General features: G+C 76.8%; 93 protein-coding genes, 1 tRNA gene and 1 pseudogene (1 of these 95 running past the window's edge). 31 read left to right on the forward strand and 64 right to left on the reverse strand.

Annotated elements, in window-relative coordinates; translation table 11 throughout:
- Positions 1–71 precede the first annotated feature (71 nt).
- Positions 72–920, reverse strand: coding sequence for a sulfite exporter TauE/SafE family protein (locus Q0789_RS05085; RefSeq protein WP_298802781.1), 849 nt, complete (start codon positions 918–920; stop codon positions 72–74).
- 67 nt (positions 921–987) lie between these two features.
- On the reverse strand, positions 988–1,884 hold the full coding sequence (locus Q0789_RS05090; RefSeq protein ID WP_298802783.1) for an ABC transporter ATP-binding protein: 897 nt from the start codon (positions 1,882–1,884) through the stop codon (positions 988–990).
- Positions 1,885–2,048: 164 nt separating this feature from the next.
- Between Q0789_RS05090 and Q0789_RS05095 the strand changes: the two genes are divergently transcribed.
- On the forward strand, positions 2,049–2,831 hold the full coding sequence (locus Q0789_RS05095) for a hypothetical protein (protein ID WP_298802785.1): 783 nt from the start codon (positions 2,049–2,051) through the stop codon (positions 2,829–2,831).
- A 39-nt stretch (positions 2,832–2,870) separates the two neighbouring features.
- Here Q0789_RS05095 and glgA read toward each other — a convergent pair whose 3' ends face one another.
- Positions 2,871–4,163 carry a glycogen synthase gene (gene glgA / locus Q0789_RS05100; RefSeq protein ID WP_298802786.1) on the reverse strand — a complete coding sequence of 431 codons (1,293 nt, stop codon included), beginning with the start codon at positions 4,161–4,163 and terminating at the stop codon, positions 2,871–2,873.
- Positions 4,164–4,243: 80 nt separating this feature from the next.
- Between glgA and glgC the strand changes: the two genes are divergently transcribed.
- Together glgC and serB are read left to right on the forward strand one after the other, a co-directional pair.
- A complete protein-coding gene (gene glgC, locus Q0789_RS05105; RefSeq protein WP_298802787.1) occupies positions 4,244–5,497 on the forward strand; it encodes a glucose-1-phosphate adenylyltransferase in 1,254 nt (417 codons plus the stop codon).
- 200 nt (positions 5,498–5,697) lie between these two features.
- Positions 5,698–6,468, forward strand: a complete 771-nt coding sequence (serB, locus tag Q0789_RS05110; RefSeq protein WP_298802788.1) for a phosphoserine phosphatase SerB — start codon at positions 5,698–5,700, stop codon at positions 6,466–6,468.
- Between the two features lie 99 nt (positions 6,469–6,567).
- Here the strand turns inward: serB and Q0789_RS05115 are convergent, their stop codons facing one another.
- The 5 genes from Q0789_RS05115 to fabG all read right to left on the reverse strand — a co-directional run bounded on the left by Q0789_RS05115 (position 6,568) and on the right by fabG (position 10,570).
- The gene (locus tag Q0789_RS05115; protein ID WP_298803304.1) at positions 6,568–7,269 is read right to left on the reverse strand and encodes a PKD domain-containing protein; all 702 of its coding nucleotides are present in this window, start codon (positions 7,267–7,269) and stop codon (positions 6,568–6,570) included.
- A 209-nt stretch (positions 7,270–7,478) separates the two neighbouring features.
- The gene (locus Q0789_RS05120; RefSeq protein ID WP_298802790.1) at positions 7,479–8,078 is read right to left on the reverse strand and encodes a DUF6318 family protein; all 600 of its coding nucleotides are present in this window, start codon (positions 8,076–8,078) and stop codon (positions 7,479–7,481) included.
- A 422-nt stretch (positions 8,079–8,500) separates the two neighbouring features.
- Complete coding sequence (locus Q0789_RS05125; protein ID WP_298803307.1) at positions 8,501–9,004, reverse strand: histidine phosphatase family protein; 504 nt, start codon at positions 9,002–9,004, stop codon at positions 8,501–8,503.
- A 1-nt stretch (position 9,005) separates the two neighbouring features.
- A complete protein-coding gene (gene fabI / locus Q0789_RS05130) occupies positions 9,006–9,767 on the reverse strand; it encodes an enoyl-ACP reductase FabI (protein ID WP_363326073.1) in 762 nt (253 codons plus the stop codon).
- Positions 9,768–9,859: 92 nt separating this feature from the next.
- Positions 9,860–10,570, reverse strand: coding sequence for a 3-oxoacyl-ACP reductase FabG (gene fabG, locus Q0789_RS05135; protein WP_298802796.1), 711 nt, complete (start codon positions 10,568–10,570; stop codon positions 9,860–9,862).
- Between the two features lie 203 nt (positions 10,571–10,773).
- Between fabG and Q0789_RS05140 the strand changes: the two genes are divergently transcribed.
- From Q0789_RS05140 to Q0789_RS05150, 3 genes are all read left to right on the forward strand, one after another.
- Positions 10,774–11,379, forward strand: coding sequence for a DUF3099 domain-containing protein (locus Q0789_RS05140; protein WP_298802798.1), 606 nt, complete (start codon positions 10,774–10,776; stop codon positions 11,377–11,379).
- Positions 11,380–11,789: 410 nt separating this feature from the next.
- Positions 11,790–12,059 (forward strand): hypothetical protein, encoded by a 270-nt coding sequence (locus tag Q0789_RS05145; RefSeq protein ID WP_298802800.1) that lies wholly within the window; start codon positions 11,790–11,792, stop codon positions 12,057–12,059.
- Positions 12,060–12,062: 3 nt separating this feature from the next.
- Entirely contained in the window at positions 12,063–13,070 is a 1,008-nt protein-coding gene (locus Q0789_RS05150) for an SURF1 family protein (RefSeq protein ID WP_298802802.1), read from the forward strand.
- On the opposite strand, the gene Q0789_RS05155 is transcribed toward Q0789_RS05150, so the two are convergent.
- From Q0789_RS05155 to Q0789_RS05200, 10 genes are all read right to left on the reverse strand, one after another.
- Positions 13,067–15,109, reverse strand: a complete 2,043-nt coding sequence (locus Q0789_RS05155; protein WP_298802804.1) for an ABC transporter ATP-binding protein — start codon at positions 15,107–15,109, stop codon at positions 13,067–13,069. The genes Q0789_RS05150 and Q0789_RS05155 overlap by 4 nt on opposite strands.
- A gap of 67 nt (positions 15,110–15,176) precedes the next feature.
- Positions 15,177–15,362, reverse strand: coding sequence for a helix-turn-helix domain-containing protein (locus Q0789_RS05160; protein WP_366917647.1), 186 nt, complete (start codon positions 15,360–15,362; stop codon positions 15,177–15,179).
- Between the two features lie 231 nt (positions 15,363–15,593).
- Positions 15,594–17,195 (reverse strand): ABC-F family ATP-binding cassette domain-containing protein, encoded by a 1,602-nt coding sequence (locus Q0789_RS05165; RefSeq protein WP_298802808.1) that lies wholly within the window; start codon positions 17,193–17,195, stop codon positions 15,594–15,596.
- Positions 17,196–17,276: 81 nt separating this feature from the next.
- Entirely contained in the window at positions 17,277–17,954 is a 678-nt protein-coding gene (locus Q0789_RS05170) for an acVLRF1 family peptidyl-tRNA hydrolase (RefSeq protein WP_298802810.1), read from the reverse strand.
- A gap of 92 nt (positions 17,955–18,046) precedes the next feature.
- Positions 18,047–18,421 (reverse strand): metal-sulfur cluster assembly factor, encoded by a 375-nt coding sequence (locus tag Q0789_RS05175; RefSeq protein WP_298802811.1) that lies wholly within the window; start codon positions 18,419–18,421, stop codon positions 18,047–18,049.
- A 50-nt stretch (positions 18,422–18,471) separates the two neighbouring features.
- The gene (gene sufC / locus Q0789_RS05180; protein WP_298802814.1) at positions 18,472–19,236 is read right to left on the reverse strand and encodes a Fe-S cluster assembly ATPase SufC; all 765 of its coding nucleotides are present in this window, start codon (positions 19,234–19,236) and stop codon (positions 18,472–18,474) included.
- Position 19,237: 1 nt separating this feature from the next.
- Entirely contained in the window at positions 19,238–19,663 is a 426-nt protein-coding gene (locus tag Q0789_RS05185) for a non-heme iron oxygenase ferredoxin subunit (RefSeq protein ID WP_298802816.1), read from the reverse strand.
- Complete coding sequence (gene sufD, locus Q0789_RS05190; RefSeq protein WP_298802818.1) at positions 19,660–21,093, reverse strand: Fe-S cluster assembly protein SufD; 1,434 nt, start codon at positions 21,091–21,093, stop codon at positions 19,660–19,662. Before sufD ends, Q0789_RS05185 begins: the two co-directional genes overlap by 4 nt.
- A gap of 132 nt (positions 21,094–21,225) precedes the next feature.
- Positions 21,226–22,647, reverse strand: a complete 1,422-nt coding sequence (gene sufB, locus Q0789_RS05195) for a Fe-S cluster assembly protein SufB (protein ID WP_298802820.1) — start codon at positions 22,645–22,647, stop codon at positions 21,226–21,228.
- Positions 22,644–23,486 (reverse strand): MarR family transcriptional regulator, encoded by an 843-nt coding sequence (locus tag Q0789_RS05200; RefSeq protein WP_298802822.1) that lies wholly within the window; start codon positions 23,484–23,486, stop codon positions 22,644–22,646. Before Q0789_RS05200 ends, sufB begins: the two co-directional genes overlap by 4 nt.
- Before the next feature lie 157 nt (positions 23,487–23,643).
- Between Q0789_RS05200 and Q0789_RS05205 the strand changes: the two genes are divergently transcribed.
- From Q0789_RS05205 to Q0789_RS05220, 4 genes are all read left to right on the forward strand, one after another.
- The gene (locus Q0789_RS05205) at positions 23,644–24,591 is read left to right on the forward strand and encodes an ABC transporter ATP-binding protein (protein ID WP_298802824.1); all 948 of its coding nucleotides are present in this window, start codon (positions 23,644–23,646) and stop codon (positions 24,589–24,591) included.
- A complete protein-coding gene (locus Q0789_RS05210) occupies positions 24,588–25,376 on the forward strand; it encodes an ABC transporter permease (protein ID WP_298802826.1) in 789 nt (262 codons plus the stop codon). The genes Q0789_RS05205 and Q0789_RS05210 overlap by 4 nt, the downstream gene beginning before the upstream one ends.
- A gap of 72 nt (positions 25,377–25,448) precedes the next feature.
- Entirely contained in the window at positions 25,449–26,411 is a 963-nt protein-coding gene (locus Q0789_RS05215) for a COX15/CtaA family protein (protein WP_298802828.1), read from the forward strand.
- A 94-nt stretch (positions 26,412–26,505) separates the two neighbouring features.
- On the forward strand, positions 26,506–27,300 hold the full coding sequence (locus Q0789_RS05220; protein WP_298802830.1) for a hypothetical protein: 795 nt from the start codon (positions 26,506–26,508) through the stop codon (positions 27,298–27,300).
- A gap of 69 nt (positions 27,301–27,369) precedes the next feature.
- Here the strand turns inward: Q0789_RS05220 and Q0789_RS05225 are convergent, their stop codons facing one another.
- Positions 27,370–28,290 (reverse strand): heme o synthase, encoded by a 921-nt coding sequence (locus tag Q0789_RS05225; RefSeq protein WP_366917648.1) that lies wholly within the window; start codon positions 28,288–28,290, stop codon positions 27,370–27,372.
- Between the two features lie 721 nt (positions 28,291–29,011).
- On the opposite strand from Q0789_RS05225, the gene tkt reads away from it, so the two are divergent.
- From tkt to pgl, 6 genes are all read left to right on the forward strand, one after another.
- A complete protein-coding gene (tkt, locus tag Q0789_RS05230; protein WP_298802834.1) occupies positions 29,012–31,189 on the forward strand; it encodes a transketolase in 2,178 nt (725 codons plus the stop codon).
- A gap of 129 nt (positions 31,190–31,318) precedes the next feature.
- A complete protein-coding gene (gene tal, locus Q0789_RS05235) occupies positions 31,319–32,491 on the forward strand; it encodes a transaldolase (RefSeq protein ID WP_298802836.1) in 1,173 nt (390 codons plus the stop codon).
- Positions 32,488–34,128 carry a glucose-6-phosphate isomerase gene (locus Q0789_RS05240; RefSeq protein ID WP_298802838.1) on the forward strand — a complete coding sequence of 547 codons (1,641 nt, stop codon included), beginning with the start codon at positions 32,488–32,490 and terminating at the stop codon, positions 34,126–34,128. Before tal ends, Q0789_RS05240 begins: the two co-directional genes overlap by 4 nt.
- The gene (gene zwf / locus Q0789_RS05245; RefSeq protein ID WP_298802840.1) at positions 34,125–35,693 is read left to right on the forward strand and encodes a glucose-6-phosphate dehydrogenase; all 1,569 of its coding nucleotides are present in this window, start codon (positions 34,125–34,127) and stop codon (positions 35,691–35,693) included. The genes Q0789_RS05240 and zwf overlap by 4 nt, the downstream gene beginning before the upstream one ends.
- Positions 35,690–36,934 carry a glucose-6-phosphate dehydrogenase assembly protein OpcA gene (gene opcA / locus Q0789_RS05250; RefSeq protein WP_298802842.1) on the forward strand — a complete coding sequence of 415 codons (1,245 nt, stop codon included), beginning with the start codon at positions 35,690–35,692 and terminating at the stop codon, positions 36,932–36,934. Before zwf ends, opcA begins: the two co-directional genes overlap by 4 nt.
- Positions 36,931–37,791, forward strand: coding sequence for a 6-phosphogluconolactonase (gene pgl, locus Q0789_RS05255; protein WP_298802844.1), 861 nt, complete (start codon positions 36,931–36,933; stop codon positions 37,789–37,791). Before opcA ends, pgl begins: the two co-directional genes overlap by 4 nt.
- A gap of 109 nt (positions 37,792–37,900) precedes the next feature.
- Here the strand turns inward: pgl and Q0789_RS05260 are convergent, their stop codons facing one another.
- From Q0789_RS05260 to Q0789_RS05315, 12 genes and pseudogenes are all read right to left on the reverse strand, one after another.
- Positions 37,901–38,251, reverse strand: a complete 351-nt coding sequence (locus tag Q0789_RS05260; RefSeq protein WP_171202892.1) for an RNA polymerase-binding protein RbpA — start codon at positions 38,249–38,251, stop codon at positions 37,901–37,903.
- Between the two features lie 97 nt (positions 38,252–38,348).
- Positions 38,349–38,600 (reverse strand): preprotein translocase subunit SecG, encoded by a 252-nt coding sequence (secG, locus tag Q0789_RS05265; RefSeq protein ID WP_363326077.1) that lies wholly within the window; start codon positions 38,598–38,600, stop codon positions 38,349–38,351.
- 165 nt (positions 38,601–38,765) lie between these two features.
- A complete protein-coding gene (gene tpiA, locus Q0789_RS05270; RefSeq protein ID WP_366917649.1) occupies positions 38,766–39,539 on the reverse strand; it encodes a triose-phosphate isomerase in 774 nt (257 codons plus the stop codon).
- Positions 39,540–39,572: 33 nt separating this feature from the next.
- A complete protein-coding gene (locus tag Q0789_RS05275; RefSeq protein ID WP_298802853.1) occupies positions 39,573–40,790 on the reverse strand; it encodes a phosphoglycerate kinase in 1,218 nt (405 codons plus the stop codon).
- Positions 40,787–41,791, reverse strand: coding sequence for a type I glyceraldehyde-3-phosphate dehydrogenase (gene gap / locus Q0789_RS05280; RefSeq protein ID WP_171202890.1), 1,005 nt, complete (start codon positions 41,789–41,791; stop codon positions 40,787–40,789). Before gap ends, Q0789_RS05275 begins: the two co-directional genes overlap by 4 nt.
- A 314-nt stretch (positions 41,792–42,105) precedes the next feature.
- Positions 42,106–43,086 (reverse strand): DNA-binding protein WhiA, encoded by a 981-nt coding sequence (gene whiA, locus Q0789_RS05285; protein WP_171202889.1) that lies wholly within the window; start codon positions 43,084–43,086, stop codon positions 42,106–42,108.
- 222 nt (positions 43,087–43,308) lie between these two features.
- Entirely contained in the window at positions 43,309–44,352 is a 1,044-nt protein-coding gene (gene yvcK / locus Q0789_RS05290) for a uridine diphosphate-N-acetylglucosamine-binding protein YvcK (RefSeq protein WP_298802859.1), read from the reverse strand.
- Positions 44,345–45,259, reverse strand: coding sequence for an RNase adapter RapZ (gene rapZ, locus Q0789_RS05295; RefSeq protein WP_366917650.1), 915 nt, complete (start codon positions 45,257–45,259; stop codon positions 44,345–44,347). Before rapZ ends, yvcK begins: the two co-directional genes overlap by 8 nt.
- A 409-nt stretch (positions 45,260–45,668) precedes the next feature.
- Positions 45,669–47,849, reverse strand: a complete 2,181-nt coding sequence (uvrC, locus tag Q0789_RS05300; RefSeq protein WP_298802863.1) for an excinuclease ABC subunit UvrC — start codon at positions 47,847–47,849, stop codon at positions 45,669–45,671.
- A gap of 45 nt (positions 47,850–47,894) precedes the next feature.
- Positions 47,895–50,324: a bifunctional diguanylate cyclase/phosphodiesterase gene (locus Q0789_RS05305; protein ID WP_298802865.1), complete on the reverse strand. Its 2,430-nt coding sequence runs from the start codon at positions 50,322–50,324 to the stop codon at positions 47,895–47,897.
- 89 nt (positions 50,325–50,413) lie between these two features.
- A complete protein-coding gene (gene uvrA, locus Q0789_RS05310; protein ID WP_298802867.1) occupies positions 50,414–53,320 on the reverse strand; it encodes an excinuclease ABC subunit UvrA in 2,907 nt (968 codons plus the stop codon).
- Between the two features lie 92 nt (positions 53,321–53,412).
- A pseudogene (locus Q0789_RS05315) lies at positions 53,413–54,927 on the reverse strand (glucose-6-phosphate dehydrogenase); the annotation flags it as partial.
- Positions 54,928–55,120: 193 nt separating this feature from the next.
- Here Q0789_RS05315 and Q0789_RS05320 point away from each other — a divergent pair.
- Both Q0789_RS05320 and Q0789_RS05325 read left to right on the forward strand, forming a co-directional pair.
- Positions 55,121–56,917: a glycoside hydrolase family 15 protein gene (locus Q0789_RS05320; protein WP_298802871.1), complete on the forward strand. Its 1,797-nt coding sequence runs from the start codon at positions 55,121–55,123 to the stop codon at positions 56,915–56,917.
- 77 nt (positions 56,918–56,994) lie between these two features.
- The gene (locus Q0789_RS05325) at positions 56,995–57,558 is read left to right on the forward strand and encodes an MBL fold metallo-hydrolase (RefSeq protein ID WP_366917651.1); all 564 of its coding nucleotides are present in this window, start codon (positions 56,995–56,997) and stop codon (positions 57,556–57,558) included.
- Between the two features lie 302 nt (positions 57,559–57,860).
- Here the strand turns inward: Q0789_RS05325 and Q0789_RS05330 are convergent, their stop codons facing one another.
- From Q0789_RS05330 to rpsA, 5 genes are all read right to left on the reverse strand, one after another.
- Positions 57,861–58,850, reverse strand: a complete 990-nt coding sequence (locus tag Q0789_RS05330) for a TerC/Alx family metal homeostasis membrane protein (RefSeq protein WP_298802875.1) — start codon at positions 58,848–58,850, stop codon at positions 57,861–57,863.
- On the reverse strand, positions 58,847–59,992 hold the full coding sequence (locus tag Q0789_RS05335) for a TerC family protein (RefSeq protein WP_298802877.1): 1,146 nt from the start codon (positions 59,990–59,992) through the stop codon (positions 58,847–58,849). Before Q0789_RS05335 ends, Q0789_RS05330 begins: the two co-directional genes overlap by 4 nt.
- A gap of 260 nt (positions 59,993–60,252) precedes the next feature.
- Positions 60,253–62,361: an excinuclease ABC subunit UvrB gene (uvrB, locus tag Q0789_RS05340; RefSeq protein WP_298802879.1), complete on the reverse strand. Its 2,109-nt coding sequence runs from the start codon at positions 62,359–62,361 to the stop codon at positions 60,253–60,255.
- A 111-nt stretch (positions 62,362–62,472) separates the two neighbouring features.
- A complete protein-coding gene (coaE, locus tag Q0789_RS05345; RefSeq protein ID WP_298802881.1) occupies positions 62,473–63,627 on the reverse strand; it encodes a dephospho-CoA kinase in 1,155 nt (384 codons plus the stop codon).
- Positions 63,628–63,770: 143 nt separating this feature from the next.
- Entirely contained in the window at positions 63,771–65,309 is a 1,539-nt protein-coding gene (gene rpsA / locus Q0789_RS05350) for a 30S ribosomal protein S1 (protein ID WP_298802883.1), read from the reverse strand.
- Between the two features lie 292 nt (positions 65,310–65,601).
- Between rpsA and Q0789_RS05355 the strand changes: the two genes are divergently transcribed.
- Complete coding sequence (locus Q0789_RS05355; RefSeq protein WP_298802885.1) at positions 65,602–66,441, forward strand: class I SAM-dependent methyltransferase; 840 nt, start codon at positions 65,602–65,604, stop codon at positions 66,439–66,441.
- Between the two features lie 84 nt (positions 66,442–66,525).
- On the opposite strand, the gene polA is transcribed toward Q0789_RS05355, so the two are convergent.
- Entirely contained in the window at positions 66,526–69,201 is a 2,676-nt protein-coding gene (gene polA / locus Q0789_RS05360; protein ID WP_366917652.1) for a DNA polymerase I, read from the reverse strand.
- 175 nt (positions 69,202–69,376) lie between these two features.
- Between polA and Q0789_RS05365 the strand changes: the two genes are divergently transcribed.
- Positions 69,377–69,922 carry a PaaI family thioesterase gene (locus Q0789_RS05365; protein ID WP_298802887.1) on the forward strand — a complete coding sequence of 182 codons (546 nt, stop codon included), beginning with the start codon at positions 69,377–69,379 and terminating at the stop codon, positions 69,920–69,922.
- A gap of 59 nt (positions 69,923–69,981) precedes the next feature.
- Here Q0789_RS05365 and Q0789_RS05370 read toward each other — a convergent pair whose 3' ends face one another.
- Positions 69,982–70,698 (reverse strand): GNAT family N-acetyltransferase, encoded by a 717-nt coding sequence (locus tag Q0789_RS05370; RefSeq protein WP_298802889.1) that lies wholly within the window; start codon positions 70,696–70,698, stop codon positions 69,982–69,984.
- A 323-nt stretch (positions 70,699–71,021) separates the two neighbouring features.
- Between Q0789_RS05370 and Q0789_RS05375 the strand changes: the two genes are divergently transcribed.
- Genes Q0789_RS05375 through Q0789_RS05390 form a run of 4 tightly spaced genes read left to right on the forward strand, consistent with a single transcriptional unit; the run spans position 71,022 to position 75,156 of the window.
- On the forward strand, positions 71,022–72,368 hold the full coding sequence (locus Q0789_RS05375) for a branched-chain amino acid ABC transporter permease (protein WP_298802891.1): 1,347 nt from the start codon (positions 71,022–71,024) through the stop codon (positions 72,366–72,368).
- A 13-nt stretch (positions 72,369–72,381) separates the two neighbouring features.
- Positions 72,382–73,377: a branched-chain amino acid ABC transporter permease gene (locus Q0789_RS05380; protein WP_298802893.1), complete on the forward strand. Its 996-nt coding sequence runs from the start codon at positions 72,382–72,384 to the stop codon at positions 73,375–73,377.
- Positions 73,367–74,383, forward strand: coding sequence for an ABC transporter ATP-binding protein (locus Q0789_RS05385; protein WP_298802895.1), 1,017 nt, complete (start codon positions 73,367–73,369; stop codon positions 74,381–74,383). Before Q0789_RS05380 ends, Q0789_RS05385 begins: the two co-directional genes overlap by 11 nt.
- Positions 74,380–75,156 carry an ABC transporter ATP-binding protein gene (locus tag Q0789_RS05390; RefSeq protein WP_298802898.1) on the forward strand — a complete coding sequence of 259 codons (777 nt, stop codon included), beginning with the start codon at positions 74,380–74,382 and terminating at the stop codon, positions 75,154–75,156. Before Q0789_RS05385 ends, Q0789_RS05390 begins: the two co-directional genes overlap by 4 nt.
- A gap of 194 nt (positions 75,157–75,350) precedes the next feature.
- Here the strand turns inward: Q0789_RS05390 and Q0789_RS05395 are convergent, their stop codons facing one another.
- Both Q0789_RS05395 and Q0789_RS05400 read right to left on the reverse strand, forming a co-directional pair.
- Entirely contained in the window at positions 75,351–76,700 is a 1,350-nt protein-coding gene (locus Q0789_RS05395; RefSeq protein ID WP_298802900.1) for an ABC transporter substrate-binding protein, read from the reverse strand.
- Positions 76,701–76,913: 213 nt separating this feature from the next.
- Positions 76,914–77,573, reverse strand: a complete 660-nt coding sequence (locus Q0789_RS05400; RefSeq protein WP_171202049.1) for a response regulator — start codon at positions 77,571–77,573, stop codon at positions 76,914–76,916.
- Between the two features lie 89 nt (positions 77,574–77,662).
- Here Q0789_RS05400 and Q0789_RS05405 point away from each other — a divergent pair.
- A tRNA-Leu gene (locus Q0789_RS05405) sits at positions 77,663–77,736 on the forward strand.
- A 279-nt stretch (positions 77,737–78,015) separates the two neighbouring features.
- On the opposite strand, the gene pyk is transcribed toward Q0789_RS05405, so the two are convergent.
- The 3 genes from pyk to gltB all read right to left on the reverse strand — a co-directional run bounded on the left by pyk (position 78,016) and on the right by gltB (position 85,762).
- Entirely contained in the window at positions 78,016–79,506 is a 1,491-nt protein-coding gene (gene pyk / locus Q0789_RS05410) for a pyruvate kinase (RefSeq protein WP_298802905.1), read from the reverse strand.
- A gap of 147 nt (positions 79,507–79,653) precedes the next feature.
- The gene (locus Q0789_RS05415; RefSeq protein WP_298802907.1) at positions 79,654–81,147 is read right to left on the reverse strand and encodes a glutamate synthase subunit beta; all 1,494 of its coding nucleotides are present in this window, start codon (positions 81,145–81,147) and stop codon (positions 79,654–79,656) included.
- Positions 81,140–85,762 (reverse strand): glutamate synthase large subunit, encoded by a 4,623-nt coding sequence (gltB, locus tag Q0789_RS05420; protein ID WP_298802909.1) that lies wholly within the window; start codon positions 85,760–85,762, stop codon positions 81,140–81,142. The genes Q0789_RS05415 and gltB overlap by 8 nt, the downstream gene beginning before the upstream one ends.
- Before the next feature lie 434 nt (positions 85,763–86,196).
- On the opposite strand from gltB, the gene Q0789_RS05425 reads away from it, so the two are divergent.
- Positions 86,197–88,521, forward strand: a complete 2,325-nt coding sequence (locus Q0789_RS05425) for an HNH endonuclease signature motif containing protein (RefSeq protein WP_298803309.1) — start codon at positions 86,197–86,199, stop codon at positions 88,519–88,521.
- Between the two features lie 223 nt (positions 88,522–88,744).
- Here the strand turns inward: Q0789_RS05425 and lgt are convergent, their stop codons facing one another.
- From lgt to trpC, 4 genes are read right to left on the reverse strand one after another with little or no spacing between them, the layout of a single operon-like run.
- A complete protein-coding gene (gene lgt / locus Q0789_RS05430; protein WP_298802911.1) occupies positions 88,745–89,791 on the reverse strand; it encodes a prolipoprotein diacylglyceryl transferase in 1,047 nt (348 codons plus the stop codon).
- Positions 89,788–90,546 carry a tryptophan synthase subunit alpha gene (gene trpA, locus Q0789_RS05435; protein WP_366917653.1) on the reverse strand — a complete coding sequence of 253 codons (759 nt, stop codon included), beginning with the start codon at positions 90,544–90,546 and terminating at the stop codon, positions 89,788–89,790. The genes lgt and trpA overlap by 4 nt, the downstream gene beginning before the upstream one ends.
- A gap of 59 nt (positions 90,547–90,605) precedes the next feature.
- Positions 90,606–92,075, reverse strand: a complete 1,470-nt coding sequence (gene trpB / locus Q0789_RS05440; RefSeq protein WP_298802914.1) for a tryptophan synthase subunit beta — start codon at positions 92,073–92,075, stop codon at positions 90,606–90,608.
- Positions 92,072–92,902: an indole-3-glycerol phosphate synthase TrpC gene (trpC, locus tag Q0789_RS05445; RefSeq protein WP_171203804.1), complete on the reverse strand. Its 831-nt coding sequence runs from the start codon at positions 92,900–92,902 to the stop codon at positions 92,072–92,074. The genes trpB and trpC overlap by 4 nt, the downstream gene beginning before the upstream one ends.
- Before the next feature lie 453 nt (positions 92,903–93,355).
- Here trpC and Q0789_RS05450 point away from each other — a divergent pair, with 453 nt between their 5' ends.
- Positions 93,356–93,928 (forward strand): DUF4190 domain-containing protein, encoded by a 573-nt coding sequence (locus tag Q0789_RS05450; protein ID WP_298802919.1) that lies wholly within the window; start codon positions 93,356–93,358, stop codon positions 93,926–93,928.
- Positions 93,929–94,097: 169 nt separating this feature from the next.
- On the opposite strand, the gene Q0789_RS05455 is transcribed toward Q0789_RS05450, so the two are convergent.
- The 7 genes from Q0789_RS05455 to Q0789_RS05485 all read right to left on the reverse strand — a co-directional run bounded on the left by Q0789_RS05455 (position 94,098) and on the right by Q0789_RS05485 (position 101,707).
- Positions 94,098–94,460: a DUF2752 domain-containing protein gene (locus tag Q0789_RS05455; protein ID WP_298802921.1), complete on the reverse strand. Its 363-nt coding sequence runs from the start codon at positions 94,458–94,460 to the stop codon at positions 94,098–94,100.
- An 86-nt stretch (positions 94,461–94,546) separates the two neighbouring features.
- Positions 94,547–94,912, reverse strand: coding sequence for an HGxxPAAW family protein (locus tag Q0789_RS05460; RefSeq protein ID WP_298802923.1), 366 nt, complete (start codon positions 94,910–94,912; stop codon positions 94,547–94,549).
- 271 nt (positions 94,913–95,183) lie between these two features.
- The gene (locus Q0789_RS05465) at positions 95,184–95,951 is read right to left on the reverse strand and encodes a Trp biosynthesis-associated membrane protein (protein WP_298802925.1); all 768 of its coding nucleotides are present in this window, start codon (positions 95,949–95,951) and stop codon (positions 95,184–95,186) included.
- Positions 95,948–97,507 (reverse strand): anthranilate synthase component I, encoded by a 1,560-nt coding sequence (locus Q0789_RS05470; RefSeq protein WP_298802927.1) that lies wholly within the window; start codon positions 97,505–97,507, stop codon positions 95,948–95,950. The genes Q0789_RS05465 and Q0789_RS05470 overlap by 4 nt, the downstream gene beginning before the upstream one ends.
- Positions 97,504–97,944 carry a phosphoribosyl-AMP cyclohydrolase gene (gene hisI / locus Q0789_RS05475; protein ID WP_298802929.1) on the reverse strand — a complete coding sequence of 147 codons (441 nt, stop codon included), beginning with the start codon at positions 97,942–97,944 and terminating at the stop codon, positions 97,504–97,506. The genes Q0789_RS05470 and hisI overlap by 4 nt, the downstream gene beginning before the upstream one ends.
- Before the next feature lie 56 nt (positions 97,945–98,000).
- Positions 98,001–99,815: an ABC transporter ATP-binding protein gene (locus tag Q0789_RS05480; protein WP_298802931.1), complete on the reverse strand. Its 1,815-nt coding sequence runs from the start codon at positions 99,813–99,815 to the stop codon at positions 98,001–98,003.
- Positions 99,812–101,707 carry an ABC transporter ATP-binding protein gene (locus Q0789_RS05485; RefSeq protein WP_298802933.1) on the reverse strand — a complete coding sequence of 632 codons (1,896 nt, stop codon included), beginning with the start codon at positions 101,705–101,707 and terminating at the stop codon, positions 99,812–99,814. Before Q0789_RS05485 ends, Q0789_RS05480 begins: the two co-directional genes overlap by 4 nt.
- A 449-nt stretch (positions 101,708–102,156) precedes the next feature.
- Between Q0789_RS05485 and Q0789_RS05490 the strand changes: the two genes are divergently transcribed.
- Positions 102,157–102,795: a TIGR03085 family metal-binding protein gene (locus tag Q0789_RS05490; protein WP_298802935.1), complete on the forward strand. Its 639-nt coding sequence runs from the start codon at positions 102,157–102,159 to the stop codon at positions 102,793–102,795.
- Positions 102,796–102,832: 37 nt separating this feature from the next.
- On the opposite strand, the gene hisF is transcribed toward Q0789_RS05490, so the two are convergent.
- On the reverse strand, positions 102,833–103,696 hold the full coding sequence (gene hisF, locus Q0789_RS05495; protein ID WP_298802937.1) for an imidazole glycerol phosphate synthase subunit HisF: 864 nt from the start codon (positions 103,694–103,696) through the stop codon (positions 102,833–102,835).
- A gap of 129 nt (positions 103,697–103,825) precedes the next feature.
- Here hisF and Q0789_RS05500 point away from each other — a divergent pair, with 129 nt between their 5' ends.
- Both Q0789_RS05500 and Q0789_RS05505 read left to right on the forward strand, forming a co-directional pair.
- The gene (locus tag Q0789_RS05500; RefSeq protein WP_298802939.1) at positions 103,826–104,227 is read left to right on the forward strand and encodes a hypothetical protein; all 402 of its coding nucleotides are present in this window, start codon (positions 103,826–103,828) and stop codon (positions 104,225–104,227) included.
- Positions 104,228–104,306: 79 nt separating this feature from the next.
- Positions 104,307–105,440 carry an FUSC family protein gene (locus tag Q0789_RS05505; protein ID WP_298802940.1) on the forward strand — a complete coding sequence of 378 codons (1,134 nt, stop codon included), beginning with the start codon at positions 104,307–104,309 and terminating at the stop codon, positions 105,438–105,440.
- Between the two features lie 3 nt (positions 105,441–105,443).
- On the opposite strand, the gene Q0789_RS05510 is transcribed toward Q0789_RS05505, so the two are convergent.
- From Q0789_RS05510 to Q0789_RS05550, 9 genes are all read right to left on the reverse strand, one after another.
- On the reverse strand, positions 105,444–105,944 hold the full coding sequence (locus tag Q0789_RS05510) for a PH domain-containing protein (protein ID WP_298802941.1): 501 nt from the start codon (positions 105,942–105,944) through the stop codon (positions 105,444–105,446).
- A gap of 1 nt (position 105,945) precedes the next feature.
- Positions 105,946–106,794 carry an ATP phosphoribosyltransferase gene (gene hisG, locus Q0789_RS05515; RefSeq protein WP_298802942.1) on the reverse strand — a complete coding sequence of 283 codons (849 nt, stop codon included), beginning with the start codon at positions 106,792–106,794 and terminating at the stop codon, positions 105,946–105,948.
- Positions 106,795–106,884: 90 nt separating this feature from the next.
- Positions 106,885–107,148 carry a phosphoribosyl-ATP diphosphatase gene (locus Q0789_RS05520; RefSeq protein WP_298802943.1) on the reverse strand — a complete coding sequence of 88 codons (264 nt, stop codon included), beginning with the start codon at positions 107,146–107,148 and terminating at the stop codon, positions 106,885–106,887.
- Positions 107,149–107,239: 91 nt separating this feature from the next.
- Entirely contained in the window at positions 107,240–107,956 is a 717-nt protein-coding gene (pnuC, locus tag Q0789_RS05525; RefSeq protein ID WP_298802944.1) for a nicotinamide riboside transporter PnuC, read from the reverse strand.
- Positions 107,953–108,672: a ribulose-phosphate 3-epimerase gene (gene rpe, locus Q0789_RS05530; protein WP_366917654.1), complete on the reverse strand. Its 720-nt coding sequence runs from the start codon at positions 108,670–108,672 to the stop codon at positions 107,953–107,955. The genes pnuC and rpe overlap by 4 nt, the downstream gene beginning before the upstream one ends.
- Before the next feature lie 290 nt (positions 108,673–108,962).
- Complete coding sequence (locus Q0789_RS05535) at positions 108,963–110,765, reverse strand: transcription antitermination factor NusB (protein WP_298802946.1); 1,803 nt, start codon at positions 110,763–110,765, stop codon at positions 108,963–108,965.
- Entirely contained in the window at positions 110,762–111,730 is a 969-nt protein-coding gene (gene fmt, locus Q0789_RS05540; RefSeq protein WP_298802947.1) for a methionyl-tRNA formyltransferase, read from the reverse strand. Before fmt ends, Q0789_RS05535 begins: the two co-directional genes overlap by 4 nt.
- A 3-nt stretch (positions 111,731–111,733) precedes the next feature.
- Complete coding sequence (def, locus tag Q0789_RS05545) at positions 111,734–112,282, reverse strand: peptide deformylase (protein ID WP_298802948.1); 549 nt, start codon at positions 112,280–112,282, stop codon at positions 111,734–111,736.
- Between the two features lie 95 nt (positions 112,283–112,377).
- On the reverse strand, positions 112,378–114,597 hold the full coding sequence (locus Q0789_RS05550; RefSeq protein WP_366917655.1) for a primosome assembly protein PriA: 2,220 nt from the start codon (positions 114,595–114,597) through the stop codon (positions 112,378–112,380).
- Positions 114,598–114,996: 399 nt separating this feature from the next.
- On the opposite strand from Q0789_RS05550, the gene Q0789_RS05555 reads away from it, so the two are divergent.
- Positions 114,997–115,343, forward strand: the beginning of a protein-coding gene (locus tag Q0789_RS05555; RefSeq protein WP_298802951.1) for an EAL domain-containing protein. 1,471 nt of this gene lie beyond the right edge of the window; 347 of the gene's 1,818 nt are visible here — the first part of the coding sequence; the start codon lies at positions 114,997–114,999; its stop codon lies off the right edge, out of view.

Below are 115,343 nucleotides of genomic sequence, written 5' to 3' on the forward strand. Positions count from 1 at the left end.
CCCACCCAGCACCGAGCCCTGCAACGCCTCCTCAACCAGCCCCACCACACGGCGGCTTGACACAGGGCAACTCATCGCACGACCAGCGCGACGAGGGCCACGACGCCGAGGACGACGATCGTCGCGCGCAGCACGGCGCTGGGCAGCCGTCGTCCGACGGAGGCGCCGAGCAGGCCGCCGACGAGCGAGCCGACGGCGATGACGAGCACCGCCTCCCAGACGATCCGGTCGAAGCCGACGACGACGTACGCGGCCGCCGCGACGACGTTGACGACGAGCGACAGCAGGTTCTTCATCGCGTTGAGCCGCTGGAGGGGCTCGACGAGCAGCGCGCCGTGCGCGCCGACGAGCAGGATCCCCTGCGCCGCCGTGAAGTAGCCGCCGTAGACCCCGATGAGGAAGGTCACGACGAGGAGCACGACCTGCCCGGTGCGCCCGGGGCCGGGGGACGCGCCGGTGCCCTCGAGGGAGTCCGGCGCCCCGGCGCCGCTGACGGCCAGTCGCCGCTCCAGCCGCCGACGGGTGCGCGCCTGCAGCCGCGGCTGGAGCAGGACGAGCACGATCGCGAGGACGACGAGGACGGGGACCACCGTCTCGAAGGTCGTCGCGGGCAGGTGCAGCAGCAGGAAGGCGCCGACGAGGGCGCCGAGCACCGACATGGGCACCAGCCGCGCCGCGCGGGCGCCCTGGCCGCGCAGCTCGCGCCGGTAGCCCCACGTGCCGGAGACGCCGCCCGTGACGAGCCCCACGGCGTTCGACATCGTCGCCGACACGGGCGGGACGCCGATCGCCACGAGCGTCGGGAAGGTGACGAGGGTGCCCGAGCCGACGACGGCGTTGATGGCGCCCGCCCACACCGCCGCCAGCGACAGGAGGAGGAGCTGCCAGCCGGTGAGGTCGCCGAGGACGGCCTCGCTCACGCCGTCCTCACGCGCCAGCCCGACGGGCCCCTTCCCACCGTGCCCCTGCCCGCCGCGCCGCCGCCTCTCACGCGCGGGCGGCCCGGGCCGACCAGCGGCCGCCGGACCGCTCGACGTGCAGCGGCAGCCCGAAGGTCGCCCCCAGGGCCTCCGCGGTGAGGACCTGCTCGAGCGGGCCCTGCCCGACGACGCGCCCCTCGCGCAGCAGCAGCGCGTGGGTGACTCCGGGCGGGACCTCCTCGACGTGGTGGGTGACGAGCACGAGGGCGGGCGAGAGGGGGTCGGCGGCGAGGGCGCCGAGGCGCTGCACGAGGTCCTCGCGCCCGCCGAGGTCGAGCCCGGCGGCCGGCTCGTCGAGCAGCACGAGCTCGGGGTCCGACATGAGCGCCCGGGCGATCTGGACGCGCTTGCGCTCGCCCTCCGACAGCGTCCCGTAGGTGCGCCGCTCGAGGCCGGCGACGCCGAGCGCGGCGAGCAGCTCGAGCGCGCGGTCGTGGTCGGGCCCCTCGTACTCCTCGCGCCAGCGCCCGACCATCCCGTAGGAGGCGGTGAGGACGACGTCGACGACGCGCTCCCCCGCGGGCACCCGCTCGGCGAGCGCGGCGCTGGCCAGGCCGATGCGGGGGCGCAGCTCGAAGACGTCGACGAGGCCGAGCTCCTCCCCCAGCACCTCCGCCCGCCCGCGCGTGGGGTGCATCCGGCCCGAGGCGACCTGGAGCAGCGTGGTCTTGCCGGCCCCGTTGGGGCCGAGGACGACCCAGCGCTCGTCGGCGCCGACGGCCCAGGAGACGTCGTCGAGCAGCGGGCGGCCGTCGCGGACGACCGTGACGCCGTCGAGGTCGAGCACGGGCTCGTCCGGCGCGCCCTTGGCGGTCGGCGCGACGGCGGCACGACGGGCGGAGGGCCCCGTCGACGGGGAGACCGGTCGCGGTGCGGTGCTCGTGCGGCCGGTGCCCTCGCTCATGGCCGCGACCCTACTGCCGCCCCCCGGCGCGTCCCGGGGCCGGCGGCGGCGCCCGGTGCGGTGCCCCGGGGCGGCCGCGGCGCACCCGCGGGCGGGCCCGCCGACCCGTCCGGTCGACCCGTCCACCAGCGGCTGGCGGCGGCTCGCCTCGTACCCTCGTCGGCGTGATCGACCTCCCCCGCTCCGCACGGCTGGCCGCCTGGGGCACCGCGGTCCTGCGCGGCGAGGCACCGGTGGGGACGGCCGTGCGCGCCGTCCAGCGGGACGACGAGCCGCACACCGCGGCCGGCGACGCCCCCGCCGCCGACCTCGCCGAGCTCCTCGAGGGCTGGCGCGCGGCCGGGCACCGCGGTCTGCGCGTCGTGCTGCCGGTCCCGGGCGACGTCTCGGGCCTGCCCGGGCCGGCGTCCTTCAACGTCGAGGCCCTCGACGTCGGCGAGGCCGTCCTCACCGACGACGAGGACGGGGCGGGGCGCCGCTGGGGGGCGTGGCCCGACGTCACCGAGTTCGGCTCGGCGCTCGAGCCGGGGGCGATGGTGGCCTGGCGCGCGGCGCTCGTGCAGCGGCCGGCCGCGCCGCCGTCGACGACGCTCGCGGACGCCGAGCGCCAGCTCTCGCGGGCCCTCGAGGACGCCCTCGGCGCCCTGCACCGCCTCGACGTGGCGCGCTGGCGCGAGGACGCCGCGACGCGCATCGCGCAGGTGCGCGACGGGGCGCTGCCCCGCGACGCCGTGCCGCCGACGACGCCGCCGCGCGCCCAGCGGGTGCTCGCCACCGCGGCGCGGCTGCGGGGCATCGTCGCCCTCGCCTCCGAGGACGACGGCGCCGCCGTCACGGGCTTCGAGGCGGCCGGTCGCAGCGAAGCGCTGCGCGGCGTCGAGGCGGTCGCGCGCCACGCCGTCGTGGCCGCCGTCAACGCCGGGCTGGAGCCGGTCCGCCCCGGGTGAGCCGCGCCCGCCGAGAGGCGCTGGCGGTCCGGGGTCCGGTCAGCCGGGCAGGACCGACCGGTAGACCTCCATCGTCCGCTCCCCGATCGCCCCCCAGGAGAACTCGGCGACGGCGCGCTCGCGCCCGGCCTCGCCGCGGCGCCGCGCCTCGGTCGGGTCGGAGACCGCCTCGGCGAGGACGCGGGCCAGGTCGGCCGCGAAGGCCTCCGGGTCCGTGGGCGCCCCCGTCCCGTCCTGAACCTGGTCGATGGGCACGAGCCAGCCGGTGCGGCCGTCGTCGACCACCTCGGGGATGCCCCCGGTCGCCGTGCCGACGACGGCTGTGCCGCAGGCCATCGCCTCGAGGTTGACGATGCCGAGCGGCTCGTAGACCGAGGGGCACACGAAGACCGTCGCGAGCGAGAGCACCTGGCACAGCTCGGCGCGCGGCAGCATGCGGTCGATCCGCACCACGCCGGTGCGCATCGCGGCCAGCGCGGACACGAGCTCGTCGACCTCCGCGGCGATCTCCGGGGTGTCGGGCGCGCCGGCGCACAGGACGAGCTGCACCTCCGGGGGCAGCTGCGCCGCGGCGCGCAGCAGGTGCGGCAGGCCTTTCTGGCGCGTGATGCGCCCGACGAAGACGACGCTCGGGCGGTCGGGGTCCACGCCGAGGGAGCGCACGTGCTCGCGCGCCTCCGGCGAGTCGTCCCGCCGCCAGTCGTCGGCGTCGATGCCGTTGTGCACCACATGCACCCGCGCGGGGTCGACGCCGGGGTAGCAGCGCAGGATGTCGGCGCGCATCCCGGCGCTGACGGCGACGACGGCGTCCGCCGTCGTCATCGCCTGCTCCTCCGCCCAGCTCGACAGCCGGTAGCCGCCGGCGAGCTGCTCGGCCTTCCACGGGCGCAGCGGCTCGAGGCTGTGCGCCGTCACCACGTGCGGGACGCCGTGGAGCTTCGCGGCGAGGACGCCGGCGAGGTTCGCGTACCAGGTGTGGGTGTGGACGAGGTCGGTGCCCTCGGCGGCGGCCACCATGCCGAGGTCGACGCCCAGGGTGCGCAGGGCGGCGTTGGCGCCGGCGAGGGTCTCCGGCTCGGGGTGCGCCGTCACGCCGTCCTCCTCGCGCGGCGCGCCGAAGCACTGCACCCGGACGTCGGCCAGCGGCCGCAGCGCGCGCGCGAGCTCGGCGACGTGGACGCCCGCGCCGCCGTAGACCTCGGGCGGGTACTCGCGGGTCAGGAGGTCGACGCGCGGCCGGCCTCCCTCCTCGTGCGGGAGGGCACCGGCGCCCGGGTCGGCGCCCGGTCCGGTCCCCGGGGTCGCTGCGGCGGAGTGGGCGGCGCTGGCCATGGGGCGGACCGTAGCGCCCGCGCGCAGGTCGCGGCGCCCGGACGCCTTGCGCCGCAGGCGTCGGCCCCTAGGGTCTGCCCATGTCCAGCCCTCGCGTCCTCGCCATCGTCCTCGCCGGCGGCGAGGGCAAGCGGCTGATGCCCCTGACGGCCGACCGGGCGAAGCCGGCCGTGCCCTTCGGCGGCACCTACCGGCTCATCGACTTCGCCCTCAGCAACGTCGCGAACTCGCGGTACCTGCAGATCGTCGTGCTGACGCAGTACAAGTCCCACAGCCTCGACAAGCACGTGTCCATGACGTGGCGCATGTCGACGATGCTCGGCAACTACGTGACGCCCGTCCCGGCGCAGCAGCGCGTGGGCAAGAACTGGTACCTCGGCAGCGCCGACGCGATCTACCAGAGCCTCAACCTCATCGACGACGCCCGGCCCGACATCGTCGTCGTCGTGGGCGCAGACCACGTGTACCGCATGGACTTCTCCCAGATGGTCGACGCCCACATCGCCTCCGGGGCCGGCTGCACCGTCGCCGGCATCCGCCAACCGGTGGGGCTGTCCGACCAGTTCGGCGTCATCGAGGTCGGCGAGGGCGCCGACATGGGCTCGACGCCGCGCATCACCGCGTTCCGCGAGAAGCCCACCGACCCGACGACGATCCCCGGGTCCCCCGACGAGATCCTCGCCTCGATGGGCAACTACGTCTTCGACGCCGACGCCCTCGTCGAGGCGGTCACCCGCGACGCCGCGGACGAGTCGTCCAAGCACGACATGGGCGGCGACATCGTCCCCGACTTCGTCTCCCGCGGGTCGGCGGCGGTCTACGACTTCCAGCGCAACGACGTGCCGGGCGCCACGGAGCGCGACCGCGGCTACTGGCGCGACGTCGGGACCATCGACTCCTACTACGAGGCCCACATGGACCTCACGTCCGCGCTGCCCGTGTTCAACCTCTACAACGACCGCTGGCCGATCCTGTCCCAGCAGCGGCCCCTGCCCCCGGCCAAGTTCGTCCACGGCTGGCACGGGCGCGCGGGCACGGCGGTGAACTCCATCGTGGCCCCCGGGGTCGTCGTGTCCGGCGCCACGGTCGAGGGCTCCGTGCTGTCCAGCGGCGCGGCGGCGCACTCGTGGAGCACGGTCACCGACTCGGTGCTCCTGGACTGCGTGCAGGTCGGACGTCACGCCGCGGTGCGGCGGGCGATCATCGACAAGAACGTCGTCATCCCCGAGGGCGCCCGCATCGGCTTCGACCCCGACCACGACCGCGCCCGCGGTTTCGTCGTCACGCCGTCGGGGCTCACGGTGGTGGGCAAGAACGCCGTGGTCGAGCCCTGAGCGAGCCCGCCGCGCGGGTCCTGCTGCTCGACGGCGACCGGGGTCCGGGCGGTCGACGGGCGCCGCAGCACGCCGAGCGCAGCTGGGCAGACGCCGTCGGCGCCGCGAGGGGCTGGGTCGCCGCGGCCGGCGGTCGCGTCGTCGACGAGCGCGCCCTGCCCGCCCTCGATGGCGGGCAGGGCGCCGGCGTCGAGTGGCGGGTGCAGCCCTCGGCGCCGGGCGCGGACGTCGACGCCGTCGTGGCCGCGCTGCGGGCCCGGGCCCGGGAGGAGGCGCTGGGGCCGACGACCGACCTCGTCGTCGTGCCCGCGGAGCTCGACGTGCTGCCGCGCCTCGTCGTCCTCGACGTCGACTCGACCCTCATCACCGGCGAGGTCGTCGAGATGCTCGCGGCACGCGCCGGTGTCGAGGACGAGGTCGCCCGCGTCACCGAGGCCGCCATGCGCGGCGAGGTCGACTTCGCCGAGAGCCTGCACCGCCGCGTCGCGCTGCTCGAGGGCCTGCCCGTCGGTGTGCTGGACGACGTCCTGGCCGAGGTCGTGCCCTCCCCCGGCGCCGCCGTCATGGCGTCCGCGCTGGCCCGGGCGGGCGTGCCCGTCGGCGTGGTCTCGGGCGGGTTCCTCGAGGTCGTCGAGCCGCTCGCGGCCTCCCTCGGCATCCCGCACGCCCGCGCCAACGCCCTCGAGGTCGAGGCGGGCCGGCTGACGGGCCGGGTCCGCGGCGATGTCGTCGACGCCGCCGCGAAGGAGCGCTTCCTGCGCGAGCTGGCGCAGCACCACGGCGTCCCGACCGCGGGCACGGTGGCGGTCGGCGACGGCGCCAACGACCTCGACGTCGTGCGCGCCGCCGGCACGGGCGTGGCCTTCTGCGCCAAGCCGGTGCTCGCCGCGGCTGCTGACGTGGTGCTGCGCCACCGCGACCTCACCGCCGTCGCCCACCTCGTGGGGGTCGGCCCGCCCGAGGGCGGCTGAGACCCACCTGCGCACGCAGCCGCGCGGGCTCAGCGCGGGGACGGGAGCACGGCGGTCGGGGGCGGGGCGTGACCGCGCGGAGTCTTCAGCGCAGGACCATCAGCGCAGGGGGTCGGCGACGGGCGCGGTGCGGCCCTCGAACGCCACGACGGGCTCGGGGTCGCTGGTCACCTGCGCCTGCCCCGGCACCGGCAGGAACGGGCCGCCCAGCACCGAGTACTCACCCTCGTAGTGCGTCGTCAACGTGATCGCGTACTCGCCGGCCCGCTCGTACACGTGCGTCACCCGCAGGTCCGGCCACGGCGCCCCCGCCTCCGACGTCGGACCGATGACCGTCCCGTCGCCGTAGTCCCACGAGTACGCCACCGGCGTCGCCCGCACCGTCACCGGGAACCCCAGCAGGTCCGTCTGCAGCGTCACCGGCTCGGCCACGGCGTAGGTGTTCGTCGGCATCGCCACCAGCACCTCCCCCGACGCCGGCTCGACCCCCGAGCGCCCCGCCGGCAGCGGCAGCCGCTGGAAGTCGGCCTGCGTCATCACCGGCAGCACCAGCGCCTCCACCGCGTCCGGCGCCCCCGGCTCGCCCGGCTGGAACGGCACCCGGCACACCCGTCCCGTCTGCGTGAAGGGGCCCGACGCCACCCCGTCCGTCGCCGGCGCCTGCCACACGAAGAACATCAGCTGCCCCGGCGGGCACGCCGCCCGCGTCGCCCCGCAGTCATCGCTCGCCCCACCGTTCGCGTCGTTGCCGGAGCACGCCGGCAGCAATCGCCTGACGACCTGCGGCGCCGACGACCTCATCGTCGTCACGGCGGGAGCACGCGTCTGCCTTTGCCCACTGCCCGACGCCGACAACCCGCCTCGACTACGAGCCTCCCCTAGCAGGGTCGCCTCACCCGCGCCCAGTTTGGGAGTGATCACGACCGAGGAGGGCGCTTCGTCCGCTCGAGCCTCCAGCAAGGAGGTGAGGGAGCAGCAGGCGACCAGGACCCCGCCAATGGCGACGCCGATCAGGCGCCTAGGCCGAACATCAGCCAAGTGTCCTCCTCCCGCACGAGAATGGCGCCTAGTGACGTCGTCTCGCCTTCGACCGTCTCCAGGACCTCACCGTCGGGACCGAGAACTCGTCCCGGACGCACTGTCAACGTCGTTGACACGAGAGTGGCGCCGGTGCCGTCGGGCGCGGGCGCGACGACTTCCGTCAAGACGAACTGGGACCCTTTGACCGTCCGGTCGAGCGCTCTCAACTGCTCGACCTCGTCGATGTAGGCATTGCATACCTCGCAGTCGGGAGTCGAGTGCGAAGCCAGCGTTGCCGTGTCGAGCGTCGTGTAGGCCTGCTCCAACGTGTCGAACCAGTACCGCACGAAGGCCTCGGCGCCCGCGGCGTCGTCCGTCGTCGCCTCGGGCGGCAGGGTCGGGGCCGGACCCGGCTCAGGGGTCGGAGCGTCGTCGGTCGGCGTCGCCGTCGCGGTGGGAGATGGAGCGGCGGTCGACGTCGACGTCTCCGCGGGCGCGCCGGTGGGCAGCGGCGAGCCGGGCTCGGGGTCGCTGCAGCCGGCGAGCGCGAGCAGGGCCGCGGCGGCTGCCGCGGGGACGAGGAGGCGCACCCGCCGACCGTAGCCAGCCCTGGCCTCCCCGATCCGGTGACGGACGGGTCCCTGTGGATGAACCGAGGTCTCCGCCCCGGTGCGGGCGCCCTCGGTGGTGGACCTCGTGGGCCACGGCCGGCGCTGGTGGACCTCGTGGGGTCGACGTCGGCGTGGCGTCCCACGCCGTCCACCACCGAGGCGTGCCAGCCCACGAGGTCCACCACCGACGCTCGCTGGCCCACGAGGTCCACCACCGAGCACGGGCGCGGAGTTCGCGGGTCGGCACGCCGGGGCGTCACCGTGAGCGCGGACTTCGAGGGGCAGCCGACGGCGCGTCGTCCCGCGAAGTCCGCACCCGCGGCAGCCGCTCGGCGCGTCGTCCTCGAGATCCGCGTGCGAGGCGCTGCCGACCCTCCCTGGACGGGACCCCCGCGGAAGGGTCAGGGACCGAGGACGTCGACCAGGTCGGCGCTGGCGGGCAGCAGCTGGGCGCGCTCGTCGTCCCAGCGCAGGACGGCGGCGCAGGCCGTGCCGAGGCCGCCGAGGACCTGGGCGCGGCGGTCGGCCGCGCCGGGCGCGGACGACGGCCCGGCCAGCGCCACCGACAGTCCGGAGGCGCCCGGCTCGTGGCACACGAGGACCGTCGTCGACGCGTCGGCGGCGTGCCGCTCGAGCACGGCGCCCAGGCGCGCGGGGCTCGCCTCGTAGACGTCCGGGTCCTCCACGAGGGGCCAGGCGTCGTCCGCGACGACGAGCTCGGCGGTGCGCCGCGCCCGCGCCGCGTCGGAGGAGACGACGACGTCCGGCGAGATGCCGCGCTCGCGCAGCGTCCGCCCGACGGCGCGGGCCTCGTCCTCACCCCGCGCCGTCAGCGGGCGGGCGTGGTCGGGGCCCGCGCCGGCCGGCACGGCCTGGGCGTGCCGGAGGACGACGAGGAGCGCCAGCTCAGCTCCCCATCGCGTGGACGCCGCCGTCGACGTGCACGATCTCGCCCGTCGTCGCGGGGAACCAGTCCGACAGCAGCGCGACGCACGCGCGGGCCGCGGGCTCGGTGTCCGCGAGGTCCCAGCCGAGGGGGGCGCGCTCGGGCCAGCTGTTCTCGAAGGCCTCGAACCCGGGGATCGACTTGGCGGCCATCGTGCGCAGCGGACCCGCGGACACGAGGTTGACCCGCGTGCCCTCCGGCCCGAGGTCGCGGGCCAGGTAGCGCGCCACCGACTCGAAGGCCGCCTTGGCGACGCCCATCCAGTCGTAGACCGGCCAAGCGAAGCTGGCGTCGAAGGTGAGGCCGACGACGCTGGCGCGCTCCGCCATGAGCGGGCGCGCCGCCACCGCGAGGGACTTGAGGCTGTAGGAGGAGATCTGCAGGGCCGCCGAGACGTCCTCCCAGCTCGCCGCCATGAAGTCGAAGGCGCCCTGCGGGGCGAAGCCGATGGAGTGCAGGACGCCGTCGAGGCCGTCGACGTGCTCGCGCACCCGCTCGGCGAGGGCGTCGAGGTCCTCCTGGTCGGAGACGTCGAGCTGCACGACGGGCGCCGGCTGCGGCAGGCGCCGGGCGATCGCCTGCGTGATGCGCATCTGGCGGCCGAAGGAGGTGAGCACGACCGTCGCGCCCTCCTGCTGCGCCACCTGCGCGACGCGGAAGGCGATCGACGCGTCGGTCAGGACCCCCGTGATGAGCAGTCGCTTGCCGTCCAGGATCCCCATGCGCGTGCCGTCCTTCTCGATGTCGCGGTGCTCGTGGATTCTCGTGCTGCTGGTCACCCCGGCGACGGGCCGGGGCTCGGGTCGCGGGTGGGTCAGTGCCCCATGCCGAGGCCGCCGTCCACGGGGACGACCGCCCCGCTGATGTAGGCGGCCGCCTCCGAGGCGAGGAAGACGCAGACGCCCGCCACCTCCTCGGGCCGGGCGAGGCGGCCGGCGGGGATGGCGGCCAGGTAGCCGTCCCGCGTCGCCTCCGGCAGGGCGGCCGTCATGTCGGTCTCGACGAAGCCGGGCGCGACGACGTTGGCCGTGATGCCGCGCCCGCCCAGCTCGCGGGTCACCGAGCGCGCGACGCCGACGAGGCCCGCCTTGCTGGCCGCGTAGTTGACCTGGCCGGGCGACCCGTAGAGGCCGACGACGCTCGACACGAGCAGCACGCGGCCTCGGCGCAGCCGCACCATGCCCTTGGTGGCGCGCCGCACGCAGCGGAAGGCGCCCGTGAGGTTGGTGTCGACGACGTCGGTGAAGTCCTCCTCGCTCATGCGCAGGAGGAGCTGGTCCTTCGTCACGCCGGCGTTGGCGACGAGCACCTCCACCGGTCCGTGCTCGGCCTCGACCCGCGTGAAGGCCTCGTCGACGGACGCGCCGTCGCGGACGTCGCAGGCGACGCCGAGGACGCCGTCGGGAGCCTCGCCCGTGCGGGTGGTGACGGCGACGCGGTCACCCGCCGCCACGAACGCCTCGGCGATGGCCCGCCCGATGCCCCGGTTGCCGCCGGTGACGAGGACGCTGCGGGGCTCGGGCACGCGGGGGACCTTCCGTCGGGGCCGGCACCGGTCGGACGGCCGGTGCGCTGGTGCGGTCGCGGACGCTACCGGAGGGCGCCCGTGGACGGCGCCCCCGCCACGGCCCGTCGACGGGCCCTCCGGCAGGAACGGCGCCCGGCCACCTCCGGCGTCGGCGGCACCCCGCGCGCGCCCGCGCGCGGGCGCGGTTTACCGTAGTGGTCGTGGTCTCCACCAGCGCCTCGGGCGCTCAGCGGACCGCACCCGGCTCGCGCGGGCGCGGTCCCACGCCGACCCTCCCGCCCTCCGCCGACCGATCGACGCGGGCGCGCCGCCCGCACCGCGACGACGCCCCGGTGCAGCGCATCACCACCGCCCCCGTCGGGCAGCGGCAGCACCAGCAGCAGCAGATCGGCCGCTACCTGTGGTCCATGGGGATCCGCACGGCGTGCTTCGTCGTGGCCATCGTCCTCGCCCAGGCGGGCTACACGGCGCTCATGTGGGTCTTCGTCACCCTCGCCGTCGTCCTCCCCTACATCGCCGTCCTCGTCGCGAACGCGGGGCGCGAGACCGTCGGGCCGACGACCACCCAGGTGACGCCGCCCGCACGGCCGTCGATCACCGCGGCACCGCCGCGGCCGGCGGCCGAGCCCCCGCTCGTGGGCGAGGTCTTCCAGGGGCGGGTCTTCGACGCGGACGAGCCCACCGACGCCGGTCGCCCGGGCGCCGAGGGCACGGACCCGGGGAGCACCGGCGCCGGTCCGAGGACCTGGGAGGCGGAGCGGCTCCGTCCGCCGGCCGACGGCGGCGACCGCCGCAGCGCGGCCTGACGGACCCCCGCGCCGGCTCACGCCGCCCCACCCGGAGCGCGTGGAGCGGGTCGCCGAGGCCCGTCTCCCCGGTGGGGTGGTCGTCTGCCCGGACGGGCGACGTCGCCGTCGCGGAGGCGCAAGCGCCTCTTCTCGCCGGGTGCTGCGTGCCATACTCGTCCCCGGCGCCGCCCGTCCCCCCCGTCGGGCGCGCGCCGACGACGCCGGGCGGCGTCTCCCCCGTCGCCGCCCGGCGTCGTCCTCGTTCCCGGCCCTGCTCGTCGCCGGCCCTCCTCGTCCCCGGCCCCGCACGAGCACGACGTCCGGTCCCGCACGACGTCCGACCGCGGGCCGGCTCCTGCGCCGGACGGTCCGGAGCGCCGGCACGGGGCCCGTCGTGGGCGACGGAGCGGGGGGAGGACACTGGGCTCGTGCCCGACTCCCCCGGCAGCCCGACCCCGCCCCCGCCGGCGGCTCCCGCGGACGGCCCCGCGGGCCCGCTCGTGTGCAGCGCGCGCGGCTGCCGCGCCCCGGCCGCGTGGGGCCTGCGCTGGAACAACCCCCGGCTGCACGCGCCGGAGCGGCGCAAGACGTGGCTCGCGTGCCCCGACCACCGGGAGCACCTGTCCACCCACCTCGCCGAGCGGTCCTTCCTGCGCGACGTCGTCGCCGTCGACGAGCTGCCGGGCGGTCGGGAGTAGCCCGTGCGCTTCCTGCTGACGCCCCGCTGGCTCGCCGGCCTCGCCCTGGCGGTCGCCTTCGCGCTCGTGTGCGTCTCCCTCGGCCTCTGGCAGTGGGACCGCCGCACGGCGCGGCACGCGGCCAACATGCTCATCACCGAGAACTACGGGCAGCCGGCGGTCGACCCCGCGTCCCTCCTGCCCCCGAGCGGTGAGCTCCTGCCCACGGCGGACGAGTGGCGCCCCGTGGAGGCCACCGGCCGCTACCTGCCCGAGGGCACCGTCCTCCTGCGCCAGCGGCCCCTCGACGGCACCAACGGCTTCCACGTGCTCGTCCCGCTGCTCCTCGACGGCAGCACGACGACCGCTGAGGGGACGACCGGCGACGGACCGGCGCGGGCGCTGCTCGTCGACCGGGGCTTCCTGCCCTCCGGCGACGACGCCGGGGCCGTCGACGTGCCCCCGCCGCCGGCCGGGGAGGTGACGACCGTCGTGCACCTGCGCCCCGCCGAGGAGCCCTACGGGCAGGCACCGGCCGGGCAGACGCGCACCATCGACACGGCGGGGCTGGCCGGGCGAGCTCCCACGAGCGGTGCGCTGGACGCCGCCGGGGCACAGCTCGTCGGCGGCGCGTACGGCGTGCTCGCCGAGGAGGTGCCCGCGGCGTCGACGGCGCCCCAGCTCCTCCCCGCCCCGCCCGTCGACGAGGGGCCGCACCTGTCCTACGCCTTCCAGTGGTGGGTGTTCGCCGCCGGCGGCTTCGTCGGGTACGGCGTCGTCGCGCGCCGCCACGCCGCCGACCTGCGCGCCGAGGCCGCGGGTCCGGGGGCGGTCACGGGCGACGGGCCGGACCCGGACGAGCGGCCGGGTCCCCGCGACGGCGCCGACCCCGCACGACGGCGCCGAGCGCCCCGGCGGCCGAGCGCCGAGGAGGAGGAGGACGCGCTCGTCGACGCCGCCGAGCGCGACGAGCTGGTCCGAGGCGCGGGCGAGCGGTCGGCGCTCGAGGACGGCGCGGCGGGCCGCCGCTAGGGAGCCGGCCGAGGAGCGGGGGGACGCCGCCCGCCCGCCGGCCCGGCGGCCCCGTCGCCGCGGTCGAGGTCGCCCCCCTCGGCGTCGTCCCCCGCGTCCCCGGGGGGTCCGCCGGCCCCGACCAGCTGGGTGCGGTGCAGCACCGCGTACGGGCCGCCCTGCGCCAGCAGCTCCTCGTGCGTCCCGGTCTGGACGACGCGGCCGGCGTCGACGACGGCGATGAGGTCGGCGCTGCGCACGGTCGAGAGGCGGTGGGCGATGACGATGCTCGTGCGCCCCTCGAGCGCGCGCTCGAGGGCCCGCTGCACGGCCGCCTCGGAGCGGGAGTCGAGGTGCGCCGTCGCCTCGTCGAGGACGACGACGTCCGGTGCCTTGAGGAGCAGGCGCGCGAGGGCGACGCGCTGCTTCTCGCCGCCCGAGAGCCGGTGGCCGCGGTCGCCGACGACCGTGTCGAGGCCCTCCGGCAGGTCGCGGACGACGTCGAGGACCTGCGCCGCCTCGAGCGCCGCGAGCAGCTCCGCCTCGCTCGCCCCCGGGCGCGCGTAGAGGAGGTTGGCCCGCACCGTGTCGTGGAAGAGGTGGGCGTCCTGGGTGACGACGCCGATGCGGTCGTGCACCGACGCCAGGCGGGCCTCGCGCAGGTCCACGCCGCCCACGAGGACGCGCCCCTCGGTCGGGTCGTACAGGCGCGCCACGAGGGCCGTGGCCGTCGTCTTGCCGGCGCCGCTGCGACCCACCAGGGCGAGCACCTGCCCGGCCGGCACGTGGAGGTCGACGTCCGCGAGGGCGGGGCCGCCCCGGGGGCCGTCGGCAGTCACGACCTCCGGGCGCCCCTCCCCGCCGTGCCCGTCCACGTCGTCGTCCGACGCCGCGGCGTCCGCCGTCACCGCCTCGAGCGAGCGGAGCCCGCCCTCCCCCGCGCGCGGGTAGGTGAAGCCGACGCCGTCGAGCCGCACGTCGAGGGGTCCCTCGGGCAGGTCGACCGCGCCCTCGACCTCGACGAGGGGCGAGGGCAGGTCGAGCACCTCGAAGACGCGCTCGAAGCTGACGAGCGCGCTCATGACGTCGACGCGCACGTTGGCGAGCGAGGTGATGGGGCCGTACAGGCGCCCCATGAGCGCCGCGAGCGCCACGACGGTGCCGACCTCGAAGCGGCCGCCGATCGCGAGCAGCCCGCCGACGCCGTAGACGAGCGCCGTCGCCAGGGCCGTGACGGTCGTCAGGGCGGTGAAGAAGACGCGGTTCGACATGGCGATGGACGTGCCGATGCGGCGCACCCGGTCGGCCCGCTCGCGGAACTGCTCGTCCTCCTCCTCGGGACGCCCGTAGAGGGTGACGAGCAGGGCGCCGGCCACGTTGAAGCGCTCGGTCATGCGCGTGCCGAGGTCGGCGTTGAGCTCCATGGACCGCCGGGTCAGGCCCGACAGGCGCCGACCCACGCGGCGGGCGGGCACCCAGAACAGCGGGAGGAGGAGCAGCACGGCGAGCAGGAGCACCGGCGCCTGGCTGAGGACGACGCCGCCCGCCAGCACCAGGAGGACGACGTTGGAGACGACGGACTGCAGCGTCGTCGTGAAGGCCTGCTGGGCGCCGCTGACGTCGGTGTTGAGGCGCGTCACGAGGGCGCCGGTCTGCGCCCGGGTGAAGAAGGAGACGGGCTGGCGCTGGACGTGCGCGAAGACCGACGTGCGCAGGTCGTAGATGAGGCCCTCGCCGATGCGGGAGGAGTACCAGCGCTGCGCGAGGGTGATGCCGCCCTCGACGAGGGCGAGCGCGGCCACGACGCCGGCGACGCCGAGCACGACCCCGCGGTCGCCCGCGACGACGCCGCGGTTGATGAGCACGGCCAGCAGCAGGGGCGTCGCGACGGCGGCCGCCGAGCTGAGGACGACGAGGACGAGGAAGACCGCGAGCTGCCGGCGGTAGGGCCGCGCGAGGTCGCCGATGCGCCGCCACGTCTCGCGGCTGACCCCGCCGCTGCGCAGCGAGGGGTCGCGGGTGAAGCTCCGCAGCGTCGTCCACGACGCGCCGTGGCTCACGCGACGACCGTCCGCGGTGCGGCCGGTCGACCGGCGGCGCCGGCGTCCCGGGCCGGGCGCGCGGCGCTCAGGAGGCGGCGCGGCGCCGGGTGCTGCCGCCCCGCCCGCGCAGCGCGGTGCCGCCCTCGCTCAGCAGCCGGTGGACGAACCCGTACGACAGGCCCTCCTCGCCGGCGAGCTGGCGGATGCTCGAGCCCTCGCCGTACCGGGCGCCCAGGCGCTGCTGCAGCGCCGAGCGCTCGTCGGCGCTCATCCGGCGGCGGCTCGCCGCCGTCTCCGCCGCGCCAGCGTCCTCGCCCCGCTCCGACCCGTCCGGCGTCGCTGCCACGACCGACCTCCTCGACCCACCGCTCCGAGCGGCCCCGGCGGCCGCCTCCCCCGGCGGTCGCCCCACGGCCCCGCCGGGCGCTCACGGGATCATCACCCCGCGCACCGACGACGGCCACCCGGGCGCCGGCCGCGCCGGCGTCGTCCCCTCCCGCCCTCAGGCCAGCTGGACGAGCTCGGCGTACGAGGGGTTCCACAGGTCCTCCGTGCCGTCGGGCAGCACGACGACGCGCTCGGGCTCGAGCGCCTCGACGGCGCCCTCGTCGTGCGTGACGAGGACGACGGCGCCCTCGTAGCGCTGCAGGGCGCCGAGCACCTCGGCGCGCGACGCCGGGTCGAGGTTGTTCGTCGGCTCGTCCAGCAGGAGGACGTTGGCGGCCGAGACGACGAGCGTCGCCAGCGCGAGGCGGGTCTTCTCGCCGCCGGAGAGCACCGACACCGGCTTGTCCGAGTCGTCACCGGTGAAGAGGAAGGAGCCGAGGACGCTGCGGACCTCGGTGTCCCCGAGGTCCGGCGCCGCCGTCCGCATGTTCTCCAGGACCGACCGGTCCGGGTCGAGCGTCTCGTGCTCCTGGGCGTAGTAGCCGAGGCGCAGCCCGTGGCCGGGGACGACCCGGCCGTCGCCGTCGCTCCGCTCGACGCCGGCGAGCATGCGCAGCAGCGTCGTCTTCCCCGCGCCGTTGAGGCCGAGCACGACGACGCGGCTGCCCTTGTCGATCGCGAGGTCGACGCCCGTGAAGACCTCGAGCGAGCCGTAGGTCTTGCTGAGGTCCACCGCGGTGACGGGGGTGCGCCCGCAGGGCGCCGGCTGCGGGAAGCGCAGCTTGGCCACGCGGTCCTGCTGGCGCACGTCCTCGAGCCCGCTGACGAGCTTCTCGGCGCGCTTGGCCATGTTCTGCGCGGCGACGGCCTTGGTGGCCTTCGCCCGCATCTTGTCGGCCTGCGCCATGAGCGTCGACGCCTTCTTCTCGGCGTTGGCGCGCTCGCGCTGCCGGCGCTTCTCGTCCGTGGCCCGCGCCGCGAGGTACGCCTTCCACCCGACGTTGTAGACGTCGACCACCGACCGGTTGGCGTCGAGGTGCATGACCTTGGTGACGACGGCCTCGAGCAGCTCGACGTCGTGGCTGATGACCACGAGGCCCCCGCTGTGGCGGGCCAGGTGCTCGCGCAGCCAGGAGATGGAGTCGGCGTCGAGGTGGTTCGTCGGCTCGTCGAGCAGCAGCGTCTCCGCGCCGGAGAAGAGGACCCGCGCGAGCTCGACGCGGCGGCGCTGGCCCCCGGAGAGGGTCTTCAGCGGCTGGTCGAGCACGCGCGGCGGCAGCGCCAGGTTGGCCGCGATGGCCGCGGCCTCGCTCTCGGCCGTGTAGCCGCCCTGCGTCGTGAAGTCGGCGTCCAGGCGCGCCCACCGCGCCATCGCCTTCTCACGGACCGCCTCGTCGTCGCTGGCCATCCCGACCTCGGCGGTCCGCAGGCCCGCGACGATGCGGTCGAGGCCGCGCACGGCGAGGATCCGGTCGCGCGCCAGGACCTCGGGGTCGCCGGCGCGCGGGTCCTGCGGCAGGTAGCCGACGGGTCCGCTCCGCGTGATGGTGCCGCCCGCGGGCTGGGTCTCCCCCGCGAGCGTGCGCGTCAGCGTCGTCTTGCCCGCCCCGTTGCGGCCGACGAGCCCGACCCGGTCGCCCGGGCCGACGCGGAAGGTGGCGCCGCCGAGCAGCAGGCGCGCTCCGGCGCGCAGCTCGACGTCCTGTGCAGTGATCACGTGGGCCCTCCGGGGCGGTGCGCCGGCGCTCGCGGGGCGCGGCGTGGTGCGGTCTCGATGGTACGGACGCCGCCGCCCTGCTCAGGGCGACGACGGCGGGGCGCCCCAGGCGTCCCGGACCTCGGCGCGCACGGCGCCGACGTCGGGGGCCAGCGCGTCGAGGACGCGCCGACGGGGGTCGGCCCGGACGTCCAGGTCCTGACGCGGCAGGACCCGGGCGCCGGCCAGCGCGGCGGGCAGGAGCTCGATCGCCCGCTCGACGAGCGGCCGGTCGCCGCCCGCGGCCAGCAGGTCGGGGCGGGCCGGGCCGTCCGCCGGCGCCCAGACGCGCCCGGCAGCGGCGACGGCGTCCCGGACGAGGCCCTCGGCCTGGCCCTCGCGCCGCCGGGCGAAGCGCTGCTGCGACCACCCGCCGGCCGCCGTGCGGGACTGGACGCGCGCCGTGCGCACCAGGGAGGAGAGCACCTCGGGGCCACCGGCCCCCGTCCGCACGAGCGCGACCACCGCGCCCCCGCGGCGCAGCAGCAGGACCGCCGCCACGCGCGGCACCACCGCGCGGGCCACGACGTCCTCGGCCGCCAGGGCCTCCCCCGCCGGACACCCCCCGGCGAGGTCGACGCCCGGGCAGGACAGGCGCGCCCCGGCCCCGTCCGGCGGGCGGAGCAGCGCGCTCCCCCTGCCGCCGGCGACGAGGCGGCCCGCGCCGCCGTGCCCGGCGCCGAAGCGCTCGAGCCACCCCTCGAAGCGGGCGAGCGGCACCAGCGCGGTCCGGCCGGGCGGACGACGGCCGGGCGCCCGGCCGGCCTCCGTGGGCCCTGCGGGCTCGGGCTCCGCCGCGCCCGAGGGAGCGCTCAGATGTTGAAGCCGAGCGCGCGCAGCTGCTCGCGCCCGTCGTCGGTGATCTTCTCCGGGCCCCACGGCGGCATCCAGACCCAGTTGATGCTGTGCCCGGCGACGACGTCGGCCAGCGCCGCGGCCGTCTGGTCCTCGATGACGTCGGTGAGCGGGCACGCCGCCGACGTCAGCGTGAGGTCGAGCACCGCGTGGTTGGACTCGTCGACGGTGAGGCCGTACAGGAGCCCGAGGTCGACGATGTTGACGCCGAGCTCGGGGTCCATGACGTCGCGCAGCGCCTCCTCGACGTCGGCGACCTCGGCCGGGGTCGGGCCGGTCGCCGCCCCCGAGGGGGCGGTCGCGGTCTCGGTGGGTGCGGTGGTCTCGCTCATGCGGTCCTCCCAGGGGACGGGCGGTGCGGTGGTCGCGGTGGTGCGGGCGCTCAGGACGCCGCGACCGCCTGGACGAAGCGGTCGTAGCCGTTCTCCTCGAGCTCGTCGGCCAGCTCGGGGCCGCCGGTCTCGGCGACGCGGCCGGCGACGAAGACGTGGACGACGTCGGGGCGCACGTACCGCAGGATCCGGGTGTAGTGCGTGATGAGGAGCACGCCGACGTCGCCACCGGCGCGGACGCGGTTCACGCCGTCCGAGACGATCTTCAGCGCGTCGACGTCGAGGCCCGAGTCGGTCTCGTCGAGGACGGCGAACTTCGGCTTGAGGAGCTCCATCTGGAGGATCTCGTGGCGCTTCTTCTCGCCGCCGGAGAAGCCCTCGTTGACGTTGCGCTCGGCGAAGGCCGGGTCCATCTTCAGGTCGCTCATCGCCGTGCGGACGTCCTTGACCCAGTGGCGCAGCGCGGGCGCCTCGCCGTCCAGCGCCGTCTTCGCCGTCCGCAGGAAGTTCGAGACGGTGACGCCCGGGACCTCGACCGGGTACTGCATGGCGAGGAAGAGGCCCGCGCGGGCGCGCTCGTCGACGCTCATCGCGAGCACGTCCTCGCCGTCGAGCGTCACCGTGCCGCCGGTGATCGTGTACTTCGGGTGGCCCGCGATGGAGTAGGCGAGCGTGGACTTGCCGGAGCCGTTGGGGCCCATGATCGCGTGGGTCTGGCCCGACTCGATGCTCAGGTCGACGCCGCGGAGGATCTCCGTCGGCTCGCCGTCGGTCTCGACGCTCACGTGCAGGTCGCGGATCTCGAGGGTGGCCATGTCAGCTCTCCTTCGCGGGCGCGCCGGGCGCGCCGGTGGTCGTGGGGGTCGGGGTGGTGCTCTCGTCGTCCATGCTCTCGTCGTCGGGGCGGGCCTCGACGTCGACGAGGACGTCCTCGCCGTCGACGGCCACGCGGTAGACGGGCACCGGGCGCGTGGCGGGCAGCCCCGAGGGCTGCCCGGTGCGCAGGTCGAAGCGGGAGCCGTGCAGCCAGCACTCGAGGGCGCAGCCCTCGACGGCGTCGTCCTCGCCGTCCGAGAGCAGCACGGCCTGGTGGGAGCACTCGTCGCCGAGCGCGTGGTAGCCGCCGTCCTCGTCGCGCACGACGACGACCGGCAGCAGCGTGCCGGCCGCGTCGGGGACGTCGACGGCGCGCAGCGACCCCGGCTGAAGGTCGCCGGCGGCGAGCACCCGGACGAGGCTCACGCGCCACCCGCCGGGGCGCCCGCGGACGACGGCGCGGCGGCCAGCGCCGGCTCCGCCGCGGCGTCCGCGGGGGCGGCGACGCCGGCCACGGGGCCGACCGCCAGGTCGAGCTCGGCCTCGATGGCCGTCATGACCCGCTCGGTGACCGCGGGCACGCCGATCCGCTGGACGACGTCCGCGAAGAAGCCGCGCACGACGAGGCGCCGGGCGACCTCCTCGGGGATGCCGCGCGAGCGCAGGTAGAACAGCTGCTCGTCGTCGAAGCGACCGGTGGCGCTGGCGTGGCCGGCGCCCTCGATGTCGCCGGTCTCGATCTCGAGGTTCGGCACGGAGTCGGCGCGGGCCCCGTCGGTGAGGACGAGGTTGCGGTTGAGCTCGTAGGTCTCGGTGCCCTGCGCCGCCGCGCGGATGAGGACGTCGCCGATCCACACGGTGCGGGCCGTCTCGCCCTGCAGCGCGCCCTTGTAGCGGACGTCGCTGCGGCAGCGGGGCTCGGCGTGGTCGGCGAAGGAGCGGTGCTCGAGGTGCTGGCCGGAGTCGGCGAAGTAGACGCCGAGCATCTCGGCGTCGCCGCCCGGGCCGGCGTACCGGGCCGTCGAGGACAGCCGCACGACGGAGCCGCCCAGGGTGACGGCGATGTGCCGGTACCGCGCGTCCCGGCCGACGCGCGCCTCCTGCTGGGACAGGTGGACGGCGTCGTCGTCCCACAGCTGCAGGCTGACGACCGTGAGCTCGGCGCCGTCGCCGACGACGACCTCGAGGGCGTCGGCGTGCGCGCCCCCGCCCGTGTGCTCGACGACGACGACGGCCCGCGAGTGGCGCTCGGCCTCGACGACGAGGTGGCCCGCGCCGCGGCGGCCGGCGCGGCCGACGACCGAGACGTGCACCGGCTCGTCGAGCTCGACCTCGCGCGGGACGCGCACGTGCGTCGCCGTCGGCGACGCCGCGTCGGCCAGCGCCGCGGCCCGGTCCTCCGGCACCAGGGCGCTCCCCCGCACGCCCTCGCCGCGCCCGAGCACGCCGACGTGCACGCCGTCCGGGGCCTGGACGACGACGTCGCGCGCGTCCTCGTCGGAGGGGGCGTCCTCGAGCAGCCCGCCGAGGCGGTCCAGCGGCGTGAAGCGCCACACCTCCTCGCGGCCCGTCGGCACCGGGAAGTCGGAGGGGTCGAACGACCGCGGGCGCTCGCCGCGCGAGGCCTCGAGCACAGCCTCCCCGGCCTCGGCCACGCGGGCGGCCGCCGTGTCGTAGCCGGGGCCCGGGCTGCGCGACGAGTCGAGCGTCACGGCGGCGGGCGCCTCGGCGGCGTGGTCGACGGCGTGCTCCTGGCGGGCGTCCACGGCGTCGGCCACCTGGGCCGCCGCCTCGTGGTCGGCCTGGCGCGTGTCGGGGGTGCTGATGACGGTCCTCCGTGCTCGTGGGGTGCTCATGGGGCGGGGTGCTCGTTCAGCGGCGCTCAGCAGGGCGCGCAGGGGGTGCGAGGGCGGCGGGCGTCCCGTCGCGCTCGCACCACCGCCGCCGGTCGCCCGGGCGGGGCGGCCGGCGGCGGCGTGGGGCGGTCGTCAGCCGACCGCGCCCTCCATCTGCAGCTCGATGAGGCGGTTGAGCTCGAGCGCGTACTCCATGGGCAGCTCGCGCGCGATGGGCTCGACGAACCCGCGCACGATCATCGCCATGGCCTCGTCCTCGCTCATGCCGCGGGACATGAGGTAGAAGAGCTGGTCCTCGCTGACCTTGGAGACGGTCGCCTCGTGCCCCATGGAGACGTCGTCCTCGCGGACGTCGACGTAGGGGTAGGTGTCCGACCGGCTGATCTGGTCGACGAGCAGCGCGTCGCAGCGGACGGTCGACGCCGAGTGGTGCGCCCCCTCGAGGACCTGGACGAGCCCCCGGTAGGACGTGCGCCCGCCCCCGCGCGCCACCGACTTGCTGACGATGGAGGACGACGTCCGCGGCGCCGCGTGGACCATCTTGGCGCCCGCGTCCTGGTGCTGGCCCTCGCCCGCGAAGGCGATGGACAGGGTCTCGCCCTTGGCGCCCTCCCCCATGAGGAAGACGGCCGGGTACTTCATCGTCACCTTGGAGCCGATGTTGCCGTCGATCCACTCCATGGTGGCGCCCTCGGCGGCGGTGGCCCGCTTGGTGACGAGGTTGTAGACGTTGTTCGACCAGTTCTGGATGGTCGTGTAGCGGACGCGGGCGTCCTTCTTCACGACGATCTCGACGACGGCCGAGTGCAGCGAGTCGCTCTTGTAGATCGGCGCCGTGCAGCCCTCGACGTAGTGCACGTACGAGCCCTCGTCCGCGATGATCAGCGTGCGCTCGAACTGGCCCATGTTCTCCGTGTTGATCCGGAAGTAGGCCTGCAGCGGGATGTCGACGTGGACGCCCGGGGGCACGTAGATGAAGGAGCCGCCCGACCAGACCGCCGTGTTGAGGGCGGCGAACTTGTTGTCGCCGGGCGGGATGACGGAGCCGAAGTACTCCTTGAAGAGCTCCTCGTGCTCGCGCAGGCCCGTGTCGGTGTCGACGAAGATGACGCCCTTCTCCTCCAGGTCCTCGCGGATCTGGTGGTAGACGACCTCCGACTCGTACTGCGCCGCCACGCCCGCGACGAGGCGCTGCTTCTCCGCCTCCGGGATGCCGAGGCGGTCGTAGGTGTTCTTGATGTCCTCGGGCAGCTCTTCCCAGGAGGTGGCCTGCTTCTCCGTGGACTTCACGAAGTACTTGATGTTGTCGAAGTCGATGCCGTCGAGGTCGCTGCCCCAGCTCGGCATCGGCTTGCGGCCGAACATCCGCAGCGCCTTCTGGCGGGTGCGCAGCATCCAGTCGGGCTCGCCCTTGCGGCCCGAGATGTCGGCGACGACGTCCTCGTCCACGCCGCGGCGGGCGTTGGTGCCGGCGAGGTCGGAGTCGGCCCAGCCGTAGGTGTAGGTGCCGATGCCCTCGAGCTCGGGGTTCAGTGCTTCGACGTCGGTGCTCATCCGCGTGGTCCCTCCGGACTGCTCGGGGTGCGGCGGGCGGCCGGGCCGGGGGCCCGGCGCGGTGCGCCGCTCGTGGTGGTGCCGTGCTGGGCCGATCGCTGCTGCGCCGGGTGGTGCTGGGTCGGCCGGTCGTGGTCGGGCGGGGCGGTCGGCACGTGCGTGGTGCACACGCGCCCGCCGGCGCCCAGGGTCGCGAGCCGGCGGGTGCCGACCCCGAGCAGCTCGGAGAAGGCCTCGGTCTCCGCCTCGCAGAGCTCGGGGAAGGCGGCCGCGGCGTGCTGCACCGGGCACCTCCCCTGGCACAACTGGACCGCGGCGACGCCTGTTCCCGTGTCGACGGGTCGGGCGCTGGCCGCGAAGCCGTCGCGCCCCAGGGCGCCCGCGAGGGCGCGGGCCCGGTCCGTGACCTCCGGGCCGGCCGCCCGCACCTCCGGCGCGTAGCGCTCGCGCAGCTCGTGGGCGCGGTGCTCGGCGTAGGCGCGCACCCCCGCCCGGCCGGCCGTGGCCGCCAGGTGGTGCAGGAGGTCGACGGCCAGGTCGGCGTGCCCGTCCCGGTCCCCGGCCGGTGCGGAGGCGCGGCGCGTGGCCACGAACTCCTTGGGGGGGCGCCCGGGACCGCGGCGCTCCGGGCCGGGGCGCGCGTCCCGGCCCGTGACGAGGCCCTCGGCCGCCATGGCGTCCAGGTGGCGGCGCACGGCCGCGGCCGTGAGCCCGAGGACGCGCGCGACGGCGCCCGAGGTGACGGGCCCGTGCTCGACGACGACGGCGAGCACGCGCTCGCGCGTGGTCACCTCGCTCGAGGTCCCCCCCGCGGGGCGGGGGACGCCGTCCGGTTTCACGACGCCAGTGTGACGAAACCCCGCGGGGGGCGTCCAGTGAGGGTGCCCTCACCCCGCGAGGGCCTCCGGCGTCCCCGGACGCGGACCGCCCCACGGACGGGTGGCCGGACGGGGCGCGGGCGGGCGCGCCGGCGGCGCCGACCTAGACTCGCCCGCCGTGGGTGGTCCTCCGGACGGCTCCCCGTCCGGGGCCGCGCTGCGCGTGCGCGGCCTCGTCAAGCGCTACGGCGCGCGCACCGCCGTCGACGGCCTCGACCTCGACGTCGCCGCCGGGTCGGTCACCGCCCTGCTCGGGCCCAACGGGGCGGGCAAGACGTCCACGGTCGAGTGCTGCCTCGGGCTGCGCCGGCCGGACGGCGGGAGCGTCGAGGTGCTCGGCGCCGACGTCCTGCGCGCCGCCGCCGACCCCGACCACCGGGCCGCCGTGGGGGCCATGCTCCAGGACGGCGGCCTGCCGACCTCCGCCCGCCCGCTGCGCCTCCTGCGCCACCTCGCCCGGCTGCACGCGCACCCCCGCGACGTCGACGCCCTGGCCGAGCGGCTCGGCCTGCCGGCCTTCGCGCGCACGTCCGTCCGCCGGCTCTCCGGCGGGCAGCGCCAGCGGCTCGCCCTCGCGGCCGCCCTCGTGGGCCGCCCGCGGCTGCTCTTCCTCGACGAGCCGACGGCGGGGCTCGACCCCGCCGCGCGCCTCGTCGTGTGGGACCTCGTGCGCGAGGCCGTCGCCGAGGGGGCGGGCGTGCTGCTGACGACGCACGACCTCGACGAGGCCGAGCGCCTCGCCCAGCACGTCGTCATCGTCGACGGCGGCCGGGCCCTCGCCACCGGGGCGCCCGGCGTCCTCACCGCCCGCTCCACGGCGTCGCTGCGCTTCACGGCCGGCCCCGGTCTCGACCTCGGGCCGCTGCGCCAGGCCCTGCCCGAGGACGTCGTCGTCAGCGAGCCCGCGCCCGGGTCCTACGTCGTCTCCGGGGACGTCGACCCGCAGGTCGTCGCCGGCGTGACCTCCTGGTGCGCCCAGCGCGGCGTCATGCCGGACGCCCTCTCGGTCGGCCGGCCGAGCCTCGAGGAGGTCTTCCTCGACCTCACCGGACGGAGCCTGCGGTGAGCCGCCCCGGCGCGACGGCGACGGCCGTGGACGGCCCCTCGGCCGCCCCGCTGCTCGCCCGCGTCGCGGCCCAGGCCCGCTGGGAGGCGGGCACCATGCTGCGCAACGGCGAGCAGGTGCTCCTCACGCTCGTGCTGCCCGCGCTCGTCCTCGTCGGCCTCGCCCGCACCGAGGTCGTCGACCTCGGCCTCGCCGCGGGCGAGCGCCCCGTCGACGTCGTCGCGCCGGGCGTCCTCGCCCTCGCCGTGCTCTCCACGGCCTTCACGGGCCAGGCCATCGCCACCGGCTTCGACCGCCGCAGCGGGGTCCTGCGCCTGCTCGCCACGACGCCGCTGGGCCGCGGAGGGCTGCTCGCCGGGCGGGTCCTCGGCGTCCTCGCCGTCGAGGTGGTCCAGGTCGTCCTGCTGGGCGCCGTCGCCGTCGCCGTCGGCTGGCGCCCCGACCCGGTGGGGCTGCTCCCGGGCGCCCTGCTCGTCCTCGTGGCCACCGCGGCCCTCACGGCGCTGGCGCTCCTGCTCGCGGGCGTGCTGCGCCCGGAGGCGGTCCTCGCCGTCGCCAACCTCGTCTGGGCGGCGCTGCTCGTGGGCGGCGGCCTCGTCGTCCCGGCCGCCGCGCTGCCGGGCCCCTGGGCCGCGCTGGTGCACGCCCTCCCCTCCGGCGCCCTCGGCGAGGGCCTGCGGCGCGCCTCGGCCGACGGGACCCTCGACGTCAGGGCCCTGCTCGTCCTCCTCGCCTGGGCCGCGGTCGCCGCGCTCGCCGCCCGCCGCTGGTTCCGCTGGGACTGAGGGGCTGAGGGGGCCGTCGGGCCCGCCGGCGGCGCCGTCGGGCGGCGCCCGGCCCTCACCTACCCTGGAGCCGTGAGCAGCTCCCCGGTCGCCGCGCGCCCCGCGCGCACCCCGGCCCCGGTCGCGGGCGGGCGCCCGCCGCGCTGGGTCGTGGCCGTCCTCGTCGCCAACCTCGTCGCGCAGGTCGGCATCGTCGTCACCGGCGGGGCCGTGCGCCTCACGGCCTCCGGTCTCGGCTGCCCCACGTGGCCCGAGTGCAGCGTCGGCTCCTACACGCCGGTGTACACGCCGGAGATGGGCGTCCACGCGGCCATCGAGTTCGGCAACCGCCTGCTCACCGGCGTCGTCACCCTCACGGCGCTGGCCGCCCTCGCCGCCGTGGCCCGCCTCGTCCTCACCGGCCGACGCCCCGCCGGGCTGCTGCCCCTCGCTGCGGCGCCGCTGGTCGGGGTCGTCCTCCAGGCCCTCATCGGCGGCATCACCGTCCTCACCCAGCTGCACCCGGCCACCGTCGCCACCCACTTCCTCGTGTCCATGGCGCTCGTGGCGGCCTCCACCGTCCTGCTCCTGCGCGTGCGCGAGGGCGCCGACGGCCCGCCGCGTCCCCTGGTCCTGCGCGCGCCCCGGGTCGTCGCGCGCAGCGCCGGCGCGGTGCTGGGAGCCGTGCTCGTGCTGGGCACCGTCGTCACCGGCTCCGGCCCGCACTCGGGGGACGCCGAGCACCCCGTCCGGCTCGGCTTCGACACCGAGGTCGTCTCCCGCCTCCACGCCGACGCCGTCGTGCTGCTGCTCGTGCTCGTCGTGGTCCTCGCCGTGCTCCTGCGGCGGACGGGCGCGCCGCAGCGCCCTCGCCGCCGCACCGCGGTGCTCCTCGTGGTCCTCCTGGCGCAGGGGGTGCTCGGCTGGGTGCAGTACGCCACGGGCCTCCCGGAGGCCCTCGTGGCGGGCCACATGCTCGGCGCCGCGCTCGGCGTCGTCGCCACCACGGCCCTCCTGCTCTCCCTGCGCGAGCGGCTCCCCGCGACCCCCGCCTGACGTCCGACGGGGCTGTCACGCAGCGCAGCATGTGTGAGCAGATCGTGACCGGATCGGTCTCTCGCCCCCGCGTCGTGCCGCCGATGATCGGCGCATGGACCGACGACACCAGGACCGATCCCGGGCTCTGACGGGCCCCCGCCCCGCCGCGCGCGGCACCGTGCGACGCACCCGGGTCGGCCGGGCGGCGGCTGCGGCCGCCGCGCTGGCCCTCCTCGCCGCCGGCTGCGGCGACGACGTGACGGCCGGCCCCGCGTCGTCCTCCCCCGTGGCGGCGTCCTCGCCGGTGTCCGACGCCACCGCCGCGACGGGCGCGCCCACGACGGACCCGAGCGCCACGGGGTCGACCACCGAGGACCGGGGCACCACGGACCCGATGACGACGGACGGGTCCGCGTCGTCGGCACCGACGTCCGAGGACGGGGTCGACGCGGCGGGCGAGCCGCTGGCGGACGTCGGCACGGCCCCGTCGGAGGAGGCGGCCACGGGCGCCGGCCTCTCCGTCGTGGACGTGCGCACGGGTCGCCACGAGGGCTTCGACCGCGTCGTCGTCGAGCTGGCGGGCGACCCCGCCGGCCTGCCCGGCTGGTACGCGCACTACGTCGACGAGCCCTCCCAGCAGGGCTCGGGCGAGCCCGTGGCCGTCGAGGGCGAGCGCTTCCTCGAGGTCGTCGTGCGCGGCCTCGGGTACCCCTTCGACACCGGGCAGGAGGAGCTCGTCGGCTCGGTGGACGGGCAGGGCACCGCCCTCGTCCGCGAGGTCCGTGCGGGCGGGGTCTTCGAGGGGCAGGCCCAGGTCCTCGTGGGCCTGGACGCCGCCGCGGACGCGCCGTACCGCGTCACCCGCCTGTCCGACCCGCCGCGCGTCGTCGTCGACGTGCTGGGCTGAGCCGGGCGAGGGAGCCGGCCACCGGGAGGGGCGTGCGCCCTCCCGGCGGCCCTCACCGCCGGGGAGCCGTCACCACCAGGGGACGAAGGGGTCCGCGCCGACGGCGAGGAAGAGCAGGCTGAGGTACGAGATCGACACGTGGAAGACGCGCATGGCGCCGGCCGTGGCCACCGGCTCCGTCGAGGAGTCGGCCAGGCGGGCGCGGCGGCGCAGGGCGTGGGCCTCGAGGAGGAACCAGGCGCCCAGGACCACGGCGCCGAGCGTGTAGACCGGGCCCGTCCCGGCGACGGGCACGAGCAGCAGCGAGCACGCGACCATCGCCCAGGAGTAGGCGAGGATCCGGCGGGCGACGAGGGTCGGGCGCTCGACGGCGCCGAGCATGGGCACGTGGACGCTGCTGTAGTCGCGGGCGTACCGCATCGACAGCGGCCAGTAGTGCGGCGGCGTCCAGAGGAAGATGACGCCGAAGAGGACGAGGGCGGGCCAGTCGAGGCCGCCCGTCACCGCCGACCAGCCGATGAGCACGGGCATGCAGCCCGCGGCGCCGCCCCAGACGATGTTCTGCGAGGTGCGCCGCTTGAGGCCGAGCGTGTACACGAAGAGGTAGAAGGCGATCGCGGCCACCGCGAGGGCGGCGGACAGCGGGTTGACGAGCAGCGCCAGCCACGCCGTCGACAGCACGCCGAGCGCGACGCCGAAGACGAGCGCCTCCCGGGGGGTCACCTCGCCGGTGACGAGCGGGCGCTCGCGCGTCCGGTCCATGAGGGCGTCGATGTCCCGGTCGACGTAGCAGTTGAGCGTGTTGGCGCTCCCGGCCGCGAGGGCGCCGCCCACCAGGGTGGCGAGCACGAGCCCGACGGGCGGCAGGCCACCGGCGGCGAGCAGCATCGTCGGCACGGTCGTGATGAGCAGCAGCTCGATGATGCGCGGCTTCGTCAGCGCCAGGAAGGCGGCGGCCCGCGAGCGCCCGGGCCGGCCCGACGGGTGCAGGGGCCCGCTCGCGGCGCCCCCCGCCGAGCCCGGCCGGCCGGCGCCCCGGGGCGCGGCGGCGGGGCCCGCGGCGGTCTCGGCGCGCAGCGGGTCGGTCGCTCTCACAGGGGCCTCGTCCGATCGGTCGGGGGTGGGGCGCACGTCGTGGCGTCCGGGGCGGCGTCCGGGGCGGCGTCCGGGCGGGGCACTCGGGCGGGAGCCTGCGCCGCCGCGCCCGCCCGCGCACCGGTCCCGCCGGTGCGCCTGCTCCGGGGCCGATCGTACGCGCCCGCCACCGGGCGCCCGGGCGGACCCGCCCGACGGACGGCAGCCGGACCCGCCCGACGGACGGCAGCCGGACCCGCCCGACGGACGGCAGCCGGACCCGCCCGCCGCACGAGGCGCGGGCGCGGTGGCCGGCCCCGACCGAGGGGTGGGCGCGCGCGGGCGTCGCGAGAGCCGCGCCACTAGGGTCGCTGCGGGTCCTGGGCGGCTCCGGGCACGGTCCTCTCACGGGGGCCCCGGGGGACGTCCGCACCCGGTCCTGTCCTCGGGGCGGGCGGGCGGGAAGCCGCACGGCCCCCCGCGCGCTGCACCGGGGGCGGCGGCCCGAGCGCCGGGGGGACCCGCCGGGGCCCGGGTCGACGGGCCACTGACCGAGCTCGTGCGCGGCACGGGCTGAGCACCGCGAGACGAGGCCGGCGCCCGGCACCACCGCCGGGGCGGCCGCGAGAGGACGCCCATGGACACCGAGACGACGGCCGGCTCCTTCACCTGGAGCGACGCCGACCAGCGCGCCGTGGACACCGTCCGCGTGCTGGCCGCCGACGCCGTGCAGAAGGTCGGCAACGGCCACCCCGGCACGGCGATGAGCCTGGCCCCCGCGGCCTACCTGCTCTTCCAGAAGGTGATGCGCCACGACCCGGCGGACTCCCACTGGCACGGGCGCGACCGGTTCGTGCTGTCCGCCGGGCACTCGAGCCTCACCCTCTACATCCAGCTGTACCTGGCCGGCTACGACGTCTCCCTCGAGGACCTCCAGCAGCTGAGGACCTGGGGCTCGAAGACGCCGGGCCACCCCGAGTTCCGCCACACCGACGGCGTCGAGATCACGACCGGCCCGCTGGGCCAGGGGCTCGCGAGCTCGGTCGGCATGGCCATGGCCGCCCGCCGCGAGCGCCACCTGCTCGACCCGGACGCCGCGCCCGGCGAGAGCCCGTTCGACCACACGATCTACGTCATCGCCTCGGACGGGGACCTCCAGGAGGGCGTCACCTCCGAGGCGGGCTCCCTCGCGGGCCACCAGGAGCTCGGCAACCTCGTCGTCATCTACGACGACAACCGCATCTCCATCGAGGACGACACCGACATCGCCTTCAGCGAGGACGTCCTCGCCCGCTACGCCGCCTACGGCTGGCACACCCAGCACGTCGACTTCACGAAGGGCGGCGGCTACGCGGAGGACCCGGCCGAGCTGCACGCCGCCATCACGAAGGCGCGCGAGGAGACGAGCCGCCCCTCCATCATCAAGCTGAGCACGGTCATCGCCTGGCCCGCGCCGACCATGCAGGGCACGGGCGCCTCGCACGGCGCCGCGCTCGGCGACGACGAGGTCCGCGCCACGAAGGAGGTCCTGGGCTTCGACCCCGACCGCACCTTCCAGGTCGACGACGAGGTCCTCGAGGTCACCCGCTCGAGCACCGAGCGCGCGAAGGGCGTCCGCGCCGCGTGGGAGGAGCGCTACCAGGAGTGGCGCTCGGCGAACCCCGAGCGGGCCGAGCTCCTCGACCGCATGTCGGAGCGCCGCCTGCCCGAGGGCTGGACCGACGCGCTGCCCGACTTCCCCGCCGGGAAGGACGTGGCCACGCGCTCGGCGTCCGGCGACGTCCTCTCCGCCCTGGCGCCCGTGCTGCCCGAGCTGTGGGGCGGCTCCGCCGACCTCGCCGGGTCCAACAACACGACCATGGAGGGCGTCAGCTCCTTCGTGCCCGCCGGCAAGGCGACGAAGAAGTTCCCGGGCGACGAGGGCGGCCGCACGCTGCACTTCGGCATCCGCGAGCACGCCATGGGCTCGATCCTCAACGGCATCACGCTGCACGGCGGCACGCGCGCCTACGGCGGCACCTTCCTCGTCTTCAGCGACTACATGCGCCCCGCGGTGCGCCTCGCGGCGCTCATGGCGGTCCCGACGATCTACGTCTGGACCCACGACTCCATCGGCCTGGGCGAGGACGGCCCGACCCACCAGCCGATCGAGCACCTCGCCGCGCTGCGCGCCATCCCGGGCCTCGACGTCGTCCGCCCCGCGGACGCGAACGAGACGGCGTGGGCCTGGCGCGGCGTCCTCGAGCGCACCGACCGCCCGGCCGGCCTCGCCCTCACGCGTCAGAAGGTCCCGACCTTCGAGCGCGGCGACGGCGCGGCGTCCGGCTCGACGCTCGCGTCCGCGGAGGGCGTCCTGCGCGGGGCCTACGTCCTCGCCGAGGCCGACGGCGGCGAGCCCGACGTCATCCTCGTGGGGACGGGGTCGGAGGTGCAGATCGCGATGGCGGCGCGCGAGCAGCTCGCCGGCGAGGGCGTGCGCGCCCGCGTCGTCTCGATGCCGTGCCGCGAGTGGTTCGACGAGCAGGACGACGCCTACCGCGAGTCCGTGCTGCCGGCGGGCGTGCGCGCCCGCGTGTCCGTCGAGGCGGCCGTGGCCCAGGGCTGGCGCGACGTCGTCGGCGACGCCGGCCGCACCGTCTCCATCGAGCACTTCGGCGCCTCGGCCGACTACGAGACGCTCTACCGCGAGTTCGGGCTGACCGGCGAGGCCGTCGCCGAGGCCGCCCGCGACTCCCTGCGCGCCGCCCGCGGGGGCGACTCCCCCGGCGGCGCCGGCACCACCCCGACCGAGGGCGGCGCCGCCGACCAGCAGTGACGGCCGCCCGGGCGGCGCGCCCCGTGCGCGCCGCCCGGCCCCCGGTCGGCCGGACCACCGGTCGACCCGCCCCCCGCGCCAGCCCAGACCCGCGACAGCCCAGACCCCGCACGCACCGGAGGACCCGAGATGACCAGCGCAGCCCCCACGCCCGCCGGCGGCACCGGCACCGACCCCCTCGCGCAGCTCTCCGCCGAGGGCGTCTCCGTCTGGCTCGACGACCTGTCGCGCGAGCTCCTCGAGTCGGGCGAGCTCCAGCGCCTCGTCGACGAGAAGAGCGTCGTCGGCGTCACGAGCAACCCGACGATCTTCGCCAGCGCGCTGTCGAAGGGCGACGCCTACGAGGAGCAGACCACCGAGCTCGCGCGGCGGGGAGCGGACGTCGAGGAGGCGATCTTCGAGATCACCACCGAGGACGTCCGCCGCGCCTGCGACCTCTTCGCCCCGGTCTACGAGCGCAGCGACCACCACGACGGGCGCGTGTCCCTCGAGGTCGAGCCCGGCCTGGCGCACGACACCGAGAAGACGGTCGCCGCGGCGCGCCAGATCTGGTCGGCCGTCGACCGCCCGAACCTCATGGTGAAGATCCCCGCGACCGTCGAGGGCCTGCCCGCCATCACGACCGCCCTGTCCGAGGGCATCAGCGTCAACGTCACGCTGATCTTCTCCCTCGACCGCTACCGCGCCGTCATGAACGCCTTCCTCACCGGGCTCGAGCAGGCCCGCGAGGCGGGCCGCGACCTGTCGCAGATCGCGTCCGTGGCCTCCTTCTTCGTCAGCCGCGTCGACAGCGAGATCGACGGCCGGCTCGAGGCCATCGGCACGGACGAGGCGCTGGAGCTGCGCGGCCAGGCCGGCCTCGCGAACGCCCGCCTCGCCTACGCCGCCTACGAGGAGGTCTTCTCCACCCCGCGCTGGGAGGTCCTCGAGCAGGCCGGCGCCCGTCGCCAGCGGCCCCTGTGGGCCTCCACCGGCGTGAAGAACCCGGACTACCCCGACACGCTCTACGTCACCGAGCTCGTCGCGCGGGGCACCGTCAACACCATGCCGGGGTCGACCCTGGACAAGGCGCACGACCACGCGCAGGTCCACGGCGACACGCTCACGGGGACGGCCGAGGCCTCCGAGGCGGTCATGGACCACCTCGAGCGCCTCGGGATCTCCTACACCGAGGTCGTCGAGCAGCTGGAGCAGGAGGGCGTGAAGAAGTTCGCCGACTCCTGGACCGAGCTGCAGCAGACCGTCTCGGACGAGCTCGCGCGCGTGTCCACGGCCGACGACGACGCCCAGGCCCAGCAGTGAGCGGCCTGTCCGTCACGGCGACCGGCGACGCCGCGCGCGCGGTCTCGGCGCACGTCACCTCGCTCGTCGCCGACCGCGTCGCGAGCCGCGTCGCCGCGCAGGAGGCCGACCTCTGGGGGCCGACGGCGGCCGACGAGGCCGGCAAGCGCCTCGGGTGGGTCGACGTCGCGTCGCGCTCGGCGGACCTGCCGGGGCGCGTGGCGTCCCTGCGCGAGGAGCTCGCCGCCGAGGGCGTCGACCGCGTCGTGCTCTGCGGCATGGGCGGCTCGTCCCTAGCGCCGGAGGTCATCACCGCCACCGCGGGGGTGCCGCTCGTCGTCCTCGACGGCACCGACCCGGGCCAGGTGCGCCGCGCCCTCGACGAGGGCCTCGAGCGCACGGTCGTCGTCGTCTCGAGCAAGTCGGGCGGGACCGTCGAGACCGACTCGCAGCGCCGCGCCTTCGTGGAGGCCATGACCGCCGCCGGCGTCGACGCGGCGCGCCGCGTCGTCGTCGTCACGGACCCCGGCTCCCCCTTCTCCCAGATGGCCCGCGACGAGGGCTACCGCGCCCTCTTCGAGGCCGACCCCGACGTCGGCGGGCGCTACTCCGCCCTCACCGCCTTCGGCCTCGTGCCCGCCGGGCTCGCGGGCGCCGACGTGCAGCAGCTCCTCGACGAGGCGGCCGAGGCCCTGCAGGTGCTGGCGGCCGACGACGAGGGGAACCCCGGCCTCCGGCTCGGCGCCGCCCTGGGCGGCACCGACCCGCTGCGCGACAAGCTCGTCCTCGTCGAGGACGGCACCTCGCTGCGCGGCTTCGGCGCCTGGGCCGAGCAGCTCGTCGCCGAGTCCACCGGCAAGGAGGGCACCGGGCTCCTGCCCGTCGTCGTCGCCGGGACGGGCTCGCCCGAGGTGGCCTCCCCGCCGTCCGACGCGCTCGTCGTGCGGCTCGTCGCGGACGACGCCGACGGCTCGGACGCCGCGGCCGCCGCGGAGGTCCGCACGAGCGGCTCGCTCGGCGGGCAGATGGTGCTCTGGGAGACGGCCGTCGCCGTGGCGGGCCGCCTGCTCGGCATCAACCCCTTCGACCAGCCCGACGTCGAGAGCGCCAAGCAGGCGACGCGCGAGCTGCTCGAGGGCTCGCCGGAGACCGAGGAGCCCCTCGCGGTCGACGGCGACGTCGAGATCCGCGGGACCTCCGAGGTCGCCGGGGCCGCGACGCTCGAGGAGGCGGTCGACGCGCTCCTCGCGCAGCTGGCGCAGGTGGACGGCGACCGCGGCTACCTCGCGGTCATGGCCTACCTCGACCGGGAGGCCGACGCCGACCTCGAGGGGGTCCGCGAGGACCTCGCCACCCGCACCGGGCGCCCGGTGACCTTCGGCTGGGGCCCGCGCTTCCTGCACTCGACGGGCCAGTACCACAAGGGCGGCCCGGCGACGGGGGTCTACCTGCAGGTGACGTCCGAGCCCGCGGGCGAGGACCTCCCCATCCCGGACCGGCCCTTCACCTTCGGCGGGCTCCAGCGCGCCCAGGCGGCCGGCGACGCGGCGGTGCTCGCCGACCACGGCCGTCCCGTGCTGCGCCTGCACCTCACCGACCGCTCCGCGCTCGGCCGCCTGCGGGCGGTGCTCGCCGGGGCCGACGGACGGACCCGGTGACGGCGGGCACGGTCGGGGCGGGCACGGTCGGCTCGGCGGGGGCGGCGGCCAACCCGCTGCGCGACCCCCGCGACAAGCGGCTGTCGCGCATCGCGGGGCCCTCCTGCCTCGTCATGTTCGGCGTCACCGGCGACCTGGCGCGCAAGAAGCTGCTCCCGGCGGTCTACGACCTCGCCAACCGCGGCCTCCTCCCGCCGGGGTTCTCGCTCGTCGGCTTCGCGCGCCGCGACTGGCGCGACGAGGACTTCGGGCGCGTCGTCCACGACGCCGTCCGCGAGCACGCGCGCACCCCGTTCCGGGAGGAGGTGTGGCGCCAGCTCGCCGAGGGCCTGCGCTTCATCCCCGGCGCCTTCGACGACGACGAGGCCTTCGACCGCCTCGCCGCCACGGTGAAGGACCTCGACGCCGCCCGCGGCACGGGCGGCAACGTCGCGTTCTACCTCTCCGTGCCGCCCTCGAGCTTCCCCGTGGTCTGCGAGCAGCTCGACCGCTCGGGCCTCGCCCGCGCGCAGGAGGGCTCGTGGCGGCGCGTCGTCATCGAGAAGCCCTTCGGCCACGACCTCGCCTCGGCGCGCGAGCTGAACGGCGTCGTCGAGCGCGTCTTCCCCTCGGACGCCGTCTTCCGGATCGACCACTACCTCGGCAAGGAGACGGTCCAGAACCTCCTGGCGCTGCGCTTCGCCAACGAGCTCTTCGAGCCGATCTGGAACGCCCAGCACGTGGACCACGTGCAGATCACCATGGCCGAGGACATCGGCATCGGCGGGCGGGCCGGGTACTACGACGGCATCGGCGCGGCGCGCGACGTCATCCAGAACCACCTCCTCCAGCTGCTGGCCCTCACCGCCATGGAGGAGCCCGTGTCCTTCGGGGCCTCCGACCTGCGGGCCGAGAAGGAGAAGGTGCTCTCGGCGGTGCGCCACCCCGCGTCCGGGCTCGACTCCTCGACCGCCCGCGGCCGCTACGCCGCCGGGTGGCAGGGCGGCAGCCAGGTGCGGGGGTACGACGAGGAGGACGGCATCCCGGAGGACTCGACCACCGAGACCTTCGCCGCCGTCAAGGTCGAGATCGACACCCGCCGGTGGGCCGGCGTCCCGTTCTACCTGCGGGCGGGCAAGCGCCTCGGGCGGCGGGTCACCGAGATCGCCGTCGTCTTCCGCCGCGCCCCGCACCTGCCCTTCGAGCAGACGGCCACGGAGGAGCTCGGCAAGAACGCCCTGGTCATCCGCGTCCAGCCCGACGAGGGCGTCACGCTGCGCTTCGGCTCCAAGGTGCCGGGCACCGCGATGGAGGTGCGGGACGTGACGATGGACTTCGGCTACGGCCACGCCTTCACCGAGTCCAGCCCGGAGGCCTACGAGCGGCTCATCCTCGACGTGCTCCTCGGCGACCCGCCGCTGTTCCCCCGGCACGAGGAGGTCGACCTGTCCTGGCGCATCCTCGACCCGGTCATCGAGCACTGGGCGCGGAGCGGGGCGCCGGAGGCGTACCCCTCGGGGAGCTGGGGACCACCCAGCGCCTTCGCCATGATGGAGCGCGACGGCCGCGAGTGGAGGCGCCCGTGATCATCGACCTGCCCTCGACGTCGACCAGCGCCCTCAACCGGCGCCTGGTCGACCTGCGCGAGACGGGCGGGGCCGTGGCGCTCGGCCGCGTCCTCACCCTCGTCATCTGCACGGGCGACGAGGAGGCCGAGGAGGCCATCGCCGCGGCCAACGACGCCAGCCGCGAGCACCCGTGCCGGGTGCTCGTCGTGGCCCGCGGCAGCCGGCGGGGCGCCAACCGCCTCGACGGCCAGATCCGCGTCGGCGGCGACGCCGGCGCCAGCGAGGTCGTCGTCGCCCGCCTCTACGGCGAGCTCGCGCGGCACGGCGACGCCGTCGTCGTGCCGCTCCTGCTGCCGGACGCCCCGGTCGTCGCGTGGTGGCCGGGCGAGCCCCCGGCCGTGCCGGCCGAGGACCCCATCGGGGCGATGGCCCAGCGGCGGATCACCGACTCCGGGGCCGCCCGCCGCCCCCTCAAGGCGCTGCAGGCGCTCGCCGCCGGCCACGCCCCCGGGGACACCGACCTGGCCTGGAGCCGGGTCACCCTGTGGCGGGGGCTCCTCGCCGCCGCGCTCGACCAGCCGCCGCACGACCCCGTGCGCTCGGCCGTCGTCACGGGCGCCGAGGACTCCCCCAGCGCCGACCTGCTGGCCGGCTGGCTCGGGCTCGCCCTCGGCTGCCCCGTGAGCCGCGTGCGCAGCGAGCCGGGCAGCGGCATCGTCGGCGTCCGCCTGGAGCGGGGCTCCGGCGACGTCGAGCTGGTCCGCCCCGAGGGCGCCACGGCGCTGCTGACGGCGCCGGGGCAGCCCGAGCGGCAGGTGTCGCTGCCGCCGCGCAGCGTCCGCGACTGCCTCGCCGAGGAGCTCCGCCGGCTCGACCCCGACGAGGTCTACGGCGACGTCCTCACCCAGGGGCTGCGGGCGCTGGCGCGTCCCCGCCGCGCGGCCGAGGCGGGCGGCTCCTCCCGGGAGGACGCGCGCCGGCGCCTCGCCGGCCACCGGGCCGCCGAGCGCGAGACGGCGGCGGCCGTCCGCGGGGCGGAGCCGGAGGACGCCCCCGCGGAGCCCGGACCGACGGACGACTCCGAGGTCGTCGCCGGCGCGGCGGCGGCCCCGGTGCCGGACGAGGTCACGGGCGGGAGCACGAGCGCCGGGGCCGGTGAGCCGGTCGGCAGCGAGCTCGTCCCGGACGACGGCGGCGCGTCGGCGGCCGACGTGGCCGACCCGCAGGCGGTCGGCGAGGGCCGAGGGGGCGCGGCGTGAGCGCCCCCTCCGCCCCCGGGGGCGCGCCCCCGGAGATCGCCGTCCTCGAGGACGCCGACGCCCTCGTCGCGGACGTCGCCGACCGGCTGCTCGCGGCCGTCGGCGCGGCGCTCGAGGAGCGACCCGCCCCCGCACCGGTGCACGTCGTCCTCACCGGCGGCCGGATCGGCGGGCGGGCCCTCGCGGCGGTCGCGGACGCCGTCGGCATCGAGGACGGCGCTCCCCCGGCCGGCGACGGGCAGGACGGCGGGAGCCCCGCGGCGCTCGACTGGTCGCGGGTGCACCTGTGGTTCGGCGACGAGCGCTTCGTCGACGCCGGCAGCGACGAGCGCAACGACGTCCAGGCGCGGGCGGCCCTGCTGCGGGCGCCCGCGCTGCACGCCGCCCGCTGGCACCCCATGCCGGCGGACGACGCCGGCGGCGGTCCCGAGGCGGCCGTCGACGCGGCGGCGCGCTACGCCGCGGAGCTCGCCGAGCACGCGGACGACCTCGGTCCGGGCGGCGAGCCCGCCCTCGGGGTCCCCGTCTTCGACGTCCTCCTCCTCGGCGTCGGCCCCGACGGGCACGTCGCCTCGCTCTTCCCGGGGCGCCCGGCCCTGGGGCTCCGCGGCGCGACCGTCGTCGTGGAGGAGGACGCGCCCAAGCCCCCGCCGCTGCGCCTGAGCCTCGGCGCCGACGCCCTGCGGGCGGCGGCCGAGGTGTGGCTCGTCGTGTCCGGCGAGGACAAGGCGACCGCTGTCGCACGGGGGCTCGACCCCGAGGAGGACGCGGTGCGCACGCCGGCCGTGGTCGCCCGCGGCCGCCGCGCCACGCGGTGGCTCGTCGACCGGGCCGCCGCCTCGCAGCTGCACGGCTGACCTCCCTCCCACCCCGTCGAGCCCCGCCGTCGGCGGCGGGGCCGGACGCACGAGAGGGCCCGCTCCCCCACCGGGGAGCGGGGCCTCTCGCGCGGACGGCTCGTGGCGGTCAGGGCACCAGCCGGCGGGCGCGCAGCGACTCGAGCGCCTCCTCGAGGATGGCCGCGCCGTCGGCGTCGTTGCGGCGCTCCTTCACGTACGCGAGGTGCGTCTTGTACGGCTCGTTGCGCAGCGGCTGCGGCGGGTTCGCGCGGTCCTGGCCGGCGGGGAACCCGCAGCGCGGGCAGTCCCAGGTCTCGGGCACGGGCGCGCCGGAGTCCTGCGCGAAGCTCGGCCGCGTCTCGTGCTCGTTGGCGCACCAGTAGGAGATGACGACGCGCGGGGCGCTCTCACCGCGCTCCGCCTCGCCCATCGGTCCGGCGCCGACCCGGCTGCCCCGGATCGCGTTCCCTCCAGCCACGTGCCCCACTCCTCGTGCTCAGGGCGCCCCGCGGGGCGCTCGTCCGTCCGGTCCTGCCGGCGGCTCGCCGCCGGCCCACCTGCTCGTCAGGTGCTGGTCAGATGCTCGGGTCGAAGCGCTCGACGAGGCCCAGCAGCACGACCACCGCGGCCCACAGCAGGGCCATGCCCACCGTCAGCCGGTTGAGGTTGCGCTCGGCGACGCCCGAGCTGCCCACGCTCGCCGACATGCCGCCGCCGAACATGTCCGAGAGGCCGCCGCCCTTGCCCTTGTGCAGGAGCACGAGGAGCACCTGGAAGAGGCCGGTGATGCCGAGGAGGACCAGCAGCACGATCCTCAGGACGTCGATCATGGGGCTCCTCGCGGGTGGTGCCCGCCGTGCGGCGGTGTGCTGGGCGCACCCGCGGTCGCTCCCCTGGAGCCGCTGCGGGTGCCGGGCGGTCGTGCGCGCGCCCCAGGGTACGGGACGGCGCGCCGCCGTCGGCCGACCTCGGCCGACGGCGGCGCGGTCGGCTCAGCGGCCGCCGTGGTGGTGCTGGTACCGGACGATCGCGGCGAAGTCCGCCGGGTCGAGGCTGGCCCCGCCGACGAGCGCGCCGTCGACGTCGTCCTCGGCCATGACGGCCGCGACGTTGGAGGGCTTCACCGAGCCCCCGTAGAGGACGCGCACGCCGTCGGCGGCGGCGTCGCCGTGCGTCTCGCGCAGGCGCGCGCGGATCGCCCCGCAGACCTCCTGGGCGTCCGCCGGGGTGGCGACCTCGCCGGTGCCGATGGCCCACACGGGCTCGTAGGCGACGACGAGGCCCGCGACGGCGGAGGCGTCGAGACCCGCGATGGAGCCGTCGAGCTGGGCGAGCACGTGCTCGACCTGGCGACCGGCCTGCCGGACGTCGAGCGCCTCCCCCACGCACACGATCGGCGTGACGCCGTGGCGCAGCGCCGCCGCGGCCTTGGCCGCGACGAGCTCGTCGCCCTCACCGTGGTCGTCGCGCCGCTCGCTGTGCCCGACGACGACGTACCGGCAGCCCAGCCGCGCCAGCATGGGCGCGGAGACGTCGCCGGTGTGGGCCCCGCTGTCGTGCGGCGAGACGTCCTGCGCGCCGTAGGCCAGCTCCAGGCGGTCGCCGTCGACGAGCGTCTGCACCGTCCGCAGGTCCGTGAACGGCGGCAGGACGACGACCTCGACGCTCGCGGCGTCGTGCTTGGCGTCCTGCAGGGTCCACGCCAGCTTCTGCAGCGTCGACGCCGCCTGCAGGTGGTCCAGGGTCATCTTCCAGTTGCCCGCCATGAGCGGGGTCCTGCTCGTGGTGGTCGCCACGTCTCAGCCCTCCAGCGCCTGCAGGCCGGGGAGCTCGTCGCCCTGGAGGTACTCCAGGCTCGCCCCCCCGCCCGTCGAGATGTGCCCGAAGTCGTCCTCGGAGAGCCCGAGGGCCCGCACCGCGGCCGCGGAGTCGCCGCCCCCGACGACCGAGAAGGCGTCGGAGCCGGCGAGGGCCTCGGCCACGGCCCGGGTGCCCGCCGCGTACGGCTCCATCTCGAAGACGCCCATCGGGCCGTTCCAGAAGACGGTGCCGGCGTCGGCCAGCGCCGCGGCGAAGGCGGTGGCGGACTTCGGGCCGATGTCGAGCCCCATGCGGTCGGCCGGGATGGCGTCCGCGGGGACGACGCCGTGCTCGGCGTCCGCCGAGAAGGCGGTCGCCGCGACGACGTCGGTCGGCAGGACCACGTCGACGCCGCGCTCGGCCGCCGTCGCGAGGTAGCCGCGCACGGTGTCGAGCTGGTCGGCCTCGAGCAGGCTGGTGCCCACGTCGTGACCCTGCGCCGCGAGGAAGGTGAAGACCATCCCCCCGCCCACGAGGATCCGGTCGGCCGTGCCGAGCAGGGCGTCGATGACGCCGAGCTTGTCGGAGACCTTCGAGCCGCCGAGGACGACGACGTAGGGCCGCGCCGGGTCCTGCGTCAGCCGCCGCAGCACCTCGACCTCTGCGAGGACGAGGCCGCCCGCGGCCGACGGCAGGTGCCGGGGGACGTCGTACACCGACGCGTGCTTGCGGTGCACGGCGCCGAAGCCGTCGCCGACGTACGCGCTGGCCAGGTCGGCGAGGTCGCGGGCGAACCGGCCCCGCTGGTCGTCGTCCTTCGACGTCTCTCCGGGGTCGAACCGCAGGTTCTCGAGGAGCAGCAGCTCACCGTCGGCGAGGGCCGCGGCCTGCTCCCGCGCGGACTCCCCCGTCGTGTCGGTGGCGAAGCGCACCGTCACCTCGGGCAGGAGCTCGCGGACCCGCTCGGCGACGGGCGCCAGGGAGTAGCGCTCCTCCGGCGCGCCCTTCGGCCGGCCCAGGTGGGCGCAGACCACGACGCGCGCGCCCTCGTCGAGCAGCCGCTGCCAGGTGGGCAGGGAGGCCCGGATGCGACCGTCGTCGGTGATCTCGCGGCCCCCGTCCCGCTCGGCGAGCGGGACGTTGAGGTCGCTGCGGACGAGGACGCGCTTGCCGCGCAGGCCGTCGACCTGCGCGGCGAGCTCCTCGACCGTCCTCACAGGGAGGAGCCGACGTGGCCGACCAGGTCGACGAGGCGGTTGGAGTAGCCCCACTCGTTGTCGTACCAGCCGACGACCTTGACCTGGTCCCCGATCACCTTGGTGAGGGGCGCGTCGAAGATGCACGACGCCGGGTCCTGCGTGATGTCGGAGGAGACGATGGGCGCCTCGCTGTAGCGCAGGTACGGGCCGAGGGCGCCCTCCGCAGCGGCCTTGACCGCGGCGTTGACCTCCTCGACGGAGGTCTCGCGGCCCACGGTGACGGTGAGGTCCGTGGCCGAGCCCGTGGGCACCGGGACGCGCAGCGCGTAGCCGTCGAGCTTGCCCTTGAGCTCGGGCAGCACGAGGCCGATGGCCTTGGCCGCGCCGGTCGAGGTGGGGACGATGTTGAGCGCGGCGGCGCGGGCGCGGCGCAGGTCCTTGTGCGGGCCGTCCTGGAGGTTCTGGTCGGCCGTGTACGCGTGGACCGTCGTCATGAGGCCCTGCTTGATCTCGAACGCGTCGTGGATGGCCTTGGCCATCGGCGCGAGGCAGTTCGTCGTGCAGGAGGCGTTGGAGATGATCGTGTGCGCCGACGGGTCGTACTGCTCGTGGTTGACGCCCATGACGACGGTGACGTCCTCGTCGGTGGCGGGCGCGGAGATGATGACCTTCTTCGCGCCGGCGTCGACGTGCGCGCGGGCCGCGGAGGCCTTGGTGAAGAAGCCGGTGGACTCGACGACGACGTCCGCGCCGAGCTCGCCCCAGGCGAGGTCCTTCGGGTCGCGCTCGGACATGACGCGGATGCGGCGCCCGTCGACGGTGATGCCCTCGGCGTCGGCCGTGACCTCGCCCGGGAAGACCCCGAGGATCGAGTCGTACTTGAGCAGGTGGGCGAGGACGCCGTTGTCGCCGAGGTCGTTGAGGCCGACGACCTCGACGTCGGCGCCGGACGCCGCCGCGGCGCGGAAGAAGTTGCGGCCGATGCGGCCGAAGCCGTTGATGCCCACGCGGATGGTCACGTCGGTCTCCCTGGGGTCGGTGGCCCGCGGTGGGCGGGCCGACGGGGCGGTCGGATCTGCCGGCTGCGGCGCTCGCCCGACCTGCCCGGTCGGGCCCGGGGGCCTCGGGGCGTGCCCGGGGGGTGCCCGGAGGTGGTCGGACGTGCTCGCCGCAGCGCTGGGATGCCCCCGACCCTAGGGGATCGGCCCCGCGCCCCACCCCCCGGCGCGGCCCGGCGTGTGACGCCGGTCACATGCTGGACGCCGGACCGCCGGACCGCCGGGCCCGGCTCGGGGGAGGTCGGGTCGGGAGGCGGCGCGGGAGGTGACCCGGCTCAGACCTCGAGCATCTCCGGGGTGAGGCCGGACTCGGTCCCGGGCACGCCGAGCTCGGCGGCACGGCGGTCCGCCATGGCGAGGAGGCGGCGGATGCGCCCGGCGACGGCGTCCTTCGTCATGACCGGGTCGGCCATGGCGCCCAGCTCCTCGAGCGACGCCTGGCGGTGCTCGGTGCGCAGGCGCCCGGCCACGAGCAGGTGCTCGGGGACGTCGTCGCCGAGGATCTCCAGCGCCCGCTCCACGCGCGCGCCGGCCGCGACGGCCGCGCGGGCCGAGCGCCGCAGGTTCGCGTCGTCGAAGTTGGCGAGCCGGTTGGCCGTGGCGCGCACCTCCCGGCGCATGCGCCGCTCCTCCCACACGAGGACGGCGTCGTGCGCCCCGAGGCGCGTGAGCAGCGCGCCGATGGCGTCGCCGTCGCGCAGGACGACGCGGTCGACGCCGCGCACCTCGCGGGCCTTCGCGGCCACCCCGAGCCGGCGGGCGCTGCCCACGAGCGCCAGCGCCGCCTCGGGCCCCGGGCAGGTGATCTCCAGCGCCGCGCTGCGGCCCGGCTCGGTGAGGGAGCCGTGGGCGAGGAACGCACCGCGCCAGGCGGCCTCGGCGCAGCAGGTGGCCCCGCCGACGACCTGGGGCGGCAGGCCGCGCACGGGGCGCCCGCGCCCGTCGAGCAGCCCGGTCTGGCGCGCCAGCGCCTCCCCCTCGCGCACCACGCGGACGACGTAGCGGGTGCCCCGCCGCAGCCCACCGGGCTGCAGCACGAGCACGTCGCACGAGGCGCCGAAGACCTCGGTGATGTCCTTGCGCAGCCGCCGCGCGGCCGCCCCCGTGTCGAGCTCGGCCTCCACGACGACGTGCCCCGAGACGATGTGGAGCCCGCCCGCGAAGCGCAGGACGGCCGACGTCTCCGCCTTGCGGTCGCAGGACCGGGTCACGGGGAGGCGGCTGAGCTCGTCCTTCACCTGGGCCGTCAGTGCCATGCCGCCATCATCCCACCGCGGCGGGTGCCCCGGACCACGGGCGAGGGACCACGAGCGAGGACCACGACCGGGAGCCCGCCGACCTCGGCCCCGCCCACCGCCCCTCCGGCGCCCCTGCCCCCGGCGCCCCTGCCCCCCGGCGCCCGAGGACCCGGCGCCCGAGGACCCGGCGCCCCAGGACCCGGCGCCCGGGGACGCGACCGTCGACGCCGCGGGCGCCCCTCACGCCGAGGGCTCGAAGGCGTCGCGGAAGGCCGCCGCCAGCCGCAGGGGGTCGTGGACGTCGTCGCGCCGCGAGCGCGCGACCCGGCGCAGCAGCAGCTGGGCGCCGAGGTCGGTGCACAGGCGCCCGAGGGGCTCGGGGTCCCCGACGGCGCGCGGGTCGGCCACCACGGCGTCGACCCGCAGGTCGGGCGCGTGGCGGGCCAGGGCGCCGAGGTGGTCGGCTGCGGTGAGCCCGGCCGTCTCCTGCTGGGAGGAGGTGAGGTTGAGGACGACGCACCGGCGGGCGCGCGTGCGCACCAGCGCGGCGGCGAGCTCGGGCACGCACAGGTGCGGCAGGACGCTCGTGAACCAGGACCCGGGCCCGAGGACGACCCAGTCGGCCTCCTCGACGGCCTCCACGGCCTCCGGGCACGCGGGCGGGTCCGGGGGCTGCAGCCGCACGCCGCCGATGCGGCCGGCGGCGGTCGCGAGCGCGACCTGGCCGCGCACCACCCGCGCCGGGCCGCCGCCGGGCGGGACGACGTCGCCCTCCACGTCGAGCGGCACGAGGGACATGGGCAGGACGCGGCCGCGGGCGCCGAGGAGGTGGGCCACCCAGTCGAGGCCGGCGACCTGGTCCCCCAGGAGCTCCCAGAGCGCGACGATGAGGAGGTTGCCGACCGCGTGGCCGCCGAGCTCGCCGTCGCCGCCGAAGCGGTGCTGGACGACGTCGCGCCACGTGCGACCCCAGTCGGCGTCGTCGCAGAGCGCGGCGAGGGCCATGCGCAAGTCCCCCGGGGGCAGGACACCGAGCTCGCGGCGCAGGCGCCCGCTGGACCCGCCGTCGTCGGCCACCGTGACGACGGCGGTCAGGCGGTCGGTGAGGTGGCGCAGGGCCTGCAGCGAAGCGGACAGGCCGTGCCCCCCGCCGAGGGCGACGACCGACGGAGGGGCCGGCGACCCCTCCTCGCCGGACGGCGCCGTCCGCGGGGCCGTCGCCGGAGCGGCCCAGGGCGAGGGTGGGCCCCCGGCCGCCGCGCCTCCCCGGGGCGCCTCACTCACGGCCGAGGTCGCGGTGGACGACGCGGGCGCGCACGTCGGCCCCGGACAGGCGGCGCGCGAGCTGCTCGCTGAGCGCGACGGACCGGTGCTTGCCCCCCGTGCACCCGACGGCGACGGTGACGAAGCCGCGGTGCTCGCGCCGGTAGCCCGCGACGACGGGCTCGAGCGCCGCCACGTAGCGGTCCAGCCACTCCACGGCGCCCTCCTGGCGCAGGACGAAGTCGCGGACGCCCTCGTCGCGCCCGGTCTGCGCCCGCAGCGACGGCTCCCAGTACGGGTTGGGCAGGAAGCGGACGTCGGCGACGTGGTCGGCGTCGACGGGGATGCCGTACTTGAACCCGAAGGACATGACCGTGACCCGCAGGCGCGGCCGTCCCGCCTCGCCGAAGACGTCCCCGACCCGCGCGCCGAGCTCGTGCACGTTGAGGGAGCTCGTGTCGACGAGCAGGTCGGCGCCCCCGCGCAGCGCCGCGACGAGGTCCCGCTCGGCGCGGATGCCGTCGAGGATCCGCCCCTCCCCCTGCAGGGGGTGGGGCCGGCGGACGGACTCGAAGCGGCGCACGAGGGCCTCGTCGGACGCCTCGAGGAAGAGCACCCGCACGACGATGCCGCGGTCGCGCAGCTCCTCGAGGGCGGACTGCACCTCGGGGAAGAACTCCTGGCCGCGGACGTCGAGGACGACGGCCACGCGGGGCAGCCCGCGGCGCGCGCGGGCGGCGAGCCCCGCGAGCGCGGAGAGCATCTGCGGCGGCAGGTTGTCGACGACGTACCAGCCGAGGTCCTCCAGCCGGTCCGCGACCGTCGAGCGCCCCGCGCCCGACATGCCGGTGACGACGAGGACCTCGGTGCTGCCCTCGGAGCCCCCCGTCGGCGCGCCCTCACCGGCGCCGCCCGCGCCGTCGTCCACCCCGTCGCCCCGGTCCGCGCGCGCCCGCTCCTCGCGCCCCCGCTCCTCGTGCCCCCGCTCCTCGTGCCCGGGCGCGCCGTCCTCGTCCGCGTCCTCGGCGTCGGCGTCGGCACCGCGCGGGCCGGACCCGGCCGCCGGCAGCGGGACCTGCGCGGCGGCGGCTCCCGAGCGCGAGGCGGCCGACCAGCCGGGCGGGTCGTCCCCGAGGAGGACCGGCACCTCCCCGGTCTCCTCGAGATTGCCCCGCGGCCCCGGACGCACCGCCGGGCTGCGGGGGTCGCGGCCGGCGGGCGGCGGGGTCCCGGGAGGCCCGGTGCCGGGGTCGTCGTCGGGCGGGGGCGTCGCGTCCACGCCGCGATCCTCCCAAGCCGGACGCCCCGGCGTCGACGCCCCCCGCCGGGTCCGGGCCTCAGTCGTCGAGCAGCTCGCCGGTGGCGGTGTTGACGCGCAGGGGCGCCTCCGCGGCCGCCTCGTCCTCGCGCCGCCCGTCGCGGGGGGCCGGGGCACCGTTCGCCGAGGTCGTGCTCGCGGGCGCGAGGGCGTCGAGCACGGCGCGGGCCGTCGCGGGCCCGACGCCGGGGACCTCGCACACCTCCTCCACCGTCGCGGCGCGCAGCCGCTTGAGGGAGCCGAAGCGCTTGAGGAGGGCGGTCCGGCGCGCGGGCCCGAGGCCGGGCACGTCGTCGAGCGCACTGCGGGTCATCGACGAGCTGCGCCGCTGGCGGTGGTAGGTGATGGCGAAGCGGTGGGCCTCGTCGCGCACGCGCTGGAGGAGGTACAGGCCCTCGCTCTGGCGCGGCAGGACGACCGGGAACTCCTCCCCCGGCAGCCACACCTCCTCGAGCCGCTTGGCGAGCCCGCACAGCGCCACGTCGGTCACGCCCAGCTCCTCGAGGGCGCGCGCGGCGGCGGCCACCTGGGGGGCGCCGCCGTCGACGACGACGAGCTGCGGCGGGTACGCGAAGCGCCGCGGCCGGCCGGACTCCGGGTCGACCGGCGCGTGCCCGGCCGCCCCGTCCCCGGCCGCCCCGTCCGCGACCTCACCGCCCGCGACCGCAGCACCCGCAGCACCGGGGGCCCCGGGGGCCGCGTCCTCGTCGGGCGGCGACCCGGCGGGCGGGGTGCCGTCGGCGAGGTGGCGGCGGAAGCGGCGCAGCATCACCTCGTGGATGGCGGCGGTGTCGTCCTGCGCGTCGCCGGCGCGCACCGACTCGCCGCGGACGGCGAAGCGCCGGTACTCGCCCTTGCGCGGCAGGCCGTCCTCGAAGACGACCATCGAGGCCACGACCTCCGTGCCCTGGAGGTTCGAGACGTCGTAGCACTCGACCCGCAGGGGCGCCTCGTCGAGGCCGAGCGCGTCCTGCAGCTCGGAGAGCGCGAGGCTGCGGGTCGTGAGGTCGCCCCCGCGCCGCGTCTTGTGGAGGGCGAGGGCCTGCGAGGCGTTCTTGGCCACGGTCTCGAGCAGGGCGCGCTTGTCGCCGCGCTGGGGCACGCGGACGTCGACCGCGGAGCCCCGCAGCCCCGACAGCCAGGCGGTCACCTGGGCCGCGTCGGCGGGCTCCAGCGGCACGAGCACCTCGCGCGGGACGGCCCCGGGAGCCGCCCCCGCCGCGGTACCCCCGGCGCCGCCGGCCGCGGCGTCCGCCACCGCGTCGGCGTCGCCGTACACCTGCTGCAGCAGGTGCTCGACGAGGCCGGCGGTCGTGACGTCCTCGACCTTCTCGACGACCCACCCGCGCTGGCCGCGGATGCGCCCGCCGCGCACATGGAAGACCTGGACGGCGGCCTCGAGCTCGTCCTCCGCGAGGGCGAAGACGTCGGCGTCGGTGGCGTCGGGCAGCACGACCGCGCTCTTCTCGAGGGCGCGGCGCAGGGCGCCGAGGTCGTCGCGGCGCCGGGCCGCCCGCTCGAAGTCGAGGTCCGCGGAGGCCTCGCGCATCTCCGCCTCGAGGCGGCGCACGAAGCGGCTGGTGTCCCCCGCCATGAAGGACGCGAAGTCCTCGGCGAGCGCCCGGTGGTCCTCCTCGCTGATGCGCCCGACGCAGGGGGCCGAGCACTTGCCGATGTAGCCGAGCAGGCACGGGCGCCCGACCTGGGCGGCGCGCTTGAGCACGCCGGCCGAGCAGCTGCGGATGGGGAAGACGCGCAGCAGGAGGTCGACGGTCTCGCGGATGGCCCACGCGTGCGTGTAGGGCCCGAAGTACCGCGTGCCCTTGCGCTTGGCGCCGCGCATCACCTGGACCCGCGGCACCGGCTCGCCCATCGTGATGGCGAGGTAGGGGTAGGACTTGTCGTCGCGGTACTTGACGTTGAAGCGCGGGTCGAACTCCTTGATCCAGGAGTACTCGAGCTGCAGCGACTCGACCTCGGTGGCCACCGTCGTCCACTCGACCGACGCGGCCGTCGTGACCATCGTCTGCGTCCGCGGGTGCAGGTTGGCGACGTCCTGGAAGTAGGACGCGAGGCGCTGGCGCAGGCTCCGGGCCTTGCCGACGTAGATGACGCGGCCGTGCTCGTCGCGGAAGCGGTAGACGCCCGGGGAGTCGGGCACCTCCCCCGGTCGCGGGCGGTAGGAGGACGGGTCGGCCACGTCCCCAGGGTAGGTCGGGCGTCCGACGGTCCCGACCGCGCCGACCTACGCCCCGGGCGCCGCCTCCTCCTGGCGTGCGGCGCGCTGCACCGGCACCCCGTCGGCGGGCGGGTTCGGGGCGGGCGGGGACGAGGCCAGGGCGGCCACCGGCAGGAGGGAGGTCGGGAGGTCGGGCGGCGGCCCGGGGTGCGCCGCGGCGTCCCGGGCGACGAGGTCGGCGAGGTGGTCCACGGGGAGGGCCCGCGACCAGAGCCACCCCTGCCCCAGCGTCGCCCCGGCGCGCAGCAGCGCCCGCACCTGCGCCTCGTGCTCGATGCCCTCGGCGAGGACGACGAGCCCGAGGGAGCGGCTGAGCCGCACGAGGGCCTCGAGCACCCGGGCGCTGCGCGGGTCGTCCAGGGCGACGACGAGCGACCGGTCGACCTTGACGACGTCGACCGGCAGCCGGGCGAGGTACGTCAGCGACGCGTAGCCCGACCCGACGTCGTCCAGGGCGATCCGGCAGCCGGCGGCGCGCAGCGCGGCCATGGCCCCGAGGGCCGGGTCCCCCGGCGCCACGGGCACGCCCTCGGTGACCTCGACGACGAGCGCGGCCGCCGGCACGCCCGCCTCGGCCAGGGCGTCCGCGACGGCGGCGGGGTAGCCGGGGTCGCGCAGCTCGAGCGGCGAGGCGTTGACCGACAGGGTGAGGCCGCGCGCCGCGGCGCCGCTGGCCACCAGCGCGTGCAGGCCCCGGCGCAGCGCGTGGCGGCCGAGGGCCGTCACGAGGCCGCCAGTCTCGGCCACCGCGACGAACTCGTCGGGGCCGACCCGGCCCAGCGCGTCGTCCTGCCACCGGGCGAGCACCTCGAAGCCCTTGAGGCGGCCGCTCGCGAGGTGGACGAGCGGCTGGAGCTCGACGTGCAGCGCGTCGGCCGCCAGGGCCGCGCGCAGGCGCCGCTCGACGAGGGCGCGACGACGCACCCCCTCGGCGACCTCGCCGCGGAAGAGCGCCGTCCGGTCGCCGCCGGCGCGCTTGGCCGCGGTGACGGCGGTCGTCGCCTCGGCCAGGAGCTCGGGCGGCGCGCCCGCCGGCGCGGCGCCGGCGTCGAGGCCAGAGACGCCGGCGCTGGCCGTCAGGTGGGTGCCCGCCCGCGCGGCGGCGGCCGTGACGAGCGCCCGCGCGGCGTCGGCCGCCTCCCGCGCCGCCTCGGGGCCGCACGGGCACAGCAGGGCGACCTCGTCCCCGCCGGTCCGGAAGGTGCGGTCCTCGCCGGTGCGGGCCGCGAGGGCGGACGCGACGTCCACGAGGAGGGCGTCCGCGGCGGTGCGCCCGAGCCGCTCGTCCACGTCCCCGAAGCCGTCGAGGTCCACGACGACGAGCGAGACGGCCGCACCGTCCTCGAGCAGCGGGGCGAGGCGGGCCGAGAGCGCCCGCGCGTTGCCCAGCCCCGTCAGGGCGTCGTGCCGGGACTCCCGCGACAGACGGCGCAGGACCCCGAGGCGGGCGCGCAGCCGGAGGACCTCGCGCAGCCCCGCGCTCGTCACCGCGAGGAGCCCGAGCGCTCCGGTGGCCGCGCCCGCCGCCCCGGTCGTCAGGAGGGCGACCAGCCCGAGCACCCAGGAGACGTAGACGGTCGCCGTCGTGACGACCGTCGCGTAGGTCTCGCCCTCGTCCGTCGCGCCCCCGGGGCGCTGCAGGGGTCGCCCCCGCCCGATGGTGTCGACGCCCCCGAGCACGACGGGCCAGGCGAGGCACTGGAGGGCGGCGAGGCGCCAGTCCCACACGGCCGCGCCGGCGATGAGCTCGCGCGTGACGGCGAGGTCGCCCACGGCGAGCAGCGCCAGCCCGGCGAGGACGGCCACGACGCCCCGGTCCCGCCCGACCATGGCGACCTGCGCGAGCAGGTTGCACAGCAGCAGGTACAGGAGCACCACGCTGACGCAGAAGAGGACGAGCAGCGGAGGCCCGCCGGGCGGGAAGACCGCTGTCCAGACCGCGACGGCCAGCCCCAGCGCCAGCACCACCGCGTCCACGAGCAGGGTCCGCAGAGCGCCGCCGCGCCCGGGCGGCCGCGGGAGGCGCAGGACGCCGACGAGCGCGAGCGGACCGGCGCAGATGCTGACCGCGTCCCCGACGTTGGGGCGCGGAGGCGGGCCCGGCAGCGCGAGGTCGACGAGCGCGCTCACGAGCTCGCCCCCGCACCACGCGAGCGCCGAGAGGGCGAACCACCGCCGGGAGGGCCGCGCGGGCCCCGGCCCGCGCCGGGCGAGGACGAGCACCCCGCCGACGAGGCCGGTGACCGCGACGACGAGCGAGGCGGCCATCGGCGCGGCCGGTCGAGCGAGGACGCCCGTGAGGACCACGGCGAGGGCGCAGGCCGCACCGACGCCCGCGGCCGTGAGCAGGGACCTCCCCGGCCCGCCCCCGGCGTCCCCGGCCCCGGGGAGGACGGCGCGGGCCGCGGAGGGCGGGCGCGGCGCGGAGGGGCTCACCCCCGCCCCGTCGGCACCCCCGCCGAGCACCTTGAGGGCGCCGGCGCCGACGTCCTCCGGGCGGACGCGCCCGCCGGCGCGCTCGCGCGTCAGGCCGAGGCCGGCTCCTCCTGGCGCCGCGGGGGCGGCAGCGCGGCACCGGGCTCCTCGCGCGGCACGCCGAGCGCCTCGGCGAGGAACCGGCCGGTGTGGCTCTCGGGCACGCGGGCCACCTGCTCCGGCGTCCCCTGGGCGACCACGCGCCCGCCGCCGCCGCCGCCCTCGGGGCCCATGTCGACGACCCAGTCGGCGTTCTTGATGACGTCGAGGTTGTGCTCGATGACGAGCACCGTGTTGCCCTTGTCGACGAGGCCCTGCAGGACGCCGAGGAGCTTCCGGATGTCCTCGAAGTGCAGACCCGTCGTCGGCTCGTCGAGGACGTAGACCGTCCGGCCCGCCGACCGCCGCTGCAGCTCGGAGGCGAGCTTGACCCGCTGCGCCTCGCCGCCCGAGAGCGTGGGCGCGCTCTGGCCCAGGCGCACGTAGCCCAGGCCGACGTCGACGAGCGTCCGCAGGTGCCGGGAGATGGCGGGGACCGCGGCGAAGAAGTCGACCGCCTCCTCGATGGGCATCTCGAGGACGTCGAAGACGGTCTTCCCCTTGAAGTGCACCTCGAGCGTCTCGCGGTTGTAGCGCGCCCCCTGGCACACCTCGCACGGCACGTAGACGTCGGGCAGGAAGTTCATCTCGATCTTGATGGTGCCGTCGCCCTGGCAGTTCTCGCAGCGCCCGCCCTTGACGTTGAAGGAGAAGCGGCCCGGCTGGTAGCCGCGCACCTTCGCCTCCGTCGTCGTCGCGAAGAGCTTGCGCACGTGGTCCCAGACGCCCGTGTACGTGGCGGGGTTGGACCGCGGCGTCCGGCCGATGGGGCTCTGGTCGACGTGGACGACCTTGTCGAGCTGGTCGAGCCCCGTGACCGTGCGGTGGCGGCCCGGCACCCGGCGGGCGCCGTTGAGCTGGTTGGCCATGACCGTGTAGAGGATGTCGTTGACGAGCGTCGACTTGCCCGAGCCGGAGACCCCGGTGACGGCGACGAAGCAGCCGAGCGGGAAGGCGACGTCGACGCCCTTGAGGTTGTTCTGCCGGGCGCCCTTGACGACCACCTGGCGCGCGCGGTCGCGCGGCCTCCGGGTCTCCGGGACGGGGATGGCGAGGCGGCCCGAGAGGTAGCCGCCCGTCAGCGAGCTCTCGTGGTCGAGCAGCCCCTGCACCGAGCCGGAGTGGACCACCCGGCCGCCGTGCTCGCCGGCGCCGGGGCCGACGTCGACCACCCAGTCGCTGGCGCGGATCGTGTCCTCGTCGTGCTCGACGACGATGAGGGTGTTCCCGAGGTCCCGCAGGCGCGTGAGCGTGTCGATGAGGCGCCGGTTGTCGCGCTGGTGCAGGCCGATGCTCGGCTCGTCGAGGACGTAGAGGACGCCGACGAGGCCCGACCCGATCTGCGTCGCCAGCCGGATGCGCTGGGCCTCGCCGCCCGAGAGCGTCCCCGACGCCCGGTCGAGCGAGAGGTAGTCCAGGCCGACGTCGAGGAGGAAGCCGAGCCGGGCGTTGATCTCCTTGAGCACCGCGGCCGCGATCTGGCGCTGGCGGGCGTCGAGCTCGAGCGCGCCGAGGAAGGCCGCGCACTCGTCGACGGGCAGGGCGCAGACCTCGGCGATCGAGCGGCCGCCGAGCGTGACGGCGAGGACCTCCGGTCGCAGGCGGCTGCCCCCGCACACCGGGCACGGCACCTCGCGCATGTAGCCCTCGTAGCGCTCGCGGGACCAGTCGGAGTCGGTCTCCGCGTGGCGGCGCCGGATGAAGGGGACGACGCCCTCGAAGCCGGTGGAGTAGGCGCGCTCGCGGCCGAAGCGGTTGCGGTAGCGCACGTGCACCTCGTGCTCGTGGCCCTGCAGCAGCGCCGTCGTCGCGCGCTTGGGCAGCGCGCGCCAGGGCACGTCCATGGAGAAGCCCAGCTGGTCGGCGAGCCCCCGCATGACCCGCTGGAAGTAGTCCGCCGAGCCGGAGCCGCTCGCCCACGGCGCGATGGCGCCCTCGGCGAGCGTGAGCTCGTCGTCGGGCACGAGGAGGTCGGGGTCGACCTCGAGGCGCGTGCCGATGCCCGTGCACTCGGGGCACGCCCCGTAGGGGGCGTTGAAGGAGAAGGTGCGCGGCTCGACCTCGTCGAGCTGGAGCGGGTGCTCGTTGGGGCAGGCGAGCTTCTCGGAGAAGCGGCGCTCGCGCTGCTCGTCCTCCCCCGCGTCGACGAGGTCGACGAGCAGGACGCCGTCGGCCAGCCCCAGCGCCGTCTCGACCGAGTCGGTGAGGCGCCGCTGGACGCCCTCGCGGACGACGAGGCGGTCGACGACGACCTCGATGTCGTGCTTGAACTTCTTGTCCAGCTGCGGCGGGGTGGCGAGGGAGATGACGTCCCCGTCCACCCGCGCGCGGGAGAAGCCCTTGGTCTGCAGCTCGGCGAAGAGCTCGACGAACTCGCCCTTGCGCCCGCGCACGACGGGCGCCAGCACCTGGAAGCGGGTGCCCTCGGGCATCTCGAGGAGGCGGTCGACGACCTGCTGCGGCGTCTGGCGGCCGATGGGCTCGCCGCAGACCGGGCAGTGCGGCTGACCGGCGCGGGCCCACAGCAGGCGCAGGTAGTCGTAGACCTCGGTGATGGTGCCCACCGTGGAGCGCGGGTTGCGGCTCGTCGACTTCTGGTCGATGGAGACGGCCGGCGACAGGCCCTCGATGAAGTCGACGTCGGGCTTGTCCATCTGCCCGAGGAACTGGCGGGCGTAGGCCGACAGCGACTCGACGTAGCGGCGCTGGCCCTCCGCGAAGATCGTGTCGAAGGCGAGGGACGACTTGCCGGAGCCCGACAGGCCGGTGAAGACCACCATGGCGTCGCGCGGCAGGTCGATCGAGACGTCGCGGAGGTTATGCTCGCGGGCGCCGCGGACGATGAGCTCAGACTGCACCCGCCGATGGTAGGCGCGGCCTCCGACATCGCCCGCCGCGGACCCGGGCGGGAGGGCGCGCCCGGGCCGGGCCCGGCCTCCTGGGGGCGGCGTCAGGCGACGGGCGGGTCGTCCCTGTCGCGACCCTCGCCGCCGGTCCCCTCCGAGCCGCCGTCGCCCGAGGCCCGGCGGGGGCCGCGCTCGGCCGCCACCTGGGCGTCCTCCGCGCACTCGCGGGCGTCGACGTCCTCGAGGAGGCCGTGCCCGCGCGGCCCGCCGGTCCCCGCCGGGTAGGTCTCGAGCGGCACCCGCCCGTCGTGCCACGCGGCGACGACCGGCTCGAGGACGCGCCAGCACTGCTCCGCGGTGTCGCCGCGCACCGAGAGCGTCGGGTCGCCGTGCAGGACCCCCAGGAGCACCTGGCCGTAGGCCGTGAGCTCGCCCGGCGAGAGCTCGGTCCCGAGCGCGGTGCGCTCGAGCCCGAAGGCGTCGTCCTGGCCGTTCAGGTCGAGCTCGAGCGTGATGTCGTCGGGGCCGAAGCCGACCCGCAGGCGCGTCGGCGACGGGGTCCCCAGCAGCCCGGTCGGCAGGTGCGGCACGTGCTTGAAGGTGATGACGGCCTCCTTGCGGCGCCGCCCCAGCGCCTTGCCGGAGCGCAGCCGGAACGGGACGCCGGCCCAGCGCCAGGTGTCGACGGCGAGCACGACCTCGGCGAGCGTCTCGGTGCCCCGCTCCGGGTCGACGCCCGGCTCGTCGGCGTAGGCGCCGACCTCCTCGTCGCCGAGGCGACCCGCGGTCCACCGGGCCCGCCGCGTGCAGGAGGCCGGGTCGTCCGCGTCCCACAGCCGCGTCGCGCGCAGGACCTCGGCCTTGCGGTCGCGCAGGTCGCGCTCGGAGATCGTCGCCGGCGGGTCCATCGCGATGAGGGCCAGCAGCTGCAGGAGGTGGCTCTGGACCATGTCGGCGAGGGCGCCCGCGCCGTCGTAGTACCCCGCGCGCCCGGCGAGCCCGAGGTCCTCGTCGAAGACGACGTCGACCCGCTCGACGTGGGTGGCGCTCCACAGCGGCTCGAAGAGCCGGTTCGCGAAGCGCAGGCCGAGGATGTTGAGCACCGTCGACTTGCCGAGGAAGTGGTCGACGCGGTGGACGTGGTCTTCCGGGACGAGCCGCGTGAGGACGCCGTTGAGCTCGGCCGCGGACGCGGCGTCGTGGCCGAAGGGCTTCTCCAGCACGAGGCGGGTCCCCGCGGGCACCTGCTCGGGCTCGAGCGACCGCAGCGCCCCGGCGGTCACGTCGGGCGGCAGCGCGAAGTACAGGACGACGTCGCCGTCCCGCGACGCGTCCGCGACGAGGCCGGCGAGGTCGTCGTCCGCGCTGACGTCGCACGAGGCGTACCGCGTGCCCTCGACGAGCCGGTCGACCACCGGGCCGCGGGCGTCCGCCGCCTCGGCCGCCCCGCGGACCCGCTCGGTCCACCAGTCCTGGTCGTGCTCGGCCCGGTCGGCGCCGACGAGGCGCAGGTCGAGGCCCTCCCCGTGGTGGCTGACGAGGAGGTCGGCGAGCCCGGGGAGGAGCAGCCGCGAGGCGAGGTCGCCGCCGGCGCCCAGGACGACGAGGGTGGTGGTCACGGGGCGGGGCTCCAGTCGACGCGGTCGGCGGGGCGGTGCCCGGCCGGGCGGCCCCCGGCGCGGCCCACCCTCCCGTCGTCGGCGGACGGGTGCAAGCAGCGCGGCGGCACCCGGGGCGGACGGCGGGACCGGTGCCGCGCGAGCGCGCGGGCGCCCGGAGGTCCCGGCGCCGGGCTCGTGGGAGCCTCCGCACATGCCCAGCCAGCGCATCGAGGACTACGCCCTGCTCAGCGACTGCCACAGCGCCGCCCTCGTGGGCCGGGACGGGAGCGTCGACTGGCTCTGCCTGCCCCGCTACGACTCCCCCGCCGTCTTCAGCGCCGTGCTCGGCGGCCCCGAGCACGGGCGCTGGCTGCTGCGGCCCGTCGACGACGACGCCACCTGCGAGCGGCGCTACGTCGGCGACTCCTTCGTCCTCGAGACGACGTGGACGACGTCGACCGGCGTCGTGCGGGTCGTCGACTTCATGCCCATCAACGACCTGCGCGCCGACCTCGTGCGCCGCGTCGAGGGCGTCGAGGGCGTCGTGCGGATGCGCCAGGAGCTCGTCATCCGGCCCGACTACGCCAAGACGGTGCCGTGGGTGCGGCGGGTCACCGACCCCGACGGCCTCGAGGGCCTTCTCGCCGTGGCGGGTCCCGACGCCTTCCTGCTGCGCGGCGGCCAGATGCCGACGGCCTCCGACCACCGCCACGCCGGGGAGTGGGACCAGGCGGCCGGCGAGCGGCACGACGTCGGGCTCACGTGGTACCGCTCCTACCGGGACGTGCCCCGGCGCCTCGACGTGGGCGACCGCCTGGAGGCGACGACGGCGTGGTGGCAGGACTGGGCCGACCGCGCGGACCCCGGCGAGCACCACCCCCTCGCCGTGCGCCGCTCCCTGCTCGTCCTGCGCGCGCTCACGCACGCCGACACCGGCGGCATCGTCGCCGCGGCCACCACGTCCCTGCCCGAGGACTTCGGCGGCGAGCGCAACTGGGACTACCGCTACGTGTGGCTGCGCGACGCCGCCCTGACCCTCGAGGCGCTCCTCACGCACGGCTACCGCGAGGAGGCCGAGGGGTGGCGCCGGTGGCTGCTGCGAGCCGTCGCGGGGGAGCCCGAGGACGTCCAGATCATGTACGGCATCGCGGGCGAGCGGGAGCTCCCGGAACGGGAGCACGACCACCTGCCCGGGTACGAGGGATCGCGGCCGGTGCGCACCGGCAACGGCGCCGTCGACCAGTACCAGGCCGACGTCCTCGGCGAGGTGCTCGTGGCGCTCGACCGGGCGCGTCGCGAGGGCGTCGCCGAGGACGAGTTCTCCTGGCCGCTCCAGCGCGCGCTCCTCGGCTTCGTCGAGGAGCACTGGCAGCGCAAGGACCACGGCATCTGGGAGATGCGGGGCGACCTCCAGCACTTCACCCACTCGCGCGTCATGGTCTGGGCCGCGCTCGACCGGGGCGTCCAGGCGGTGCGCGAGGGCGGCATGGAGGGACCGGCGGAGCGGTGGGAGGAGCTGCGCGAGCAGGTGCGCGCCGAGGTCGAGGAGCACGGCTGGGACGCCGGCCGCGGCACGTACACGCAGGTCTACGGCTCCCCGCAGGTCGACGCCTCGCTCCTCATGCTCCCCCAGGTGGGCTTCGTCGCGGCCGACGACCCGCGCATGCTCGGGACGGTCGCCGCCATCGAGGAGGACCTCCTGCGCGACGGCCTCGTGCTCCGCTACGACACGGGCCCGGGCCTCGACGGCCTGTCGGGCGACGAGCACCCCTTCCTCGCCTGCTCCTTCTGGCTCGTGGAGCAGTACGCGCGCAGCGGGCGCGTCGACGACGCCCACGCCCTCATGGACCGCTGCCTCGCCTGCAGCAGCGACCTCGGCCTCCTCTCGGAGGAGTACGACACCGGGGCCGGGCGCCAGGCCGGCAACGTGCCCCAGGCCCTGTCCCACCTCGCGCTGGTGCGGGCGGCCGACGCGCTGGGCGACTGCACGCCCGGGGGACGGCGATGACGGACGGGACCCCCTCCGACGGGCTCGTGCCCGACGGCCTCGTCTCCGCGCGGCTGTCCTCGGCTCGCGTGTCGGCGATGGACAACGCCTGCTACCTGCTCGAGTGCACGGCGACGGGCCGGCGGCTGCTCGTCGACGCCGCCGACGACGCCCCCCGGCTGCTGGCCCTCGCGGACGGGCGCGTCGACGCCGTCGTGACGACGCACGGGCACTGGGACCACCACCGCGCCCTCCCGGAGGTCGTCGCGGCGACGGGCGCGCAGGTGCTCGTGGGGGCCGAGGACGCCGCCGACCTCCCCGTGCCCGCGGACGTCCTCCTGCGCCACGGCGACGTCGTCGCGGTGGGCGAGCTGCGGCTCGACGTCGTCGGGCTGCGGGGCCACACCCCCGGCTCCGTCGCCCTCGTGCTGCACGACCCGGGCGGCCGCGTGCTCGCCCTCACGGGCGACAGCCTCTTCCCCGGCGGCGTCGGGGCCACGGGCGGGGACGCCGGGCGCTTCACCCGCCTGCTCGACGACGTGGAGGAGCGGCTCTTCGCCGTCCTGCCCGACCGCACCGAGGTCCTCCCCGGGCACGGCGAGCCGACGACGCTCGGGGCCGAGCGGCCGTCCCTCGCCGACTGGCGCGCCCGCGGCTGGTGACGGGGAGCCGGTGACGCGGAGCCGTTGGTCAGGAGCCGGTGACGGGGAGCCGGTGACCGGGGGGCCCGAGGTGCCCGCGCACGGGCCGGTCCGCGTCCGGCGGGGCGGCGCTCCGGGCACTGGCTCGGCGCGCCGTGGGCACCCCGCGCTCGGTGCGGGGCGCCGGCCTGACGTGCCTCTCCGCGCCGCCCCGCCGGACGCTCGTCCTCGGCTCGCACGCGTCCCGGCACCGTGAGCGGTGACGAGCGGCTGGGACGTGCGGCCGGTGAGCCGCCCCGCGGTCGGGCGGCGGCCCGCTCCCGTCAGCCGCGGGCGGCGGCCCGCTCGCGGCGGCGGCTGACGGCGAGCGAAACGACCGCGGTCGTCCCGAGGATGACGACGATCGCGGTCAGCGAGAGCCAGATGGGGATGACCGGCGCCCACTCCACCGGCTCGCCGCCGTTGATGAAGGGCAGCGAGTTCTCGTGCAGCGCCTCGAGGATGAGCTTGACGCCGACGAAGGCCAGGAGCACCGCCAGCCCGATGTCGAGGAAGACGAGCTTCTTCAGCAGGTCGCCGACGAGGAAGAAGAGCTGGCGCAGCCCCATGAGGGCGAAGATGTTGGCCGTCAGGACGATGTAGGGGTCCGACGTCAGCCCGAAGATCGCCGGGATGGAGTCCAGGGCGAAGAGCAGGTCCGTCGTCCCGAGCGCCACGAGGACGAGGAGCATCGGCGTGATGGCGCGGCGCCCCGCCTCCCGGACGACGAGCGTCGGGCCGCGGAAGTCCTCCGTCACGGGCAGCACCCGCCGCACGAGCCGGACGAGCCGGTTCTCCTCGAACTCGTCGTCGTCCTCGCCGCTGCCGCGCACCAGCTGGACGGCGGTGAAGAGGAGGAAGGCGCCGAAGAGGAAGAAGACCCAGCTGAAGGCGGCGATGAGGCCCGCCCCGACGGCGATGACGGCGGCGCGCAGCACGAGCGCCAGCACGATGCCGATGAGGAGCGCGTTCTGCTGGAGCTCCTTCGGCACGGCGAAGCGCCGGAAGATGAGCAGGAAGACGAAGAGGTTGTCGACGGACAGCGAGTACTCGGTGAGCCAGCCGGCGAAGAACTCCCCCGCCGCCTGGCCGCCGCCGAACCACCAGACGCCGAGGCCGAAGACCACGGCGGCGGCCACGAAGCCCGCCAGGTGCAGGGCGCTCTCCCGCGTGCTCGGGACGTGCGGGCGGCGGCGGCTCAGCAGCACGTCCGCCGTGAGGAAGAGGACCGCCGCGGCGATCGTCGCGCCCCACACCCAGGCGGGGACGCTCATGCGTCGCGGCCCTCGCGGCCGTCACGACCGCCGGCGCCCGCCGGGGCGTCGTCCGGGACCTCGTCGAGGGCACCGCCCTCGCGCTGGCCCTCGCCCACGGGGCGCCGGGTCGCCGACGGCGCCTGCGTCGGGCGGTTCGCGCCCGGCTCGTCGGCGTCGGCCCGGGCCGCCGTGCGCTTGTTCTCCCGCAGGGACAGGACCGTCGTGATGCCGAGGGCGACGACGATGAAGAGGAGCGAGAGCCACGTGGGGACCTCCCACACGGGCACGTGCTCGCCGCCGTTGATGAAGGGCAGCTCGTTCTCGTGCAGGGCGTGGAGCAGGAGCTTGACGCCGATGAAGCCGAGGATCGCGGCGAGGCCGTAGTGCAGGTAGACGAGGCGGTCCAGCAGCCCGTCGATGAGGAAGTACAGCTGGCGCAGCCCGAGGAGCGAGAAGGCGTTGGCCGTGAAGACGAGGTAGGGCTCCTGGGTCAGCCCGAAGATCGCGGGGATCGAGTCCACCGCGAAGAGCAGGTCGGCGCTGCCGATGGCGATCATGACGACGAGCAGCGGGGTGACGAGGCGCTTGCCGTCGACCTTCGTCGTGAACTTGTCGCCGTGGTACTCGTCCGTCGTGGGAAGCACCCGTCGGGCCAGGCGCAGGACGGCGTTCTCCTCGAACTCGTCGTCCGCGTGGGAGTCGGTGCGCCCCGCCTTGGCCTGCACCCAGGCCGTGTAGATGAGGAAGGCGCCGAAGATGTAGAAGATCCAGGCGAAGTTGGCGATCACCGCGGTGCCGAGGGCGATGAAGATCGTCCGGAAGACGAGCGCCAGCGCGATGCCGATGAGGAGCACCTTCTGCTGGTACTCGCGGGGCACCGCGAAGCTGCTCATGATGAGCACGAAGACGAAGAGGTTGTCGACCGAGAGGCTCTTCTCGGTGATGTACCCGGCGAAGTACTCCCCGCCGAAGGTGCTCCCCGAGACGACCAGCACGCCGAGGCCGAAGAGGACGGCGATGCCGATGTAGGCCGCCGACCAGACGGCGGCCTCCTTGATGCTGGGGCTGTGCGGCGTCCGCACGTGCACGACGAAGTCGTAGGCGATCATCGCGACGATGCCGGCGACGGTGATCGCCCACACGTACAGGGGCACGTCCATGGTTCCTCCGGTTGGCAGGGCTGCTCGACCGGAGGTCTCTCCCGCCCGGCCGCCTCGCGGCGCGGACCGACGGCCCCGGAGCGCCGCCGGCGGGCCGGGGAGGCGTCGTGATGACGAGACCGTCGCGCAGGGATACTCCCCTCCTCGACCCCGCGAGTATGGGGCCGCGGCCGCGGGGGCGCCAAGCCGGTCCACCGCGACGCGCCGGGCGCGTTCCCGGCTGCGCCGCGCGCCCGCCCCTCCCCGGGAGGGAGGGGCGGTCAGGCGGTGGCGGCCTGCATCCCCCGCAGCTCCTTCTTGAGGTCGCCGATCTCGTCGCGCAGCCGGCCGGCCAGCTCGAACTGCAGCTCCGTGGCGGCGGCGTGCATCTGGTCGGTGAGCTGCTGGATGAGGTCGGACAGCTCCGCCGCCGGCATGGCCGCCAGCCGCTCGCGCCGGCCGTCGTCGTCGCCGCCGCGCGACGCCATGCCGGGCACCGGCGTCTTGCCGCGCGACTGCTGGCGGCCGGCGCCGCCGAGGAGGGCCGCCGTGTCGGCATCCTCGCGGGCGAGCATGTCGGTGATGTCGCGGATCTTCTTGCGCAGGGCGGTCGGCGTGATGCCGTGCTCGCGGTTGTAGGCGAGCTGCACCTCGCGGCGGCGGTTGGTCTCGTCGATGGCCAGGGCCATCGACGGCGTCACCGTGTCGGCGTACATGTGCACCTGCCCGGAGACGTTGCGGGCCGCGCGTCCGATGGTCTGGATGAGCGAGGTGCCGCTGCGCAGGAACCCCTCCTTGTCGGCGTCGAGGATGCTGACGAGGGAGACCTCCGGGAGGTCGAGGCCCTCGCGCAGGAGGTTGATGCCCACGAGGACGTCGAACTCGCCCTGCCGCAGCTCGCGCAGGAGCTCCACCCGGCGCAGCGTGTCGACCTCGGAGTGCAGGTAGCGCACCTGGACGCCGTGCTCGAGCAGGTAGTCGGTGAGGTCCTCGGCCATCTTCTTCGTCAGCGTGGTGACGAGGACGCGCTCGTCCTTCTCGGTCCGGCGGCGGATCTCCTCCAGCAGGTCGTCGATCTGGCCCTTCGTGGGCTTGACGACGACCTCGGGGTCGACGAGCCCGGTGGGCCGGATGATCTGCTCGACGTAGCCGTCGCCCCGGCCCAGCTCGTAGGCGCCCGGCGTCGCCGAGAGGTACACCGTCTGGCCGATGCGCTCGAGGAACTCCTCCCACTTGAGCGGCCGGTTGTCCATGGCGCTGGGCAGGCGGAAGCCGTGGTCGACGAGCGTGCGCTTGCGGGACATGTCGCCCTCGTACATGGCCCCGATCTGCGGCACCGTCACGTGGCTCTCGTCGAGCACGAGGAGGAAGTCCTCGGGGAAGTAGTCGAGCAGCGTGTTGGGGGCCGTGCCGCGCTCGCGGCCGTCGACGTGCCGGGAGTAGTTCTCGATGCCGGAGCAGGAGCCGACCTGTCGCATCATCTCGATGTCGTAGGTGGTCCTCATGCGCAGCCGCTGCGCCTCGAGGAGCTTGCCCTGCTGCTCCATCTCGGCGAGGCGCCCGGCCAGCTCCGCCTCGATCGAGGCGATGGCGCGCTCCATGCGCTCGGGCCCGGCGACGTAGTGCGTGGCCGGGAAGACGTACATCTCCTGCTCCTCGGCGACCACCTCGCCGGTGAGCGGGTTGAGCGTGTAGAGCGACTCGATCTCGTCGCCGAAGAACTCGATGCGGAGGGCGAGCTCCTCGTACACCGGGATGATCTCGACGGTGTCGCCCTTGGCGCGGAAGGTGCCCCGGGTGAAGGCGAGGTCGTTGCGGGTGTACTGCATGCCGACGAAGCGGCGGAGCAGCTCGTCGCGGTCGACCTGCTGGCCGACGTGCAGGCGCGCCATCCGGTCGACGTACTCCTGCGGCGTCCCGAGGCCGTAGATGCACGACACGGACGCCACGACGACGACGTCGCGGCGGGTGAGGAGCGAGTTGGTGGCCGAGTGCCGCAGCCGCTCGACCTCGTCGTTGATCGACGAGTCCTTCTCGATGTAGGTGTCCGTCTGCGGGACGTACGCCTCGGGCTGGTAGTAGTCGTAGTACGACACGAAGTACTCGACGGCGTTGTTCGGGAGCAGCTCGCGGAACTCGTTGGCCAGCTGCGCCGCGAGAGTCTTGTTGGGCGCCATGACGAGCGTCGGCCGCTGGAGCTTCTCGATCATCCACGCCGTGGTCGCGGACTTGCCGGTGCCCGTGGCGCCGAGGAGGACGACGTCCTTCTCCCCCGCCTCGACGCGGCGCGCGAGCTCGGCGATGGCCGTCGGCTGGTCGCCGCTCGGCGAGAACTCCGACACCACCTCGAAGGGGGCGACGCGCCGCTGCAGGTCGGTCACCGGTCTCATGGGGACAACGGTAGGCCCGCCCACCGACAGCGGCCCCGGGAGGAGGGCCTCGGACGCCGGCTCGTCAGCCCGGCGGCCCGCCGGCCCGGCGCCCTCCCGCCCCGACGCGCGCTACCGGCCCGCGCGGGCCCGCTCGAGCGCGGCGGCGATCCAGGGCCCCTTGCGGCTCGCGTACTCGTCGACGGAGCCGTGGGGCTCCGCGGCCAGCCGCGCCTTGAGCGCCGCGTAGGCCTCCCGCTCCCCGGCGTCGCGGCGCAGGAGGTCCCGCAGGGCGAGGACGTCCCCCGTCTGGCCGCCCGCCGGGCGCACGTGGCAGTTCACGGGGCGCCCGGCGTCGGCCTCCGTCGCGAAGGCCTTCGGCAGCCGGCTCCCGTCGGGCCGCTCGTCCCACCACTCCCCCGGCGGCCGCACGAGACCCGCGGCCCGCAGGTCGTCCGCGACGGCGCCCGCGGTCGCCAGGTCAGGGGTGACCACCTGCACGTCGAGGACGTCCTTCGCCGCCAGTCCCGGCACCGCCGTCGAGCCGACGTGCTCGACCGAGAGCGCCCGCTCCCCCGCCGCCCGGCGCACGCGCGCCAGCAGCCGCTCCGCCTGGACCGGCCACGTCGGGTCGTACGGCACGAGCACCGCGTGCGCGGGTCGCGGCGCCCGCTCCCCCGCCCGCAGGTGCGCCTCGAAGGGCACGAGCCGCTCGCGCCAGAGGGCGTCGACGCCCCGCTCGAGGTCCGCCGGCGCCCGCGCGTTGTCGAGCACGACGTCGGCGGCCGCGCGGCGCTCGTCGTCAGAGGCCTGGGAGGCGGCCCGGCGGCGGGCGTCGTCCTCCGCCAGGCCGCGGCCCTCGACGAGCCGGCGCACCCGCACCTCGAGCGGGGCGTGGACGACGACGACGAGGGGCCACTCGGCGCCGCGGCCGGTCTCCACGAGGAGGGGGATGTCGTCGACGACCACGGCGTCCGCCGGGGCGGACGCCACGAGCTCGTCGCGGCGCGCCCGCACGAGGGGGTGGGTGATGGCCTCGAGCGCCCGGCGGCGGCCGGCGTCCGCGAAGACCACGGCGCCGAGCGCGGGCCGGTCGAGGGCGCCGTCGGGGCCGAGGACGCCCTCGCCGAACTCGCGGACGACGGCGGCGAGGCCCGGGCTGCCCGGGGCGACGACCTCGCGGGCGAGGGCGTCCGCGGCGACGACCACGGCCCCGAGCGCCGCCAGCCGGCGCGCCGCCGTGCTCTTGCCCGCCCCGGTCCCGCCCGTCAGCCCCACCCTCAGCACGCCGTCGACCCTAGGGCGCCGCCGGGACCGGGCTGGCCTGGTCGCTCCCGGGAGCGGCCCGGAGGCGCCGAAGGGGCCCGGCGCCGGAGCGCCGGGCCCCCTCGGGCCGTGCGGTGGTGCGGTGGTGCGGTGGTGCCGGAGCGTCAGCTGCCGGCGCCGGTGAGCTTCTCGCGCAGGGCCGCGAGGGCCTCGTCGGAGGCCAGCGTGCCCTCGCCGCCGCCCGAGGAGGGCGCCGGGGCGGAGGAGCCGCGGTCGTCGCGGTCCGCGCGGTCGCCGCGGTCGGAGGACGACGGGCCGCCCGAGGAGTAGGACGTCGCCGGGGCGTCGCCCGCGGTGACGGCCTCGGCCTCGGCCTGGCTGGCCGCCGAGACCTGCGCCTTGTGGGCCTCCCAGCGCGCCTGGGCCTCGGCGTACTGCCGCTCCCACTCCTCGCGCTGGGTCTCGAAGCCCTCGAGCCACTCGTTCGTCTCGGGGTCGAAGCCCTCGGGGTACTTGTAGTTCCCCGCCTCGTCGTACTCCTGCGCCATGCCGTAGAGCGACGGGTCGAAGTCGTCGCTGCTCGGGTCGACGCCCTCGTTCGCCTGCTTGAGGGACAGCGAGATGCGCCGGCGCTCGAGGTCGATGTCGATGACCTTGACGAAGATTTCGTCGCCGACGCCGACGATCTGCTCCGGCACCTCGACGTGGCGCACGGCCAGCTCGGAGATGTGGACCAGGCCCTCGATGCCCTCCTCCACGCGCACGAAGGCGCCGAAGGGGACGAGCTTGGTGACGCGGCCCGGCACGACCTGCCCGATGGCGTGCGTGCGAGCGAACTGCTGCCACGGGTCCTCCTGCGTCGCCTTCAGCGACAGGGAGACCCGCTCGCGGTCCATGTCGACGTCGAGGACCTCGACGGTGACCTGCTGACCGACCTCGACGACCTCGGAGGGGTGGTCGATGTGCTTCCAGGACAGCTCGGAGACGTGGACGAGCCCGTCCACGCCGCCCAGGTCGACGAAGGCGCCGAAGTTGACGATCGACGACACGACGCCGGAGCGGACCTGGCCCTTCTGGAGGGTCTGCAGGAAGTTGTGGCGGACCGCCGACTGCGTCTCCTCGAGCCACGCGCGGCGCGAGAGGACGACGTTGTTGCGGTTCTTGTCGAGCTCGATGATCTTCGCCTCGAGCTCCTGGCCCACGTAGGGCTGCAGGTCGCGGACGCGGCGCATCTCGACGAGGGAGGCGGGCAGGAAGCCGCGCAGCCCGATGTCGAGGATGAGGCCGCCCTTGACGACCTCGATGACGGTGCCGGTGACGACACCCTCCTCGTCCTTGATGCGCTCGATCGTGCCCCAGGCGCGCTCGTACTGGGCGCGCTTCTTGGACAGGATGAGCCGGCCCTCCTTGTCCTCCTTCTGGAGGACAAGGGCCTCGACCTCGTCGCCGACGCCGACGACCTCGTTGGGGTCGACGTCGTGCTTGATCGACAGCTCGCGCGAGGGGATGACGCCCTCGGTCTTGTAGCCGATGTCGAGGAGCACCTCGTCACGGTCGACCTTGACGATCGTGCCGCTGACGATGTCGCCGTCGTTGAAGTACTTGATGGTCGCGTCGATCGCGGCGAGGAAGTCCTCGGCCGTGCCGATGTCGTTGATCGCGACCTGCGGCGGCGTGGTCGTGCGCTCGGTGGTGGTGGTCATGAAGTCGTCGGGCTCCGATGCGGGCGGGGGATGAGGGGCGGCCCCGCGCTGCGCGGCACCACCTCGTGGTCAGGTCCTGCGCCCGTCCGGCGCGGACCGCGACATCGGCGCCGCGGGCCGGTCGGGCCGGTCCGCAGCGAGGAGGACGTGTGCCGCGCGCTGGACGCGCGCCCGTCAAGAGTACGCGGGCGCTCTCCGGGGGGTCAAAGGGGGACGGCGGAGGGTCCGCCGCCGTCCCGGGGCGGTCCGCGGCGGTGCCGCGGTGGTCCCCGGCGTGCGCGAGCATCGCGGGATGGACCCCGAGGCGGACGCCCCCTCCCCCGCGGCCGGACCGGCGGGGCGCAGCGCGCTCGCCGCCGCCGGCTACCGCGACGTCGGCGCGGCGGCGTCCGTGCGCGCCAACCGCGGCTGGTGGGACGAGGCGGCCCCCGGCTACCTCGCCGAGCACGGCGAGCACCTGGGCGACCGCGACCTCGTGTGGGGCCCCGAGGGGCTGCGCGAGGCCGACGCGCACCTGCTCGGCGACGTCCGCGGGCGGCGGGTGCTCGAGGTCGGCTGCGGGGCGGCGCAGGGCAGCCGGTGGCTGGCCGACGAGGGCGCCGAGGTCGTCGGCCTGGACCTCTCGGCCGGGATGATCGCCGAGGGGCGTCGCGCCGACCCCGCGGTCGCGCTCCTGCAGGCCGACGCCGCGCGCCTGCCGCTGGCCGACGCGTCGGTGGACCTGGCGGTGTCCGCCTACGGCGCGCTGCCCTTCACGGCCGAGCCCGAGCGGGTGCACGCCGAGGTCGCGCGCGTGCTGCGCCCCGGCGGCCGCTGGGTCTTCAGCCTCACCCACCCCGTCCGCTGGGCCTTCCCCGACGACCCCGGCGAGGCCGGGCTGGTCGTGACGAGCTCCTACTTCGACACCACGCCCTACGCCGAGACGGGCGAGGACGGCGAGGTGCTCTACGCCGAGCACCACCGCACGCTCGGCCAGCGCGTGCGCGAGGTCGTCGGCGCGGGCTTCCGCCTCGTGGACCTCGTCGAGCCGCGCTGGCCCGCCGGCCGCGACGTCGTCTGGGGCGGCTGGAGCCCGCTGCGCGGGCGGGTCCTGCCGGGCACGGCCGTCTTCGTCTGCGACCTGCCCTCCTGAGACCCGCTCACGACGCCCCCTAGCCCACCCCCACGGCGTGCGGCCGTGCGGACCGGCCCCGCCGTCAGGGGCGGGGCCGGTGCCTCAGTGGCCCGCCTCGTGCCACGAGGTGCCGACGCCGACGGACACGTCGAGCGGGACGCTGAGCTCGGCGGCACCGCCCATCTGGGCGCGCACGAGCGCCTCGAGGGCCTCGCGCTCCCCCGGCGCCACCTCGAGCACGAGCTCGTCGTGGACCTGCAGCAGCATCCGCGAGCGCAGGCCCTGCTCGGCGAGCGCCTGCTCGACGCCGAGCATGGCGACCTTGATGACGTCGGCCGCCGAGCCTTGGATCGGCGCGTTGAGCGCCATGCGCTCGGCCATCTCGCGCCGCTGCCGGTTGTCGCTCGTGAGGTCGGGCAGGTAGCGGCGGCGGCCGAGGATGGTCTCCGTGTACCCCGTGGTCCGCGCGGTGTCGACGACGCCGCGCAGGTAGTCGCGCACGCCGCCGAAGCGCTCGAAGTAGTCGTCCATGAGCCCGCGGGCCTCGTCGACGCCGATCCGCAGCTGGCGCGAGAGCCCGAAGGCCGACAGGCCGTAGGCCAGGCCGTAGGACATCGCCTTGATCTTGCTGCGCATGGCCGGCGTGACCTCCGCCGGCTCGACCTCGAAGACGCGGCTGCCGACGAAGGAGTGCAGGTCCTCCCCCGACCGGAAGGCCTCCACGAGCCCCTCGTCGCCGGACAGGTGCGCCATGATCCGCATCTCGATCTGGCTGTAGTCGGCCGTCAGCAGGCTCTCGTAGCCCTCGCCGACCACGAAGGCCTGCCGGATCCGGCGGCCCTCCTCGGTGCGGATGGGGATGTTCTGCAGGTTGGGGTCGGTCGACGACAGCCGCCCCGTGGCCGCGATGGTCTGCTGGTAGGTGGTGTGGATGCGCCCGTCGGGCGCGACCGTCTTGAGCAGGCCCTCGACCGTCTGGCGCAGCCGGCTGACGTCGCGGTGGGCGAGCAGGTGCACGAGGAAGCCGCTGCCGGGCTGCCCGTCGGTCTTGACCAGCAGGTCGGCCAGCGCCTCGGCGTCCGTCGTGTACCCGGTCTTGATGCGCTTGGTCTTCGGCATCCCGAGCTGGTCGAAGAGGACCTCCTGCAGCTGCTTCGGCGAGCCGAGGTTCACCCGGCGGTCGATGACGGCGTACGCCGCCTCCGCCTGCTCCTCGACCGCCGCGGCGAACTGCTGCTCGAGCGCCTCGAGGTGGCCGCGGTCCGCGGCCACCCCGCGGGCCTCCATGCGCGCCAGCACGCCGACGAGGGGCAGCTCGAGCTCGGCGAGCAGGGCCGTGCCGCCCCGCTCGGCCAGCTCGCCGGCGAGGACGGTGGACAGCTCGACGACGGCGGCTGCGCGCACGGCCGCCGCGGGCGCCGGGTCGGGCGGCCCGTCGCCGTCGACGTCGAGCGCGAGCTGGTCGGCAGCGGGCGCCTCCGGCTCCTCGGCGCGCAGCTCGCGGTGCAGGTGGCGCACCGACAGGTCGGCCAGGTCGTAGGAGCGCTGGTCGGGCCGGCACAGGTAGGCGGCCAGGGCCGTGTCGTCGACCAGCCCGGCCAGCGGGAGGCCGGCGCCCGCGAGGGCCTGCAGCGGGCCCTTCGCGTCGTGGAGCACCTTGGGGCGCCCGGCGTCCGCCAGCCACGCGGCGAGCGCGGCGCGGCCCTCGTCGTCGAGGGCCCCCTCGTCCTCGCCGTCACCGCCGAGGGGCAGCCACGCCGTGGCCCCGTCGGCCGACGCGAGCGCCACCGCCGTGGCGAGGCCCGACCCGGCGCCCCAGCGCCCGAGCACGTGCAGGCCCACGGGCTCCTGCCCGCGCGCGGCCAGCCAGCCGTCGACCTCCGCGCCCCGCGGCCGCTCGACCGTGACGCTGAAGCCCTCCTCCGCCTCCGGCTCGGGGGCCGTGAGCGTGGCGAAGAGGCGGTCGCGCAGGACGCGGAACTCGAGGGAGTCGAAGACGCGGTGGACCTCCTCGCGGTCCCAGGCCGCGACGACGAGGTCGTCGACGACGACGGGCAGGTCGAGGTCGGCGACGAGCTGGTTGAGCCGGCGGTTGCGCAGCACCTGGTCGAGGTGGTCGCGCAGCGACTGCCCGGCCTTGCCCGTGATCTGGTCGACGTGGGCGACGACGCCGTCGAGGCCGTCGTGCGCGGCCAGCCACTTGGCGGCCGTCTTGGGCCCGACGCCGGGCACGCCCGGGAGGTTGTCGCTCGTCTCGCCGACGAGCGCCGCCAGGTCGGGGTAGCGCTGGGGGCGCACGCCGTACCTCTCCTCGACGGCGTCGGGCGTCATCCGCACGAGGTCGGAGACGCCCTTGCGCGGGTAGAGCACGGTGGTGGCCTCGTCGACGAGCTGCAGGGCGTCGCGGTCGCCCGTGGAGACGAGCACCTCGAAGCCCTGCGCGCGGGCCTGCGTCGCGAGGGTGGCGATGACGTCGTCCGCCTCGAAGCCCTCCTTCTCCACGACGGGCACGCGCAGCGCCGCGAGGACCTCCTTGACGAGCCCCACCTGCCCGGAGAACTCCGTGGGCGTCTTGGCGCGGCCCGCCTTGTACTCCGCGTACTCCTGGGCGCGGAAGGTGTCGCGGGACACGTCGAAGGCCACGGCCACGTGCGTGGGCGCCTCGTCGCGCAGGACGTTGATGAGCATCGACGTGAAGCCGTAGACGGCGTTGGTGACCTGGCCCGTCGTCGTCGAGAAGTTCTCCACGGGCAGGGCGAAGAAGGCGCGGTAGGCCATCGAGTGGCCGTCGACGAGCAGGAGCCGCGGGCGCGGGCCGCCGTCCCCGGGGGCGTGCGGCGGTGCGGCGTCGGCCTCCAGGGGCGGCGCGACGAGCGGGTCCTCGCCCGTGTCGGCGGCCGCGGCGTCGGGGCGGAGGAGGGCGCTGTCGCTCACGCGCGCCAGACTAGGCGCCGTGACCGACGACGCCCCCGCCGCGGACGCCCCCGCCCCTGCCCCCGGCCCGACCGCCGGCCCGCCCGCGGGGCCCGACCCCGGTGCCGGCGACGTCGCGGGCCTGCTGGCGCTGGCCGGGCACGACCCGGCGGCCGCCGCGCGGGCCGCCACCGCCTGGTGCGCCGGCACCCTGGCCGAGCGCACCGGCACGGAGTTCACGGCCGTGGGCCCCGAGGAGGTGGCCGCGCGGATGCCCGTCGCGGGCAACACCCAGCCCATGGGCCTGCTCCACGGCGGCGCCTCGGCCGCCCTGGCCGAGACGGTCGGCTCGGTGCTCTGCTCGCTCGCCGCCGGCCCCGGGACGGCCGCGGTCGGCGTCGACCTCAGCGCCACCCACCACCGCGGCGTCACGCCCGCGCGCTCGACGTGGGTGACGGCGACGGCCCGGCCCCTGCACGTCGGCCGCCGCGTCGCGACGGTCGAGGTGGTCGTCGTCGACGACGACGGGCGGCGCGTGTGCACCGCGCGCCTCACCTGCCAGCTGGTCGCGGCCACGAGCGGCTGACGCGGCCGGGCCCACGACGGTCGGGCGGACGACGGGCCCCTCCCGAGGGGCGCCCGGCGTCAGGCCGTGCCGGCGAGGCCGCGCTCGCGACGACGCCGGCTGAGGACGCGCTCCAGCGCGGCGCGCCGCGACGCCTCCTGCTCGAGCCCGCCGGCGGGGCCGACCGCGGACTGGAGCCGCAGCGAGCGGCGCAGGGCCGGCACGGACGCGCACCGCTGGACGACGAGCGGCGTGAACCCGAGGCGGGCCAGCAGGCGGTGCGCCTCGCGGCCCCCGGGCGGCGCCGAGACCACGATGCGCTCGAGGCCGTCGGCGTCGGCGATGCGCGCGGCGGCCGCGAGCAGCGCACGGCCGACCCCCCGGCGTCGCTCGGACGGGACGACGGCGAGCTGGTCGACGTGCGCCGCCGCCACGGCCGCCAGGGGCAGCACCTCACCGCGCCGCAGCACGAGGACGCCGACCGGGCGCTCCCCCGCCTCGGCGAGCAGCACCACCACGTCGGGGCGCCGCAGCGCGGACGCGACGAGCTCCTCGTCGACACCGGCGCCCGCGTCCGGCCCCTCGGGGGCCGGCCCGGCCGGGGCCCCCGCGGGAGCGACGGCGACGGCCGCCGCCGCGGGCGGGACCCCCGTGCCGACGAGCGGGGCCGCAGCGGGCGGCGCGACCGTCGCCGGGGAGGAGGTGGGCGCCTCCCCGCGGACGGCCCCGACCACGGCCGCGACGCGGGGGGCGTCCGCCGGCCCGGCCGACCGGACCACGAGCCTGGACCTGCTCACGCGCTCCCCCTCCTCGTCGACGGCCGCTGGAGCGTAGTCCTGCAGCCGCCGCCGCGCCGCACCTCCGCCGCACCACCACCCGACGGGGTCACCCGGCCCGGCGCCGGCGCCCCGGCGCCCCGGACGCGGTCTCGCGCGGCCCTTCTCGTCGAGCCGGTCGGCGGGCCCCCGTGGCGGGGCGGCACGGGCCTCCCCCGGCGGGTGACGTCCTCCCCCTTCGGCGAGGTGGTCCCCGCGGCGGGCGATCGCGTGGTTGAGTACGCGCGCTCGTCCGGCCGTGCCGCTGTCGCCGCACCGCCGCCGTCCTGCCCCAGGAGACCGTGTTGACGACGCTCGCCGCCCCCCGGGCGCTGCTCGCCCTCGTGGCGCTCGCGCTGCTGCTCGCCCTCGCCCCCGCGCTGCCGGGCGGCGGCGGCGCGCGCGCCGACGCCGCCACGCCCGCCCCCTCCCCCGGGGCCAGCGCCCCGACGGACGTCGAGGGCGAGACCATCACGGTCCGGGTGCGGACCGCCGACCGCGAGGACGTGCCGGGCGCGGAGGTCACGGCGACCGGCGCGGGCGTCGACCCGGTCTCCGGCACGACCGACGACGGCGGGGCCGTGGAGCTGGTCGTCCCGGGCACCGGCACCTACGAGGTCACGCTCGACGTCGACAGCCTCACCGGGCCCGCCGCCGGGCTGCTCCCCCGCGAGAACCCGGTGCAGCGGTCGGTGGCCTCGGGCAGCGCCAACCCCGTCATCTTCCAGCTGTCGGAGGACGGCGGGGCGTCGGCGTCGGCCGGTGGCGTGAGCGCCGGCCAGGTGGCCCAGCTCGTCGCGAACGGCCTGCGGTACGGCCTCATCATCGCCCTGGCGGCCATCGGCCTGTCGCTCGTCTTCGGGACGACGGGGCTGACGAACTTCGCCCACGGCGAGCTCATCACCTTCGGCGCCATCGCGACCTACTTCCTCAACGTGGGCGCAGGCGTCCCCTTCCTGCTGGCGGCACCGCTCGCCGTGGTGCTGGGCGGGGTCGCGGGGTACGCCAACGACCGTCTCCTCTGGAGACCGCTGCGGCGCCGCGGCACGGGCCTCGTGGCCATGATGATCGTCTCGATCGGCCTGGCCCTGCTGCTGCGCTACCTCTTCCTCTACGTCTTCGGCGGCTCGACGCAGACCTACGCCGAGTACCAGGGCCAGCGCGGGCTGGACCTGGGCCTGTTCACCCTGCGCCCCATCGACCTCATCAGCATGGCCGTCGCCGCGGTCGTGCTCGTGGCGGTGGGCCTCGTCCTGGTGCGCACCCGGCTGGGCAAGGCCACCCGCGCCGTCTCCGACAACCCGGCCCTGGCCGCCGCCTCGGGCATCGACGTCAACCGCGTGATCCTCGTCGTCTGGGTCGCCGGCGCCGCGCTCGCCGCGCTCTCCGGTGTGCTGCTGGGCCTCGCCCAGCAGGTGCAGTACCAGATGGGCTTCCAGATCCTGCTGCTCGTCTTCGCGGCGGTGACGCTCGGCGGCCTCGGCACGGCCTTCGGGGCCATGGTGGGCGCCCTCTTCATCGGCGTCTTCCTCGAGGTGAGCACGCTCGTCATCCCGACCGAGCTGCGCAACGTCGGCGCCCTGCTCGTCCTCATCCTCGTCCTCCTCGTGCGGCCCCAGGGCATCCTCGGCCGCGCCTCGCGCATCGGCTGAGCGGAGCACCCCCGTGGACTGGTCCTCGATCCTCGGCAACACCGCCCGCGCGGCCATCGGGCTGGAGACGGTCATCTACGCCCTCGCGGCGATCGGGCTCAACGTGCAGTTCGGCTACGCCGGCCTGCTCAACTTCGGGCAGGCGGCGTTCGTCGCCGTCGGGGCGTACGGCATCGCCGTCACCGTGACCGTGCTCGGGCTGCCCTTCTGGCTCGGCGTCGTCGTCGGCCTCGTCGCCGCGGTGCTGCTGGCGGTGCTCCTCGGCATCCCGACGCTGCGCCTGCGCGCCGACTACCTCGCCATCGCCACCATCGCCGCGGCGGAGATCGTGCGCCTCACCGTCCGCAGCGCCACGCTGCGCGACCAGACCGGCGGCTCGAGCGGGCTCTCCGGCTTCGCCGAGGGGTTCTACGACCTCAACCCCTTCACCCCCGGGCAGTCCTACGGCTTCGGGCCCTGGGTCTTCGGCGCACGGCTGGCGTGGATCCTCGTCGTCGGGTGGGTCCTGGTGGCCGTGTGCTGCCTCGTCGTCTTCCTGCTCATGCGCAGCCCCTGGGGCCGCGTGCTCAAGGGCATCCGCGAGGACGAGGACGCCGTCCGCAGCCTCGGCAAGAACGTCTACGCCTACAAGATGCAGGCGCTCGTCATCGGCGGCGTCATCGGCGCGCTGGCCGGCTTCGTCTTCGGCGTCGGCCGCGCCTCGGTGCAGCCGGACCTCTACGGCACGGAGCTGACGTTCTTCGTCTACACCGTGCTCCTGCTCGGCGGCGCGGCGCGCGTCCTCGGGCCCGTGGTCGGCGCGGCGATCTTCTGGGTGGCGCTCGTCCTCATCGAGAACGTGCTCGTGCAGGCCGTCGGCGCCGGCTACGTCCCCGACTGGCTGATGTCGTCCACCCAGGTGGGCCAGGTGCGCTTCATGCTCGTCGGGCTCGCGCTCATGCTGCTCATGATCTTCAGGCCGCAAGGCATCTTCGGCGACCGGAGGGAGCTGGCGATCGATGCCCGCTGACGAGAACCGCCCCGACCTGACCGACCTCGACGAGGGCGCCCCCCACGAGGGCCACGGCGGGAGCCACCCGGCCACCGCCCCGGGTCCCGGGCCGCGCGCCCTCGCCGCCCGTGAGGTGCTCCGCGACGTCCCCCGGGTGCCGGGGGCGCCCAAGCCCGACCCCGTGCTCGTCGCCGACGGCGTCGTGCGCCGCTTCGGCGGGCTCACGGCCGTCGACGTGCAGCACGTGGAGTTCCAGCGCGGCGCCATCACGGCCCTCATCGGGCCCAACGGCGCCGGCAAGACGACGTTCTTCAACCTCCTCACGGGGTTCGACCGGCCCGACGAGGGCTCGTGGACCTTCGAGGGCCGCAGCCTCGCCCGGGTGCCGGCGCACCGCGTCGCCCGTCGCGGCATGGTCCGCACCTTCCAGCTGACGAAGGCGCTCTCGCGGCTCACCGTCATCGAGAACATGCGCCTCGGCGCCACCGGCCAGGTGGGCGAGCGGCTGCTGTCGGCGATGTTCCGGCGGGTGTGGCGCGGCCAGGAGGACTCCAACACGCGGCGCGCCGACGAGCTGCTGCGGCGCTTCAAGCTCGACGCCAAGCGCGAGGACTTCGCGGGCAGCCTCTCCGGCGGGCAGCGCAAGCTGCTGGAGATGGCCCGCGCCCTCATGACCGAGCCGCGGCTCGTCATGCTCGACGAGCCGATGGCCGGGGTGAACCCGGCGCTCACCCAGTCGCTCCTCGGGCACGTCAAGGACCTGCGGGAGCAGGGCATGACGGTCGTCTTCGTCGAGCACGACATGGACATGGTCCGCGACATCTCGGACTGGGTGGTCGTCATGGCCCAGGGCACCGTCGTCGCGGAGGGTCCCCCGGACGCCGTCATGGCGGACCCGGCGGTCATCGACGCCTACCTCGGGGGCCACCACGACGCCCCGCTGACCGAGGAGGACGAGGCCGAGCAGATCGCCGCCGCCGAGGCGGAGCTCGAGCGGGAGCGCGACCAGGAGGTCGGACGATGAGCGCCAGCAGCACGACGACGGGAGACCGCAGCGCGCACGTCGCGGCCGCGGAGGGAGCGGTGCTGCGCGCCGACGAGCTCGTGGCGGGCTACCTGCCCGGCGTCGACATCCTCAACGGCTGCGACCTGCACGTGCAGCCGGGCGAGCTCGTCGCGATCATCGGCCCCAACGGCGCCGGCAAGTCGACGCTCCTCAAGGCCATGTTCGGCCTCGTGAAGATCCGGAAGGGCACGGTCCGGCTCGGGGACGACGACATCACCGGGATGGGCGCCGACAAGCTCGTGCGCCGGGGCGTCGGCTTCGTGCCGCAGACGAACAACGTCTTCCCCTCGCTCACCATCGCCGAGAACCTCGAGATGGGGCTCTACCAGGCCCCCAAGCGCTTCTCGCAGCGCTTCGAGGCCGTCGTCGACCTCTTCCCCACCCTCGGCAAGCGGCGCAACCAGCGCGCCGGCTCGCTGTCCGGCGGCGAGCGGCAGATGGTCGCGATGGGCCGGGCGCTCATGATGGAGCCGCGCGTGCTGCTCCTCGACGAGCCGTCGGCGGGCCTGTCCCCCGCCCTGCAGGACGAGGTCTTCATCCGCACCCGCCAGATCAACCGCACCGGCGTCTCGGTCGTCATGGTCGAGCAGAACGCCCGCCGGTGCCTGCAGATCTGCGACCGCGGCTACGTCCTCGACCAGGGCCGCAACGCCTACAGCGGCTCCGGCCGCGAGCTGGCGCAGGACCCGAAGGTCATCCAGCTCTACCTGGGCACGCTCGCCGGCTCCTGAGCCGCCGTCCGACGCCCCGCCGCGGTCGACGCCCGGTCCCCCGTCCAGGGGGGCCGGGCGTCGTCGCGTCCGGGCCCCGGCGCCGCGGCCGCCCTCCCGGCCGGGGCGCACCCCGGACGAGGCGGAGCCCCGGCCCCCCGCAGCGGGGGACCGGGGCTCCGGTGGTGCGGCTCCACGGCGTGGAGCGGGTCGGCTCAGTCGAGCGAGCCCTCCACGTAGGAGTCGTTCACGTAGCTGTTGTCCTCGACGTAGGAGTAGATGCCGATGGTGGCCTCCGTCGGGTCGCCGAGGTCCGAGAACTCGACCGGGCCGGACACGCCCTGGTAGTCGATGTCCTCGCCGGCCTCGAGCAGGTCGCGGCACTCGACGAAGCCCGAGCACTCCGTCCCCTCGCGGCTGACCGCCGGCAGCTGCGAGGCGATGCTCGCCCCGCTGTCGTCGCCGGCCGCGATGGCCGCCAGCGCCGTCATGATGACGGCGTCGTAGGACTCCGGCGCGTAGCTGAAGTCCGCCAGCGACGGGTCGACGGCGAGCAGGCGCTCCTGGAAGTCACCCGTTGAGGCGGCGCCGGGCAGGGTGCCCTTCGTGCCCACGAGCGCGCCCGGCTCGAGGCCGTCGTCGCTGTAGTTCGCCAGGTTGCCGTCCACGAGGTAGAGCGGCACCTCGCTCGGGCCGATGCCCTGGGAGATGAGCTCGGGGATGACGCGCAGCGACTCGTCGAAGCCGATGAGGACGATGGCCTCCGGGTTCGTCTCCGCGAGCTGGGCGACCTCCGCGCTGTAGTTCGGCGCCTGCGGGTTGTAGATGATCGGGTCACCGCCGGCGATGCTGCCGCCGCCGGCCTCGACCGCCTCCTGCACGTTGGCCGCGAGGCCCGTGCCGTACGGGTCGTCGATGGCCATCATGCCGACGTCGAGGTACCCGTCGCCGATCACGAGGTCGCCCATCACGCGGCCCTGGAGCACGTCCGAGGGGGCCGTGCGGAAGTACAGGCCGGAGTCGCTCGCGCAGGTGAAGTCCGGCGCCGTGTTCGCCGGCGAGATCTGCACGACCCCGGCGCCGGTGATGGCGTCGATGATGGTGAAGGAGACGCCCGAGGACGCCGCGCCGATGATCGAGTCGACGTTCGCGGACAGGAGCCGCTGGACCGTCGACGAGGCGATGTCGGTGTTGGTGTCACCGGAGTCGCCCTCGACGTAGGCGACGTCCTGGCCGTTGTAGCCGCCGGCCTCGTTGATCTCCTGCACCGCCAGCTCGACGCCGGCGAACTCCGGCGGGCCGAGGAAGGCCAGGTTGCCGGTCTGCGGCAGGACGGAGCCGATGGTGAGGACGCCGTCGCCCTCCGCCTCCGGCGGGGTCTCGGGCTCGCAGTCCTCGGAGCCCGCGGCGGCGTCGTCGGACGACGACGAGCTCGCGCTCGGCTCGCCCGAGGCGGCCGGCGCCGCGCCGTCGTCGGTCCCGCCGTCGTCACCGCACCCGGTGAGGGCGAGGGCTGCGATGCCGGCCACGGCGACGGACCGCCGCGCCAGGGTGGTTCGCTTCATGCAGGGCTCTCCTTCGTCCCAGCGGCTGAGCGCTGAGGTCCAGTAGGTGAGCCGGACCGTACTCGACGGGCGCCCCCCACGGGCCGGGCCCGGACCGATCCGCCGCGTCGTCACCCCATCGTGACCCTGGCTCCGCCGCACCGTGACCCGCTGCACGAGCAGGCCGCTCGCGCCGGGCCGCCGGGCCGCCCCCGCGGCGGCCCGGCGGCGTCCTCAGCGGCTGCCGCCGCCGACCTGCTCCAGCACCACGTCCGCCACCTCGCGCATCGTGAGGCGGCGGTCCATCGACGTCTTCTGGATCCAGCGGAAGGCCTCCGGCTCGGACAGGCCCATCTGCTGCATGAGCAGGCCCTTGGCCCGCTCGACCCTCTTGCGGGTCTCGAACCGCTCGGTGAGGTCGGACACCTCGTCCTCGAGGGCCCGCAGCTCCGCGTGGCGGCTCAGCGCGATCTCCACGGCCGGCAGGAGGTCCGCCGACGTGAAGGGCTTGACCACGTACGCCATCGCCCCGGCGTCGCGCGCCCGGTCCACGAGCTCCTTCTGCGAGAACGCCGTGAGCAGGACGACCGCCGACCGGCCCGAGCGCCCGATCCGCTCCGCGGCCGAGATGCCGTCCAGCACCGGCATCTTCACGTCCATCACGACGAGGTCGGGCGTCATCTCCTCGACGAGGCGCACCGCGCTCTCTCCGTCGCCCGCCTCCCCGACGACGTCGAAGCCCGCCTCCGTCAGCGTCTCCACCACGTCGAGGCGGATGATCGCCTCGTCCTCGGCGACGACGACGCGCCGACGCGGACCCTGGGGGACGTCGACGTCCTCCGCTCCCGTGGTCGGTCCGCTGCTGGCCTCGGGGCTGGGGGGCTGCTCGCTCACGTCGGCTACCCTATCCGCGCATCCGGGCGACGACGCCCGGGCCGCCGCAGCGCGTCCGTCCCGGCCCCACGGCCCCGACCGCCCGGCCCGCCCCGGTATCCCAACCGGCAGAGGAAGTGGCCTCAAAATCCACGCAGTGTGGGTTCGAGTCCCACCCGGGGCACCTCTCGCGGCCCGCTGGGCCCGCCGCTCGTGCGGTCGGGCCCGTCGTGGTCGGGCCGGGACGGCGGGGGGCGGTCGGTGCGACGGCACTGGCTCCGACGTCCCCGCGGGGCAGTGGCCCCGCCGGGACGTCGGGCCTAACGTGCCGCCCCACCGACCGCCCCCCGCCTGCGCGCCTCACCGGCCCGTGGGCCCGCTCGGACGGCGACGGCCCACCCGGTCACGTCGGTGACCGGGTGGGCCGGTGCTGTCGGAGGGCCGGTGGTGTCGAAGGGTGGCGTCAGCCGGCGTCGGGGGCGCCGAGCTGGCGGGCGCTCGTGTCGCGGCGGGTCTCCCGGTAGGCCTGCGTGACGCCGTTGACGGCGTCGCCCATGCGGTGGGCGCGCAGCGCGTTGGTCGAGCCGGGGATGCCCGGGGGCGCCCCGGCCACGACGACGACGAGCTCGCCCTCCTGCGCGACGCCGCTCTCGAGGAGCACCTCGTCCATGGCGAGGACCATCTCGTCGGTGTGGGTCACGTAGGGCATGAGGAAGGTCTGCACGCCCCACGTGAGGGACAGCTGCGCGCGGACGGAGGGCTCCGGCGTGAAGACGATGAGCGGGATCTCCGAGCGCAGGCGGGACATGCGCCGGGCGGAGTCGCCCGTCGTCGTGAAGACGACGAGGTGCTTGGCGTCGAGGTTGACGCCCACGTCGAGCGCGGCCCGCGTGATGGCACCGCCCGTGGTGTGCGGGTTGGTGCCCAGCGGGCTGATCCGGTCGAGGCCGTGGTCCTCGGTGCTCTCGATGATGCGCGCCATCGTCCGCACCGCCTCGAAGGGGTACTGGCCGACGCTCGTCTCGCCCGAGAGCATGATCGCGTCGGCGCCGTCGAGGACGGCGTTGGCGCAGTCCGACGCCTCGGCCCGGGTCGGGCGGGGCGCGGAGATCATGGACTCGAGCACCTGCGTCGCCACGATGACCGGCTTGGCCGCGCGGCGGCACAGCTCGACCGCGCGCTTCTGCACGAGCGGCACCTGCTCGAGCGGCAGCTCCACGCCGAGGTCGCCGCGGGCCACCATGACGCCGTCGAAGGCGTCGACGACGGCCTCGAGGTTGTCGACCGCCTGCGGCTTCTCCACCTTGGCGATGACCGGGACCCGCCGGCCCTCCTCGTCCATGACGCGGTGGACGCCCTCGACGTCGGCCGCGTCGCGGACGAAGGACAGCGCCACGAGGTCGCAGCCCGCCCGCAGGCCCCAGCGCAGGTCCTCGACGTCCTTGTCGGAGAGCGCCGGGACGCCGACCGCCACGCCGGGCAGGTTGAGGCCCTTGTTGTCCGACACGACGCCCGCCACCTCGACCTCGGTGACGACGCGCGGGCCCTCGACGCCGGTGACCCGCAGGGTCACCTTGCCGTCGTCGACGAGGATGCGGTCGCCCGGCGAGACGTCGCCCGGCAGACCCTCGTGCGTCGTCGAGACGAGGGTCGCGTCGCCCGGCACGTCCTCGGTGGTGATGGTGAGCACGTGGCCCACGGGCAGCGCCTGCGGCCCGCTCGCGAAGCGGCCCAGCCGGATCTTGGGGCCCTGCAGGTCGACGAGCACCGCGACCGGGCGCCCCGCCTCCTCGGCGGCGCGGCGCACCGCCTCGTAGCGCTCCGAGTGCTCGGCGTGCGAGCCGTGGCTGAGGTTGAAGCGGGCGACGTCCATGCCCGCGTCCACGAGCTCGCGGAGCTGCTCGGGGGTCGAGACGGCGGGGCCGAGGGTGCAGACGATCTTGGCGCGGCGCATGTGACGCACCTTACAGAGCCGGGCACCCCGCCACGGCGGGCGAGGCCGTCCGTGGGACGGCCCGGCGCGCCGGAGCGCCGCCCCCGCGCCGCCCGGTGACGCGGGGGGTGGCGACGCGGGGGCGGGCGGACGTCCGTCGAGGGCCCGTCAGACGACGAGCGGCCGGTCCGTCGGGCGCACCGGGGCGGGCAGCGTGCTGGGCCGCCCGGAGAGCCGGGCGTCGATCGCGGCCGCCGCGGCGCGGCCCTCCGCGATGGCCCAGACGATGAGCGACTGCCCCCGGCCGGCGTCACCGGCGACGAAGACGCCGGGGACCGACGTCGCGTACGAGCCGTCGCGGGCGACGAGGCCGCGCTCGTCGAGGTCGACGCCCACCTCGTCCAGCAGCGGGCCGCGCTCGGGGCCCGTGTAGCCCGTGGCGATGAGGACGAGCTGGGTGTCGAGCACCTCCTCGGTGCCCGGGACCGGCCGCACCTCGCGGCCCACGCGCTCGGCCTGGACGATCTCCAGGCCCGCGACCCGGCCGTCCTCCCCCGCGACGAAGCGGGTGGTGGAAGCGGTGAAGCGGCGGTCGCCGCCCTCCTCGTGGGCGCTCGTCACCTCGAACAGGCGCGGGTCGACGGGCCAGGGCTCGCCCGCCGACCGCTCGGCGGGCGGCTGCGGCCCGTGGGCCAGCTGCGTCACCGAGCGGGCGCCCTGGCGCAGGGCCGTGCCGAGGCAGTCGGCGCCCGTGTCGCCGCCGCCGATGATGACGACGTCGCGGCCGCGGGCGTCGAGCTCCCCGGGCACGTCGCGGCCCTCCGGCCCCTCCCCCGCGCCGCGGGCGGCGCGGTTGGCGGGCACGAGGTAGTCCATCGCCGGCATGACGCCGGGCAGGTCGCGACCGGGCACGGGCAGGTCGCGGGGCGCCGTGGCGCCGACCGCCAGGAGCACCGCGTCGTAGCGGGCGACGAGCGCCGCGCCCGACACGGCGCCCGGGGCGCTGCCGCCGACGGGTGTGCCCGGGCGGAAGCGGGTCCCCTCCGCGGCCATCTGGGCCAGGCGGGCGTCGAGGAGGTCCTTCTCCATCTTGAACTCGGGGATGCCGTACCGGAGCAGCCCGCCGATGGCGTCGTCGCGCTCGTAGACGGCCACGGTGTGGCCGGCGCGGGTGAGCTGCTGCGCGGCGGCCAGGCCCGCGGGGCCGGACCCGACGACGGCGACGGTGCGCCCGGTCAGGCGGTCGGGGGGCTGCGGGACGACCCACCCCTCGGCGAAGGCCCGGTCGGCGATCGACACCTCGACCTGCTTGATCGTCACCGGCGGCTGGTTGATGCCGAGGACGCAGGCGCTCTCGCACGGCGCCGGGCACAGCCGCCCCGTCACCTCGGGGAAGTTGTTCGTCGCGTGCAGCCGCTCGACGGCCTCGGCCCAGTCCCCGCGCCACGTGAGGTCGTTCCACTCCGGGATGAGGTTGCCCAGCGGGCAGCCCTGGTGGCAGAAGGGGATGCCGCAGTCCATGCAGCGGCCCGCCTGCCGCAGCAGCGCGCCCTCCTCCTGCTTCTCGTAGACCTCGCGCCAGTCCATGATCCGGACGTCCACCGGGCGGCGCTGCGGCAGCTCGCGCTCGCGCTGGGTGAGGAAGCCCTTCGGGTCAGCCATGCGTCGTCGCCTCCACGATCCGGCCCCAGACGACGTCGCCGTCGAGGTCCAGCCCCTCCTCGGCCGCCTGCGCCCGCACGGCGAGCACGCGGGAGAACTCCCGGGGCAGCAGCTTGGTGATGCGGTCCAGGCCCGCGTCGCCCTGCTCGAGCAGGGCGGCCGCGACCTCCGACCCGGTCTCGTCGCGGTGGCGCACGAGCAGGTCGGCCACGAGCACCCGGTCGGCCTCGTCGAGCGGGTGCAGCCCGAGCTCCCCGCTGCGCACGGCCGCCTGGTTGACCTCGGCCTCGTCGAGGTCGAGCACGTACGCCGTGCCGCCGGACATGCCCGCCGCCACGTTGCGGCCGGTGCCGCCGAGAACGAGCACGGTGCCACCGGTCATGTACTCGCAGGCGTGGTCGCCCACGCCCTCGACGACGGCGATGGCGCCGGAGTTGCGGACGCAGAAGCGCTCCCCGACGACGCCGCGCAGGAACATCTCCCCCGACGTCGCGCCGTAGCCGATCGTGTTGCCGGCGATGACGTTGTCCTGCGCCGGGAAGGGCGCGGCGTCGTCGGGGCGGACCACCACGCGGCCGCCCGACAGGCCCTTGCCGACGTAGTCGTTGGCGTCCCCGACGAGGCGCAGCACGACCCCACGGGGCAGGAAGGCGCCGAAGGACTGGCCGGCGCTGCCCGTCAGGATCACGTCGACGGTGCCGTCGGGCAGGCCCTGCTCGCCGTAGCGGCGGGTGACCTCGTGGCCGAGCATCGTGCCGACGGTGCGGTTGACGTTGCGCACCGCGCTCGCGACCCGCACCGGCGTGCCGTGCTCGAGGGCGTCGCGGGACATCGCGATGAGCTGGTGGTCGAGGGCCTTCTCGAGGCCGTGGTCCTGGCTCGTCGTGCGCCGGCGCGAGGCGCCCTCGGGCAGCTCGACCTGGTGCAGGACCGGGCCGAGGTCGAGCCCGGAGGCCTTCCAGTGGTCGACGGCGCGGCGGACGTCGAGGGCGTCGCTGCGACCGATGGCCTCGTCGAGCGAGCGGAAGCCCAGCGCCGCGAGGTGCTCGCGCACCTCCTGCGCCACGAACTCGAAGAAGCTCACGACGAAGTCGGCCTTGCCGCCGTACCGCGCCCGCAGCTCGGGGTTCTGCGTCGCGATCCCGACGGGGCACGTGTCGAGGTGGCAGGCGCGCATGAGGATGCAGCCGGAGACGACGAGCGGCGCCGTCGAGAAGCCGTACTCCTCGGCGCCGAGGAGCGCCGCCACGACGACGTCGCGGCCCGTCTTCAGCTGGCCGTCGACCTGGACCGTGATCCGGTCGCGCAGGCCGTTGAGCAGCAGCGTCTGCTGCGCCTCGGCCAGCCCGACCTCCCACGGCCCGCCCGCGTGCTTGAGCGACGTCAGCGGGCTGGCGCCCGTGCCGCCGTCGTGGCCGGAGATGAGGACCACGTCCGCGTGCGCCTTGCTCACGCCCGCCGCGACCGTCCCGACGCCGATCTCGCTGACGAGCTTGACGTGCACGCGCGCCGACGGGTTGGCGTTCTTGAGGTCGTGGATGAGCTGGGCGATGTCCTCGATCGAGTAGATGTCGTGGTGCGGCGGCGGCGAGATGAGGCCGACGCCCGGCGTCGAGAAGCGCGTCCGCGCGATCCACGGGTAGACCTTGTGGCCCGGCAGCTGACCGCCCTCACCCGGCTTGGCGCCCTGCGCGATCTTGATCTGCAGGTCGTCGGCGTGGGTGAGGTACATGCTCGTCACGCCGAAGCGCCCCGAGGCGACCTGCTTGACGGCGCTGCGGCGCTCCGGGTCGAGCAGGCGCTCGACGTCCTCGCCGCCCTCGCCGGTGTTGCTGCGCCCGCCCAGGCGGTTCATCGCGACCGCGAGGGTGGAGTGCGCCTCCTCGGAGATGGAGCCGTAGCTCATCGCGCCCGTCGAGAAGCGCTTGACGATCTCGCTGACCGGCTCGACCTCGTCGATCGGGACCGGCGGGCGGGCGCCCTCGCGGAAGGAGAAGAGGCCGCGGAGCGTCATGAGCCGCTCGGAGGAGTCGTCGACCCGCTGCGTGTACTGCTTGAAGACGTCGTAGCGCCCCGCGCGGGTGGCGTGCTGCAGGCGGAAGACCGTCTCCGGGTCGAAGAGGTGGTGCTCGCCCTCGCGGCGCCACTGGTACTCCCCGCCCACCTCGAGGCGCCGGTGCGCGGGCTGCACGCCCCCGACGGGGTAGGCGGTGCGGTGGCGGGCGGCGACCTCCTCGGCGAGGACGTCGATGCCGACGCCGCCGAGCTGCGTCGTCGTGCCCGTGAAGTACCGGTCGACGAGCTCCTGGGACAGGCCGATGGTCTCGAAGGTCTGCGCGCCCCGGTAGGAGGCGACCGTCGAGATGCCCATCTTGCTCATGACCTTGAGCACGCCCTTGCCGAGCGCGTAGATGAGCCGGCGGACGGCGTCCTCGGGCGCGATGCCGGTGAGGTGGCCGGAGCGGACCTGGTCCTCCACCGACTCCATCGCCAGGTACGGGTTCACGGCCGCCGCGCCGTACCCGACGAGCAGGGCGACGTGGTGGACCTCGCGGACGTCACCCGCCTCGACGACGAGCCCGACCTGGGTGCGGGTCTTCTCCCGCAGCAGGTGGTGGTGGACGGCCGCGGTGAGCAGCAGCGAGGGGATGGGCGCCAGCACGGAGTCCGAGTCGCGGTCCGACAGGACGACGAAGCGGGCGCCGTCGGCGATGGCCGCGCTCACCTCGGCGCAGATCTCGTCGATCCGGGCCGCCAGGGCCGCTCCCCCGCCGTCGACCCGGTACAGGCCGGACACGCGGACGCAGCGGAAGCCGGGGAGGTTGCCGTCGGCGTTGACGTGGACGATCTTCGCGAGCTCGTCGTTGTCGATGACCGGGAAGGGGATGACGAGCTGGCGGCAGTGCGCCGGGCCGGCGTCGAGCATGTTCTGCTCCGGGCCCACGCCCGTGACGAGCGACGTCACCAGCTCCTCGCGGATGGCGTCCAGCGGCGGGTTGGTCACCTGCGCGAACATCTGCGTGAAGTAGTCGAAGACGAGCCGGGGACGCTCCGAGAGCACGGCGATCGGCGTGTCGGTGCCCATCGAGCCGATGGGCTCGGCCCCCGCCCGCGCCATCGGCGCGACGAGCAGGCGCAGCTCCTCCTCGGTGTAGCCGAAGGTCTGCTGGCGGCGGGTCACCGAGGAGTGCGTGTGCGCGACGTGCTCGCGCTCGGGCAGCCCGTCGAGCGTGACGAGGCCGGCGTGCAGCCACTCGTCGTAGGGGTGCGCCGCTGCGAGCTCGGCCTTGACCTCCTCGTCGTCGACCACGCGCCCCGCGGCCGTGTCGACGAGGAACATGCGCCCGGGCTGCAGGCGCCCCTTGCGCACGACGGTGGCGGGGTCGAGGTCGAGCACGCCCGTCTCGCTGGCGAGGACGACGAGGCCGTCGGAGGTGATCGAGTACCGCGAGGGGCGCAGGCCGTTGCGGTCGAGCACCGCGCCGATGAGCGTGCCGTCGGTGAAGACGACGTCGGCCGGGCCGTCCCACGCCTCCGTGAACATCGAGTGGAACTCGTAGAAGGCGCGGCGGGCCGGGTCCATGGAGGCGTGGTTCTCCCAGGCCTCCGGGATCATCATGAGCATCGCGTGCGGCAGCGAGCGGCCGGACAGGTGCAGCAGCTCGAGCACCTCGTCGAACGACGCGGAGTCGCTGGCGCCCGGCGTGCAGACGGGGAAGATCCGCTGGAGGTCGCCGGGGATGACCGACGAGCTGAGCATGCTCTCCCGCGCCCGCATCCAGTTGCGGTTGCCCTGGACGGTGTTGATCTCGCCGTTGTGGGCGATGAGGCGGAACGGGTGCGCCAGCGGCCACGACGGGAAGGTGTTGGTCGAGAAGCGCGAGTGCACGACGGCGAGCTCGGTCGTGTAGCGCCGGTCCGACAGGTCGGGGAAGAAGGGCTCCAGCTGGCCCGTCGTCAGCATCCCCTTGTAGGTGATGGTGCGGCACGAGAGCGACGCGACGTAGACGCCGACCTCGCGCTCCGTGCGCTTGCGCAGGCAGAAGGCCCGGCGCTCGAGGGCCATGCCCGTGATGCGCGCGCCACGGCCGGCGACGAAGAGCTGCCGGAAGCGCGGCATCGTGGCGCGGGCGGTGGCGCCGACGAGCTCGGCTGCGACGGGCACGTCCCGCCAGCCGAGGACGGCGAGGTCCTCCTCCTCCGCGAGGGCCTCGACGCGGCGCACGGCCTCGGCCGCCGCGTCGTCCTCGGCGGGCAGGAAGACGATGCCGACGGCGTAGGCGCCCTTGGGCGGGAGCTCGACGCCCATCTCCTCCTCCGCCAGGGCGCGGAAGAGGTCGTCGGGGACCTGCGTGAGGATCCCGGCGCCGTCACCGGTGTCGACCTCGGCGCCCACGGCGCCGCGGTGGTCGAGGTTGCGCAGGGCGGTGAGCGCGGCGTCGACGATGTCGTGGCCCGGCTCGCCGCGCAGCGTCGCGACGAAGGCCACGCCGCACGCGTCGTGCTCGTGGCGCCCGTCGTAGAGGCCCTGCGGGGCCGGGACGGCGACGGCGCGGGGTCCGGGCGCCGGGTTCTCGTGCTGGTCCTGCGGGCTGATCTGCGAGGTCGTCGTCATGCGTCGCACCATCCTCACGGGGACCGCCGGGGCGGTCGACGTGCCCCGCCGGCGGGCCGGCGGGACGGGGGACGGGAGGGGACGTCGTCGGCCCCGGGTCGGGAGAAGGTACACCGGGGGCCGCGGCGCCCCGGCGGTCGATCCACCCCGCGAGACCACCGTCGGCGCGGTGACCGGGTCGTGACCGTGACGTGATCGCGGCGTGATGCCGGGGTCGGGCGTGCCCACCCGGTCGTGACGCGACGTCGCAGGGAGGCCGGACGCCGCTCGCGCTGAGCTGGGCGCGCGCAGCTCCGGGGCCGGTGGCGCGAGCCGGTCCGTCGAGCGGTGTCCGGTGGCTGCGCACAGGACGGTGGAGCGGGGTCTCGTCCACAGACCACGGGACCGGCGCGGCGCTGTCGGACCCCGCCCCTAGCCTCGTACACGTGTTCGAGATGGGCGTGAGCGGGAGCGAGGGGGACGACGCCGTCCTGCCGTCCGCCTCGCCTCGCGCCGCTCGTGGCGCCGGCGCCCCTGACGCGACGGGTGCTGCCGGGGACCAGGACGGCGGCGCCTCCGAGCTCGTGCGAGAGGCCGGTCGCGTGCGGTCGGCGGTGCGCGCCGGCGCGCTGGGCCGGGTGCAGGCGGTGGTCGCGCTGGAGGCGGCGCGGTCGGTGGCGTGGGCGGGGCTGCTGCGGCAGGTCGCCGCGCTGGTGGACGAGGTGTCGGTGTCGGGTGGGCCGGCGGCGCCGCTGGCCGACGGCGGCGGGTCCGGCGCCGGTGACCGCGGGACGGGTGCGGTCGGTGTCGCGGTGCGGGATGGGGGCTCCGACCCGTGGTCTGGCCCCGGGTCTGACCCGGGGTCGGCGCCCGGGCCGACGTCGGGGTCGGGGCGGGACGTGGGCGTGGCGTTCGAGGCCGCCGCGGCCGAGCTGGCGGTCGCGCTGGTCGTGCCCTTGCGCCGGGCGCAGGACCTGGTCGCCGAGGCCCTCGCGGTCACCACCCGGCTGCCGGTCACGCTGGCGGCGTTGGAGGCCGGGCGGATCGACCCCCAGCGCTCCCGCCTGGTCGCCGAGGAGACCGTCGCCCTGTCCCCGGTGCACGCCGCGAAGGTCGACGCGGCCCTGGCCGACGACCTCGGCCCCCTCACCGTCCCCGCACTGCGGGCCCGCGTGCGTCACCTCGTGGCGACGACCGACCCGCAGGCGGTGCGCCGGCGGGTGCGGCGCGCGACCTGCGCCCGCGGCGTGCGCCTGTTCCCCGTGGAGGACGGGATGGCCCAGCTGGTCGCGACGGGCCCGGTCATGGACCTGGCGTGCGTGTTCGAGCGGCTGACGACCACCGCCCGGGCCCGCGCCGGGGAGCACGGGCGCACCGACCCGCACGCCGCGACCACCGCCGGCCTGGACCCCCTCGCCCTGGGCGACGGTGCCGCCGCGGGGTTGCCCGACCGGCGGGGCATCGACGCGCGCCGCTTCGACGCCCTGGTCGACCTCGCCACCACCGACCCGGCCAGCACCACCGATCTGGTCGCCGGCGCTGATGCCCGTGCGGGTGCTCGCGGCGGGGCGACGGCCGGTGCGGACGCCGCCGGGACCGGGCAGTCGGCCTCGGCCATCGGCACGGCCACGTCCCGGGCGCGCAGCCCTCACGGCCCGCAGGTCACCGTGGCCCTGTCCAGCCTGCTGGGGCTGGATGACGACCCTGCCCAGCACCCCACCCTCGGACCCGTCCCGGCCGTGGCCGTCGCCGAGCTCCTCGCCGCCGGGCACCGCTTCCGCCGCGCCCTGACCGCACCGGTCACCGGCCACCTCGTCGGCCTCGACGGCCACCTGCTGACCCTCGACCCCAACACCACCAGGACCACGACGACGACGGCGACGTCGCCACCCGCCCCACCGCGGAAGGGCCCATGGAGCGCAGCCGCCCGACGCGGCCGCACAGCGGCGATCACCGTGCGCGTCGACACCCCCGACGGACCGGACGACCCCGCGCCACCATTGACATCGCTGACGCCTGACGTGACTCCCGCAGCCGCAGCGCCGTCGCCGCCTCCGCCGGGACCGGAACCGGGACCGGGACCGGGACCGAGCTCCTCACCTACCTCACGGCACACCTCGCTGCGCCACGCCGCCCGACGGTCCGCCTGCTCCTACGCCGCCGCGACCGGCGGACCCGGCCCCTACACGCCCACCGACGCCTGCGCCCGCTGGGTGCGCACCCGCTCACCCCGCTGCCAGGCCCCCGGCTGCCGGATGCCCGCCACCCGCTGCGACCTCGACCACCGCACCCCCCACGCCACCGGCGGACCGACGTGCCCGTGCAACCTCGACGTCCTCTGCCGGCGCCACCACCTCGCCAAGCACCACCACGGATGGACCGCCGTCCCGACCTCCGACGACCCCACCGACCCCTCCCTCACCTGGACCACCCCGCTCGGCCAGGTCGTGGACGTCCCGGCGCAGCCCCTGCTGCCGCGACCGGCGCCCCGCACCACCGACGACCACCGCGCGCAGACCGAGGCCGACGACGCGGCCGCCTCCGCCCTCGAGGACCACCTCCTCGGCCGACCCCGCTACCCCCACCGCGACAGCGCCGCCCACGACCTCGACCGCCTCCACGCCGAGCTCGCCCGGCAGCACGCCGAGACCGGCCGTCAGCGGCACGACGCCCTGCACGGCGAGGGCGGAGGCGCCGGTGACGGTCGCCCCGACGGCGACCCGACGCCTCCGGCTGACCGAGCAGGCGGATGGGGCGACGACCACCCACCGCCGTACTGACGACCCGGTCGGTGGGTCGAGCGCGGCCCGCCGGGCCGCGCGCAGCGCGAGGGCGCTCGCGGCGAGCCCCCGAGCTGCTGACTGCTGCGCCGGCCCGTCGGCTCGCCCCCGCTCGGGTGGTAACGGGTGAGGGCCTCCGGTCGCCGGCCGTCCAGGCGCCGGAGGGCAGGGCGCGACGTCGGCCGGGACCGCCGCGTGCGCGCCCGACCCGTGGGCCGGCGGCTCACTCGCGCCGGTCGCGCCCCGCGTCGTCGTCAGCCTCGGTGGCCACGTCGTCCTCGGAGGCGCCGGACGCGCTGGCCCGGGCGCGGGCCGCGGCGCGCTCTCCCTCGGCGGCGGCGTCCTCGGGCTCGGCCCCCGCGTCGAGGGCCTCCGTCTCGGCCGCGGCGGACGCCTCGGCGGGCGCCGGGTCGCGCAGTGCGGTCGCCTCGCGCCCGGGGTGCCGCAGCGAGCTCACGAGCAGGCCGAGGACGGCGAGGAGACCGACGACGACGGACGTCCAGACGTTGAGCCGGAGCCCTCCGACGACCTCCGCCTGGTCGACGCGCAGCGTCTCGATGAAGCCGCGGCCGATGACGTACAGCAGGACGTAGGTGAGGAAGACGCGGCCGTGCCCCAGCTTGAGGCGCCGCTCCAGGAGCAGGAGCAGGCCCGCGGCCACCAGGCACCACAGCGACTCGTAGAGGAAGGTCGGGTGGAAGGTGGCGGCGTCGGCGTACTCGGCGGGCCGGTTCGCCGGGTCGATCTCCAGGCCCCAGGGCAGGTCCGTCGGGCGGCCGAAGAGCTCCTGGTTGAAGTAGTTGCCGAAGCGCCCCACCGCCTGGGCGACGAGGAGACCCGGCGCGAGCGCGTCCGCGACGACGCCGAGCCGCAGGCCCAGCTGCCGGATCGCCACGAGGGCCCCGACGAAGCCGCCCGCGATGGCGCCCCAGATGCCGAGGCCGCCCTCCCAGACGTACAGGGCGCGCACGAGGTCGCCGCCCTCGCCGAAGTAGGCGTCCGGCGAGGAGAGCACGTGGTAGATCCGGGCGCCGACGATGCCGAAGGGCACCGCCCACACCGCGATGTCCACGACCGCCCCGGGCGGACCGCCGCGCGCGCGAAGGCGCTTCTCGCCGATGACGACGCCGAGCACGATGCCGAGGATGATCGCGAGCGCGTAGGCGCGGATGGGGACGGGGCCCAGGTGCCACACGCCCTGGGAAGGGCTCGGGATCGCCGTGAGCACCGCCGACGCGAGGCTCCCCCCGGCCAGGGCCGTGCCGGTCACCGGCGGACCCCCGCCGCGAGGTCGGCGGCGACCGCGCCCACCGAGCGGACACCGCCGTCGCCGAGGGCGCGCACGAGCGCGGACCCGACGATGACGCCGTCCGCGAACCCGGCCACCTCGGCGGCCTGGTCCGCCGTCGAGACCCCGAGGCCGACGCACACGCGCTCGGCGCCCGCGGCGCGGGTGTCCCGCACGAGGCGCTCGGCGTCACCGCCGACCGAGGCGCGCACGCCCGTGACGCCCATGGTCGAGGCCGCGTACACGAAGCCGCGGCAGGCCGCCGACGTGCTGGCGAGGCGCTGCGGGGTCGACGACGGCGCGACGAGGAAGACGCGGTCGAGGTCCGCCGCGGCGGAGGCCTCGAGCCAGTCCTGCCCCTCGTCGGGGATGAGGTCGGGCGTGATGAGCCCCGCTCCCCCGGCCGCGGCCAGGTCGCGCGCCCACGCGTCGACGCCGTAGCGCACCACGGGGTTCCAGTACGTCATGACGAGGACGGCGGCGCCCGTGGCCGCCACCTGCTCGACGGCGGTGAGGACGTCCCGCACCCGGAAGCCGCCCTCCAGGGCGGCCTGGGCGGCCGCCTGGATGACCGGTCCGTCCATGACCGGGTCGGAGTACGGCAGCCCGAGCTCGACGACGTCCACGCCCTCCGCGACCATCGCCCGCGCGGCCTCCACCGAGGTCGCCAGGTCCGGGAAGCCCACGGGCAGGTAGCCCACGAGGGCCGCCCCGCCCCGCTCCCGCGCGGCGTCGATCGCGGCGCCGGTGCGGCTCGACCCCGTCCCGGCCGCGCCGGGCGTCGTCACGGCGGCGGTCACCGGTCGCCCCGGGCGCCCGTGGGGGCCTCGGCCCCGTCGTCGGCCGGACCGTCGGCCGAGCCGTCGACCGGGGCGTCGCCGCGGTCGGTCCTCGAGCCGGGCCCCTGCTCCGGCACGCCCTCGTCCCGCGGCTCGCCGCCGGCGACGACGTCGGGACCGGCGTGCACCCCGTCGTCGGCGCGGTCGGTGCGCACGTCCTCGGCCGCGACGAGGTCCTCGTCGCTGACGAGGTCGAACCAGCGGGCGGCCGTGTCGACGTCCTTGTCGCCGCGCCCGGACAGGTTGACGAGGACGACGCCGTCCGGCCCGAGCCGGCGGCCCTCCTCCAGCGCACCGGCGAGGGCGTGCGCCGTCTCGATGGCGGGGATGATCCCCTCGGTGCGGCACAGCAGGCGCATCGCCTGCATCGCCTCGTCGTCCGTCACGGGGCGGTACTGCGCCCGGCCGGTGGCGGCGAGCCACGCGTGCTCCGGGCCGACGCCCGGGTAGTCCAGCCCCGCGCTGATCGAGTGCGACTCGACCGTCTGCCCGTCGTCGTCCTGCAGGAGCATCGAGCGGGCGCCGTGGAGGACGCCCGGCGCCCCGCCGGTGATGGACGAGGCGTGCCGGCCCGTCGCGACGCCGTCGCCGCCCGCCTCGAGCCCGAGCAGCGCGACGTCGGCGTCGTCGAGGAAGGCGTGGAAGATGCCCATGGCGTTCGATCCGCCGCCCACGCAGGCGACGACGACGTCCGGGAGGCGGCCGACGCGCTCGAGCACCTGCGCCCGCGCCTCCTCGCCGATGACGCGGTGCAGCTCGCGCACCATCGTCGGGAAAGGGTGCGGGCCGGCGACCGTGCCCAGCAGGTAGTGGGTGTCGTCGACGTTGGCGACCCAGTCGCGCATCGCCTCGTTCAGGGCGTCCTTGAGGGTGCGCGAGCCGGTGCGCACCGGCACGACCTCGGCCCCGAGGAGCCGCATCCGCGCCACGTTGAGCGCCTGGCGCTCGGTGTCGCGCTCCCCCATGTAGACGACGCACTCGAGGTCGAGCAGCGCCGCCGCCGTCGCCGACGCGACGCCGTGCTGGCCCGCGCCCGTCTCGGCGATGACGCGCGTCTTGCCCATGCGCTTGGTGAGCAGCGCCTGGCCCAACACGTTGTTGATCTTGTGCGAGCCCGTGTGGTTGAGGTCCTCGCGCTTGAGGAAGACCCTCGCCCCGCCCCCGTGGGCGGCGAAGCGCGGCGCCTCGGTGAGGATGCTCGGCCGCCCCGTGTAGGTCCGGTGCAGCTCGTCGAGCTCGGCCCGGAACGAGGGGTCGGCCCACGCCTGCGTGAAGGCCGCGTCGAGCTCGTCGAGCGCCGCGACGAGCGCCTCGGGCACGAAGCGCCCGCCGAACTCGCCGAAGTAGGGCCCTGAGGCGCTCGAGAGGGCCGCGCCCTCGGGGAGCCCGGTGGCCGTGCCCGCGCGGGGCGGTGTGCTCGTGCTCATGCGCGTCCTGCCCTGGTCGAGGGGTGGTTGCCGGCGGCGACGAGGTCCGCCACCGCGGCGCGGGGGTCGCCGCCCGTCACGAGCGCCTCGCCGACGAGCACGGCGTCGGCGCCCGCGCGGGCGTAGTCGAAGACGTCGTGGGAGCCCCGGACGCCCGACTCGGCGACGACGACGACGCCGGCCGGGACCGCGGGGCGCACGGCGGCGAAGGTGCTGCGGTCGACGTGCAGCGTCCGCAGGTCGCGCGCGTTGACCCCGATGACCCGAGCGCCGGCGTCGACGGCCCGGGCGACCTCCTCGACGTCGTGCACCTCGACGAGCGCCGTCATCCCGAGGGAGTGCACCCGCTCCACGAGGGACACGAGCGCGGGCTGCTCCAGGGCGGCGACGATGAGCAGCACGACGTCCGCGCCGTGGGCCCGCGCCTCCCACACCTGGTAGGAGGTCGTCACGAAGTCCTTCCGCAGGACCGGGACGTCCACGGCCGCGCGCACGGCGTCGAGGTCCTCCAGGCTGCCGCCGAAGCGGCGACGCTCGGTGAGGACGCTGATGACGGCGGCGCCCCCGGCCTCGTAGTCGCGCGCCAGGCCGGCCGGGTCGCCGATCGCGGCCAGGGCCCCCTTGCTGGGGCTCGAGCGCTTCACCTCGGCGACGACCTTCACCGCGCCGCGCTCCTCGTCGCCGTCGACCCGGCGCAGCCGCTCGACGGCGTCGAGGGCGCCGGGGCGGCGGGACGCGCGCTCCTTCAGCTCGTCGAGCGAGGTGGTCTCCTGCCGCCCGGCGAGGTCGGCGTGGACCCCGGCGAGGATGTCGTCGAGCACGCTCACGTGAGGGCTCCTCCGCTTCGACGCTGTGCTTGCTCCGGTCGTCCTCGGCCGACGCCGTCCTGGTCCGCGAGCCGTCACCGCTCCGGCGTGTACCACCGGGTCCGTGGTGGCTGCACCGGAGGGTGGGCGCCGCGGCCCGAGCACCGGTCGGGTCGATCCGTCCTGCCGCGCAGGACTCTAGTGCGTGGCCCGCCGCGCTCCCGCGCCCCCGCCCTGCCGCCGACGGGGTGCGCCGTGGCCCCGTCCGGACCCGCCGGCGTCCGGTCCTGCTCGTGCGGGGGACCGGCAGCACTCGTGCGGGTCCCCCGGCGCGCGCGCCGCGCGGTGCGGGCGCAGCGCCGATAGCGTCGGACGACCGCCCCGAGCGGCGGGGCACCGCCGCAGGACGGCGGCGAGCCGGCCGACCGCCGACCCCCGACGACGGGCCCCACGGGCCCAGCCAGGAGGCCAGACGTGAGCACCCCGAGCGACCCCGACCAGCCGCGCTACGGCCAGGAGCCGGCGGGCGACCGCCCGCCGGAGCCGCCCCGCTACGGCGACGCCGCGCCCGGCTACGGCCAGTCCTCCGGCGACGGCAGCGGGTACGACCGCCCCTCGAGCGGCGGGTACGGCGAGCCGGCCCGCTACGGCGGCGACGCCTCGGCCTCCCCCTACGGCGGGGAGCCGCACCAGGAGCCGCGCAACGGCCTCGGCGTCGCGGCGCTCGTCGTCGGCATCGTCGCCCTGCTGTCCGTCTGCGTCGGCATCTTCCTCGCCGGGATCCCGGCCGTGGTCATCGGCGTCGTCGGCATCGTCCTCGGCGTGGGCGCCCGCCGGCGCGTGAAGCGCGGAGAGGCGACGAACGGCGGCGTCGCGACGACCGGCCTCGTCCTGTCGATCGTCTCCCTCGTCCTCGGCATCCTCAGCATCGTCCTCTTCGCGGTGGGTCTGAGCTTCTTCGGCGACATCGCCGAGCAGTGCCAGGGCCTCACGGGGGCTGAGCAGGAGCAGTGCGTCCAGGACCAGACGGAGAGCCTCTTCGGCTGAGGGCTGCGCCGCCGCCCGGCCCGGGCGAGCGCGCGTCACCCGCGCACCGACGACGGAGGGCCCGGACCATGTGGTCCGGGCCCTCCGTCGTGCCTGGAGCGGTTGCGCCTCGTGCCGTCGTGCTGGCGCAGGGGCGGTGCTGGCGCGCCGAGCCCGGGTGGGCGCGGCCTCAGGGCCCGAGCACCGCCTCCACACCGGGCAGCCACCGGACGACCGCGAAGACGGCCAGCGCGGTCACCCCGAGGACGGCCCGCCGGTCCGTGACGGCGTCGACCAGGCGCAGCGGCCGCCGACGCAGGGCCGCCGCGGTCCAGGCCGCCCACACGAGAGCTCCCCCGACGACGAGGGCGACGGCGAGGGCGTTGCTGCCGAGGGCCGCCAGCGGCTCACCGGCGAGGAGGTCGGACACGGCCCGGAGCCCGCCGCAGCCCGGGCACGGCAGGCCGGTGAGCAGCAGGACGGGGCAGGTGCCCCAGCTGCCCGGCACGTGCGGGTCGCGCAGCGCGACGGCGGCCAGCGACGCGGCCCCCACCGCCCCGAGGACGAGCGGGGGCCAGCGGCGCGGCACTCCCGGCGCCCGGCCCCTCGAGGAGGACGGGGCCGGCGTGAGCCGCGGGCTCAGCGGGGCCCGTTGGCCGTCGTCGACGCCGACTCGCCCGAGCGCCCGGCCGGGCCGTGGTGGGGCTCGTCGCCCGGCTCGTCGGAGGACTGCTCGGGCGTGCCGGCCCCGTAGCCCATCTTGGCGAGGACGATCCCGACGACGGGCCCGACGGCCATGACGACGAAGCCGACGGCCAGCAGCCACCACACGGTGAAGACGACGGCGAGGCAGCCGACGAGGGAGCCGAGCATGACGATGCCCACACCCACCCACGCGGCGAGGCTGTGGCCGTGGTCCTCCGTGTGCGGGGGCAGCTGCGGCTGGTGCCTCGTGTCCGGCTGGGTGTCCGACTGGGTGTCGCGGTCCTGCGTGCGCTCGGCCATAGGGCCCTCCTCGACCGGCCCGGACGGCCCTGCGGCGGTCCGACGCGCGGCTCGCTCTCGTCGGTCGGTCGGTCGGTCGGTCTGGTCGTCGGTGGTGGTCGGGCGACCCCGCGCCGCGCGGCGCGGTCGCGGCGCCCGCGGCGGCCGCTCGCGCGGCCCCACCGGGCGCGTCGTCATCATGCCAGCCGCCGCGCCCCGCGGCTCCCGCGCCGCCCCGCCACCCCGCCGTCCCGCTCACCCGGCGTCTCGTCGTCCCGGCGCCGGCGTCGGATCAGCGGCGGCGGTCGCCCTCGGCCCCGCCGGTCGGGTCCTCGCCGCGCGACAGGGAGTCCCACGCGTCGAAGGCCTCGCCCCGTCGCCGGGCCCGCTCGGCGGCCGGGCCCTCGTCCTCGGTCCCGGTGACCGGGTCGCCGGTCCGGGCGCCCGCACCACCGGCCCCGGCCCAGGCGCTCGTCCCCGCGGACCCGCCGTCGCCGACCGCACCGGCGTCGACGCCGCGCTCCAGCTCCTCGGCCCGGGCGGTCGGCGCCTCGTAGCGGCGCCCGCTCGGCCACGCGCGCGAGGCGGGCAGCGCGGCGACCGCCAGCACGGCGAGCAGCGCGCCGACCCCCGCGGTGACCCAGGGCCACGCCGTCGCGGTGGCGCTCGCGTCGCCCGGGCCCACCGAGCCGGCCGTGACGCCGAGCACCTGACCGACCTCGCCGGCGGTGGCGCCCAGCGGGTCGGCGAGGACCCCCGCGGCGCCGGCGACGACGCCGGCGCCCGCGGCCGCCACGACGCCGAGCGCGACGAGCGACCCGGCGCGGCGCGTGGTGCTGGCGGCGGCGGCCCCGGCGAGGGCCACGAGGCCGAGCGCCGGCACGAGCGGGGCCGCCGACCCGCCCGTCGCCGCCACCGCCCCCGCGCCGGCCAGGGCGCCGTCGACGTCCGCCCGCGTCCACGTGAGCGCCCCCGAGACGACGACGACCGCCCCGAGCGCCAGCAGGCCGAGCACGGCGCGGGCGCGCGGGAGCCGGGCGCTCCGGCCGGCCGGGCTCACCGGTGGCCGCCGGCCGGCGCCGGCGGTCGCAGCGTGCTCGCGGCCGCGACGGCGCGCAGCACCGCCGCCGCCTTGGCCCGGCACTCGGCGTCCTCGAGCTCCGGCACCGAGTCCGCGACGACGCCGGCGCCCGCCTGCACGTGCGCCCGCCCGTCGGACAGCACGGCCGTCCGGATGGCGATGGCCATGTCGAGGTCGCCCGCGAAGTCGAGGTAGCCCACGACGCCGCCGTAGACCCCCCGCCGCACCGGCTCCAGCGCGTCGATGAGCTCCATGGCCCGCGGCTTCGGCGCGCCGGACAGCGTCCCCGCCGGGAAGGCCGCCCGGAGCACGGCCATCGCCGCCGTCCCGGGGCGCACGTCGCCGAGCACCGTCGAGACGAGGTGCATGACGTGGCTGTAGCGCTCGACCGCCATGAACTCGACGACGTCCACGGTCCCCGGCTCGCAGACCCGTGCGAGGTCGTTGCGCGCGAGGTCGACGAGCATGAGGTGCTCGGAGCGCTCCTTGGCGTCGTCGAGGAGCTCCTCCGCGAGGCGGACGTCGTCCTCGGGCTTGGCGCCGCGCGGGCGCGTGCCCGCGATGGGGTGCGCCAGGACCCGGCCCGCCTCGACCTTGACGAGCGCCTCGGGGCTCGAGCCGACGACGTCCACGCGGCTGCCGTCGGGGCGCTGCCCCCGGAACAGGTACATGTACGGGCTCGGGTTGGACGCCCGCAGGCAGCGGTAGACGTCGAGGGCGTCGGCCGGGCAGTCCAGCTCGAAGCGCTGGGAGAGGACGACCTGGAAGACCTCGCCGTCGACGATGGCTTCCTTGCCGCGCCGCACCGCCTCGAGGTAGTCCTCCCGGCGCGTGCGCTCCCGCGGCGCGGGCGGCTCGACCCCGCCGCCGTCGTGGACGGCGACCGTGGACGGCGCGGGTGCGGCCAGCTCGGCGACCATGCGGTCGAGCCGCGCGACGGCGTCGCCCCAGGCCTCGTCGACGCGCTCGTCGGTCCCGTCGTGGTTCACCGCGTTGGCGACGAGCAGCAGCGTGCCGTCGCTGTGGTCGAGGACGGCGACGTCCGCGGCGAGCGCCATCATCACCGGCGGCGCGCCGAGCTCGTCGGGCGAGCGCACCGGCAGCCGCTCCCAGGCGCGGACGACGTCGTACCCGAGGACGCCGACCATGCCGCCGGTGAGCGGCGGGAGGCCGGGCAGGCGCGGGGTGTGCAGGGCGTCCATCACGGCGGCCAGCACCTCCGTGGGCTCCCCCGAGGTCGGCACGCCCGCGGGCGGCTCGCCGATCCACTGCGAGGCGCCGTCGCCGCCCAGCAGCATCGCCCCGGAGCGCGCACCGACGATCGACCAGCGCGACCAGCGCCCGCCCTCGGCGGACTCCAGGAGGAAGGAGCCCGGGGCGTCGCCCGACAGCTTGCGGTAGAGGCCCACGGGCGTCTCGCCGTCGGCGAGCACGCGGCGCACGACCGGCACGACCCGACGGTCGCGGGCCAGCTCGCGGAAGACGTCGAGCGACGGCCACGTCGCCCCGAGGCGCCCGTCGGGTCCCGCGCTCACGCGCCGCCCCCGCCCGTGGCCCCGCCCGACCCGCCGCCCGCGGCCCCGCCCGAGGTCGCCTGCGTGACGACGTCGCGGGCGCCGAGGTCGCGGCCGTCGAAGCAGGTGCGGGTCCCGGTGTGGCACGCCGGGCCCGTCTGGTCGACGCGGACGAGCAGGGCGTCGCCGTCGCAGTCCAGCGCGACCGAGCGCACGTGCTGCACGTGCCCGGAGGTGTCCCCCTTGCGCCACAGCTCCTGGCGGCTGCGGCTCCAGTAGGTGGCGCGGCCCGTGCTGAGGGTGAGCGCGAGGGCACGGTCGTCCATCCAGCCGAGCATGAGCACCTCGCCGGTGTCGTGCTGCTGGACCACCGCGGCCACCAGGCCGTCGGGCGTGCGCTGCAGGCGGGCGGCCACCGCGGGGTCGAGGTCGGTGCCGGAGGAGGTGGAGGCGCTCACGCCCTGATCCTCCCACCGCCCCCGACCTCGCCCCGGCCGCCGCCGGCCCGGTGGCGTCAGCCGGCCGGGGACATCTGCGAGGACCACGCCCGGTGCAGCTCGGCGTAGTGCCCGTCCGCGACGACGAGGTCGGCGTGCCGACCGGTCTCGGTGATGCGCCCGCCGGAGACGACCACGACGAGGTCGGCGCGCTCGGCCGTCGACATCCGGTGGGCGATGGTCACCGACGTGCGACCGGCCATGAGGCGCTCGAGCGCCGCGCCGATGGCGACGTCGAGGCCCGGGTCGACGGCCGAGGTCGCCTCGTCGAGGACGAGGAGGTCGGGGTCGGCCAGGCGGGCGCGGGCCAGGGCCACGAGCTGGCGCTCCCCCGCGGACAGCGCCTCGCCCCGCTGCCCGACGCGGGTGTCGAGGCCGTCGGGCAGCCCCTCGACCCAGGACGTGAGCCCCAGCTCGTCGACGACCCGGTGCACGTCCTCGGTCGTGCTGCCCTCGCGGCCCAGCGCGACGTTCTCGCGGACGGTGCCCTCGAAGAGGAAGCCCTCCTGCGGCACCATCGCGACGCGCCCGCGGAGGCTGGCGGACCGCACCCGCCGCAGGTCCTCCCCGCCCAGGACGACGCGGCCGCTCACCGGGTCCTGCAGGCGCGTGAGCAGCCGCGCGAGGGTCGTCTTGCCCGACCCGGTGCGTCCCACGACCGCCACGCGCGTGCCCGCCGGGACGGAGAGGTCGACGTCGCTGAGCGCGGGTCGCCCGCCCGGGTAGGCGTACCCGAGCCCCTCGACGCGCAGGTCGAGCGGCCCCTCGGGCAGGTCGCGGCCGTCCTCGCCCGGGTCGGCGAGGTCGACGGGCGTGTCCAGCAGGGCGAGCACCCGCCGCCAGCCCGCGACGGCGTTCTGCAGCTCGTTGAGCACCTCGGTGAGGCTCTGGACCGGGCCCGTGAGCAGCTGGACGAGGAGCAGCACCGCGGTGAGCTGCCCGAGCGTCAGGTCGCCGTCCACGCCCAGCAGCGCACCGACGACGACGACCGCGGCGACGACGACGCCTGCGCCCAGCACGGCCGTCGAGAAGGACGTCGCGACGAGGGTCTGCGCCCGGACCTGCGCGCGGCGCTGGTCCTCCACGGCGGCGTCCACCCGCGCCCGCGTGCGCGTCTCGGCGCCGTAGGCCCGGATGGTGTCGGCGCCGACGACGGTCTCGGACACGCCTCCGAGGACGCGGCCGACCCGGGCGCGGACCTCGGAGTAGGCGGCGGAGACCCGCGGCTGCATCCAGCGGCCGAAGGCCACGACCGGCACGAAGCACGCCAGGACGACGAGGAGCAGCTGCCACGACGTCACGCCGATGATGACGGAGACGACGAGCACCTGGCCGAGCGACAGGACGAGCAGCAGACCGCCGAACTGCAGGAACTGGGAGATGGTGTCGACGTCGCTCGTCACGCGGGAGACCAGGGAGCCCCGCTGCTCGGAGGACTGGGTGAGCGCCGAGAGGTCGTGCACGCGCCGGAAGGCCGTGGTCCTCAGCTCGGCCAGCCCGGCCTCGGTCGCGGTGAACAGGCGCCGGTTGACGAGGTAGGAGACGAAGGCCGTCGCGACGACGACCACCACGCCCACGAGGACGATGCGCAGCACGAGCCCCGGGTCGGGCCCGTCGGGCCCGTTGATGCCGGCGTCGACCGTCCGCTGCGTGGCCAGCGGCACGACCACGCGCCCGGCCGTGGCGAGCACGCCGAGCAGCAGCGTGCCGAGCAGGCCCCGGCGCATGAGCGGCGACAGGGCGAGGCCCCGGCGGACGGTGGCGACGACGCCGTCACCCGCCTCGCGGGCGATGCGCGTGCCGCCGGGCGTCGGCGCGGCCGGCGCGCTCACCGCCGGCCCCCCGCGACCGCGGGGGCGGCACCCGCCCCGGTGCTCCGCCCGTCGTCGGCCGCGAGCGCGGCCTCCTCGTAGGCCGTGACGAGGTGGCGGTAGGCGGGCCGGCGCTCGAGCAGCTCCTCGTGGGTGCCCTCGTCGACGACGCGCCCGCGCTCCATCCAGGCGACGCGGTCGGCCAGGGCGATGGTGGCGCGCCGGTAGGCGACGAGCAGGACGGTGGGCCGCGGCGCGCCGGGCGCCGACGGGCGCCGGAGCGCGGTGAGGATCTCGGCCTCCACGGCCGGGTCGACGGCCGAGGTCGCGTCGTCGAGGACGAGCAGGCGCGGGTCGCGCACCAGCGCGCGCGCCAGGGCGAGCCGCTGCCGCTGGCCGCCCGACAGGGACGTGCCGCGCTCCCCCACCCGCGTCTCGAGACCGTCGGGCAGGGCGTCGACGAACTCGGCCGCCTGCGACGTCTCGAGGGCCCCGCGCAGGCGCCCCTCGTCCACCTCGGCGCCCAGGGTGATGTTCTCGCGGACCGTGTCGTCGAAGACGAAGGTGCTCTGCGGCACGAGGGCCACCTCGGACGGCAGGGAGCCCTCGCGCAGCTCGCGGGCGTCGACGCCGCCGAGGCGCACGACGCCGCTGTCGGGGTCGAGCAGCCGCACCGCCAGCGACGCGAGGGTCGACTTGCCGGAGCCGGTGGGCCCGACGAGCGCCGTCGTCGAGCCGGCGGGGACGTCGAGGTCCACCCCGCGCAGCGCGGGGACGCGTGCGCCGGCGCCGCTCCCGGGCGCCGCGGTGCCGGCCTCGCCGTCGCGCCGCCGCGGTGCCACCTCCCCCGCGTCGAGGTCCTCCCCCGTCTCGCGGGAGTGCGCCAGCTCGACGCCCCGCATCTGCAGGGAGAGCCCGCCCGCCGGCAGGGGGCTCTCGCCCCACGTGGTGCGGCCGCGGGCGTCGAGGACCGTCCGCACGCGCCCGAACCCCACGGCGGAGCGCGGCAGCTCGGCCAGCACCCACCCGAAGGCGCGCACCGGGGAGGCGAGGACCGCCAGGAGGTACACGACCGTGAAGACGGCGCCGACCCCGACGTCGCCCGAGGCGGCGCGCACCGCACCGACCGCCAGGACCGCGAGGCTCGCGAGCCCGGGCAGCGCCTCGACCGCCGGGTCGAAGGCGCCGCGGGTGCGCCCCACGTCGACGTTGGCCGCCCGCAGGCGGTCGGCGGCGGCGCCGAAGCGGCGCGTCTCCGCGCCCTCGCGGCCGAGTGTCTTGACGACGACGGCGCCGTCGAAGCTCTCGTGCGCCATGGCCGAGACCTCGCCCCGCAGGGCCTGGGCCCGCACCACGCGGGGCGACATGGCGCGCTGGTAGGCGATGTTGGCGACGACCATGGCCGGCAGGCTCAGGAGGCCGACGAGGGCGAGGACCGGGTCGGCGGCCACCATCGCGACGGCGGCCACGACGGCCATGACGACGACGCCCAGCGCCATCGGCAGGGGGTTGAAGATCATGAAGCTGGCCTCGACGTCGCTGCTGGCGTTGGCGAGCAGCTGGCCGGCGGGGTGGCGGTGGTGCCAGGCGATCGGCAGGCGCAGGTACTGGTGGGCGAGGCGCCGCCGGTAGCGGGCCTGGAGGTTGGCGAAGACCCGGCCCGCGACCATGCGCCGCAGGGCCACCGCCACCGCGGTGACGACCGCGACGGCGGTGAGGGCCAGCCCGGCCAGCAGCGCGTCGACCCGGCCCACGCCGGGCTCGCCGGCGAAGAGCGGCGTGAGGACCTCGTCGGTCGTGCGCCCGAGGAGCCAGCCCGCGGCCGCCGTCCCGGCGCCGTAGACGGCCGACACCGCGACCGCCAGGCCGAGGACGCGGGGCTCGTCGCGGGCGCCGCGGACGACCACGCGCACGCCGCGGCGGGTGGCGCCCGGGGGGTGGGGCGCCCGCCCCGCGCGGCGGCGGCGGTCGGGCTGCCGGGGGACGCCGGCCGTGGTCTCCGAGGGCGCGCCCGCGGCCCGGGGCGGGGCCGGCGCGGGGCCGGGAGGGTGCGCTGCAGCTCGGTCCGGGACGGGGGGCGGTGCGGAGCGGCGGGGCACGGGCGTCCTCTCGGGGCGGGCCCGCGGCAGCGGGCAGGACACGTTCTCACGGGCAACCGACACCGGCTCCGCGGGCTTCCCGGCGGCGCTGCGGCGCTGCGGCGCCCGGACGGGACGGGGGGCGGCCGGACCGGGGGCGGCCGGGCGGGACGGGTGGGCAGGACGGCGGGACGGGTGGGCGGGAGCCCGACGGGACGGGTGGGCGGGAGCCCGACGGGACGGGGCCGGCGGGCGCCGGCCGCCGGGGCGGGCACGATGGCGCCATGACCCCCTCCGCCACCGAGCGCGCCGCCCTCGTCGCCGAGCTGCGCCGCTGCGGCCCCGACGCCCCCACGCTGTGCGCGGGGTGGTCGGCGCGAGACCTGGCCGCCCACCTCGTCGTCCGCGAGCGGCGCCCCGACGCCGCCCTCGGCCTCGTCCTGCCGCCCGTGGCCGGCCACGCCGAGCGGGTGCGCGCCGGGCTGGCGTCCCGCCCGTTCGCCGACCTCGTCGACCTCGTGGCCTCGGGACCGCCGCGGCTGTCCCCCTTCGCCCTCCCGGGCGTCGACCGGGCGGTCAACACGGGCGAGCACTTCGTCCACGCCGAGGACCTGCGCCGCGCCGGCGACGAGCCCGCGCCGCCGCGCGACCTCCCCGCCGAGGTCCGCCGAGCGCTCTGGGCCGGCCTGCGGGGCCGGGCGGTGCTGCTGTACCGGCGCTCCCCCGTCGGTGTGGTGCTGGAGACGCCGGAGGGGCGGGTCGTCGCCCGCCGCGCCCCCGAGGGCGCCGGCACCGTCGTGCTGCGCGGCGACGTGGGCGAGGTGCTGCTCCACAGCTTCGGCCGCGAGGCCGTCGCCCGCGTCGAGGTCGAGGGCTCGCCCGAGGACGTCCGCGCGCTGGCGGGCGTCGACCGGGCGGTCTGAGGCCGCGGTGCTCCCCGACCTGCCGACGGGACCGGCCTCAGGGGGCGGGCGCGGGCCCGACGTCCTCCCGCCCGCCGGGGGACGGGGCGCCGTCCGCGGCGTGGACGGCGGCGCCGGCGCGGCGCACGGGGTGCCCGGCGGCCGCGAGGGCGTCCTTCACCTGGCCCACGCGGAGCACGCCGAAGTGGAAGACGGAGGCGGCGAGGACGGCGTCCGCGCCCGCCGCGACGGCGGGCGCGAAGTCCTCGAGCCGGCCGGCGCCGCCGCTGGCGACGACGGGGACGCCCACCTCGCCGCGGACGGCGCGGAGCATCTCGAGGTCGAAGCCGCCGGTCGTCCCGTCCGCGTCGACGGAGTTGAGGAGGATCTCCCCCGCCCCCAGGCGGGCGGCCTGCGCGGCCCAGGCGAGCGCGTCGACCCCGGTCCCCCGGCGCCCTCCGTGCGTGGTGACCTCGAACCCGGAGGGGGTGCGCTCGGCCTCCGGGGTGCCCGGCGGGCAGCGGCGGGCGTCGACGGACAGGACGAGCACCTGGGCCCCGAAGCGGTCGGCCACCTCGGCGACGAGCCGCGGCCGCGCGACGGCCGCGGTGTTGACCCCGACCTTGTCGGCGCCGGCGCGCAGGAGCCGGTCGACATCGGCGACCGTGCGCACGCCCCCGCCCACGGTGAGCGGCACGAAGACCTGCTCGGCGGTGCGCGCGACGACGTCGTAGGTCGTGGCCCGCTCGTCCGTGCTCGCCGTGACGTCGAGGAAGACGAGCTCGTCCGCGCCGTCGTCGCCGTACTGGCGCGCGAGCTCGACCGGGTCGCCCGCGTCCCGCAGGCCGGCGAAGCGGACCCCCTTGACGACGCGGCCGGCGTCCACGTCGAGGCAGGGGACGACGCGGACGGCGAGGCTCACGGGCACCAGCCTAGGGACCGCGGCGCCCCGGGCCCGTGCGCCGTCCCGCGCGCCGTCCTCGTCGAGGGCCGCAGCGGCGCGGGCAAGACGACGCTGGCCGCCGCCCTGGGGGCGGCGCTCGGCGCTCCCGTGCTGCACCTGGACGACCTGTACCCGGGGTGGGACGCGCTGGCGGCCGGTGCGGCGCGCCTCGCGGACGAGGCCCTGCCGGCCTGGCGGGCCGGCCGCGCCGCCCGGCTGCGGCGCTGGGACTGGGACGCCGGCGCCTGGTCGGGCGCCGGGGACGACCTCGTCGTCGCCCCCGGGCCGCTGCTCGTCGTCGAGGGCGTGGGGGCGGGCGCCGCGGAGCTCGCGCCGGGCGACGTCCTCGTGTGGGCGCAGGCGCCCGACGAGGTGCGACGGCACCGGGCGCTGGCGCGCGACGGCGAGGCCTACGCCCCGCACTGGGACCGCTGGGCCGCCCAGGAGGAGGCGCACCTGCGCGCGCACGCGCCCGCCGCGCGCGCCGACGTGGTCGTCGTCACGGGCTGAGGGCGGCACGAGCGCCGCCCGGCACCGGCACCGGGGAGCACCGGCACCGGGGAGCACCGGCACCTGGGAGCATCGGCGCGTGCCCGGCAGCCGTGCGAGCCAGCGCCTCGACCTCCAGCGCGTCTGGCAGCTGCGCGCCGCCGTCCGCGGGCGCCGGTCGGCGCGCGAGCGCCTGGCCCGGCTGCGCCGGCGCGGCCCGAACATCGTCCAGTGCGCGCTCGCCGCGGGGGCGGCCTGGGCCATCGCCCACCTCGTCCTGGGCCACGCCACGCCCTTCTTCGCGCCCGTCGCGGCGGTCGTCGCGCTCGGCCAGTCCTACGAGGGCCGGCTGCGGCGCACGGGCGAGGTGGTCGTCGGCGTCGCCCTGGGCATCGCCGTCGGGGACCTGCTCGCGAGCTGGCTCGGCACGGGCGTGTGGCAGCTCGCCGTCGTGGTGGGCCTGTCGATGGCCCTCGCCGTCCTGCTCGACGCCGGCCAGCTGCTCGTCACGCAGGCGGGCGTGCAGGCCAGCATCGTGACCTCGCTCGCCGCGCCGGCGTCCGCGGGGCTCGACCGCTGGGTCGACGCGCTCGTCGGCGGAGCCGTGGCGCTCGTCGTGGCGGCCCTCCTGCCGACCGCGCCGCTGCTGCGGCCGCGCCGCCTCGCCGCCGCCGCGACGGGCGAGGTGGCGCTGCTGCTCGCCGAGGCCGCCGCCGCGGCCAAGCACGCCGACGGCGAGCGGGCGCAGGCGGCGCTGGACCGGGCGCGCGCCGGGCAGCGGGCCTTCGAGGACCTCGCGCCCGCGGCGCAGGAGGCCCTGGAGGGGCTGCGGCTCTCGCCGTTCCGCCACCGCCACCGCCCGGGGCTCGAGGTGGTCCGCGACCTCGCCGTCCCCCTCGACCGGGCCATGCGCAACGTGCGCGTGCTCCTGCGGCGGGTGGCCGTCGCCGAGCAGCGCGACGAGCCGCTGCCGCCAGAGCTGTGGACGCTCCTCGAGGAGCTCGCCACCGGTGCTCGGCTGCTGTCCGAGGCCGTGGACGCCGGGCGGCGCGACGACGACCTCCTCGACGACCTCGTCGACCTGGGCCGCCGCGCCGGCGTCCTCGGGAGCCGGCGCCTCGGGCTGTCGGCCGCGGTCTGCGTCGGGCAGCTGCGCAGCACCGTGGTCGACCTGCTGCAGGTGGGCGGGATGTCGAGCGACCGGGCCCTCGCCGCCGTCCCGCCGGTCGACTGAGCCTCAGCCGTCGTCGCGGGGGCCGTGGAGGGCCACGAGCGTGGCCAGGCGCTGCGCCTCGGCCTCGGCGGCGGCGCCGTCGGCGCGCTGCACGGCCATGACGGGCAGGACGTCGCCGTCCGACAGGTCCAGCTGCACCCACGGCTGGCCGCCGCCGAACCGCACCTGCACGACCTCGGCCCACTCCAGGCGCCGGGACAGGAGGAGGTTCTGCACGTGCAGCCCCCGCTCGTCGACGACGACGCGGACGCGCGCCTGCAGCGCCATGAAGCCCGCGACGAGGGCGCCGACCACGACGAAGCCCACCCGGTCGAAGGTGCCGAGCTCGGGCACGAGCACCGCGAGGAGCAGCCCGCCGAGCAGCGCGGCGGCGCCGACGGCGACGGCGACCACGCGGGCCCGGCGCGGGGCGAAGGGGCGGTGCAGGCGGGCGCGCTCGGACGCGCGCTCGGACGCGCGCCCGTCGTCGGGGCCGCCGCGGCGGGCGCCGGAGGGGTCGGCCACGTCAGATCCGGCAGGCGTGGATCGTCGTGACGAGGATGGCGCGGGCGCCGATCTCGTAGAGCCGGTCCATGACGGCGTTGACCTCCCCGCGCCGCACCATCGACCGCACGGCCACGTAGCTCGCGTCCCGCAGGGGCGAGACGGTCGGCGACTCGAGGCCCGGCGTGACCGCCGAGGCGGCGTCGAGCAGGTCGACGTGGACGTCGTAGTCGACCATGACGTACTCGCGGGCGACGAGGACGCCCTGCACCCGGCGCACGAGGACGTCGAGCCCCTCGGGGGCGCTCGTGCCGCGGCGCTGCACGAGAACCGCCTCGGACCGCAGGATCGGGTCGCCGAAGACCTCGAGCCCCGCCGCCCGCAGCGTCGAGCCGGTCTCGACGACGTCGGCGATGACGTCGGCGACCCCGAGGGCCACGGAGATCTCCACGGCGCCGTCGAGGCGCACGACGGGGGCGTCGACGCCGTGCTCGGCGAGGTGGGCGCGCACGAGGCCGTCGTAGCTCGTGGCGACGCGGCGCCCCGCCAGCCCCGTCACGTCGGCCGGGGCCTCCCCGGTGCGGGCGGCGAAGCGGAAGGTCGAGGAGGCGAAGCCGAGCTCGAGCACCTCCTCGGCGTCCGCGCCGGAGTCCAGGAGCAGGTCGCGGCCCGTGATGCCGGCGTCGAGCGTGCCGGCGCCGACGTAGACCGCGATGTCGCGGGGGCGCAGGAAGTACAGCTCCACGTCGTTGGCGTGGTCGTGGAGCACCAGCTCGCGACCCGTCCGGCGCTCGGCGTAGCCGGCCTCGCGCAGCAGGGCGGCGGCGGGCTCGGCGAGCGAGCCCTTGTTCGGGACGGCGATGCGCAGCACGGGCGGGGTCTCCTGGGTGGTGCCGAGGGGCGGATGGCGGGCGCGGGTGGCGGGCGCCGATGCGGGGCGGGGCGCGTGCCGGGGGGCGGTTCAGAGGTGGGCGTAGACGTCCTCGAGCGTGAGCCCGCGGGCCAGCAGCAGCACCTGCAGGTGGTACAGCAGCTGGGAGACCTCCTCGGCGGTCCGCTCGTCGCTCTCGTGCTCGGCGGCCATCCACACCTCGGCGGCCTCCTCGACGACCTTCTTGCCGATGGCGTGGACGCCGGCGTCGAGCTCGGCGACGGTGCGCGAGCCCTCCGGGCGCTGCTCGGCCTTGGCGGCGAGCTCGGCGAACAGGTCGTCGAAGGTCTTCACGGGGGCCCAGGCTAGGTGCCCGCGCCCGGTGCCCGAGCCGGGTGCCCGAGCGGGGCACCCCCGGTCCGGCGCCGTCACGACCGGGTCGCCCTCAGCCCAGCGCCGTCACCGCGGGGTCGGCGGGCCCGTCCGCGCCGGGGCCGGCGCGCTGCTCGCGCCGGCGGGCGACCACCCACGTCCGCGCCCCCCAGACGACGAAGCCCGCGTACACGAGGTACAGCACGGCGGAGGGGTAGTACCCGGCTGCCAGCAGCAGCGGCACCCCGACGACGTCGACGGCGATCCACACGAGCCAGAAGTCGATCCAGCCGCGGGCCATGCCGTACGTCGCGAGCAGCGAGCCCGTGAAGATCCACGCGTCCGGGTAGGGCCCGAAGGAGTCGAGCCGCGCGAAGACCTGCGCGAGGCCGAGCGTGCCCACGACCATGACGGCGACGAGCACGGCCCGCTCGCGGCCGGTGGCCCACCGCGGCTCCACGGCCGGGGCGCCCGCTCCCCCGGCGCGCCGGGTGCGGCTCCACCGCACCCAGCCGTAGACGCTGACGAGGAGGAAGAACACCTGCCGGCCGGCCTGCCCGTAGAGGTCGACGGCCTGCGGCGTCGCGAAGACGCCGCCGAGGAAGACGGTGAACAGCAGGGCGTTGCCGACGACGCCGACCGGCCAGGCCCACACGCGCCGGCGCATCCCGCCGACGGCCGAGGCGAGGCCGAAGAGGTTGCCGACGACCTCGCGCAGCAGCAGGGGCACGCCCCCGATGACGACCGCGGCGTCGAGGACGGACGCCAGGGCGTCGACGGCGCCGCTCACCCGCGGTCGACGGGGCCGCGGTCGACGGGGCCGGGGTCGACGGGGCCGGGGACGTCGGGGCCGGCGACCGCCGCCGCGGCCCGGGCGCGCAGGTCCTCGACCGCGGCCGCCGCGTCCTCGGCGCCGTAGACGGCGGAGCCCGCGACGAAGACGTCGGCGCCCGCCTCGGCGGCGCGGCCCACGGTCTCGGCGCTGACGCCGCCGTCGACCTGCACGGCCACGGGCAGCCCCGCGGCGGAGATCGCCGCCCGCAGGCGCCGGACCTTCGGCAGCACGACGTCGAGGAAGGACTGGCCCCCGAACCCCGGCTCGACGGTCATGAGCAGCACCATGTCGACCTCGCCCAGGAGGTCGACCCACGGCTCGACGGGCGTCGCCGGGTTGAGCGCGACGGCGGCGCGCGCCCCGAGGCGGCGCAGCTCGCGGGCCAGCCGGACGGGCGCGGCCGCGGCCTCGGCGTGGAAGGTGACGCCCGCCGCGCCGGCCTCGGCGTACGCGGGCGCCCACCGGTCCGGCGCCTCGACCATGAGGTGGCAGTCCAGCGGCAGGTCGCTCACCTGCGCCAGGCGCTCGACGACGGGCAGGCCGAGCGTGAGGTTGGGCACGAAGTGGCCGTCCATGACGTCGACGTGCACCGCGTCCGCCGTGGGGATGCCGCGCACCTCGGCGGCGAGGTCGGTGAAGTCCGCCGACAGGATGCTCGGGTGGACGCGCATCGTGCGCTGCGGTCCCCCGCTCCCCTCGGGCCTGCTGTCCTGAGGGCTGCCGTCGTCCGTCACGCGCGGAGCCTACGAGCCGCGGGCGGGTGCGGCGGGTCGGCGACTCCTCCCGGCACGAGCGTCCGGAGCGGGGGGGCGGAGGGGCACGTCAGGCCGGCGCCCCGCCCCCTCCGCGAGCCGACCGCAGCGCGCCGCGCCAGTGCCCGGAGCCGCGCCGCGCCGGACGCGAACCACACCGGGCGTCCGCCCGCCGTCGCGCCCTCCTACCGCTCGGGTCGCCCCCGCCCTCACGCCGTGCGGCGCAGCAGGGCCAGGAACATGGCGTCGGTGCCGTGGGCGTGCGGCCACAGCTGGGCGGTGCGGCCGGCAGCGTCCACCTCGGCGCCGCTCGCCCCGCCGCCCCCGTCGAGGGGCGGCGCCGTGCCCGGGACGGGCGACAGCGCCGCGGCGTCGAGGACGGCCGGGGCGTCGAGGAGGTCGACCGCGCCGCGCCGGACCGCGTCGCGGACGACGGCGACCGTCTCGGCGGGGTGCGGCGAGCACGTCACGTAGGCGACGACGCCGCCGACGCGCACCGCCGCCAGGGCGGAGGCGAGGAGGTCGCGCTGCAGCGGTCCCAGCCCGGACAGGTCGGAGGGCTGCCGGCGCCAGCGCGCCTCGGGGCGGCGGCGCAGGGCGCCCAGACCCGTGCACGGGGCGTCGACGAGCACGCGGTCGTAGCCGCCGGGCTCGTCGTCGCCGACGGCGCGGCCGTCGCCGGTGCGCACCTCGACGTCCGGCCCGGCGGCCAGCGCCTGCGCGACGAGCCGGGCGCGGTGCTCGCTCACCTCGACGGCCGTGAGCCGGGCGCCGCGGGCGGCGCCCGCCGCGGAGAGCAGCGCCGCCTTGCCGCCGGGGCCGGCGCACAGGTCGAGCCAGCGCTCGTCACGGCCCTCGAGCGGAGCGGCGGCGAGCGCGAGCGCCACGAGCTGGCTGCCCTCGTCCTGGACGCGGGCGCGGCCGTCGCGCACGGGCGCGAGCGCGCCCGGGTCGCCCTCCTCGAGCCGGACGGCCTGCGGCGACCACGCGCCGGAGGCGGTGCGCAGCACCGCGGCGCCCGCCGCCGCCACGAGCTCCTCGGGCGTGCTGAGCCCCGGCCGGGCCGCGAGGACGACCTCGGGGGCGGCGTTGTCGGCGCGCAGCAGCGCCTCGAGCTCGCCGACGTCGCGGCCGTGGGTGACGAGCGCCTCCCGCAGCGCGCGCACCACCCACGCCGGGTGGCTGTGGAGCACCGCCAGGCGCTCGGTCGGGTCGCCGTCCTCGGGCGCCACGCGCTCCGCCCAGGCGTCGCGGTCGTGCTCGGCCACCCGCCGCAGCACGGCGTTGGCGAAGCCGCCGCCGCCGGGGCCCACCCGGGTGCGCACGAGCCCGACCGTCTGGCTCACGGCCGCGTGCGGGGGCACGCGCGTCGCGATCAGCTGGTGGGCGCCCAGCCGCAGCGCGTCGAGCAGCGGCGGGTCGACCTGCGCGAGCGGGCGGTCGACGCAGGCGGCGAGGACGGCGTCGTAGAGGCCGCGGCCGCGCAGCGTGCCGTACGCCAGCTCGGTGGCCAGCGAGGCCTCGCGGGCGTCGAGGCGGTGCTTCCGCAGGAGCGCCGGCAGCACGAGGTTGGCGTAGGCGTCCTCCTCGCGGACGGCGGTGAGGACGTCGAAGGCGACCTCGCGCGCCGGCCCTCCGCCGCGCGAGCGCTGCGAGGGCTTCTGCGTGGACCAGCGCTGGCGGTCGGGGCCGCTGCGCCGCCCGGCCTCACCGCCGCGCCCGCCGGCTCCGGCGCCGGGACCCGACGTCCGCGGGCCGGCGCCCGCCGGACCGCCGGAGCGCGGCCCGTCGGCACGGGGCCCACCGCCGCGGGGCCCACCGGCGCGCGGCCCACCGCCGCGGGGACCACCGCCGCGCGGCCCGCCGCCGGGTGCGCCCCCGCGCGGACCGCCGTCGCCGGCACCGCCCGGGCTGCGCGGGCGACCACCGCCGGTCCCGCCACCGCGCCCGCGCCCGCCCCGACCGGGGCCCGCCCCGGCGCCGGTCCCGGTGCCGCTCTCGTCGTCGCTCACGCGTCTGCTCCCAGCACCTCGTCGTCGGCGGGACGGACGCCCCGGGCCCAGTCCTGCGCCGCCATGGGCCTCTTCCCGGCGGGCTGGACCTGTCCCAGCGCGACCGGCCCCGTCCCGGTGCCCACGAGGACCGCGCCCCGGGTGACCCGCAGCGCGCCCGGACCGAGCGCTGCCCCGTCCTCGGGTGCGGCGTCGGCGGACACGGCGTCGGCGGGCACGGGCTCCACCGGCCCCAGCCGCAGCCGCTGCCCGCGGAAGGTCGTCCACGCCCCCGGGGCGGGGGTGCACCCGCGCACGCGGCGGTCCACCGCCGCCGCGTCGTCCTCCCAGCGCACGCGCGCGTCGTCGGGGCGCAGCTTGGGGGCGAGGGTGACGCCGTCCGCCGGCTGCGGGACGGCGCGCGCCGTCCCGGCCTCGAGGGCGTCGAGGACCCGCACGAGCAGGTCCGCCCCTGCCGGCGCCAGGCGCTCGAGCAGGTCCCCCGCCGTGTCCCGCGGCCCCACCGGCTCCTCGAGGGAGCCGAGCACCGGACCGGTGTCCAGGCCCTCCTCGAGGCGGAACGCGCAGGCGCCCGTCACGGGGTCGCCCGCGAGGACGGCGTGCTGCACCGGCGCGGCGCCGCGCCAGCGCGGCAGGAGGCTGAAGTGGAGGTTGACCCAGCCGTGGCGGGGGACGTCGAGCGCGCGGCGCGGCACGAGCGCGCCGTAGGCGACGACGGGCACGCAGTCGGGGGCCAGGTCGGCGAGCTCGGCGAGGAAGGCCTCGTCCCCCGGCCGCTCGGGCGCCAGCACGGGCAGGTCCGCCTCGAGCGCCAGCTCCTTGACGGGGCTGGTGACGGCGCGCCGGCCGCGCCCGGCGCGGGCGTCGGGACGGGTGACGACGGCGACGACCTCGTGCGAGGACGCGAGGAGGGCGCGCAGGGACGGGACGGCCGGCGCGGGGGTGCCGGCGAGGACGACGCGCACGGCTCAGGTCGCCCGGCCGAAGGTGGCGTGCGGGCTCGTGCGCACCACCGGCGCCGGCTCCCCCGCCGCCCAGGCCGCCTCCCGGATCGCCTTCATCGCCAGCTTGCGCTCCTCGCGCTCCATCCGGTCGATGAAGAGGATGCCGTCGAGGTGGTCCGTCTCGTGCTGGATCGCCCGCGCCATCAGCGCGCTGCCGGAGAGGACGACGTCCTCGCCGTGGAGGTCCTGCCCGTGGGCCACGACGTGGAGGCTGCGGCGCGTGCTCGCGAAGACGCCGGGGAAGCTGAGGCAGCCCTCATCGCCGTCCTGGCACTCCTCCGACAGCTGCAGCCGCGGGTTGACGAGGTGCCCCAGCACGCCGTCGACGTGGTAGGTGAAGACCCGCAGTGAGACGCCGATCTGGGGCGCCGCGAGGCCAGCGCCCCGCTGCTCGAGCATCGTGTGCTCGAGGTCGGTGACGAGCTGCGCCAGCTCGCGGTCGAAGTCGACGACCTCGTCGGCGCGACGGCGCAGGACGGGGTCGCCGAACAGGCGGACGGGCTGGACGGCCACGAGCGGGGCCCTTCGACGACGGCAGGAGGAGCGCAGGCGATCCTAGGCTCCGCGCCGACCGGCTCCCGCGGGCGAGGCCGCCCCGCCCGGGCTCCTCACCAGCCCTCGAGCGGGTCGAGGGGGTCGACGACCACCCGCACCGCCGGCTCCCGCCTGGCCGACGTCGCGGCCCGCGCGGCGCGCAGCGCGTCGGCGAGGGCGAGGCGCTGCGCCGCCGGGGCGCGCAGCAGGGCCTGCACGCCGGGGGCGTCGTCGTCCGCCGCCTCCGCGGGGGTGGTGCCCGCGCCCGCTCCCCTTCCCCCCGCTCCCCCTGCGCCGTCCGGCCGGCCCGCGGGCCCGGGGCCGCCCCCGGTGCCGGGCAGCGCTGCGTCCCCCGGCGCGGGGCGCCGCGGCAGGACGGCCCGGCCGCGGGGGGCGCGGGCCGGCCCCGGGCCGCTCCGCCCGCCCCCGGCGGTCCCCGCCGCGCCGGGCGCGAGCGCCCCGGAGGCCCCGGATGACCCGGAGGCCCCGACCCAGGCCTGCTCCGCCATCGGCGCGGGGCCGAGCACGGACGCGCCCGCAGGGAGGTGGGCCGCCGCGAGCAGCGCCCGCACACCGGGGGCCGGTCCGCTGACCCGGGCCACGGCGACGGCCGGCGGCAGCGCCAGCTCGACGCGCTCGGCCAGCTCGCGCTCCGCGTGGCCGCCCGGGTCCCAGCGCACGAGGGCCTGCAGCGGCGCGAGACCCGCGTCCCCCACCGCCAGCACGCGCCCGCCGTCCGCCGCCGGGCGCACCAGGGACGCCGCCTGGAGCCAGCGCCGCAGGGCCTCCTCGGCCGAGCGCAGGTCGGCGCGGGTGAGCAGCGCCCAGGTGTCGAGCAGCAGGGCCGCGCTGTAGCCGCCCTCCGCGAGCGGCTCCGCGCCGGGCGTCGCGACGACGAGGGCCGGCTCGGCGGGGACCACGGGCAGCACGTCGGCCGCTCCGCCCGAGCGCCGGACCACCACCCCGGGCAGGGCCCGGCCGAGCTCCTCGGCGGTGCGCCCCGACCCGACGACGAGCGACCGCAGCGCCCGGCCCCCGCAGTGCCGGCAGGCCCACGCCGGGGCGCCGGTGGCGCACCAGCGGCACACCGGGGCGCTCGCGCCGCCCGGCTCGTCGGGCTGCGGCAGCGCGAGGGGCCCGCCGCACCGGTCGCACCGGGCGGGGTGGCGGCAGCGCTGGCACGCCGTGGCCGGCAGGTAGCCGGCGCGCGGCACCTGGACGAGCACGGGTCCCGAGGGCAGCGACTCCCGGACGAGGCGCAGGGCGCTGGAGGGCAGGCGCGCGCCCGGGCCGGCCGGGTCGCGCCCGTCGTCCTCCGCGACGGCGACGCGCGGCGCCCGGGCCCGCACGACCTCGCGGGCCGCGACGACCGGCCGCGCCCAGCCCGTGGCGAGCAGCTGCTGGGCCGCGGCGGTGCGCGCCCCCGAGCCGACGACCGCGGCGGCGCCCGTCGCCTCCGCGCGCTCGAGCAGCACGTCGCGCGCGTGCGGGTACGGCGCCCGCGGCTCGACGTGGAGGTCGTCACCGTCGTCCCAGCAGACGACGAGGCCGAGGTCCTGCACCGGCGCGAGGGCCGCCGCCCGGGTGCCGACGGCGACGCGCACCCGCCCGCGCCGCAGGGCGAGGAAGGCGCGGTAGCGCGCGGTGGGGCCGTCGTCGGCCGTGAGGCGGACGTGGCGCCCGGCGCCGAGCACCTCGCCGAGCGCGGCGTCGACGCGGGCGACGTCGCGGTGGTCGGGGACGACGAGCAGCGCCCCGCGCCCCCCGGCCAGCGCGGCCGCGGCGAGCACCGCCAGCGCGGCGGGCCAGTCCTGCTCGGGCGCGCCGGGCAGCGCCGTCCAGACCGCCCGCGGGGCACCGCCGGCCGCCGTGCGCGCCACCAGCGCGGGCCCGCCCGCGTACGCCCGCCAGGGCCCGGGGTCCGGGAGCGGGAGGGGACCGAGCGGCGGGCCGGGGCGCTCCTCGGTCTCGACCGCCGCGCGCCGGGGCGGCACGGCGAGCCGCAGGACGTCGGCGGTCGTGCCGACCCAGCGGCGCGCGACGGCGCGGGCCAGCGCGAGCACCTGCGGGTCGAGCACCGGCTCGGCCGAGACGACCCGCCGCAGCGGCAGGAGGGTGCCGGTGTGCTCGGTGGTGGCGCGCCGCTCGACGACGTACCCCTCGACGTCCGACCCGGCGAAGCGCACCCTCACCCGGGCGCCCGGTACGGCGGCGTCCGCCGCGGACTCCGGGACGGCGTAGTCGAAGACGCGGTCGAGGTGCGGCAGCGGGACGTCGAGCACGACGCCCGCCACCGGGTCCACCGCCGCGGCGCCCTCGGGCGGGCGCGGAACCCGGCGCCGCGTCGACGAGCGCAGCAGGGCGAGCTGCTCGTCCTCGCCCCCGACCGACCGACCGGCCCCGCCCTCGCCCACGGGCCCGATCCCACCAGCCCCCACCGACGCCGCGCACGCCGCCCGGCGCGCCTCCCGCCGGGGACCGAGGGCCCGGGCCACCGGGTCGGAGGACGCCCCCCGCTCAAGGACGCCACCTCCCCGGCCGAGGGAACGGGTGTGACCGCCCTGCCCCCGCGCCACGCCGCCCCGGCGTGCCCGGTGCCGCCGCCCCCCTCGAGGCCGGTGCCCGGACCCCGGCGCGCCGCTGCGCCGCCGGCGCGGAGGTCGGACGCGGACGGACCGGTGGACGAGCAGCCAGTGGACGTGCCGTCCGTGACCGTGCCGTCGGTGGACGAGCCGTCGGTGGACGAGCGCGCCGACCGCGTCCAGCTCGTCCTCGACGCCTTCACGGCCATGGCGGGCGAGGACGACGAGGAGGGCGCCCTCGAGCGCGCCGTCGACGTCGCGCGCCTGGCCACCCGGTCCCTGCTCGGGGCGGCCGTGCTCGTCGGCCCGGGCGGCGTGACGCACCTCGTCCACGCGGGCATGACGACGTCGCAGGTGGCGCGCCTGCCCGGCCCGCCGCAGGGCCACGGGGTGCTCGGCGCCGTCCTCGCCGGCGAGCTGGTGCGGACGGCAGACCTGCGCACGCACCCCTCCGCCGG

Origin of the sequence: uncultured Pseudokineococcus sp. (assembly GCF_947499845.1) — a bacterium.
Taxonomy (GTDB): domain Bacteria; phylum Actinomycetota; class Actinomycetes; order Actinomycetales; family Quadrisphaeraceae; genus Pseudokineococcus.

Excerpts from the sequence above, each read along its gene's own strand:
- Q0789_RS05115 (WP_298803304.1), bottom strand. The coding sequence starts at position 7,269 with ATGAGGTCGTCGGCGCCGCAGGTCGTCAGGCGATTGCTGCCGGCGTGC.
- Q0789_RS05385 (WP_298802895.1), top strand. The coding sequence starts at position 73,367 with ATGCCCGCTGACGAGAACCGCCCCGACCTGACCGACCTCGACGAGGGC.
- Q0789_RS05320 (WP_298802871.1), top strand. The coding sequence starts at position 55,121 with ATGCCCAGCCAGCGCATCGAGGACTACGCCCTGCTCAGCGACTGCCAC.
- tal (WP_298802836.1), top strand. The coding sequence starts at position 31,319 with ATGACCAGCGCAGCCCCCACGCCCGCCGGCGGCACCGGCACCGACCCC.
- Q0789_RS05425 (WP_298803309.1), top strand. The coding sequence starts at position 86,197 with ATGGGCGTGAGCGGGAGCGAGGGGGACGACGCCGTCCTGCCGTCCGCC.
- rpsA (WP_298802883.1), bottom strand. The coding sequence starts at position 65,309 with ATGACCACCACCACCGAGCGCACGACCACGCCGCCGCAGGTCGCGATC.
- Q0789_RS05395 (WP_298802900.1), bottom strand. The coding sequence starts at position 76,700 with ATGAAGCGAACCACCCTGGCGCGGCGGTCCGTCGCCGTGGCCGGCATC.
- Q0789_RS05335 (WP_298802877.1), bottom strand. The coding sequence starts at position 59,992 with ATGGACGTGCCCCTGTACGTGTGGGCGATCACCGTCGCCGGCATCGTC.
- Q0789_RS05330 (WP_298802875.1), bottom strand. The coding sequence starts at position 58,850 with ATGAGCGTCCCCGCCTGGGTGTGGGGCGCGACGATCGCCGCGGCGGTC.
- Q0789_RS05175 (WP_298802811.1), bottom strand. The coding sequence starts at position 18,421 with ATGAGCGAGACCACCGCACCCACCGAGACCGCGACCGCCCCCTCGGGG.
- Q0789_RS05090 (WP_298802783.1), bottom strand. The coding sequence starts at position 1,884 with ATGAGCGAGGGCACCGGCCGCACGAGCACCGCACCGCGACCGGTCTCC.
- Q0789_RS05490 (WP_298802935.1), top strand. The coding sequence starts at position 102,157 with ATGACCCCCTCCGCCACCGAGCGCGCCGCCCTCGTCGCCGAGCTGCGC.
- uvrB (WP_298802879.1), bottom strand. The coding sequence starts at position 62,361 with ATGAGACCGGTGACCGACCTGCAGCGGCGCGTCGCCCCCTTCGAGGTG.
- sufD (WP_298802818.1), bottom strand. The coding sequence starts at position 21,093 with ATGAGCACCCCACGAGCACGGAGGACCGTCATCAGCACCCCCGACACG.
- whiA (WP_171202889.1), bottom strand. The coding sequence starts at position 43,086 with ATGGCACTGACGGCCCAGGTGAAGGACGAGCTCAGCCGCCTCCCCGTG.
- glgA (WP_298802786.1), bottom strand. The coding sequence starts at position 4,163 with ATGGCCAGCGCCGCCCACTCCGCCGCAGCGACCCCGGGGACCGGACCG.
- Q0789_RS05415 (WP_298802907.1), bottom strand. The coding sequence starts at position 81,147 with ATGGCTGACCCGAAGGGCTTCCTCACCCAGCGCGAGCGCGAGCTGCCG.
- Q0789_RS05160 (WP_366917647.1), bottom strand. The coding sequence starts at position 15,362 with ATGAGCGCCGACGAGCGCTCGGCGCTGCAGCAGCGCCTGGGCGCCCGG.
- tpiA (WP_366917649.1), bottom strand. The coding sequence starts at position 39,539 with ATGGCGGGCAACTGGAAGATGACCCTGGACCACCTGCAGGCGGCGTCG.
- Q0789_RS05460 (WP_298802923.1), bottom strand. The coding sequence starts at position 94,912 with ATGGCCGAGCGCACGCAGGACCGCGACACCCAGTCGGACACCCAGCCG.
- sufC (WP_298802814.1), bottom strand. The coding sequence starts at position 19,236 with ATGGCCACCCTCGAGATCCGCGACCTGCACGTGAGCGTCGAGACCGAC.
- tkt (WP_298802834.1), top strand. The coding sequence starts at position 29,012 with ATGGACACCGAGACGACGGCCGGCTCCTTCACCTGGAGCGACGCCGAC.
- Q0789_RS05355 (WP_298802885.1), top strand. The coding sequence starts at position 65,602 with ATGGACCCCGAGGCGGACGCCCCCTCCCCCGCGGCCGGACCGGCGGGG.
- rpe (WP_366917654.1), bottom strand. The coding sequence starts at position 108,672 with ATGCGCGTCCACCCGAGCATCCTGTCGGCGGACTTCACCGACCTCGCC.
- fabI (WP_363326073.1), bottom strand. The coding sequence starts at position 9,767 with ATGGGGATCCTGGACGGCAAGCGACTGCTCATCACGGGGGTCCTGACC.
- Q0789_RS05220 (WP_298802830.1), top strand. The coding sequence starts at position 26,506 with ATGGACCGACGACACCAGGACCGATCCCGGGCTCTGACGGGCCCCCGC.
- polA (WP_366917652.1), bottom strand. The coding sequence starts at position 69,201 with ATGGCCTACCGCGCCTTCTTCGCCCTGCCCGTGGAGAACTTCTCGACG.
- Q0789_RS05325 (WP_366917651.1), top strand. The coding sequence starts at position 56,995 with ATGGACAACGCCTGCTACCTGCTCGAGTGCACGGCGACGGGCCGGCGG.
- gltB (WP_298802909.1), bottom strand. The coding sequence starts at position 85,762 with ATGACGACGACCTCGCAGATCAGCCCGCAGGACCAGCACGAGAACCCG.
- sufB (WP_298802820.1), bottom strand. The coding sequence starts at position 22,647 with ATGAGCACCGACGTCGAAGCACTGAACCCCGAGCTCGAGGGCATCGGC.
- Q0789_RS05390 (WP_298802898.1), top strand. The coding sequence starts at position 74,380 with ATGAGCGCCAGCAGCACGACGACGGGAGACCGCAGCGCGCACGTCGCG.
- pyk (WP_298802905.1), bottom strand. The coding sequence starts at position 79,506 with ATGCGCCGCGCCAAGATCGTCTGCACCCTCGGCCCCGCCGTCTCGACC.
- trpB (WP_298802914.1), bottom strand. The coding sequence starts at position 92,075 with ATGAGCACGAGCACACCGCCCCGCGCGGGCACGGCCACCGGGCTCCCC.
- glgC (WP_298802787.1), top strand. The coding sequence starts at position 4,244 with ATGTCCAGCCCTCGCGTCCTCGCCATCGTCCTCGCCGGCGGCGAGGGC.